The organism is Dactylosporangium thailandense (assembly GCF_059739745.1).
In genome coordinates this window covers 11,138,203-11,250,984 of record NZ_AP029195.1, presented here as the reverse complement: position 1 = coordinate 11,250,984, position 112,782 = coordinate 11,138,203, and the positions used below count along the sequence as shown (strand labels likewise).

The window sequence follows — 112,782 nt, the reverse complement described above, 5'->3', positions numbered from 1 at the left end:
CGCTCCTGGCCACCCCGCACATGCGGGACGAGACCGGCTCCCCCAAACCGCACCCGACGTGCGGAACCGGACGAGCAAGTCCGAAGTCTGGTTAGTGGTCGTAGGCGATCGGTGATCGAGTCTCGGGTTGGCCGGTGGCGCGGTCATGGCCAGGAGGCGTTGAGCGATGCGGGCGGTGACGCCTTCGATGGTGCGGCCGCAGTGCAGTGGGTGCGGTTGCGATACGACGGCCGTAGCAGTCGTTCGTCGACCTTCGGAGTCGCGAGGGCCACGTAATCGGTAGCCCCGCCGGGGCGCAGACCCAGATGCAGCCGCAGCCCCCAGAAGAACCGCGAATGTGACGGGCAGTAGCCGAAGCCGGCCCACCCGGCCAGATCCGACCGCCGCACGGTCGGCCGGGACCGGCCGCACTGCACCGGCGTGGAGATCGGTGTCCGCCGCGACCACCGGATCGCCCGTCGCAGCAGCGGCCCTTCGTAGAACCGGCCACGCCGCGCCCGAACGCGGCACGAGACGTGAGACGACGCGGCGAGACAGAGCCCACGAGACCAACGCCCGAGCCCAACAAACCCTCCAAACACGACATGTCGGGCGCTCCGCGCCACGACATGTCGGACTTATCCCCCGTCAGGCGATAAATGCGATAAGTCGCGGCGCGAAGCGCCCGACTTATCGGGCCAAACGGAAAGGGCGCCCCAGCACAAAGCCGGGGCGCCCAAAGAGCAGCGAGCTCAGCTCCGCCAGTCGAACCCTTCCTCCACCACGACCTTGTCCGCCGTCGCGGTGATGCGGTCCGCGAACTTCTTCGCGTGATGCCCGCAGAACGCCAGGTCCCCGGCGTTGCCGAAGGTCACGACGGCCTTGGCAGCCGCGTTGCAGCTGTCGCACCGCTCCCCCGCCAGCTCGGGGACGACGTGAACGGCCGGGCGCGAGATCAGCATCGGGGTCATTTCAGTCTCCTCGAGGTCGTGACGGGTGCAGAGCGCCCGATTTGTTCCATATCCGTGAGTTGCGCCGTACTCGACCAACATTACGTTCGCCGCTTTTGGGCGCCTAGTTCGGAAGCGTTGGCATTCGGTCGCCGCTCGGTTGCCACTCCTGTCCGTTCGTCTGATGCATCACGCGGGCAGCTCACATACCCGCCCGGCAACATTTCGACACCAAGCCCTTTGAGCTGCAGCAATAAGCGTACCCGAGCGCGACAAGTCCACAGTGGACATAGCGGCCGGTGGGTGGACACCCGAACGGCAACTTCCGGCGAACCGGGGGTGTAACCCCGGCTGCCGAATCTTGTGGAGGTCCGGATGACAACGCCGGATGGAAAACCCGCTCCACAGGATTCCGCCAGCCACGGAAGGGCTTTGAATAGATGATTCGCCGCCGCACCCGCACATTCATGCCGATCGCCGCGCTCGCGCTCGGTGCCGGACTCGGCACCATGATCCACAGCGGTGCCGCCGCCGCTGCGGAGACGACCGACGTCGTGCGCTCGGGCGCCGTGGAGGACACCTACAGCTCCAGCGCCCGTCCGACCTACAACTTCGGCTCCGCCCCGACGCTCGTCGCGGGCCGCCAGGGTGGCGACACCATGGTCGCGTTCGTGAAGTTCAAGGTCGGCGCGCTCGGTGCCGGCACGGTCAAGGGCGCCAAGGTGACCCTGACCCGCGACTCCAAGAACCTGCCCGGCTCGCTGTCGCTGAGCCGCGTCGCGGACACCGCCTGGACCGAGAAGGCGCTGTCGGCGAAGAACGCCCCGAAGCTCGCGGGCGTCGTCGCCGCCGCGAAGCCGACCGCCACCGCCGGCTCGGTGACGTTCGACGTGAGCTCGGTGGTCAAGGGCGCCGGGACGTACACCTTCGCCGTCACCTCGACCGTCGCGAACACCCCGGCGCGCTTCCGCTCGGCCCAGGCCGCCGCGGGCAAGCCCACCCTGGACGTCAACGTCGTCCGCCCGGTGGTGACCAAGCCGGTCGAGGACACCAAGCCGACCACGCCGGTCACGACGCAGCCGACGACCCCGGTCACGACGCAGCCGACCACGCCGGTCACCACGCCGCCGACGACGCCGGTCACCACGCCGCCGGCCGACTGCAAGGTGGACGCCAAGCTGGTTCCCAGCTGCGGCGTGCTGTGGGGCGCGGCGGCCGGCGGCTTCTCCGACGTGCCGCGCGCCGAGGCCCTGAAGACCTTCGAGGCCAAGTCCGGCCGCACCTCGACGATCTACCACACGTACCACAAGGGTGACGAGCTCTTCCCGACCAAGGACGAGATCGCCATGACCAACGACCCGGCGCACCCGCGCACCCTGATGCTGAACTGGAAGGTCGGCTACGGCAGCACGTGGGCCAAGGTCGCCGCCGGCGCCCAGGACGCGCGCATCGACCGCCTGGCCACGTACATCAAGGCCAACTTCGGCACCAAGCCGTTCTTCGTGGTGCTGCACCACGAGCCGGAGAACGACGTGAACCCCACGGCCGGCTCGGGCCAGACCGCCAAGGACTTCGCGGCCATGTTCCGTCACACCGCGCTGCGCCTCAAGGCCGACGGCGTCACCAACGCCGTGTTCACCGTCGCGTACATGAACTACGAGAAGTGGAACAACACCTCCTGGTGGGGCGACCTGTACCCGGGTGACGACGTCGTGGACTGGGTCGGCGTGGACACGTACAACAACGCCGAGCCGGGCGCGTTCCACTACGGCGACTTCAACTACCTCATGAACCGCACCAACGACCCGAAGTTCCCGGGCTTCTACACCTGGGCCACCACCAACCACCCGAGCAAGCCGATCATGGTCGCCGAGTGGGGCGTGTACGACTCGTCGAAGACCGTCCTGGGCAAGAACAAGGCCGCCGTGTACGCCACCGTGCTGCCCCAGCTCGCCAAGATGCCGCAGATCAAGGGCCTCGTGTACTTCGAGACCGCCAAGGACCAGAGCGGCCACGACATCCGCATGGACGACACCCCGGAGGCGCTCGCCGGCTTCCAGAAGATCGCCGCCGACCCGCGCTTCGACGTAAAGCTCTGAACACCCGGTTCCCCCCGGTGAGTGAAGGCCGTCAGGACGAACAGTCCTGGCGGCCTTCGCCATTTCTCCTCCAGGAACGACGGATACCTGTTTTGCAACCGACAGCAACCGGCGAAACGGCGCGCAAATGGAGCCGCGACAACCGGCCCGCTACCGGAGGAGTCCCGGGCCGGCCACCCGCGGCCCGCAATCTGGTTGCAGCAAGGAAATGCACCACCGAATATGCCGGCTCACCGTAAAGGGATGCAGACATAATGACGAAGAACACCGCCCGTCGCGCCATTACCGGAATCGTCTTCGGCACCGCCGCCGCGGCCGCTACCGCGTTCACCTTCGGCTCCGCCGCCTACGCCGCCCCGGCCCAGGGCACCATCCAGAACGTGGACGCCCCGGGCGCGCTCAAGGACCAGTACATCGTGGTCATGAAGGACGGCAGCACGACGACCTCGGACGCGCTCGCCGGCAAGGTCGGCGGCCGCATCGAGGACCGGTTCGACAGCGCGGTGCGCGGGTTCTCCGGCCACATGAGCGCCGACGCCGCCCGCCGCCTGGCGGCCGACCCGGCCGTCGCCTACGTGGAGCAGGACCGCCGCGTGCAGATCGAGGCCACGCAGACCTCCGCCACCTGGGGCCTGGACCGCATCGACCAGCAGGCGCTGCCGCTGGACAAGAGCTACACCTACGGACCGGCGAGCAACGTCACGGCCTACATCATCGACACCGGCGTCCGCCTGACGCAGACCGAGTTCGCCGGCCGGGTCCGCTCCGGCTACGACTTCGTCGACAACGACGCGAACGCGAGCGACTGCCAGGGCCACGGCACCCACGTCGCCGGCACCGTCGGCGGCAAGACCTACGGCGTGGCCAAGGACGTCAAGCTCGTCGCGGTACGCGTGCTCGACTGCTCCGGCGGCGGCTCGTACTCGCAGATCATCGCCGGCGTCGACTGGGTCACCAAGAACGCGGTGAAGCCGGCCGTGGCGAACATGAGCCTCGGCGGCGCCGCGGGCACGACGCTGGACAACGCGGTGAAGAAGTCGATCGCGTCCGGCGTGACCTACGCGGTCGCGGGCGGCAACGACTCCGCCAACGCCTGCACCAAGTCCCCGGCCCGCCTGCCGGAGGCGATCACCGTCGGCGCGACCGACAGCAACGACACCCGCGCCAGCTTCTCGAACTACGGCAACTGCCTCGACATCTTCGCGCCGGGCGTGAACATCACCTCCAGCTCGAACTCCTCCGACACCGCCACCCAGAAGATGAGCGGCACCTCGATGGCGACCCCCGAGGTCACCGGCGCGGCCGCGCTCTACCTGGCCGCCCACCCGGCCGCCACCCCGGCGCAGGTCCGTGACGCCCTCGTCGCCGCCGCCACCAACGGCGTCGTGAAGAACGCGGGCAGCGGCTCGCCGAACAAGCTGCTCTACACCGGCACCCTGGCCGCCGCGCCGACCACCCCGGCCACCGACCCGACCACGCCGGTCACCACCCCGACCACGCCCGTCACCGACCCGACCACGCCCGTCACCACGCCGAGCACCCCGAGCACCCCGGCCACCTGCGCCCCGGTCACCAGCACCACGCCGGTCGCGATCCCGGACCTCGGCACCGCCTCCAGCAAGCTCGTCGTGGCCAACTGCGCCGGCAACGCGAGCAAGACCGCGACCGTCAAGGTCTCCATCAAGCACGCCGACCGCGGTGACCTGCGCCTCGACCTGATCGCGCCGGACGGCACCGACTACAAGTTCAAGAGCTCGACCTCCGGCGACGACGTGGCCAACATCGAGGCGACCTGGACGATCGACCTGTCCTCGGAGCTGCGCAACGGCACCTGGACGCTGGTCGCCAAGGACGTTTTCAAGGGCGACGCCGGCACGCTGAAGGGCTGGACCCTCACCGTCTGACGCAACACCAATGACAACAGCGCGACCAATGACAACAGCGCAGCAGGGGCCCTCGCCGAGTCGGCGAGGGCCCCGCTCGCGTAATCCCAAGAATCACCCGCAAAAGGGGCGAATCGGCCGTACGGTGTGGTCAACCATCAGCTCCGACGGCAAGGGGGACCACCATGAGCACCGCCCGAGAATCTATCGAGGTGGCCGTACCGGTGGCAGTGGCCTACGAGCAGCTCGCCCACTTCGAGAACTATCCGCAGTTCATGTCCGGCGTGATGAGCATGGCGCCGATCGACGCGTCCACCGCGCACATGGTGCTCGACATCGGCGGCAACCGGGCCGAGTTCGACGCGCGCATCACCGAGAGCCGCACGGACGAGTTCCTGTGCTGGGAGGCGACGGACGGGCCGCAGGTCATCGAGGCACTGCGCCTGGAGCCCATGGCCGGGGACATGACCCGGATCATCGCCGAGCTGCAGATCGACGCCCGCGAGCTGCTGCCGGCCGAGGAGCACGCGGTCGAGGTCCTCAACCGCCGGCTCAAGGCCGACCTCAAGGGCTTCAAGCGGTACTGCGAAGAGCACGTCACCACGGCGAGCACCGAGAGCACCGGCGCGAGCACCGCGCAGACCCGCGAGATCAAGCCGTCGCCGGCCGACATGCCCGGCGCCCGGCCGAACCCGGCGTCCGTCGCGCGCGGCATCGCCTCGGCCTCCGGCATCACGCACGCGGCCAACGAGCGGCCCGCGCAGCCGATGCCGAGCAACGGCAACCTCGGCGCGCACCACGCCCCCGAGCGGGCGTCGCGCACGCGGCCCGCGCCGCAGCCGCCCGTCTAGACACTGCGGACTGAGCACTCCAGACCCTCGAGGGCGTCGGCCGAACGGCCGGCGCCCTTTCGCCATATTTCGGATTTCACTCCTATATGCCGCATAAGATCGAGATATGACCGCGATCCTGGTCGCCGACGACGACATGGACATCCGGGACCTCGTCGCCTTCAAGCTGGAACAGGCGGGCTACGAGGTCGTGGCGGTGGACAACGGCCTCGCCGCGCTCACCGCCGCCACCGAGAACCCGCCGGACCTGGTCGTGCTCGACGTCATGATGCCGGGCATGTCGGGCATCGACGTGTGCCGGCAGCTGCGGCAGGAGCAGGGCACCAAGGCGCTGCCGATCATCCTGCTCACGGCCCGCGCCCAGGAGGGCGACGTCGAGGTCGGCTTCGGCGCCGGCGCGGACGACTACATCGTCAAACCCTTCAGCCCGCGGGAGTTGGTGAGCCGGGTCGAGGCGGTCCTGGCCCGCATGCGCACGTGACCCTCGCCGGCGCCGCCCTGGTGGCGCTGTTCGTCCTGATCTTCGCCGCACTGGTCCTCGGCGCCCTCATCGTGGCCGGGCGCACGGTCCGGCGCACCCGCGAGGCCCGGCGCGCCCGGCTCGCCAAGCCGGCCCGCCGGCTGCTGCTCGCCATCGCCGCCGGCGACGACGACCCCGAGCAGATCGAGGAACTGGTGCGACTGCCCGACGACGTGTGGCTCGCCGTCGAGTCCAACGCCATCGCCCTGCTGGGCAAGGTCCGCGGCGAGGCGCACACCGCGCTCGTCGACGTCTTCGAGCGCCGCGGCGCCGCCTGGCGGGCCCGCAGCCAGCTCAAGCGGCGCGATCCGGTGGCCCGGGCGCTCGCCGCCGAGGTGCTGGGCAACCTGGGCCGCAAGGACGCCCTGCTGCCGCTGTGCGACCTGCTCGGCGACCCCGACGCCGACGTGCGCGTGGTCGCCGCCCGCTCGCTCGGGCGCATCGGCGACGCCGGGGCTACCCAGCCGTTGCTGGCCACCCTGCCCAGCCGCCGCCCGGTGCCCGCGCACGTCGTGGCGACCGCGCTGACCCGCCTCGGTACCGCCGCCCAGGGCGCCCTGCTCGCCGCGCTCGACGATCCCCGGGCGCCCGTGCGGGCCTGCGCCGCCGAGGTCCTCGGGCTGATCGGGGCCGTCGGCGCGACCGTGCGGGTGGAGAGCGCGCTGCGGGCCGACCCGGTCGTCGAGGTCCGCGTCGCCGCCGCGCGCACGCTGGGCCGGCTCGGGACCCGCACGGCCCTCGCGCCCCTGGTCGACGCCCTGGAGCCGCAGCATCCGGCCGTACTTCGCGCCGAAGCCGCCAAGGCGCTGGGCGAGCTCGGCGCGGTGAGCGCGGCCCCGGCCCTGACCGGGCTGCTCGCCGACGCCGAGTACGCCGTCGCCCACAACGCCGCCCGCTCCCTGCTGCGGCTGGGCAACGCCGGCCGGGCCGCCCTCGTGGCCGCCGAGCACCGCGCGCACGTGCGCCCCCGGCACAGCGCCGACCCCGACGAGGAACCCGACCCCGAGGTGCTGCTCGGCGCCGCCCACGCCCGCGAGGCCCTGGCCGCCGCGCAGCTCGACGACAAGCGGAAGCAGACGGTGCCCTGATCATGGCCGAGTGGGTCCGGCAGCTGCTGACCGTGACGGACGTCTGCATCCTGACGTACTTCCTGGTCATCAACAGCAGCTACCTGGTGCTGATCGTGCTCGCCGGCGCCGAGTTCGTGCACCATCTGCGCCGGGTGCCCTTCGCCGGGCACGAGGAGACGTACCGCAGCCCCCTGACCGAGCCCGTGTCGGTGCTCGTGCCCGCGTACAACGAATCGGCCGGCATCGTGCAGTCGGTCCAGGCGATGCTCGCGCTGCGGTACCCGGTCTTCGAGGTCATCGTCATCGACGACGGCTCCTCCGACGACACCTTCGAGCGGCTGCGGGAGGAGTTCGGGCTCGTCGAGGTGCCCCGGGTGGTGCCCGACGCGACCCCGACCCGCGGTGGCATCGTCTCCATCCACGTGCCCGGTGAGCGGCCCGACCCGCTCGTGGTCGTGCGCAAGGAGAACGGCGGCAAGACCGACGCGCTCAACACCGGCATCAACGTGGCCCAGCACCCGCTGGTGTGCATGGTCGACGCGGACTCGATCCTCGACCCGCAGGCGCTGCTCTCGGTGGCCAAGCCGTTCTCCGACGACCCCGTGCGCACCGTCGCCTCCGGCGGGGTCATCCGCGTCGCCAACGGCTGCACCGTGGTCGCGGGCCGCATCGTCGACGTCCGGATGCCCCGGCGCTGGCTGCCGCGGGTGCAGGTGGTCGAGTACCTGCGCGCGTTCCTGCTCGGACGCACCGGCTGGTCGCGCGTGGGCGGCCTGCTCATCATCTCGGGCGCGTTCGGCATCTTCCGCCGCGAGCTGCTCATCGAGGTGGGCGGCCTCGCGCACGACTGCATCGGCGAGGACGCCGAGCTGGTGGTGCGGCTGCACAAGCACCTGCGCCGGCAGAAGCGGGACTACCGCATCGTGTTCGTGGCCGAGCCGGTCTCCTGGAGCGAGGCGCCCAGCACGCTGAAGGTGCTGGGCAAGCAGCGCCGCCGCTGGCACCGCGGCATCGCCGAGATCCTCGGCAAGCACAAGGACATGATCCTGAATCCGCGGTACGGCCGCATCGGCCTCGTCGCGATGCCGTACTACGTGCTGTTCGAGCTGCTGGCCCCGCTGATCGAGCTCGCCGGGCTGATCCTGGTCCCGCTCGGCCTCCGGGTCGGTGCCGTCGACACGCACTTCGCGCTCGTGTTCATCGCCGTGGCCTACGGCTACGCGCTGCTGCTGAACCTCATCGCGCTGACCGTCGAGGAGTACTCGTTCCACCGCTACCACCGGTGGACGGACCTGGTCGCCTCGGTGCTCGCCTCGATCGTCGAGAACGTGGGCTACCGGCAGCTCACCGCCCTGTGGCGGGTCATGGGCATGTGGTCGGCGCTGCGCGGCGGCAAGCACGTGTGGGGCGAGATGACGCGGACCGGCTTCCAGACCGTACAGACGCAGCCTTTTGCCCCGGCGCCGCAGGAGGAGCCGGTCAGAGCCAGAGAGGGCGCTCGCGCGGAATCCGGATCGTGAACGTCGTGCCGTGCCCGACCAGGCTGTCCACGGAGATCTCGCCGCCGTGGCCCTCCACGATCGTCTTGGTGATCGCCAGCCCGAGGCCCGCGCCCTGCACCGCCTCCCGCACCGCGAAGGTGCCGCGGAAGAAGCGCGTGAACAGCTGCGGCTGCTCGTCGGCGTCGATGCCCACGCCGTTGTCGCGGACCTTGATCTCGACCTGCTCGCCGTCGACGCGCGCGGTCAGCTCGACCAGCCCTCCGTCCGGAGTGAAGTTCACGCCGTTGACGAGCAGGTTGGCCAGCGCCCGTTGCAGCTGCTCGGGGTCGGCCTCGACGGTGCCGAGCCGACCCTCCACGGCGAGCACGAGCCGGTGGCCGCGCCGCTTGGCCCGCGGCTCGACGGCCGCGCAGGCGCCCGCGAGCACCGCGTGCAGGTCGGTCTCGCACAGCTCGAGGTCGAAGAGGCCGGCCTCCACCCGGGAGATGGTGAGCAGGTCCTCGATGAGCGCGCGCAGCCGGTCGGAGTTGCGGCCGATGACGCCGAGCATGCGCGTCTGCGCCGGGGTGAGCGGGCCGGCGTCGCCGGACGTGAGCACCTCGAGGTGGCCGATGACGTTGGTCAGCGGGGTGCGGAACTCGTGCGACACCGTGGCCACGAAGTCGCTCTTGGCCACGTCGAGCTCGCGCAGCCGGGACACGGCCTCGCGCTCGTGCTCGTAGGCGTGGCGCAGCGCGTCCTCGGTGCGCTTGCGGTCGGTGATGTCGTGCACGAACGCGTTGAACGTCCAGCCCATCATCGGGTCCCGCACCGCCCAGACGGCGAGCTCGATCGGGAACTCGTAGCCGTTGGCGTGCCAGCCGGTGATCTCGATGCGGTTGTCGAGAACCCGCTTCTCCCCCGTCGTCAGGAAGCGCCCGACGCCGAGGTGGTGGGCCTCGCGGTACTGCGGCGGCACGATGGTGTCGGCCAGCCGCCGGCCGATCGCCTCCTCCCTGGACAGGCCGAACACCTTCTCCGCGGCGGCGTTCCAGGAGGTGATCATGCCGCCCTCGTCCATGGCCACGAACGCCTCGACGCAGCTGTCGAGGATGCGCTCCAGGCGCTGGGACCCGAACAGCAGCGCCTGGCGGGCCGCCATGCGGTCGGCGACCCGGCCGAGCTGGATGCCGACGTCGGCCATGATCTCCAGCAGGCCGGGGTCCGGCTCGACCGGCTCGCGGGTGAAGAACTCCAGCACCGCGGCGACGATCCCGCGCCCGGTGACGGGGAAGGCGATGGCGGAGCCGACCCCCTCGACGGCCGGTCGCACCAGCGTCGGCTCGGCGGTCAGGTCGGCGACCCACTGCGGGCGCCCGGTCTTGGCGGCGCGCCCGACGATTCCCGCTCCCAGCGGGAAGCGCACGTCCTCGCTGGCCTTGCGCAGCTCGGCGAACTCCCCCGGCACGTCCTCGTGCCACACGTCAGTGGAGACGAAGACCCGGCGGTCGCGCTCCTCGGGCAGGCACAGGTGGCCCACGGGCCAGCCGGTCGCCGCGCACACCGCGTTGATGACCGGGAGCCCGGCGTCGCGGATGTCGTCGGCTTCGTTCGCGATCCGCGTCGCCTCCTGCAGGAGGGAGACGAGGACGAGTTCGCGATCCTTCGGCACACCTTGATCCTAAATGCCGGACCCGCCGCCATTAGCCCGTTTCGCCACGAACGACGGCAGGTCCGATCACCCCGCTCAGCTGCGGTTTTGTTCAGACTTTTCACCTCAGGCGGCCGCAGTCGCGGGCACGACGCCCGCGGCGATCTCACGGACGTACCGGTAGCCGCCCACCTCGCTGGCGCGCACCGCGTCGCTGGCCGCCACGAGCCGCACGCCGGCGTCGGCGCACGCCTGCACCAGGCGCGGCCCGGGCAGCCGGTGCCGCTCGCTGATCTCCACCACGGTGCCGTTGACCCGGCAGGCCTCGACCAGCTCGGCGAGGGCCGAGTCCGGCACCGCGGCCTCCTCGATCCCGGCGCGGGTCAGGAAGTCCAGCGGGCGGGCCAGGCGCGTCGGCGCGTAGCGCGACACCCGCTCGACGGCCAGCCCGGTGACGGTGACGACCTGGTCGATGACGTCCAGCGCCCGCATCGCGCCGGCGTCGATCTGCGTGCGCACGGCGTCGGGGCTGAGCAGCCCGGCCGGCAGCGGCAGCCGGTTGAGCCCGACCGAGATGACCTCGAGCCCGCTGAGGTCGGACGGGAAGGCGAGCCACCCGTCGATGCCGATCGCCTCGACCTCGACCCCGCGGCGCAGCGTCACGTCGGTGCGCTGCTGGGCTCGCTGGATCGAGGAGAGGTACGGCGGCAGCCAGCTCGTGTCCGGCCCCACCCGGTCGGCGAAGGTCAGCTCCGTGAGCCCGGCCTGCTCGGCCGCGGCGACGAGCACGGAGACGCTGTCGCGCCCGGACGAGAACGCGGTGTGGACGTGACCGTCGGCGGAGAGGTCGATCATCAGGCACTCTTTTCGTGGACGAGTCGGGGCGGAACCATTTCAGGTTCGCCGGGCCCGGTCGCCGCGATCGTTCCCGCCGGGGTGCGGCTCGGTTCGTCGCGCGCCGCACCCAGCGAACCTGGGACAATTGCTGATAAATCGCCCCACGCTTACTCGGCCCGGTCCATCACGGGGCGGCGATAGCGGTACCCGAACCCGCGCACGGACTCGATCGGCGACGCGTCCGGGTCGGTCCAGCCGAGCTTGCGCCGCAGCCGCAGCACCGCGAACTTCACCCGCTCCGGGCCGATGCCCGTCGGGTCGTCCCAGGCCTGGGCGAGCAGCTGGTTGGGCGACAACACCGCACCGGCGTGCCGGACGAGCACGTTGAGCAGCCGGAACTCGGTCGGCGTCAGGCGCACCTCGTCGCCGGCCACGAACGTGCGCCGGGCGGCCGGGTCGATGCGCAGCACGCCGTCGTCGTACACCTCGTCGGCCCACGACGCCGGCCCGGCGCTGCGGCGCAGCAGGGCCTCGACGCGCGCGACGAGCTCGGCGTTGGTGAACGGCTTGGTGAGGTAGTCGTCCGCGCCTCCGCGCAGGCCGCGGACCTTGTCGGACTCCTGGCCGTGCGCGGTGAGCAGCAGCACCGGCACGTCACTGACGTCGCGCAGCCGCTCCAGGACCTGCCAGCCGTCCATCCCCGGGAGGCCGATGTCGAGGATCACCAGCTCCGGCCGCTCGGTGTACGCGTCCCGCAGGCCGGTCCGGCCGTCCTTGGCGTGCGCGACCTGATGGCCCGCCCGCGTCAGGAGCAGGCGCAGTGCCATGGCGATATCCGGATCGTCCTCGACGACGAGAAGTCGGCTCACGATCATCCCCCATTTCGTGCCGGTCGCGTGGGCAACGACAGCGTGACCGTCGTGCCGACCCCTTCAGTGCTGGCGACGCTGATGCTGCCGCCGTGTAACTCGACGATGGCCCGGCTGACGACCAGCCCGAGTCCCGTGCCGGGCATGACCTGCCGCCCGACCGCCGCGGTCACGTTGGAACCGCGGAAGAACGCGCTGAACAGCCGCGGCAGGTCCGCGGCCGGGATGCCCACCCCGGAGTCGGCGACGGAGACGGTCCAGCCCTCGCCGTCCTTCCCGGGCCAGGCCTTCACCGTGACACGGCCCCCGCTGGGCGTGAACTTCACGGCGTTGCTGACGAGGTTGTCCACGACCTGATGCACGCGGGTGTCGTCGCAGACGAGGTCCGGGCCCTCGTCGCACTCGAGCACCAGGTCGATGCCGGCCGCGTGGGCCGCGGGGATCCGCTCGGTGACGGCGACGCCGAGCAGCTCCGGCAGCCGGGTGGGCGTCGGCTTGAGCTGCAGCGTGCGCGCCTCCAGGCGGGACAGCAGCAGCAGGTCTTCGATGAGGCGCAGGAGGCGGTTGGCGTTGCGGTCGATGACCGAGAGGTACGTCTGCTGGTCCTCCGACAGCTCCCCGCTCGTGCTGTCGCCGAGCAGGTGCGAGAACGCGACCACGGACGACAGGGGCCCGCGCAGCTCGTGGGAGACGCTGGCGATGAACTCGTTGTTGAGCGCGGTCGCCTCGACCAGCGCCTGGTTGCGCTCCTCGAGGCCCCGGCTGCGCTCCTCCAGGCCACGGCGCACGGCCACGCGGGCGGTGACGTCGCGCAGGTGGATGAGCGTGCCGCCGTCGGTACCGCCCGGGCCCGCCGGACCCGTGACCGGCACGAGGTCCAGCTCCAGCACCCGCCCGTCCTCGAACGCGAGCTCCTCGCCGACCACGGCGCGGCGGGTGTGGAACCCGGCGCGCAGCCGGTCGACGCGGGCCGCGGACGGGCCGAGCCGGGCGATGGTGCGCGCGATGACCTGGGACCAGTCCAGCGGCTCGGCGTCGTCCGGGTCGTGCTCGGGGCTCACGTCGAGCACGCCGGTGTCCAGCAGCCGGTGCGCGGCCCGGTTCGCCAGGCTCACACTGCCCTCGTCGTCGAGCATGAGCAGCCCGTCGTCCATCGTCTCGACCAGCCGGGCCAGCCGCTGCTGCTCGATGCGCGCGGTGCGCTCGGTGTCGCGCTGGGCGGTGACGTCGAGTCCGAAGAAGACCACGACGCCGACGTCGGCGTCGTCGACGAAGCTGCGCGCGCCGACCTCGATGGTGCGGAAGCGCCCGTTGACAGTGCCCACCCGCAGGTCCACCGCGTGCTCGGGGGTCCGCCCGGCGCAGCAGGCCAGGAACAGGCCCACGGCGGCGGGGCGGTCGTCGGGGTGCACGATGTCCAGCAGCCGGAACTCGGGCGGGCGGTGCCGGTCGTAGCCGAGCACCGCGGTGAACGACTCCGACAGCGCGCTCCAGCCGCGGGCCGGGTCGACGATCAGGATCATCGCGCGGGCGCCGGCGGTGATCGCCCAGGCCAGCGGCGAGCCGTGCATCGGCGGGGGCGGCACCGCGCGGCAGGGCTGGGTGAGCGCGCGGTCGGCGGCGGCGGCGATCTCGGCGGCGGCGGGGAGCAGCTCGGCGCGGGCGGGTGCGGCACTGAACTCGACCCGCAGCTCCTGGCCCCACTGCGCGGGCCCGACCGGCAGCCGCTCCAGCAGGTCGAGCTCGCCGAGCACCGGCAGCACCGCCGGGACGATGTCGGCGGAGCGCACGCCGGAGAAGGCGCGGAACTCGGACACGAGCCGCTGCGCGTCCACCACGGTGGCCGCGTTCGCCGCACGCACCACCAGATCGACCACCGCACCCTCGATGAGGCCGGTGTCGACCAGGCGGTCGGTCTCTCCTCGCAAAGCACTCCTCGCCGGCAGTGAACGCGGCACTTGTCGCTTACTGTCGGTACACCCATATCCTACGCAATGTAATGACATGTCCTGTAACGTTTCCGGAGGACCGAGCGGGTGCTGATGGACGACGAACCGGCCGACAATGAACCGGCGGACAACGAACCGGCGGACAACGAACCGGCCACCGACCTCGCCCAGCTGCGCACGGAGTTCATCCGGGTCGCGTCGCACGAGCTGCGCACCCCGCTGACCTCGATCATCACGTTCGCCACGATGCTCGAGTCGTCCGACGACGCGCTGCCGCTCACCGCCGAGGACCGTCAGGCCGCGATCGGCGTGATCCGGCGCAACGCGGAACACATGCAGGTCATCGTGGCCGACCTGCTCCTGCTCAGCAGCCTGGAGACGGCCGAGGCGCCGCTGGACCGGGCCCCGTTGCCGGTGCCCGAGCTGCTGGATTTTCCGGGTGTACCGCTGCATTGCGCCGCCGGCCCGGACCTCCTCGGCGACCGCGTGCTGCTGCGCGAGCTGTTCCACACCGCCGTGCAGATCGTGACGCTCATGGGCGCGGCCGAGATCGAGGCCTCGTTCGCCGGCGGGCGCTGGTGCGTGGTCGTGTCGGCGGCGACGAGCGCCGCGCTGACCCCCGAGCGGCTGCTGTCCATGCGCATCCCGCACCCCGAGCAGCCCGACGAGCACCGCACCGGCGCCCTGGCCCTCATGCTCGGCCGCGAGATCGCCGCGCGGCACGGCGGCAGCATGGTCACGTCGGTCGACCGGCCGGGAGTCACCGTCCGAATCTCCCTTCCCATCCGTTGAGCCACCGTTTCCGACCGGCTGCAACTTTGCCCGCCTATGGTCGGGCCCATGAGCGCCTCCTCGTTCATCAAGCCGAAGTCGTTCCCGCTCCCGGACGACGAGCAGGAGCGGCTCAAGTCGCTGGCCGGTTACGGCATCGTCGGCGGCCCGCCGCTGCCCGACCTGCCGTCGGTGGTGGAGCTGGCGGCGTACGTCTGCGGCGTGCCCAACGCGGTGGTGAACATCATCTCGGCGTCCCAGCAGATCCAGATGGCCGCGTTCGGCTTCGAGGCGAACGCGTGCTCCCGCGAGGACTCCATGTGCGCGATCAGCATGGTCGAGCCCGAGACGGTGGTCGTGCGCGACGCGACGCAGGACCCGCGCTTCGCCGACAGCCCGTTCGTCACCGGCGAGATCGACGAGGTCCGCTTCTACGCCTCCTCCCAGCTGCGCGACCGCGACGGGCACGTGCTGGGCACGCTGTGCGTGTTCGACACCGAGCCGCACGACCTCAACGCCAGGCAGCGCGAGGGCCTGGACAAGCTGGCCAGGATGGTCATGGACGTGATGGAGCTGCACCGGCACGGCCAGATGCTCGAGCAGGCCCTGGACACGGTCCACCGCACGAGCCGCGAGCTGCAGCGCTCCAACTCCTCGCTGCAGCACTTCGCCGGCCAGGTCAGCCACGACCTCAAGAACCCGCTCACCGGCGTGCTCGGCTTCGTCGCGATGCTCTCCGAGATCCCGGCGGTCGCCGCCGACCCCGACGGCAAGCGCTGCGTCGACCGGGCGCTGTCCTCGGCGACCCGGATGTGGCGCATGATCGAGGACGTCCTCTCGCACGCCTCCCTCGGCGGCCGGCCGTCGTTCACCGAGGTGTCGCTCGAGTCGATCGCCCGCCAGGTGGTCGAGGACGTCGGCACGGCGATCGCCGTCTCCCAGGCCGAGGTCGAGGTCGGCCCGCTGCCCACCGTCGTCGGCGACGCCACCCAGCTGCGCGTGCTGATCCAGAACATGGTGAGCAACTCGCTGAAGTTCCGCGACCGCGGCCGCGACTGCCGCATCTCGCTCACCGCCGGCGAGTCGGAGACGGGCTGGACGCTGAACATCGCCGACAACGGCATCGGCATCGCGGCGGAGGACCGCCCGCGGGTGCTGGAGATGTTCACCCGCCTGCGCACCGACGTCGAGGGCTCCGGCATCGGCCTGGCGACCTGCCAGCGCATCGTCGAGGCGCACGACGCCACGCTCGTCATCGACGAGACCCCGGGCGGCGGCACCACGATGCGCATCACCCTGCCCAAGCCGGCCGACCAGGTGCGCCTGGCGCTCGTCAGCTGAGGCTCAGCCGACGGACTCGAAGGCCGAGTCGATCCGCTCCTCCACGTCCTGCCAGTCGGGCTCGGTGAGCACGACGCCCACCCAGCCCCGGTGTCCGACGTAGGGCGGCCGGAAGTACATCCGCGGATCCTGCTCGATGAGCAGCTCCTGCACGCCCTCGGGCGCGGCGCACCACAGGTGCGGGAACCGGTTCTGGTGATGACCGTCCGGCCAGACCTGGACGAAGGCCTTCCTCCCGCGCTTGAACAGCGGCGTGCCGTGGCTGACGTGCTCGGTCACGCCCGCCAGCGCGAGGCACAGCGCACGGACCCGTGTCACCACGTCGGACATGCGGATCAGCCTAGTTGAGGACGTGTGTCGGCCGTTGTCCGATTGTCCCCCGTTGCAGCACGGGTGCCGACGAGCGCAGGTCCATTGCAGCCTCTAGCTGCACCGATGCTCCCGCTGCGACGCTGGTCGGGCAACGTCAACCGCCCAGGCCACACCCTCGCTTAGGAGCCCCTTGATGACGATCCGACTGGTCGCCGTCGACGAACACGTCCTTCTCCGTCTCGGTCTCAACCGGGTCGTGGCCACGGTTCCCGACATCACCCTCGTCGGCGAGGCCGGCAGCGCGGCCGAGGCCGAGCGCGTCGTGGCCGAGACCGCCGCGAACGTCGTGACGATCGACGCCTCGCTCGCCGACACCGACGGCATCTCCCTGGCCCGCAAGCTGCGTGCCGCGAGCCCGGACCTCGGCGTGGTGCTGCTCAGCGCGGTCAGTGACGACAACCTGCTGTACCGGGCGCTGGACGCCGGCCTCTCGGCGTACGTCACCAAGGCCGCCCCGATCCCGTCGGTCCTCGCCGCGATCCGCCACGCCGCGGTCGCCCCGCACTCGTTCACCGCGCCCGGGCTGTCCTCCGCGCTGTCGCGCCGCCGGGGCCAGACGGGCCTGCTCAGCCAGCGCGAGCAGGAGGTGCTGTCGCTGATGCGGGACGGGCTCTCGCTGCCCACGATCGCCCAGCGCCTGGCCGTGTCCGAGGCGACGGTGAAGACCTACGTGTCGCGGCTCTACAGCAAGCTGCGCGTGAACAACCGCTCGCAGGCGCTGATGGCCGCCGTCAACCAGGGCCTGCTGGTCTCCGTCGACGCCGCCTGAACGTGATGGCCCGGCTCCTCCCCCTGGAGCCGGGCCATCATCGCGTCACGCGGGAATCGTGACCCGCTGGGCGTTGGTGGCGTTGCAGTCCCAGATCTGCAACTGGGTGCCGTCGGTGGTGCTGCTGCTCGGGTCGTCGAGGCAGCGGCCCGACGCCGGGTTGCGCAGCGCCTGCGTGCCGGACACGTACGTCCACTGCTGAGCGCCCGTGCCGTTGCAGTCCCACAGCTGGAGCTTCGTGCCGTTGCCGGTGCCGGCCGACGTCACGTCGAGGCACTTGCCGAGCGCGCGCACGGTGCCGTCACCCGGGAACGTCCACTGCTGGGCGCCCGTGCCGTTGCAGCCCCAGACCTAGATCTTCGTGCCGTTGGCCGTGCCCGAGTTGTTCACGTCCACGCACTTGCCGAGCTGCACGAGCTTCACCGGGCCCGTCTTCGACCCCCCGCCCGACCCGCCGGTGGTGAGCAGGAAGCGATTGTTGGCGGTGTTCCAGTGCGTGGCCAGATACGAGCCGGCCGGCGGGTTGGTGTTGAAGTAGTCGTCCTTGTTGCAGTCCAGCCGGTTGTCCTGGGCCTGGTCCGCGCACACGACCCGCAGGACCGTGCCCGGCCCGTCGTTGTAGCACATGATGTCGTAGTCGTCGGTGCAGTGCCCGTAGGCGGTGTGGTTCGGCGAACTGCTCATCACCGCACCCATCGCGTGCGTGAGCTCGTGCGCCGCCGGCCCCGAACCCCAGCACCCGGAGTCGACCCGGCTGAAGCTGGCCCCGGAGTTGTTGTAGTTGTCCTGCCCCGGGCGGTCGTCCAGCGTCACGTACGCGACGCCGCACAGGGCGGTCGCGTCGACGTACATCAGGTACTTGCGGTCGGTCCGGTTGTAGCCCTGCGCCTTGATCGCGTTCACCGAGTTGCCGAAGTCGCCCAGCGACCCGTTGTCGATGGCCACGTCCGTGACGGCGATGTTGCACGAGCTGTCGGTCACGAACCGGATGTGCCGCACACCGCCGGTCTGGGCCGCGCTGGCGCTGTAGATGTCGTCCACGCCCTGGGTCCAGGTCCGGATCGAGGCCAGATACTGGCTGTACCGATCCGCGTTGCCCGACCCGTGAATGTAGAGCACCTGCACCCGGTTCCCCGACTGCCCGTCACCGTCACACACGATGCTCGCCGCGGCCCCGGCCTGCACCGCACTCTTCGACTCCGCGAGCGGCGCCACCGACCGCCGCACATCGGTGCCCGCGAACGCCGCGTCCGGCCCGTGCGAACACGCCCCCGCCACGTTCTTCAGCTCGAACAGCCCCTTGCAACGCCCCGTACCGACCTTGAACCCGTCGTACACGAGACCACGCGCACCGTCATTCGCCGGAATCGTCGGGTCCGGCGGCCCCTGCCGCTGCTGCTGCGCCCACGCGGGCGCCGTACCGATACCGACGACCAGCAAAGCCCCCGCCACAATGGCAAGCACCTTCGGCCGCGGCCTGAACTTCAATCGAAACATGGGCATCTCCCGCTGGCGGACGGGTCAGGAACGCCCAGTGTGTCCCACTAAATCGCCATAGAACAATGTCCGACAGTGATTTGTTTAACTTTGTTTACTACACACATGCTTCGCGAAGCCGCACGGCCAGTTGCACGACCCGCCGCCCGGAACGACGACGACGGCCGGGCCCGGGTGTACCGAGCGCCGGCCGCCGCCGAAACCGTAGCGTCAGATCTTCAGGTCGTACTGGTACAGGTTGTACTTCGTCATCAGCGCGACGACCTTCGTCGTGTACAGCGGGTCCGTCGCGTAGCCACCCTTGTGGATCTCGGCGATGAACTGGTTCGGGTTCGTCGTGTAGTTGAACGCGGCCGCGTACCGGGCCAGCGACTTCAGGTTCGCCCCGTGGTCGCGGAAGGAGTCCACCGACGTGCGGTAGGTGCGGAACGTCGCCACCGTCGTGACGCAGGCGCCCGCGGCGTTGCACTCCTGCGTGGAGTACGCCTTGCAGCCCGCCGCGTAGGAGCCCGGCGCGTTGTTGAAGCATTTCATGCCGAAGAAGTTGTTGTCGTTCGCCGACAGCGAGCTGCGGCCCCAGCCCGACTCCAGGATCGCCTGCGCCAGGGTCACCGACGCGGGCACCTTCGTGTCGCGCTGGCTCTGCTGGGCGGCGGGGATGGAGGCGGCGAGGAACTGCTCGTTGGTCATGGTGCCGGTCGGGCCCATCGGCACCGCGGCCACCGGCGCGGACGGGGCGGGGGCGGGGGCGGCCGGGGCGGCGGGGGCCGCGGGCGGGGCGCAGACCGGGAGCTTCGGGTTGCCGGAGACGAACGCGTGCGAGATGTAGTCGCCGATCGCGGTGCGGTCCCACTGCGCGGTCTTGCGCACGTTGCCGCGCAGGTACTGTCCGCTCACCCGGCAGGTGACCGTGACCTTCTGCTTGTTCTTGACCGTCCGGGTCTGGCCGAACCAGTTGGCGGCGCCACTGCGAGCGGCGAGCGAGCCCTTGACGCGAACACTGACAACGGCGGCGTCGGCCGGTGCAGCGGCCACGACGAGCGTCGTGGCGGTCGCGGCAAGGGCCAGCGCCGGAGCGAAAACGAACTTCGTGAACGAACGCAGCATCAGACGATCTCCGGTGCAGGGGTGAGCAGGACCCCACAAAGATCGTCAACCGGCGTTGCGGGCCTCGTTCCCCGCCGGGTGCCAGGCCGTTGCCAGGCCCACCCGGACGCCCTCGGCACGCGGGCGCTCGAGCGCTCCCGAGCCCGGCGGCACGAGCGTCAGCGCGCTCGGCGGCAGGTCGTGCCGGCGCAGCGTGCCCAGGACGGTGCCGAACAGTTGCGGCTCGCGCTGCCGCGGCGCGGAGAGCCGCGTCGCCACCCGCGGCCCAGGCTCGAACGTCACGGCCTGGTTGCGCCCGGCGGCCTTGGCCGCGTAGAGCGCGAGGTCGGCGTCGCGCAGCGGGTCGGCCGAGCCGAGCAGCGGCAGCGCCCGATGCCCGTGGTGACCGTCACGAGCAAGGCGCGCCGCGCGAGCCGGCTCAGTTGGTCCCGTACTGCTGCTTGAGCGCCAGGTAGTCGCCGAGGCCGAGGCCCCGGTACGCGGTCGAGCAGTCCGGCAGCCCGTCGGTCATGGTGAGCGCCGCGTGCTGGGCGTAGGAGACGTGGCCGAGCCCAAAGGCGTGGCCGAACTCGTGGGTGATGGTGCCCTCGAGGTCCCAGCGGTTGCTGCACGACGGCGGGATGTTCAGGAAGAACAGGCCCTCGGTGTCGTCGATGAGGATGTCGGCCTCGACGCTGCGGCCGTTCTCCTTGCCGCCGTACCACCAGATGCACGTGACCGCGAGCAGCCCCTGGTTGAGCGGGCCGAAGGAGACCGCGTTGTACCCGTCGCGCTGGCCGCACCCACCCGTGGAGGTGACGCCCGCGGTGCGGTCGGTCTTGCCCGCGTACGACTCGGAGATCCCGAGGTTCTGGGGCAGGCCGCAGTCGTTGCGCCCCGTGTCGACCGTGTAGGCCGCGCTGCGCAACGAGTTCACGACGGCGGTGCGGTCGCCGAGGTAGGCGGGGATCGTCTTCTCGTTGACCCGCCACTTGAGCTCGCTGCGCCAGCGCATCCCCAGCCAGGTTCCGGCCGGGTCCGCGCAGCGCCCGCCGTCCATGGCGGCCTCGGCGGGCTGCCCGGTCGGCGGTCCGGGGATCACGACGGCGAATCGAGCGGTCTGCATGGTCATGGGTGGTTCGCCCACGAGCCAGGCCGCGCAGAGTACGAGCGGGAGCAAGGCCCGCAGCACCGCCGCCAGACCAGTGTCGATCTTCGGCACGAATCCATTCTGAGCCGCGCAACCCCCCGCAGGGGTGACTTTCGGCAAACGCGCCCGGGACGCCATGGCCCGCTGATTGCCCACCTGCGCCCGCTCGACACCCACCCCGCACCGGCCCGTCGGGTGAACGGTGGCGGCCGTCCGTGCGGCCGCCGGACAGACCAGCCAGATCACACTCGGTCATTCTTGAGTCACACCGAGTCGAGGGGGACGCACATGAAGGCCATCGCGAAGCTGATCGCACGCACCGCTCGCGGCGACCGCGGCGCGGCGACGCTCGACGTCGGCCTGGGGGCCATCCTGCTCGGCGTCACGCTGGTCGCCGCGGTCACGCTCTTCGGCTGAACCCGGCCCGCGACGGCCCCGAGGGCGGCCCCAGCGGCAGCAGGCAGGTGACCACCGTCCCCTGCCCGGTCGCCGGGGTAGCCCAGATCCGGCCGCCGTGCCGCTCCACGATCGTCTTCGTGATCGCCAGGCCCAGGCCGGTCCCCTGGCTCTGCCGCTCGTGCGAACGGCTCGATCGGAAGAACTGCTCGAAGATCTGGTCGATCTCGTTCTCCGGAATCCCCATCCCGGTGTCGGAGACGGTCAGGCGCACCTGCTCCCCGTCGAGGTCGGCGGCGAGGCGCGCGTGGCCGCCGGCCGGGGTGAACTTCAGCGCGTTGTCGAGCAGGTTGATGACCACGCGTTCGAGCTGGTCGCGGTCGCCCTGCACGAACAGGGGGTCCTCGGGCAGGTCGACTTCCAGGTGTACGTTGCGCTGCCCCCGAATCGCGTGCAGTGCCTCGAGGGCGCCGGAGACCACCGCCGCGATCTGCACCGGACCGGCGTTGATCTTCACGGCCCCGGCCTCGATGCGCGAGAGCATCAGCAGGTCCTCGATCAGGGCGAGCAGGCGGCGCGCGTTGCGCTCGACCGCGGCCAGCAGCCGGGCCTGCGCCTGCGCGACCGGGCCCGCGTCGCCGTCGACGATGACCTCCACGTTGCCCAGGATGCTCGTCAGCGGCGTGCGCAGCTCGTGCGAGACGGTCGCGACGAGGTCGGCCCGCACCTTGTCCAGCTCGCGCAGGCGCGCGGTCGCGTCGCGCTCGCGGTCCAGGGCGTGGCGCATCGCCTCGACGGTGCGCCGTTCGCGGGTGACGTCGCGGGCCACGCTGAGGTAGCCGGCGACGTCGCCGCACTCGTCACGGATGACGCTGACGGTCTGCGCCACCGGCACCAGGGAACCGTCGTGGCGCCGGTAGACGCACTCGCGCGGCTCCACGTCGCCGGCCCGCGCGGGCGCGAAGATCTCCTCGAGCGAGCCGAGCCCGCCGGGCGCGTGGAAGCGGGCGAGGTCGGCGGTGCCCACGACGTCGGCGGCGCGGTACCCCAGCATCCGCTCGGCCCCGGCGTTGAACACGGTCACCGTCCCGCACCGGTCCACGCCGATGATGGCCTGCTCGGTCGCGGCGGCGAGCACGTCGGCGAAGAGCCGCTCGGTGCGCCGCTGCTCGGTGACGTCGATGCCGGTGCAGATCACGTGCGCGAAGCGGCCCTCGTCGTCGGTGATCGCCGCGGTGCTCCAGGCGATGCGGCGCCGGCCGCCGGGGACGATCCAGTCGCGCTCGGCCGAGCGTGGAAGGCCCGTGGTGGCGATGCCGGCGAGCTCGGCGTCCAGTCTCGGGCCGTCGACGACGGAGAGGCCGAGGTCGCGGTACGGCCGCCCGATCACCTCGGACGCGTCCCGCCCGGTCAGCTCCTCGCAGCTGCGGTTGAACGCGGTGACGGTGCCGTCGGCGTCCGCCGCGATCACGAGGAAGCCGGTCGAGTCGAGGATGGCCTGGCTGAAGTCGCGGTCGCGGCGCGCGCTGCGGGTGGCCCGCACGAGTTGGTGGGCGGCCGCGCGGGCGTGGCGGGTCCAGCCCTGCGCCGCGGTGGCCACGATGATGCCGATGGCGACGACGAGCACGCCCCGGCGCCACTCGGCGCGCAGCACGTCGGTGTCGAGCAGCGCGGGCACGGCGAACACGAGCGCCATGACGGTGACGCCGGCCGCGGTGGCGAGCGGGCCGTGGTAGAGCCCGAGCCACAGCACGGGCAGCAGGGCGAGCGGGGCGTAGCCGGTCGGCCCGCCGTCGCTGCCGACGTTGAGCAGCACGACCACGCCGAAGTACCCCAGCGGCGGGATGGCCTCCAGCAGGATCGGCATCCGCCCCCACGGCACGAGCACGACCAGGGCCAGCAGCACCAGCACCAGGCCGGCGGCGGCCGCGAGGGCGACGGGGTGCACGCTCGGCGGCAGCAGGGCGACGCCGAACGCGAGCGCGGTCACCGCGAGGACCGGCAGGATCCGCGGCCGGCGGCCGGGTGCGTCCGGCGTCCGCGGTTGCGCCTCGCCCAGGGACATGTCCTCATTCTCGGGCGAACCGGGCTGTGCGGGCATGCGAACGCGATACAACCCAATACGAACTGCCGGGAGCGCGACCGCGAGCCGGATCCGGACACGCGGCGAGACCCGGCCGCGACGCATCGCGGCCGGGTCTCGGCGTGCTGCTGGGCTTGCTGGTGGGCTTACTTCTCGGTGCGCAGCATCTTGCTGAGGGCCTTCACGGCCACGTCGCTGGGCGAGGCGGCTTCGCGGTTGGCCTTCTGCAGCTCGCGGTACACCTCTTCGCGGTGGACCTGGATGCTGCGGGGCGCCTTGATGCCCAGCCGCACCACGTCGCCGCGCACGTCGAGCACCGTGACGACGACGTCGTCGCCGACCATCACGCTTTCTCCGGGACGTCGGGTCAGGACGAGCACAAGCCGCTCCTTCGCTGGGCGATAGGCGAACAGTACCCGAATTGTCGGCATCGCCGGGCGGGAATGCCCGGCGTCACCCCGTTCAGGCGACCATGAGCTTCTGGCGCACCGGAAGCCCGCTGTGACTGAGGATCAGCTGTACCGCCCGGCGGCTGCGCTGGTCGAGCACGATCGGAGCCATCAGGTTGGCGGTGGCGTCCTCGGCGCCGGCCTCCCCCGCGGTGACCACGAGCAGCACCAGCAGGTCGCTCTGGTCGGTGACGCCGAGCGCGGCGAGGGTCTCGTCGTCGATCTCGGCCTCGTAGTCGGGGAAGAACTGCGTCGGCGGGACGACCAGGAACCGCAGCCCGTCGGTGTCCACGGACTTCAGCGAGAACAGCACCCCGGCGTCGTCGAGACGCACGAGCACGAAGCGGCGGTCCTCGGGGAAGCCCGGGATCGGCGCGACGAAGTCGATCACCGGCAGCGTGGTCGTCTCCGGACTGTCAACGGTCGCGACGCTCATAGATTCCTCACGATGACTGGAGCCGCCTCGCGGCCTACCGCAGGAAGTCCACCAGCGACGGCTGGATGACCTTCGCGGTCGCGGCCAGCGCCGCCTGATATGCGGTCTGCTGCAGGGACAGCTCGGTGATGGTCTTCGGCAGGTCGATGTCCTCGACGTCGGACAGCTGGGTCCTCAGGTCGAGCACCCGGTTCTCCGCGGCCTGCTGCAATTGTGAAACCTGATTATATCGGGATCCAACCCCCGAAAGCCCCGTCTGCACCTGTTTCTGCGCCGTGTCGACGCTGGCGAGGTCCCCCTGCAGCGCGCTGGGGTTGTTGCGCAGGTCGTCGGCGATCCGCTGGAGCATGTTGAAGACGTTGCCGGAGCCGGAGCCGAACACCGACGCGGCGTCGGTGTCGACCCGCACCGAGGCGTTGGCCCCGACCGTGCGGTTCACCGAGCCGCCGTCGCCCACGTAGTTGCCGTTCTGGTCGTAGGCGATGCTGCCGGCGGTGGTGCCGCCGAAGATCGGGCGGTCGAGGTAGGTGGTGTTGGCCAGGTCGAGCATCGAGCCGCGCAGGTTGTCGACCTCCAGGGCGATCGCCTCGCGGGCCTCGGAGTTGCCGCCGGTGCCGTTGGACATGCCGGTCAGCACGAGCTCGCGGACCCGGTTGAGCTGAGTCGAGGCGCTGGTCAGCGCCGTGTCGGCCTGGTTCAACCAGCCCATCCCGTCATCGCCGTTGCGTGAGTACTGATTCAGCGTCGCCATGTCGCTGCGGGTCTGCATCGCGATGACCGCGCCGCCGGGCGAGTCCGACGCCTTGGTGATGAGCTTGCCGCTGGAGAGCTGGTTCTGCAGGTCCTGGTTCTTCTGCAGGTTGACCTGCAGGTTGGCCAGGGTGTTCGTGGCCACCGACCGTTCGGTGACGCGGAAGCCGGGCATCCGTTCCCTCCTCCTGCTACCTCTTCATGTTGATCAGCGTGTCCATCGTGGTGTCCACGACGCTGATCACCTTCGCGGCGGCCTCGTACGCCCGCTGGAACTGCAGCAGGTTGGTCATCTCCTCGTCGAGGCTGACGCCCGACTCCGCCTGCTCGGCGGACGTGGCGTCGTCGGCGATGACCTGCTGCGCCTGGGCCCGCCGGTTGATCGTCTGGGCCTGGATGCCGACGTCGACCACGAAGTTGCGGTACTGCGTGTCGGGCCCCTGGGGGTCCTGGGCGATCGCGGCCAGCGCGTTGGCGTTGTCGCCCTGGTACGACGTCGTCGCCGTGCTCGACGCGGCGATCTTCGTCGGGTCGGTGATCGCCACCCGGATGTCCTTGGCGCTCGAACCCGTGAAGAACGCGCCGCCCGGCTGCGGGTTCGGCGTGCTCGACGGCGGCGTGGTGCTGATGTCGTAGCCCTGCGCGTGCTGCGCGTTCACCTTCTGGATGAGGGTGGCGGCCACGCTGTCCAGGCCCGCCACCGTGTTCGGGATGGTGGAGGTCAGCGCCTCCAGGCCCGAGGCCATCTTGCCCGTGGTGATGCCGGCCGAGGTGTTGTTGTCGGCGTACACCACCTGCACCGGGTTGACCGCGATCCCGTCGACCGTCGTGCTGCCGACCGCCTGCAGATTGCGCACGGTGTCGCCCTGCACGAGCAGGTTGCCGCCCAGCGAGACGTCGACGGTGCCGTTGTCGTTGAGCCGGCCGGTCGCGCCGGTGAGCTCGGAGAGCTTCAGCACCAGCTGGTCGCGCTGGTCGGACAGCTCGTTGGTCGGCATGTTGGCCGTCTTGGCCAGGGCGATGCGGTCGTTGAGGTCCGCGATGCCGGCCGAGGTCTGGTTGACCACGGCGACGTCGGCGTCGAGGGCCTCGCGGGTCGCGCCGAAGAGGTTGTCGAGGTTCTGCCGGGTCGTGCCCATCGTCGCGGCGACGGTGTTGGCGCGCGAGAGCAGCTGGGTGCGGGCCGAGGTGTCGCCGGGCCGGTTGGCCACGTCCGACCATGCCGACCAGTAGTCGGCCAGTTGGGCCTGCAGGCCGTTGTCGCCGGGCTCGCCGAGGGCCTGCTCGACGTTGCCGAAGACCATGCTCTGCGCCTGCAGGTACTCGTTGAGCCCCCGCTCGGCCCGGGTCCGGTTCGTCATGAACTCGTCGTGCAGCCGGGTGACGTCGGTGATGCGCACGCCGTCGCCGACCCCTTGGCTGGTCGACCAGCGGGCCGGCGTGGAGAGGTTCTCGACCGGCGAGAGCTCGACGCGCTGGCGGGAGTACCCCTCGGTGTTCGCGTTGGCGATGTTCTGCCCGGTCAGGTCGAGGGCGCGACGCTGGGCGTAGAGGGCGGACAGGGCCGTGTTCAGGCCGGAGAACGTGCTCATCTACATCGCCTCGTCAATCAGCCGGGTGCGGGGGGCGGCCGCGACGGTCTCGCCCTTGCGCCCGTAGGTCTCGACGGACCCGACGACGGCGAGCATCGTCTCGCGCGCCGCGCGGGCCCCCGTGGTGAGCAGGTCGCGATTCGCCTCGGCGATCGCGCTCACCTCGGCGGTGATCGTCAGGAACGCCTTGCGGTGCTGGTTGAGCAGGTCGGACCACGGCGCCGGGGCGGCCTCGGCGAGCTTGCTCAGGCTCGGGTTCGGGCCCAGCCCGAACTCGGCGCCGATCGCCTCGACCTCGGCGGCCCGCACGACCTCGGTGCGCCGGATCTCCTCCAGCACCACCTCCACCTCGCGGGTGGCGTGCGCGAGCCAGCGCGTCCGGCCGGAGGCGAGCACGAGCTGCTCCTCCTCCAGCTTGAACAGCAACAGCTCCAGCATCTCGCGCTCCCGCCACAGGATGCTCGCGAGATCCGCCAGCGCCATCCGTTCCGCCTCTCCCTCGTGCGACGGGTCGGCCGGGCGGCCGGCGCGTCGCACATCCGCGTCGTGTTCGCCCGGTAGTTCGGCATTTCCATGTCCGGCTTGAGCACTACCGGTTCGCAACTTTGCGTCACCCGGGCCCGCACCCGGGGCTGCCGAATCTGGTTCTCGACCAACCAACTCCTGCCACGAAGAGGTTGCCGTGACCACCACCGCCGAAGCCCCCGCCGCCACCGCCCTGAGCCCCACGGAGCTGGACGCCCAGGTGCGCGCCCACCTCCCGCTCGTCGGGCACCTGGTCCGCGAGATGCTCGGCCGGCTGCCGGCCCACGTGTCCCGCGAGGACCTCATCTCCGCGGGCATGGCGGCCCTCGCCGGCGCCGGGCGCTCCTTCGACCCGAGCCGCGGCATCCCCTTCGGCAGCTTCGCCACCAGCCGCATCCGCGGCGCGCTGCTCGACGAGCTGCGCGGCCTGGACTGGGCCAGCCGCTCGGTGCGCGCCCGGGCCCGCAAGGTGGAGACGGTACAGCAGGAGCTGACCGGCCGGCTGGGCCGCACGCCGACGCAGGCGGAGCTGGCCGAGGCCATGGGCGTCGGGGTCGACGAGCTCAAGAGCATCGACGACGACGTGCAGCGCGCGGTCGTGCTGTCCCTGCAGGGCTTCACCGCCGGCTCGGCCGAGGAGCTGGTCCCCGAGCGGGCCGCCGGCCCCGAGGACCTCATCCTGCACCGGGAGCGCATCGGGTACCTGCACCAGGCGATCAACGCCCTGCCGGAGCGCCTGCGCACGGTCGTCACCGCGTACTTCTTCGACGAGCGCCCGATGACCGACATCGCCGCCGAGCTCGGCGTCACCGAGTCGCGCATCAGCCAGCTGCGCGCCGAGGCCCTGGTGCTCCTGCGCGACGGCCTCAACAACCACCTCGATCCCGAGATGCTGGCCGGCGCCGGCGGCAACGGCTGCGTGGCCCGCCGGCGCGAGGCGTACTACGCCAACATCGCCGCGCAGGGCGACCTCAGCGCCCGCCTGGCCGTCACGACCCCGCTGGGAATGCCCCGCGCCGCGTAAGGCGCACACCGAGACCCGCAGCGAGTCGCCACGGATGCTCCGGAGGCGACGGACGAACTCGCTGCAAAGCCGCGGCCCGAACGGACTCGGGGGCGGTAGGAGCACCACCCGGGCACGGACGCCCAAAGCACGGACGCACGGTTGGTTCGCAAGGCAGGGGCATGGAGGCCCGCATCGGGCACGGACGCCCCGGACACCGCGTGGCACGGACGCCGGAACGACGCGGGAACACGGAGGTTCCCCATGGGACTCGGGAGCGGCTCGGCAGTGAGGCCGGGCCGCTCCCGAGAACAACCTGTTCGCAACCGAGAGAGACCGTTTGTGTACCCAAAGTGACAGAGGCTGGATCTTGCCGGGCGATCACCGAGAGCCCGCCACGAGTACCGACTCCTGCCACGAAGAGGTTGCCGTGACCAGCACCGCCATCAAGTCGACCAGCGCCGAGCGAGAGGCGCTGGTGCGCACCCACCTCCCGCTCGTCGGGCATCTCGTGCGCGAGATGCTCGGCCGCCTGCCCGCGCACGTCTCGCGCGAGGACCTCGTCTCGGCCGGCATGGCCGCGCTCGCCGGCGCGGCGCGCTCGTTCGACCCCGCCCGCGGCATCCCGTTCGGCAGCTTCGCGACCACCCGGATCCGCGGCGCGCTGCTGGACGAGCTGCGCGGGCTCGACTGGGCCAGCCGATCCGTGCGTACCCGGGCCAGAAGGGTCGAGACCGCCCAGCAGGAGCTCACCGCCTCGCTCGGGCGCACCCCGACCCAGTCCGAGCTGGCGCAGGCCCTCGGCGTGGCCGTCGACGAGCTCAAGAGCATCGACGACGACGTGCAGCGCGCGGTCGTGCTGTCCCTGCAGGGCTTCACCGCGGGCTCGGCCGAGGACCTGGTGCCCGAGCGGACCGCCGGCCCCGAGGAGCTGATCCTGCACCGGGAGCGCATCGGGTACCTCCACCACGCCGTCACCGCCCTGCCGGAGCGCCTGCGCACGGTCGTCACCGCGTACTTCTTCGACGAGCGCCCGATGACCGACATCGCCGCCGAGCTCGGCGTCACCGAGTCCCGCGTCAGCCAACTGCGCGCCGAGGCGCTCATGCTGCTGCGCGACGGGCTCAACAACCACCTCGACCCGCACCTCGTGGCGGCCGCGCGCGACAAGGGCTGCGTGGCGCGCCGGCGCGAGGCGTACTACGCGAACATCGCCGCCCAGGGCGACCTGAGCGCACGCCTGAACCTCACCAACCCGCTGGGCGTGCCGCGAAGCTTCTGAGAAGTTCTCGGATTCGCCCTCAAGAGCCCGGCTGACCAGCCGATATAGGACGCGAGCGAGCCACGGACGGTTCGCCGTACGACCCGATTCACGGAGGAGTAGCCATGGGTCTTCGGATCAACAACAACATCGCCGCGCAGAACGCGTACCGGAACCTGTCCGTCACCGACACCCAGATGAGCAAGTCGCTGGAGAAGCTGTCGTCGGGCTACCGGATCAACCGGGCCGCGGACGACGCGGCCGGCCTCTCCATCAGCGAGGGCCTGCGCTCCCAGATCGGCGGCCTCAAGGTTGCCGTGCGCAACGCCCAGGACGGCATCTCCGTCGTACAGACCGCTGAAGGCGCGCTCACCGAGACGCACTCGATCCTGCAGCGCATGCGTGACCTGTCGGTGCAGGCCTCCTCCACCGGTTCCCAGGACTCCGACGCCCGGGCCGCCGCGCAGACCGAGTTCTCGCAGCTGGGCCAGGAGCTGGACCGCATCGCCTCGACCACGGCGTTCGGCGGCCAGAAGCTGCTGGACAGCAGCAGCGCCTACAACGGCACCTTCCAGGTCGGCGCGAACGGCTCGTCGTCCGACCAGATCGCCGTCGACCTCGGCACCGCCGCGTTCGGCAGCGTCACCGGCGTGACCGGGTTCGACTCGGCCGGCCTCGGCGTGGCCTCGCTGGACCTCACCACGTCCGGCACCGCCGCGATCGACGCCATCGACACCGCGATCAAGGGCGTCTCCACCGCCCGCGCCACCCTCGGTGCGTACCAGAACCGCTTCGAGCACACCATCAACAACCTCAACGTCGCCGTCGAGAACCTGTCCGCCTCGGAGTCGCGCATCCGCGACACCGACATGGCCCAGGAGATGGTGTCGTACACCCGCTCGCAGATCCTGACCCAGGCCGGCACCAGCATGCTGGCCCAGGCCAACCAGGCACCCCAGAACGTGCTGTCCCTGCTGCGCTAGTCGCCAACCGTCCGAGCCCGGTCCCGCGAGGGGCCGGGCTCGGCGCTTTTTCCGAGAAAACTGCTGCTCAAAACCCTTCAGTGGCAAGGGTTCGAGCCGATGTGATGAACGACCGGACCACGGATGGACCGGCCTGACCCGACTCAAGGAGGAAGATCGTGGGTCTTCGCATTAACAACAACATCGCTGCTCAGAACGCTTACCGGAACCTGTCGGTGACGGACAGCCAGATGAGCAAGTCGCTGGAGAAGCTGTCGTCGGGTTACCGGATCAACCGTGCGGCCGACGACGCCGCGGGCCTCTCCATCAGCGAGGGTCTCCGGTCCCAGATCGGTGGTCTGAAGGTCGCGGTTCGCAACGCTCAGGACGGCATCTCGGTCGTGCAGACCGCTGAAGGTGCGCTCACCGAGACGCACTCGATCCTGCAGCGCATGCGTGACCTGTCCGTTCAGGCTTCCAGCACTGGTTCCCAGGACTCCGATGCGCGCTCGGCGGCGCAGACCGAGTTCTCCCAGCTGGGCCAGGAACTCGATCGCATCGCCAACACCACGGCGTTCGGCGGCCAGAAGCTGCTCGACGTCAGTGGTAGTGCCTACACGGGCACGTTCCAGGTCGGTGCGAACGGTTCGTCGTCCGACCAGATCGCGGTCAACCTGAGCACCGCCGCCTTCGGCAGCAGCTCTTCGCTGACCGGGTTCGACTCGGCCGGCCTCGGCGTCGGCTCGTTGGACCTGACGACCGCCGGAACCGCGGCGATCGACGCGATCGACACCGCTATCAAGGGTGTTTCGACCGCTCGGGCCACCCTGGGTGCGTACCAGAACCGGTTCGAGCACACCATCAACAACCTGAACGTCGCGGTCGAGAACCTTTCGGCGTCGGAGTCGCGGATCCGTGACACCGACATGGCTCAGGAGATGGTGTCGTTCACCCGCTCGCAGATCCTGACCCAGGCCGGCACCAGCATGCTGGCCCAGGCCAACCAGGCGCCGCAGAACGTCCTCTCGCTGCTGCGCTAGGACCTGAGGGCTTGACCTGATCGAGGACACCGACAGGGCACGGCATCCAGCCAGGGCGCCGTGCCCTGCCACATCATCCGTGTCACATCAGCAGCGACCGTTGCTCCGTAAGGACAACCCGGCCGCAACTTTCCTCTCAACCGGTGCCCGCGCGGTCCGATGGGACCGTCAGAAGACGCGACCAAGGCCGCGGAAGGCCGGTTTGAGGACTCAGGGAGGAGTGCCATGGGTCTACGGATCAACAACAACATCGCCGCTCAGAACGCGTACCGGAACCTGTCGGTCACCGACAGCCAGATGAGCAAGTCGCTGGAGAAGCTGTCGTCCGGCTACCGGATCAACCGGGCCGCGGACGACGCGGCCGGCCTGTCGATCTCGGAGGGCCTGCGCTCGCAGATCGGTGGTCTGAAGGTCGCCGTGCGCAACGCCCAGGACGGCATCTCGGTCGTACAGACCGCTGAAGGCGCGCTAACCGAGACGCACTCGATCCTGCAGCGCATGCGTGACCTGTCGGTGCAGGCCGCCTCCACCGGCTCGCAGGACTCCGACGCGCGGGCCGCCGCGCAGACCGAGTTCTCGCAGCTGAACCAGGAGCTGGACCGCATCGCCAACACCACCGCGTTCGGCGGGCAGAAGTTGCTCGACGCGGCCGCCCCGTTCACCGGGACGTTCCAGGTCGGCGCGAACGGCTCGGCCTCCGACCAGATCTCCGTCGACCTCGGCACCGCCGCGTTCGGCAGCATCACCTCGGTGACCGGGTTCGACTCGGCCGGCCTCGGCGTGGGGTCGCTGGACCTGTCGACCGCCGGCACCACGGCGATCGACGCCATCGACACCGCGATCAAGGGCGTCTCCACCGCCCGCGCCACCCTCGGTGCATACCAGAACCGCTTCGAGCACACCATCAACAACCTCAACGTCGCCGTCGAGAACCTGTCCGCGTCCGAGTCCCGCATCAGAGACACGGACATGGCCCAGGAGATGGTGTCGTTCACCCGCTCGCAGATCCTGACCCAGGCCGGCACCAGCATGCTGGCCCAGGCCAACCAGGCACCCCAGAACGTGCTGTCGCTGCTGCGGTAATCCACCAAACCGTCCGGGGAGGGGACTCGTTCTCCTCCCCGCTCGCCTTCCTCGAGGAGGTACCGCATGGTCACCGGCGGAAGCGTCGACGGCCTGGTCTCGGGCATGCAGACCTCATCCGTCATCGCGTCACTGATGCAGGTCGAGGCCGCGCCCCAGACCGCGCTGAAGAAGAAGGTCTCCGTCCAGCAGCAGGTCGTGAGCTCGTACCAGTCGATCAACACGAAGATGGGCTCGCTCCTGACCGCGGCGAAGGCGCTCGCCGACCCGACCGCGTGGAAGGCCGCGACGGCCACCTCCAGCTCCTCCTCCGTGCTGGCGACCTCGAGCGCCACGGGCAGCAACCAGAGCGGCTCGGTGACGTTCCGGGTCAAGCAGCTCGCCGCGTCCGAGTCGCGGATCTTCAGCTCGGGCTCGGTGGCCCAGACCAGCGACAGCATCACCAGCGCGTCGAACATCAGCATCACGAACACGGCCACCGGCGAGGTCAAGAACCTGCCGATCACCGACACGTCACTCAAGGGCGTGGTCGACGCGATCAACGGCTCCAGCGACCTCGGCGTCAAGGCCACCGCGATTCAGACCGCCCCCGGCAAGTACACCCTCCAGGTCACCTCGGCCCAGACCGGCGCCGCGTCCGCGTTCAGCATCGACGGCATCGACGGCCTGGGCACCGACGTGGCCGCGACCGAGGGCTCCGACGCGATCCTCACCGTCGGCACCACGAACGCGTTCGACATCTCCTCCTCCTCGAACACGTTCAGCGGCGTCATGGACGGCCTCACGATCACCGCCAAGGCCAAGACGGCCGACACCGATCCCCCGGTCACGGTCAACGTCTCCAGCGACACCGACGGCATCGCCACCAAGGTCCAGGCGATGATCGACGCGGCCAACTCGGCGCTGAGCGAGATCAAGACCCAGACCAGGAACCAGAGCGGCAGCGTGCCCGGCGGGCCCCTGGCCGGCAACTCCTCGATGCAGCAGCTCGCGAGTTCGATCCTGCAGACCGTCTCCGGCGGCGCCGGCTCGCTGGGCAGCCTCAAGGACGTCGGCATCGAGCTGACCCGTGACGGCACGCTGACGTTCGACAAGACCAAGTTCACCTCGGCGATCAACGCCGACCCGGCCAAGACGCAGTCGTACTTCAACGCCACCACCACCAATGCCGCCGGCGGCAAGGACGGCATCGTCGACAAGATGGCCGCGATGGCCGACAAGGCCACCCAGGTCAACACCGGCACGCTCTCCCAGCTGATCACCAGCGGCAACAGCGCCATCACCGACCTCAACGACCGCATCAGCGACTGGGACGTCCGGCTGCAGGCGCGGCAGGAGACGCTGCAGAAGCAGTTCACCGCGATGGAGACCGCACTGGGCTCGCTCAAGAACCAGTCGAGCTGGCTGGCCGGCCAGCTGTCCTCGCTGGGCTGATCACCGAAGGTCCCCGGGAGACTGAATGACGACACAAGCCCTGCGCAACCGGTACGTGGCCGACAGCGTGGCCACCGCTCCCCCGGCGCAGCTGCTGGTGATGCTGTACGACCGGCTCGTGCTCGACCTGATGATCGCCGGTCAGGCCCTCGGCGCCGGCGACACGGCGACGGGCTCGAGCCGGGTGTACCACGCCCAGGAGATCCTCATGGAGCTGCGGGCGACGCTCGACACCTCGGTGTGGAGCGGCGGCCCCGGCCTCGCCTCGCTCTACAGCTACATGATCAACGAGCTGGTGCAGGCCAACGTCGCCAATGACCCGGCGCGGATCGAGACCGTGCAGGGCTTCGCCGAGCAGCTGCGCGACGCGTGGCGGGAGGCGGCGGCGCAGGTGGCCGCCGCCGGGCAATGACGGCCGCGACGGGATCGGGTGCGGGGCCGGACGGCTGGGCGGCGGCGTGGGCCGCCGCCCTGGACGCGATGGAGCTGGAGGCGGACGCCGTCGAGCAGCTCCTGCGCCATCGCGAGCTGCCGCCCCAGATGGTGTTCACCCCGCCCGAGGGCATCGGGCCGCTGCCGCTGGAGCTGACCGACCGGGCCCGCCTGCTCGTGCAGCGGCAGCTCGACCTGTCCCGGGAGCTGTCCATCGCGATCGCCGGCAACCGGCAGCAGTCGCGGCTGGTGAACCGGATGCAGCGCGAGGGCGGCATGGGTGCGCCTCCCCCGGTGTACCTGGACAACCGCACTTGAGTCTTCGGGACGCGTTGCAACCCGAAAACTCTTGGAAAGCGCCCGAAGACGCCGATACGGGCAGCATGAGTCACATTCCGGTGTCCGTCATCATCGCCGCCGGCGGCAGCCCCGACGACTTCCACGCCTGCCTCGAGTCGCTGCGCCCCACCCTCGGCATGCGCGACGAGGTCGTGTGCGTGATGCCCGCCGACCGCCCGGAACTGCGCGCCGAGCTGCGCGGGCAGACGTGGCTGCGGGTCGTGGACTCGACCGGCGCGCTGCCCTGGAGCGACGGGCTCGAGGCCACCCGGCACCCGATCGTGGTCTTCCTCGACGGCGACGTCGTGCTCTCCGCGCACTGGCTGGACCCGGTGCTGGACGCCTTCGGCGACCCGTCCGTGGTCGCGGCCGGCCCGCGCGTGCAGCACAGCTACGGCCCGCAGCAGGCCGACCCGCCGGAGACGGCGATGGCCAGCGCCGCGGCCTTCAAGGCGTACGCGCGCGAATGGCGCCAGCAGCACCGCGACGAGTTCACGGACGTCGACCGCCTCGGCCCGGTGTGCGTGGCGATCCGCCGCGACGCGCTCATGATCGCCGGGGGGCCGAGCATCGACCTGCCGTACGACGAGCTGAGCGCCCAGGGCCGCATCGTGGTCGCGCACGCCGCGCTCGTGGCCCACGTCGGCTCGTCCTCCTGCGGCCTGCGCCAGCCCGACCCGGCCGACGACGCCCCGCTGCTCACCGCGAGCCTGATCGTCAAGGACGAGGAGGACGTGCTGGCGCGCTGCCTCGCCGCGCTGCGCGAGCTCGCCGACGAGATCGTCGTCTACGACACCGGGTCGACGGACCGGAGCATGGAGATCGCGCGGGAGTACGGCGCGAAGGTCGTCGAGGGCTTCTGGAACGACCACTTCGGCGACGCCCGCAGCCGCTGCCTCACGCACTGCTCGGGCCGCTGGGTGCTGTGGGTCGACGCCGACGAGACGTTCACGGGCAACGCGCGGATCGTGCGGGACTCGTTGCGGTACAGCGAAAACGGCGCCTTTTTCGCGACCATCGAGAACCATGAGGGCCATGAGGGCGGCTCCGGCTCGAGCACCATCTACTTCCCGCGCATGTTCCGCCGGGCCCGCGGCCGCATCTACGGCCGCCTGCACGAGCAGGTCATGGACCGCATCACCGGCCGCTCGCTGCAGGGCTCGCTACTGCCCGACCTGGTGCTGGACCATTCGGGGTACACGCGGCTGCGCGGCACGCTCAAGAACAAGGCGGAGCGCAACCTGCGCCTGGCCACGCTGGCCGCCGAGGACGTGAGCGGCCTGACCGCGGTCGGCAACCTGGCCCGCTCCCAGCTCGGCTCGGGCCACCTCGAGGAGTGCATCGCCACGGCCCGTCGCGGCCTGGAGGAGGCCCAGGAGCACACGCACAAGGTGCTGTTCCTGAAGATCCTGGCCGACGCGTACATCACCGTGGGCCGCCTGGCCGAGGCGAACGAGACGATCGACGAGCTGCGCAAGATCGCGAACACCGCGTTCACGGTCGGCGAGCACGAGGTCAAGCTCCGCTTCGCCGAGGGCGACTACGAGCGCACCCTGGAGATCATCGCCGAGCTGCCCGAGTCCGGCGCGAACGACCTGCTGTACGGCGTCGGCCGCGGCCGCTTCGCCGGCCTGCACATCGACGCGCTGAGCCGGCTGGACCGCCACCAGGAGGCCGCGTACCACCTGCGCCAGGCCCTCAAGGAGGGCCACGTCCCGATCCCGGTGGCCCGGATGGCGCAGGTCCTGGGCGCCGCGGACGGCAGCCTGGCCGAGGTGGCGGAGCTGGTCCCGAACGAGAACCGGCGCGGCCTGCTGTTCACGATCGCCGAGGCTCCCCCGGAGGCGGCCGACGAGCTGCTGGAGGCGCTGTGGCGCCGGTACCCCGGCGAGCCGACGCTGCTCACCCTGGCCGCGCGCGTGGGACGGCGGGTGCCGCTGATCCGCGCGATGGAGTGGTCGGCGCGGCTGCGCCAGCACGGCTTCCCGGACCAGTGCACGCTGCTGGCCCTGTCGGCGGACGAGCGCCGTACCCCGCGCGAGCGCACGCTGGCCGCCGCGATCGCCTTGGAGATGTTCCACGACGAGGCCGCGCTACCTTTGCTGAACGAGGCCTTGACGTCGGTGCCGGACGAGCTTTCGGCTGGTGTGCTGGAGGAGATCCGAATCCTGGCCCCACGGGTTTCCGCGAGCATCGAGCTGGCGGACGCTTAGGGTGACGGCGGGTTCGACGCAGCGGAGTTCGCCCCAAGGTCAATTTTGCGGCGTCGGGTAAAATAGGTTTTGAAAGAGGACGCGCAACCGACACCGCGTCTGCCCCGTTTCGACTCCTACTCTTGCCCCTGCCCCGCTCTCCTACCCTGCTCCGAGGCTTCGCCGGATGAGCGCGGCCGGGTCCTCGAACCACTCGTCGTGGTGCGTGGCCGGCCCGAGCATCGCGATCGCCGTCACGTACGCGTCCCGATCCACCCGCCGCCCCGTCAGCCGCCCGACCATCGCCTGCAGGTAGTGGTAGTCGCTGTGGTCGGCGAACTCCCGCACCGCGCCGGAGACGAGCTCGGCCGCCTCGACGTCGCGCCCGAGTTCGAGCAGCGACAGGACGACCCAGCGGCCGGCGGCGGCCCGGGCGCCGGGGCGCTGGAAGACGGCGAGGAAGCCGTCGAGCGCGGCCTCGATGCGGCCGGCGGCGAAGTCCTGGAGGGCGCGGGCGTACGGGAGGTCGGGCGGCGGGGCGTCGGCCTCCGCGGGGAGGTAGGCGCGCACCACACCGGAGCCGGCGCCGGGCACACTCAAGCCGGTGCCAATGCCGGCGCCGAGGCCATTGCCGGGGCCGGGGCCAGCGTCGGGGCCGGGGCCAGCGTCGGGGCCGGGGCCGTTGCGGGATTCGCCCGGGGCGGTGCCTGGGCTGGCCGCCGACGCGCCCGGGCCGCCGCTGCGGCGGGCGCTGGACACGCCCAGGGCGCCACCGCCGCCGCCACCGCCGCTAACGCCGGCGCCGCCGTCAACACCAGCGCCGGCGCCGCCGCTGGGCGCCGTGACCGAGGCCGTGCCGGACGGGGTGGGCGAACCGGGAAGGCGGCGGGCGACCACGCGCCAGCGCACCGCTCGATGGCCCTCGAACGCGGGAAACGACACCGGAACCGCCAGCGTCCCCGCCGTCGTCGCCGCCGCGTGCGCGCGCAGCCGAGCCTCCGCGTCCGCGGCGGCGAACCGCAACCCCGCCAGGTCGAAAACCCAGTCGCCGCGCGCGATCGGGGGCGACCACGAGGCCGCCGCGGTGCGGTACGCGTCCTCCAGGCGCTCCGTGATCACGTCCCACGAGTAGCCGGCCGCCGTCGTCAGGCCGCCCGCGCGCAAGCGCGCCGACAGCCCGGGCTCGTCCAGCACACGGCGGATCTGGGCGGTCAGCGCCGGCACGTCGCCCACGTCGGCCAGCAGGGCGTTCACCCCGTCGCGCGCGTACTCCAGCACGCCGGTGTTCCGAGTCGCCACCACGGGAGTGCCCGACGCCATCGCCTCCAGGCAGGGCAGCGAGAACGACTCGTAGCGCGAGCAGCACACGTACGCCGCCGCGCCGCGGAACAGGGCGCCCAAGACCTCCTGCGACGGGGAGACCACGACACGCCCCAGCGCCTCCAGCGGCGGCCGCGGCGAGACCCACACCAGGTCGACCGAGGACGAGAGAGCCCGAAAGACGCGGCGCATCTCGTCCATGCCCTTGAACGCGTTGCCGTCCCAGCCTACGAAGAGCAGGTACGGGCGGTCCGCGGTCGCGGGCGGGCCCGACGGCGTGAACACCGCGCGATCCACCGCGTTGTGCACCACCCCGGCCGCGACGCCGTACCGCGACCGCAGCACCGAGGCCACCGTCCCGCTCACCGTGATCGTCGCGTCGGCGGACGCCAGGTTGCGCAGCGCGACCTGACGCGTCGCCGGGTCGATGTCCTCGAACAGGTGGAAGTCGCCCTGCTCGAAGTGGACCACCGGGGCCGAGCCGAGCGACCGCGCGGCCAGGACCTGGTCCCAGTACCCGCACACGATCACATCGCAGGCGGGCACCGCGGCGGTCAGCTCCACCCCGAACGGCACCTGCGTGAACGCGGCCCGCAGGTCGAACCAGTCCGGCCGCGGGAAGTGGCTCAGGACGGTGACCTCGTGGCCCCGGGCCGACAGGCGGTTCGCGTGCTCGAACAGCACGCGGGCGCCGCCCCCGACGTCGGTACGCGGGGCCAGGTAGCACAGCCGCAGCGGGCCCGGCGACGAGAAGGGCACCACGGCCGGGGAGGCCGCGACCGCGGACGGCATCGAGCGGCGAGCCGCGAACTCCCGGCCCCGGGCCGCCGTCACCGCCGCCGGCAGGTCGGGGCGCAGGCCGCCGGCCAGGGACGGGTCCGTGTGCTTGAGCCGGAGTCCCATGTCTACAGGTCGATGACGGTGAACGGGCGGCCCGCGGGGCCGAGGGTCGAGAAGCGGCCCCCGCACTCGTCGCGGATCGTCGTGAGCAGGCCGCCGAGGCGCTCGCGGTCCTCGCCGGGCGTGAACACGATCCGGCGGATCTGACGTCGGCGGATGAGGTCCGTCAGGCCCGTGAAGGCGTGGTACGAGCCGCCATCGAGGTTGATCTTCAAGATGTCGACGGCCACGTCGTCGAGCCGCGCGGGATCGGCGAGCACCTCCACGTCGTGCTCGGTGAGCCGGTTGGCGGCGAGGTTGTCGCGCAGGACGGCGGCCGTGGCCGCGTCGGCCTCGAACGCGATGACCTTGCCGGTACCGCCGACGCGCTGGGCGGCCAGGACGGTGAAGTACCCGATGCCGGCGCCGACGTCGACGAAGGTCTGGCCGGGCTTGAGCTCCGAGGCGAGGAAGTCGGTCAGCTGCGGCTCGATCGCGCCCCGGGTCACCAGCGGCGGCATGACGCCGTAGTCGTCGGACGGGACCAGGAGCGTCGCGCCGTACGCCGCTTCGACCAGCATCCGGCCGTTGCCGATGTAGGTGCCGCGCATCCCGTGGGAAGGCGTCCGCAGCGACAGCAGCGTGCGCGCGTTGCGGGCCGGGTCGTCGCTCATCGCGAGCCGGGCGCGGGCGGCCAGGCCCTCGCCCTCGGGCTCGCCGTAGACCACGACGTCGGGCACGTCGCGGCCCCCGGCCAGCTGCCGCATGAGCCCGGCCATCGCGTCGCCGACCGCCTCGGTCACCTGCGGCACGCCCTTGACGACGAGCGCCAGCTCCATGCCGGGCGTGGCCATGGCCAGCTCCATCGCGGCGGCCAGCACGACGGCGGCCGGCTCCACGAGGTCCGGGTCGACGTCGACGACGATCCGCTCGACCGGCGAGGACTTCGCCGGGGCGGCGGGCGCCGGCGCCTCCGCGACGGGAGCCGGGAGCGCCGGGGCGTCCGCGGGGAACGCCGACAGCCAGTGGCACACCGCGTAGGCCGACGGGAACGTCGCGCCCTCGCGCGGGGGTTCGGTCCAGTGGTACGGGTAGAAGACCTCCGACCCGAAGACCGCGGGCGTCACGCGGCCGAGGCCGTCCTGCTCGGCCACGACCCGGGTGAGCAGTTCCGCGCCGGTCTGCTCGTCGCGGGGCCTGCCGGGGCGCCAGGCGACCGAGTTCGGCAGCGCGGCCACGACGGCGGCGATGAGCGGGTGCCCGGGCGCGGCGCCGAGCACGCCGTCGGCGAGGCGGAAGCCGTCCTCCCGCGCGCAGAACACGTCGAGGCCGCCGAGCAGCGGCTCGATGTTGCGCAGGCACTCCAGGTCGGTGCCGAGGAACACGCCGCCGTGGGCGAGCAGCAGCTCGTACCGGAGGATGTCCTCCTTCTGCCCGGGCGGCGCCGCGTCGAAGAGCGCCTGGTTGGTCAGCGGCGGCAGGCCGGCGCCGGTCCAGAGCTTCAGCTCCCAGCCGGGGTGGTGGCGCAGCCAGCTCTCGCCGAACTCGCGCTCGCGCTCGCTCAGCGGGCCGTCGAGCTTGATGCGGTGGAAGACCCGCGGGACGAGCAGTCGTTCGAGCACCGCGGTCATCGGAAACTCCCCACCAGGTCGCGGATGTTCAGCAGGCGCCGCAGGGTCTCGGCGAGCTCGCCGCGCGGCAGCGGCAGGGCGTGGCGGGCCGGGTCGTGGCCGTCGACGGGGGCGAACGAGGCGACGAGGTCGCAGGCGCGCCACAGGTCGTCGGCGCCGTCGCCGGCCAGCATCTCGTAGTCGCAGGGCACGTCGATGTCGGCGGCGGTGATGGTGAGCCCGGGCGGCACCCCGACGACGAGCGTCGCCGCGCCCGACGGCGTCCGTGCGAGCTCCGCGGCGACCTCGTCGAGCAGCGGCGAGAGGGCGCTGATGCCGATGCGCAGCGGGCGGCCCTCCTCGCGGGCGGCGGTGCGGCGGGTGACGAGCAGCCAGCCGAGGCTCGCCTCGATGGAGCTGACCGTCACCAGGTCCTGGTGCATGCGGTCGAGCAGGGTGCCCTTGCCGTGCGGGTCGTGCGCGCGGCGCAGCTCCTCGACGGTGGACGGCCGGTCGGTGGTCATGAGGCGCAGGCGGGCGTCGGTGCGCCGGCCGACCTTGCGGGTGGTCGCCTCATAGGTGGTGCCGCGGTACGCCGGGTGCGTGCGCAGGTCCGGGTGCCGCTCGGCGAGGTGGGCCCGGGCCTGCCCGACGCGGCCGGCCCGGCGCATGAGCGACACCGGGTCGAGGCCGATCCGCACCCGCTGCACCGCGTGCCGGTTGTGCACGACGCGCAGGCCGCGGGCCTTGCGGGAGAGCCGGTAGGCGAGGTCGGCGTCCTCGGCGAAGGGCACCTCGAAGCGAGCGTCGCCGAGCACCGAGCGGCGGATGCTGGAGCGGCCGCCCCAGAACTGGTGCCAGTCGCCGATGCCGTAGTGGCGCAGGCCGTCGTGGCTGCGGTACACGGTGCCCCGGAAGGCGAGCCAGGCCTCGACGGTGCAGGCCCGGTCGGCGGTGGGGCCGGTCCAGCCGAGCACCGCGTCGACGTCGTTGCCGTGCTCGACGTACGTGCGCAGGTGTTCGGCGAGGCACCGGGGCGCGGGTTCGTCGTCGTCGTCGAGGAAGAACAGGATGTCGGCGTGGCTCGCCTCTATGCCGACGTTGCGGGCCTCGCCGGGTCCGGTGTTCTGGTCGAGCCGGATGAAGGTCAGGTCGAGCCGGTCGAGGAAGGGCAGCACGACCAGCTCGGCGGACTCGGCGGAGCCGTCGTCGACGACCACGACGTGGAAGCGCTCGCGGGGCAGGGTCTGCTCGCACAGGGCGGCGAGGCAGTCGTGCAGGGCGGCGGGGCGCTGGTAGGTGGTGACGATGACGCCGAGGGTCAGGTCGGTCCTGGGTGGTTCGAGGTCGCCGGCGAGCTCGCGGTACACGTCGGCCCACCCCTTGCCGGCGCCGGGGCTGGAGTGGTCGAGCACGGGGCTGCCGGGGTCGAGCCAGTCGGCGAGCAGGCCGCGGTGGTCGGCGACGCAGACGAGGTCGGCGCGGGTGAACTGGTCGGTGAGGAAGACCTGGGCGGCCTCGCTCGGCGGCGGCTGCCACCCGGCGTGGACGCTGACCACGAGGGGCAGCCCCAGCAGCCAGGAGCGCTCGAGCAGGGCGGCGTCGGCGAGGTCGCCGGCGAGGTGGACGTGCACCACGTCGACGTCGCGGCCGGCGAGGAGCTCGGCCAGGAGCCGCTCCGACGGGGTGTCGCCGAAGAAGGGTTCGGGGCCGGGGATTTCCAGGGTGTACTGCCTGACCCCCTGCTCCAGCCCGGTCTCCCGGAGGGTCGCGGTCCCCTGGGCACGGGTCGGCTCGATGGCCAGCACGTCCCAGCCGCGGGCCGCCACCTGCCGGGCCAGCGTGGCGCAGCGCCGATACGCGATCGAGTCGCGCGAGGGAAGGATGACGGCCGCACAGGGCCGGCGTGTGTTGTTCCGCACACCGGCCCCATCGGCACCCGATTCACACCTTTAGGAAAACCTTCGGCTCCCCGGCGGCGTGCTGGGGCTTGATCCGCGGCCGCATGAACCTCGGCGCCCACCAGTTCGCGTTGCCCAGCAGCGTCATCACCGCGGGCAGGACGACCGCGCGGATGATGGTCGCGTCGAGCAGGATCGCCGCGGCCAGGCCGACGCCGAGCTGCTTCATGTCGATCGTGCTCAGGGTGGCGAAGATGGCGAACACGGCCACCATCACCACGGCGGCGCTGGTGACCACGCCGGCCGAGCCGGAGATGCCCTGGGCGACCGCCTCGCGGGTGGGCAGGCCCCGGCGGACCGCCTCGCGGATCCGGCTGACGACGAAGACGTGGTAGTCCATCGACAGGCCGAAGAGGACGACGAAGAGGAACAGCGGCAGCCAGGACACGACGGCGTCCATGGACTTGAAGCCGAGGATGCCCTCGGCCCAGGTGCCCTGGAAGATGAGCACGACGAGGCCGTACGACGCCGCCGCCGACAGCATGTTCAGCGCGATGGACGTGAGGGCCACGACGACCGAGCGGAACGTGAACGCCATGACGATGAAGGTCAGGACGAGCACGAAGCCGACGACGAGCGGCAGCTTGTGCTTGATGTGCGCGGCGTAGTCGACGTCGGCCGCGACGAACCCGCCGACGGCGATCTCCGCGCCCGGCACCGCGCCGAGGGTCTGCGGCACCAGCTGGGTGCGCAGCCGGGTGAGCGACTCCTTGGCCTGGTCGGAGCGGCCCTCGAACGGGGTGGCGACGTCGAGCACGGCGATGCGCCCGTCCTTGGACACCTGGACCTGCGGCTCCTGCTCCAGGGGCGCGAACAGCGGGTCGGCGGCCGCCTTCTGGGCGAGCTGGGTCAGGGCCGACCTGGTGGCGTCGAGCTGTCCGGCGGGGACCCGCACCGCGACCTCGTGCACCGTGCCGTTGCTCGGGAACGCCTTCACGAGGCGGTCGTACGCCTGCATCGCCGGCGTGGTCCGGGGCAGGTCCTCCATGCCGGGGAAGGTGAGCCGCATGCTCAGCGCCGGGGCGGCGAGGGCCAGCAGGGCGAGCACCGAGATCGCGAGGGTCGCGGCCGGGCGGCGCAGCGCGGGCCGCAGGATCGCCGACCACACCCGGGATCCGCGCTCGTCGGTGCGGGGCTTGGTGAGCCGCCACAGGAGCGGGACGCGGGGCCGGTCGATCCAGCGGCCGAGCTTGGCCAGCAGGGCCGGCAGGACGGTGAGGGAGCCGAGCACGGCGACGAGCACGACGAGGATCGAGCCGAGCGCGAGGGACGAGAACACGACGTCGCCGGCGAGGAAGAGCCCGGCCATGGCGATCGTCACGGCGATGCCGGAGACGACGACGGCGTGCCCGGAGGTCTCCGCGGCGATCTCGACGGCGTCGAGGTGGGCCCGGCCCTTGGCCCGCTCCTCGCGCTCGCGGCGCAGGTAGAACAGCGAGTAGTCGACGCCGACGGCCATGCCGATGAGCAGGATGACGCTCGAGGTGGTGTCGGTCGACGGGACGAGGTGCGAGGCGAGCGTGGACAGCCCGAGGGCGGCCGCGACCGAGGAGAGCGCGAGCAGCACCGGGATGCCGGCCGCGATGAGCGCGCCGAAGGCCACGATGAGGATGGCGAAGGTGACGGGGAGGCTGAGGTACTCCGCGCGCTTGAAGTCCTGCCCGAGCGTGTCGTCCATGGCCTTGGAGATGGACGGGCCGCCGGTCTCCTCGACCCGCAGGTCCGGGTGGCGGCGCTGGACGTCGGCGGTGGCCGCGGTGAGCGGGGCGAGCCGGTCCGAAGCGGTGTCGGGGTCGCCCTTCAGGGTCACCCGGACGAGCACGGCGCTCTGGTCGCGGGCGGGCAGCGGGTCGGCGACCTCGGCGACGTCCGGCAGCGCCTGCATGGCGGTCTTGACGTCGGCGGCCGCGGCCATCGCCGCGTCGTGGTCGAGCGCGCCGGTGCGCGCGGTGATGAGGACGCTCTCGGCGGCCGGGTTGTCGAAGTGCCCGTCGTCGACGATGACGCCGGCCCGGCCGGACTCGCCGATGGCCTGGTCGCGGTTGGTGGCCTCGACGGTGCCGGCCATGTTCCCGCCGACGAAGCAGACGGCGACGAACGCGACCCAGAGGGCGATGGCGCGCCACGGGTGCTCGGCACTCCAGCGCGCGATGCGAACCGTTACTGGTCTCTTCTCCACGCCGATGACGCTATGGATCGGCCGTGCCGCGGACATCCGGGCTGCACCCGGCCCGCACCCGGATCCACGAACCGGGGGTTCCCCTGAGTATCAGGGGCCGCACGGTGCCACCGGTCTGCAACCGAGCGGCAACCGAAGAAAGCACCGTTCTGCCTCAACATGGCCGGGACCGGGCCGATGCCTCCAGTGAGCAAGGATGGCTCACCCCTTGGCCAATGGACTGGCGACACACCGACGGGGGTCCGATTTTCGTGCTCGAGGACACCACGCAGGTCGCCCTGCACGGAGCCCTGACGGGGCTCGCCAAGCGGCAACGGGTGATCGCCGACAACATCGCCAACATCAACACGCCCGGCTTCCTCGCCGGCCGCGTCGAGTTCGAGGACGCCCTGCGCATGGCCGTGGAGGCGGGCGACCCGACGGACGCGAGCATCACGACGGCGCGGTCGCTGGAGCCCACCCGCGAGGACGGCAACAACGTGAACCTCGACCACGAGGTCCTGTCGAACATCGACACCGGGCTGCGGTACCAGACCATGCTGCGCGCGACCGACGACAAGTTCGGGCTCCTGCGCACGGCCATCCGGGGCTGATCGCGATGACCATCTTCGGCGCGATCGGCATCGCCGGCACGGGCGTGACCGTGTACCGCAAGTGGCTCGACGCGGTGTCGGACAACATCGCGAACATCAACGACGCCGTGCCGACGAGCGGACAGGCGTTCCGCGCCCGCTACGTGCAGGCGCAGGCGGTCCGCTACGGCGACGGCGAGGGCGGCGTCCGGGTCGCGGGCACGGCGCTCGGCGATCCGAAGGGGCGGCTGGTGTACGAGCCGGACAACCCGCTCGCCGACCGGGAGGGCTACGTCAAGTACCCCGACATCGACCTCGGCAGCCAGATGACCCAGCTGATCATGGCGCAGCGCGCGTACCAGGCGAACCTGACCGTCGTCGACCGCGCCAAGGACCAGTACCAGGCCGCGATCCAGGTCGGTAAGGGCTGAGCATGAGCATCGACGCGATCCAGCCGCTCGGCGCCATCTCGCCGCTCTCCTCCGCCATGAACGCCACCGACACGTCCGGGTCCTCGGCGGACCCGGCGGCCGGGACGCAGTTCGGCAACATGGTCGCGCAGGGCCTGCAGAAGCTGCAGGACGTGCAGAACACCGCCGACAACCTCGCCGTCGAGGCGGCCACGGGCCGGCTCACCGACGTGCACGACTACATCATCGCCGCGACCCAGGCCAGCCTCGCCACGAGCCTGACGGTCGCGGTGCGCAACAAGGCCCTTGACGCCTTCAACGAGATCATGAGGATGCAGGCCTGATGCGTGACCGGCTCACCGTGCTCGGCCGGCGGGGGCTGGACGGCTGGAAGTCGTTCAGCCCCGGGCAGAAGGCCGTCACGATCTTCGCCGTTCTGGCGCTCGCGATCGGCGGCTACTTCTTCGCGAGCTGGTCCGGCAAGCCGGCCATGGCCCCGCTGTTCTCGAACCTGGCGTCCGCGGACGCGAGCGCCATCGTGGACAAGCTCAACGCGGACGGGGTCACGTACTCCCTCTCCGACGGCGGCGGCACCATCAACGTGCCCGCCGACCAGGTGTACGCGCTGCGGATCGAGATGAGCGGGGCCGGGCTGCCCGCCCAGGGCGACGCCGGGTACGCGCTGCTGGACAAGCAGGGCATCATGACCAGCGAGTTCATGCAGCAGGTGACGTACCGCCGCGCCCTGGAAGGCGAGCTCGCCAAGACCATCGGCTCGATCAAGAACGTGAACTCGGCGTCGGTGCACCTGGCCATCCCCGAGAAGGACGTGTTCACCGACGACCAGCAGGCCCCGACCGCCTCCGTGCTGGTGAACACGGGCAACCAGTCGCTCACGGGCGACCAGGTCACGTCGATCGTGCACCTGGTGTCCTCCAGCGTGGAGGGGCTCGAACCGGGCGCGGTGACGGTCGTCAGCGCCGGCGGCAAGGTGCTGTCCACGTCCGACTCCAGCGGCGGCTCCGGCGGGGACGGCGGGGGCGCGGCCACGTCGGCCTACGAGCAGCGGCTGCGCACGGCCGTGCAGACGATGCTCGACACCGTCGTCGGGCCCGGGCACTCGGCCGTGAACGTCACCGCCGCGCTGAACTACGACAACACCGAGACCAAGACGCAGAAGTACGTCGCCGACCCGGCCGTGCCGCCGCTGTCGGAGCAGAAGAAGTCCGAGCAGTACTCGGGCGGCAACGGGGTGCCGGTCGGCGGGGTGCTGGGGCCGGACAACATCCAGGTGCCGAACGGGACGGGGGCCGGCGGGGACGGGCAGTACCAGCAGACCACCGAGACCCGCAACAACGCGGTCGGGATGGTCACCGAGACGACGAAGAGCGCGCCCGGGCGGGTGGACAAGCTCGGCATCGCGGTGATCGTCGACAGCGCGGTCGCGAAGGTCGACCTGGCCCAGCTGCAGCAGCTGGTCTCCTCCGCGGTGGGGCTGGACCCGGCCCGCGGCGACCAGATCGCGGTCTCCTCGATGGCGTTCGACACCTCCGCGGCCACCGCCGAGCAGAACGCGGCCAAGGAGGCGGCCAAGGGGCAGCAGGCGCAGGTGATGCAGCAGTACATCCAGATGGGCGCGATCGTGCTCGCGCTGCTGATCCTGCTCATCATCGCGGCCCTGGCCCAGCGCAAGCGCAAGAAGGCGGAGAAGCAGAAGCTCACCGAGGAGCAGAACGCCGCGCTCGAGGAGATGCAGGCCGCCATCGAGGCGGCCCGCGCCAAGCTGGCGCTCGAGGGCGGCGGCGGCCCGGGCGGGGCGGCGGCCCTGGAGGGCGGGGGCGCGCCGGGCGACGAGTTCGACCGCGACGGCCGCTTCCGCGACCTCACGACGATGGTGGAGAAGCAGCCCGACGAGGTCGCGCAGCTGCTGCGCGGCTGGCTCGCGGACCGGCGCGGATGACGACCATGCTGAGGGTGATCAATGGTCACGGGTGAGATGACGGGGCTGCGCAAGGCCGCCATCCTGCTCGTGCAGATGGGCAAGGACGAGGCCGCCAAGATCATGGCGCACCTCCGTGAGGCGGAGGTGGAGGAGCTCACCGCCGAGATCGTGCGGCTGGGCCAGGTCGAGGCGGACGTCGCCAACGTGGTGCTCGAGGAGTTCCACGACATGGCGACCGGGCACAAGTACGTGGGCCAGGGCGGCATGGACTTCGCCCGCGACCTGCTCGAGGCCTCGCTGGGCCGGGAGCGGGCCGGCGAGATCGTGGGCCGGCTCAACACCGTGTTCATGGACGTGCCGTTCGGCTTCCTCGGCCAGGCCGACCCGCGGCAGCTGCTGTCGTTCCTGCAGGACGAGCACCCGCAGACGATCGCGCTCGTCCTCGCGCACATGACCGCGACGCAGGCCTCGCAGATCCTGTCGGGCCTGGCGCCGGAGCTGCAGGCCGACGTCGCGCACCGCATCGCCGTCATGGACCGCACGTCGCCGGACATCATCCGCCAGGTCGAGTCGACGCTGGAGCGCAAGATGTCCTCGGTGCTGCAGCCCAACGACCTGTCGAACGTCGGCGGCCTGGAGCCGCTGGTCGAGATCATCAACCGGACCGACCGGGCCACCGAGCGGCTGATCCTGGAGGGCCTCGCCGGGCGCAACCCGGAGCTGGCCGAGGAGATCCGCTCGAAGATGTTCATGTTCGAGGACATCGTGTCCCTCGACGACCGCTCGATCCAGCTGGTGCTGCGGCAGGTGGAGACCAACGACCTCGCGACCGCGCTCAAGGGCGTGCGCGAGGAGGTGCGCCAGAAGGTCATGAAGAACCTCTCCGAGCGCGCCGCGGAGAACCTGGCCGACGAGATCGAGATGCTCGGCCCGGTGCGGCTGCGCCAGGTCGAGGAGTCGCAGGCCAAGATCGTCCAGGCCATCCGCACGCTCGAGGAGTCCGGCCAGATCGTGATCAGCAGGGGCGATGACGATGAGTTCGTCGGCTGACTTCGCCCCGGCCGAGATCCCGCCGGCCGGGCCCCGGGACGACTACCCGCTGGCGTTCCCGCCGCCGGAGCGCAAGCCCGCGGGCACCCCGCGGCCGGCCTTCCCGCCGCCCCCGCCCCCGCCGGTGACCCCGGCGACGCGGGCGTTCCCGCCGCCGGAGGAGCCGCCGACGGTCCGCTTCGGCGAGAGCGTCCTGCGCGACGGTCGCGCCGGCTCGGCCCCCTCGGCCCGCTTCGACGTGGACCTGCGCGAGCGCGAGACGATCCCGCCGGAGCTGCTCGCGCGGTGGCGGGGCGAGGCGGAGGCGACCGGGTACGCGGCCGGCTGGGCGCAGGGGCTGCGCGAGGCCCGCGAGGAGGCGACGCGGACCGCGGCCGTCGTCGCCCAGCAGGCGGCGCAGACCGCCGAGGCGCAGCGGCAGCGGATCGAGCGGGCCCTGCTCGGGCTCGGGCAGGCGGCCATGGCCCTGGAGGGCCGGGCGGTGCCGGCCGCGCACGACATCGAGGAGCAGATCGTGGCGACGGCGTTCGCGATCGCCGAGGCGGTGCTGACCCGGGAGCTGCGCACCGCGACCGAGCCGGGCCGGGACGCGCTGGCCCGAGCGCTCGCGCTCGCGCCCTCGGCAAGTCCGGTGACCGTACGGCTCAACCCGGCCGACTTGATGACGATTGGCGAGACGGAACTGGTCATGGACGGCCGCACGGTGACGCTCGTGGACGATCCGGGCCTGCGCTCCGGCGACGCGATCGCGCTGTGCGACGCCACGACCGTCGACGCCCGGCTGGGCCCCGCGCTCGACCGGGTCCGGGAGGTCCTGCAGCAGTGACATCCGCGCTACAACAACGGCTCCTGGCCGCCGCACAAGCCGCCCACCCGCGCGTCACCGGGCGGGTGGTGTCGATCGTCGGCCTGTCGGTCACCGTGGCCGGGGTCGAGGGCAGCGTCGGCGACCTCGTCGAGATCGGCGACCCGCAGCGCGGTGCCGTCGTGCCGGCCGAGGTCGTCTCGCTCAACGGCGACCGGCTCGCCTGCCTGCCCCTCGGCCCGCTCGCCGGCATCGGCACCGGGAGCCCGGTCAGCAGCACGGGCGCGCCGCTGCAGATCCCCGTCGGGCCCCAGCTGCGCGGGCGCATCCTCGACGGCCTCGGCCGCCCGATGGACAACGGCCCGGCGCTGGTCGGCCTCGAGCACGTCTCGGTGGAGAACGACGCCCCGATCGCGCTCGAGCGCGGGCGCGTGCTGGAGCCCCTCTCGCTCGGCGTGCGCGCGCTCGACACGCTCGTGCCGTGCGGGCGGGGGCAGCGGATGGGCATCTTCGCGGGCTCCGGCGTCGGCAAGAGCTCGCTGATGTCGATGATCACCCGCGGTACCGACGCCGAAATCTCCGTCATCGGGCTGGTCGGCGAGCGCGGGCGCGAGGTGCGCGAGTTCATCGAGAACGACCTCGGCCCCGAGGGCCTGGCCCGCTCGGTCGTGGTCATCGCCACCTCGGACCAGCCGCCGCTGGTGCGGCTGCGGGCCGGGTTCGTGGCCACGCGCATCGCCGAGTACTTCCGCGACGGCGGCCAGGACGTGCTGCTGCTCATGGACTCGCTCACCCGCACGGCCATGGCCCAGCGCGAGGTCGGGCTGTCGGCGGGCGAGCCGCCGGCCACCCGCGGGTATCCGCCGAGCGTCTTCGCGCTGCTCCCCCGGCTGCTGGAGCGGGCCGGACCGGCCCCGGTGGGCAGCATCACCGGCCTCTACACCGTGCTCGTCGAGGGCGACGACCACAACGAGCCGATCGCGGACTCGGCGCGCTCGATCCTCGACGGCCACATCACGCTCGACCGGCGCCTGGCCACGTCCGGGCACTTCCCCAGCATCGACGTGCTCGAGTCCGTCTCCCGGGTCGCGAACGCGGTGACGACCCGCGAGCAGCGGGCCGCGGCGACCGCGCTGCGCCGGATGCTGGCCGCGCACCGGGACGTGCGGGAGCTGGTGGAGATCGGGGCGTACCAGGCCGGCACCAACCCCGATGCCGACCGGGCCCGCGAGCTGTGGCCCCGCATCAACGACTTCCTCCGGCAGGACATGGAGGACACCACCCCGGCGCCCCGGGCGTGGCAGCTGCTCGACGAACTCCTGGCAGGTGGCTGATGGCCAAGAGCGGATTCCGGCTGGGCGCCGTGCTGCGCGCCCGCAAGGCCCAGGAAGACATGGCAAAAGCGGCGGTCGTACGCGCACGAGCCGACGCCGCCGACGCCGTCCAGCGCGTCCGCTCCCGCGAGCGCGACCTCGACGGCCGGGCGGTGCCCAACGCCGCGACGGCCGCGGCGTACGCGGCGACGCTGACCGCCCGCCAGGCCCTCGCCGGCGAGCTGGCCGCCGCGATCGGCCTGAGCCGGCTCGCCGACGAGACCGTCGAGGAGCGCATGCGCGAGCTCACCGACGCCGCCGTCCAGCGCCGCACGATTGAGAAGCTCCAGGAGCGCCACGACCTCACGCGCAAGCGCACCGAGGCGGCCGCGGAGGAGAAGGCGGTCGACGACCTCACGACGTCGAGCTCCTACAAGGAGGACCGGCAGTGACCGTGCTCGAGGCCCAGTCCCGCGTCGCCGAGATCCGCTCGATGCTCGGCCTGCACCGCCCCACCGCCCTGGACGCCGGCTCGTCGTTCAAGGACGCGCTGCAGTCCCAGGTGGACACCGCGTCGACGGCCGTGCCCGCGCTCGGCCGCACCACGGCGATCACCGGCAACCAGGTCGTCGAGGCGGCGCAGCGGTATGCCGGGACGCCGTACAAGTTCGGCGGCAACACCCCCGAGAGCGGCCTGGACTGCTCCGGCCTGGTCCAGCGCGCCTACGCCGACGTCGGCATCAAGCTCCCCCGCACCGCCAAGGACCAGGCCAGCTTCGGCACCGCGGTGTCCTCGCTGGCCCAGGCCCGCCCCGGCGACCTGCTCGCGTTCGGGCGCCCGGTGAACCACATCGCCATCTACGCGGGCAACGGCACCATGGTCGTGGCCCCGCACACCGGCACCGTCGTGCAGACCGAGAAGGTGACCGGCACCCCGACGGCGATCCGGCGCATCATCCCGGCCGCGAGCGCGACCACGCCCGCGATCCGCCCGGCGGCCCTCTCTTCGACGCAACTGCCGGAGTCGGTACCGTACGCCGGCCTCTTCCAGTCCTCCGGCGCCCGCTACGGCGTCTCCCCCGCCCTGCTGGCCGCGGTCGCGAAGGTGGAGTCGGGCTACAACCCGAGCGCCGTGAGCCGCGCGGGCGCGCAGGGCCTGATGCAGATCATGCCCGGCACCGCGCGCGGCCTGGGCGTGAACGCGCTGGACCCGGCCCAGGCCGTGGACGGCGCGGCCCGGCTGCTGTCGTCGCATCTCAAGCAGTTCGGCAGCGTGGACCTGGCGCTGGCCGCGTACAACGCGGGCGGGAGCGCGGTGAGCAAGTACGGCGGCATTCCGCCCTTCGCCGAGACCCAGGCCTACGTCCCGAAGGTGAAGGCGGCCCTGGCCCAGCTGTCGGCCCGCGCGATCGGCCCCCTGACGGAGTCGACGACGCTCACCCCGTCGACGCTGGCCGCCCTGTCGCTGGGCGCCGGCGCGTCGCCGTCCCTCGCTTCCCTGATGTCCGCGGAGTCCACTTCGGACGGAGGTCTCCTGGCATGATTCCCGCCGCTTCGGCCACGACGAAGACCACGGACACGGGGCTGCCGTCGTTCCTGGGTGGACCGTCCACACTGGACGAGACCTTCGCGGCCGCGCTGGAGGCCGCCAAGACCGCCGAGGCTCTGGTGGTGCGCCCACGGTTCACCCGCGACCAGCTCCGCTCGGCGGTGGCTCCCGCGGTGGACCCGGCCTTGGTGAACCTCCCGCCGAACGCCATGGCGCGCACGGCACCCGACCAGGACCAGAACCAGCCGCCCCTTGCGGTCCCGGACATCACCGCGGCCCAGGAGGCGGCGGTCCTGGACGCGGCCATGCGCATCGCCGGGGTCCTGGTGGTCGCCCGGCAGCCGCAGCCCGAGATCTCCCGCAGCACACCCCTGCCCGGTGCGGTCCCGGTCCCGGCTTCGACTCCGGCTCCGCCGCCGACCGCAGTCCCGGTCGTCACGACAGCGCCGAACGCTCCGGCCGCCGTCCGCGCCGCCCTCGCGGCGGATCTGGAGTCCAAGCTGGCGGCGGCGGCCATGGGCACGCGGCCGACCACGATCGTCACCGCGCCGGTGGTCGTGCTCCCGGCCACGCCCGAAGTCGCCCTCCCCGCCCAACCGGCCGTGTCCCGCCCGCCCGCGACTCCTGTTGCGGCCGCGCCTTTGCCCGCGACCGCGACTCCTCCTGCGGCCGCGACTCTTCCCACGACCGCTTTGCCCACACCCGCTTTGCCCACGACCGCTTTGCCCACGACCGCGAACGCGACCCAGACGTCGACCCCGGCTGCGACTCCGCCTGCGACGCTGACTGCGCCCGCGCTGCCGACCGCGACCTCGGCCCCGCCGCCGGCCGCCTCTTCTGGTCCGAGCGCTGGTTCAGCCCCCACCACGGCCGCGCCATCCGTCTCGACCCCGACCGCAGTCGCCTCGACTCCGGCCAAGGCGAGCTGGGTCGTCACGGCCCGGTCCCCCGAGCCGGGCGTCGTGGTGGGCGAGGCCGTCCTGCGCGACGGCAACGGGCTCGTGGCCGCCGAGGTCATCGCCACCACGGCACAGGCCGCCGCGGCACAGGCCACGACGGCACAGGCCACGACCGCACAGGCCACCACGGCACAGGCCACCGCGGCCCCAGCCACTCAGTCGCGGCCCGGGATCCCCACGGCAACTGGCCCGCTCGACCCCGCCCCGCTTCCGAATACGGCCCCCATCATCGCGGGGGCACCCGCACCCTCTGCTGCCATCCCGGTTCCCGTCGCGGCCGCCCCGGTCACCACCGCAGCCCCGGCCGCCACGTCTCCCCCAGCCGCCGCGTCTCCCCCAGTCACCACCTCTGCCCCGGCCGCTTCCGCCCCGGTTGCTTCCGCGCCGGCCGCTTCTGCTCCGGCCGCTTCTGCTCCGGTCGCTTCTGCCCCGGTCGCCGATGCCGGTTTTGTGCCCACCGGTTTTGCGCCCACCGGCAACCAGCCCGCGCCGATCGCGACGACCGGCACCACGCAACATCCGAACCCCGGCCTCAGCCCCATGACGCCGGGCACTCCCGCCGCGCCACCCGCGAACACCACGTTGCCGGCGCCCGACCCGGGCTTCAGCTGGGTGAACGGGATCGTCACCACCGCGGCCGCGCCCAGGACCGAGAGCCCCGCGAAGCCGGATGACGGCGCGCCGGCCGCGGACACGGGCACCGCCGGCCTCGTACCCAGCCTCGGCGCGACCGGCCTGGCCGTCCCCGCCGGTGTCAGCGTCGGCGGCGGCGGGGTCGGGCACGGCATGAGCGGCGGCACCGGCGGGAGCGGTTCGCAGACGGCCGGCAACGGCCGCGCGGTCACCGGGGTCGCGGCGGGCGGCAACACGTTCGCGGCGGTCATCGGGGGCGTCGGCGGCACCGCCGTGGACGGCAGTGGGCTGCTCGGGGGCCAGGCCGCGTGGTCGAGCGTCGCGCCGCAGCTCGTGAGTGTGCTCTCGCCGCTGCGCAAGGGGCCCGACGGGGTGCACCGGATGACGGTACGGCTCGACCCCGAGGAGCTCGGCCCCGTGAGCATCGTCGCCGAGGTGCGCGACGGGTCGATCTCGGTGCACCTGCGCGCCGATCGCGAGACCGGCCAGGCCGCGCTGCAGGCGGCGCTCCCCCAGCTGCGGCAGGACCTCAGCTCGGCCGGGTTCGCCCAGTGCGCACTCGAACTGAACCAGCAATCCTCCTTCGCGGGCAACGAGTCGCAACATTTCTCAGGTCGGCACCCGGAGGGACGATCTCAACAACGAGCGCCCGAACGCGTCGAAACGGGCGCGGAGCCCACACCGGCCGAGCCCATGGACGGACTCGACGTCCGCCTCTGAACCGGCCCGAACGCCGGCCGGCAGGCCGACAGGTCAGCAGCAAGACGGACCCGCCCGCACCGCGGCCCGGCCACCACCGGCCCCGCCGCGACCGAGCAACACCAGCGCACCACCGCGACCCGAGCAACACCAGCGGCACCGCACCAGCACCACCGCGACCCAGCAGCACCCGCCGCACCGCGGGCCGAGCAACACCAGCACCACCGCGACCCAGCAGCACCCGCCGCACCGCGGGCCGAGCAACACCAGCACCACCGCGACCCAGCAGGACGGGCCGCGCACCGGACCGAACAAGGGAGTGCGCCATCACCGCCCCGACGCCGGTCAGTGGCAGCGTCGCCGACTACGTGCCGAAGACGTACGCACCGACCAAGCAGACCGATGCCACGACCACGAAGCAGGACCCGGACAAGCCCGCGAAACCGGGCGGCGATCTGGGCAAGGACGCGTTCCTGAAGCTGCTCGTGGCCCAGCTGAAGTATCAGGACCCGAGCAAGCCGATGGACAACTCCGAGTTCCTGGCGCAGACCGCGCAGTTCACGACGGTCGAGAAGCTCGAGGACCTCGCCACGGCCGAGCAGAGCATGCTCAACGCGCAGCTCCAGCTCGGGGCGAGCAACCTGATCGGCAAGACGGTCACGTACGCGGACAAGGACGGCCACCCGATCACCGGCGTCGTGTCGTCGGCCAAGTTCTTCACCGGCGGCCCTCCCACCCTGCGCGTGGGCAACACGGACATCGCCCTGGCGAGCGTGACCGAGGTGTCGGACGGCCAGACCCCGCCGGCGACCCAAAACGCGCAACCCGCACAGCCAAACGCGCAGGACACACAGCCAGGCGCACAGGACACGCCACCAGCCGCGCAGAACACGCCCGTGCAGAACGGCCAGCCCGCGCAGCCCGGCGCGCAGCAACAGCAACAGCAACACCAGCAGCAACCAGCGGGGACGAACCCGTCAGTGCCGGCCCGACCCGCGCCCGGCCAGCCCGCGTCCTGAAAGGAAACCACCCCACATGCTCCGCTCACTCTTCTCCGGCATCAGCGGCCTGCGCGCGCACCAGCAGATGCTGGACGTGACCAGCAACAACATCGCCAACGTGAACACGGTGGGGTACAAGTCCGCGCAAACGGTCTTCGCCGACACGCTGAGCCAGATGATGCGCTCCGCCGGCGCCCCGCAGCCGGAGATCGGCGGCACGAACCCGGCCCAGGTCGGCCTGGGCGTGCGCCTGGCGGCGATCAACACCACGTTCGTGCAGGGCTCCGCGCAGACGACCGGCCGGGCCACCGACGTGATGATCTCCGGTGACGGCTTCTTCGTCGTGAACTCGGTGAACGAGCAGCTCTACACGCGGGCCGGCGCGTTCAACTTCGACGCCGAGGGCAAGCTGGTCACCCCGACCGGCGCCGCGGTGCAGGGCTGGCCCGCGGTCAACGGCGTGGTCAACAGCAACGCCCCGCTCGGCGACATCCGCCTGCCGATGGGCACGCTCATCGCGCCGACGGCCACCGACACCGTGGTCATCGCGGGCAACCTGCCGGCGAACGCGCCCGATCCCTCGACGATCACCCGGTCCATCAAGACGTACGACGTCACGGGCAACACGGTCAACCTGACCCAGACCTTCGACTTCACGGGCGGGGCGTGGTCGGTCACGTTGTCCGACGGTACGAACAGCGTCGGCCCGACCGCGCTGACCTTCGGATCCAACGGGCAGGTCACCGGGCCCACGTTCACCGACAAGAACGGCGCCACCAAGGTCGGCATCATGTACGACCCGCTGGCCTCGGGCTCGGGCATCGGCGTGGACCTGGCGGGCCTGACGGAGTACACCGGCAACACCACGGTGCAGCCGCTCTCCCAGAACGGCGCGCCGGCCGCGACGCTGCAGTCGTTCAGCATCAACCCCGACGGCCAGCTCGTGGGCGTGTTCTCCAACGGCAACAAGCAGACCATCGCCCAGCTGGCGCTCGCGAACTTCAACAATCCGCCCGGCCTGGAGAAGACCGGCGACTCGCTGTACCGCTTCACCGTCAACTCCGGCCTGGCGCAGGTGGGTGCCCCGGGCACCAGCGGCCTCGGCACGCTGCAGAGCGGCGCCGTGGAGATGTCCAACGTCGACCTGGCTCAGGAGTTCACCAACCTGATCGTCGCCCAGCGCGGTTTCCAGGCCAACTCCAAGGTCATCAGCACGTCGGACGACGTGCTCCAGGAGCTGGTGAACCTCAAGCGGTAAGTCCTAGGAGGGCGCCGTGATTCTGCTGACCCGACTCAACGGCCCGGTGTTCGCGCTCAACCCCGACCTGGTCGAGCGGGCCGACTGCACCCCGGACACCGTGATCACGCTCGTCGACGGCACCAAGTACCTCGTCGCCGAGTCGCTGCCCGAACTCGTGGCGCTCGTGCGGCAGTACCGTGCCTCGGTCGTCGTCGAGGCGCAGCACCTGGTCGGGCAGACGCCGGACGAGCGCGCCGAGGCCGCCGCCGAGCGGGTCAAAGAGACCAACGTCGTCCGTCTGCACCGTCGGGAGCGCTAGGCATCATGGATCCGGCAACCCTCGCAGGAATCGTCCTCGCCTTCGTCGCGATCTTCGCCGCGATGATCCTCGAGGGCGGCAGTCCCGGCTCGATCTTCCTGGTCGCGCCGCTGGTGCTGGTGTTCGTCGGCACCCTCGGCGCGGCCATGGCCGGCGGCATGCTCAAGGACACCATCGGCCTCGTCGACTCGTTCAAGCGGGTGCTGCTGAGCAAGTCCGCGGTGTACGACTCCCTCGTCGAGGACATCGTCAAGCTGGCCGAGAAGGCACGGCGGGAGGGTCTGCTGGCCCTCGAGGACGCGATGAAGGAGGTGCAGGACCCCTTCCTGAAGAAGGGCCTGCAGCTCGCGATCGACGGCACCGACTCCGAGGAGCTCGCCGCGATCCTGGAGGCCGAGGTCGACGCGAAGAAGAAGGCCGACAAGCAGGCCGCGGCGATCTTCACGGCCATGGGCGGGTACGCGCCGACGATCGGCATCATCGGTACCGTCATCGGCCTCATCCACGTGCTGGAGAACCTCAGCCAGCCCGACAAGCTGGGCCACCTGATCGCGGGCGCGTTCGTGGCCACCCTGTGGGGCGTGCTGTCCGCGAACGTCATGTGGCTGCCGATGGGCGCCAAGATGAAACGCCTGTCCGAGATCGAGTGCGGGCAGATGGAGCTGGTCATCGCCGGCATCATCAACATCCAGGCGGGTGCCAACCCGCGTCTGGTCGCGCAGAAGCTGCGCAGCCTCCTGCCTCCGGGCGCCTCCAAGGAGAAGGAGAAGGCCGCGTAACCGGCCCACACCGACTCGGCAACCGTCCGGCACTCCGGTGTCGGGCGATCGGCCCGATGTAATCCCCGACGGCGTTACAACGACCTGAAGGGGGGCCGCCGCACATGAGTGGTGGTGGACACGCGGCGAAGGCCGGCGCGCACGCCAAGCACAAGAAGGGCGGCCACGAGGAGGAGGAGCACGAGAACCACGAGCGGTGGCTGGTGTCCTACGCCGACATGATGACCCTGCTCATGGTGCTGTTCATCGTGCTGTTCGCGATCTCCCAGGTCGACCAGAAGAAGTTCGCCGAGCTCAAGAACGGCCTCGCCGTCGGCTTCGGCAACCCCTCCGTCGCCTTCAACGGCGGCGAGGCCAGCCTCATGGAGTCCTCCGACTCCAACAGCCCGATGGACCTCTCCTCCGGCATCGGCGGCACCACCTCCGACGCCACCGCCATCCAAGACGCCGTACAGGCCAAGGAACGCTCCGACGCCTCCAAGCGCCAGGCCGCCGCCGCGGCCGAAATCCAGAGCTACGAGAAAATCAAAGCCGAGATCACCGCGGAACTGACCAAACAAGGCCTCCAGGACCAGGTCAAATACTCCGTCGACGAACGCGGCCTCGTCGTCACCATCGTCACCACCGGCATCGTCTTCAACGGCAACGAAGCCAACCTCCTCACCGCCGGCAAACAGATCATCGACAGCGTCGGCCCCGCCATCGCCGCCCTGCCCAACAAGATCGAAGTCGACGGGCACACCAACCAGCTCTCCGGCGGCACCGGCACCTACCCCTCCGGCTGGGAACTGTCCTCCGCCCGCGCCTCCGCCGTCGTGCGCATGCTCCACACCGACGCCGGCATCGCCGACAACCGCCTCCTCGCAACCGGCTACGCCGACACCAAACCCCTCTACCCCACCACCGACCCACGCGCCGAAACCCTCAACCGCCGCGTCGAGGTCATCGTCCTGTCCAACCTACCGGCCGACACCCGGGCGCTGCTGCCCTCGGCTTCAACCACCACCAGCTGACGAAGGAGGCACCCCATGGCCGAGAAGGACGAGAAGACCGCTGAGGAGACCCCCGCCAAGGGTGGGAAGAAGAAGCTCATCATGATCGTCGCGATCGCCCTGGTCGCGCTGATCGGCGGCGGCGTGGGCGGCTACATGATGTTCGCGCCGAAGAAGGCCGCGGCCGAGCCGGCCCCGACCCCCGGCGTCGTCTCCGTGCTCGACGCGATCACCATCAACCTCGCCGACGGGCACTACCTCAAGCTCAAGATGACCCTGCAGGCCACCACCGAGGCCGCCGAGGCCCCGGACGGCTCCAAGGCCCTCGACATCGCCATCGAGCAGTTCAGCAACCAGAGCGAGGACGCCCTGCTGACCGCCGACGGCCGCGACAAGGCCAAGAAGGCCCTGGTCGAGAAGGTCGTGAAGGCCTACACGGTGGACAAGAAGAAAGAGGTTATGGACGTCTACTTCACCACGTTTGTGATTCAGTAGCGGGAGGCACCGGCGCGGACCTGGAGGTTTCGGAGGAAACCTTCAGGTCCGTTTCGGCCGTTTTACGTCAACCTGCACCCGAAAAGACCGATGGTAAGAGAGTGACGCAGTCAACGTCCGCGACCGGGAGTGGTCGCACGCCGGGCAAGATGCACCGGCGTGGGTCCAAGAGTTCCGGGCCCGAGCCGTATGACTTCCGCCGCCCGACCAAGCTCTCCCGGGAGCACATCCGGACGCTCCAGATCGCCTACGAGACCTTCGCCCGCCAGTACGCCACGCTGCTGACCACGAGCCTGCGCGCCGTGTCGTCGATCAGCCTGATCTCCATCGAACAGCTCACCTACGACGAGTACATCTCGAGCCTGTCGAGCCCGACGGTCGTCGCGATGTTCTCCATCGACCCCCTGCCCGGCACCGCCATCCTGGAGTTCTCCCTGAGCACGGCCATGGCCTGCATCGACCACATGCTGGGCGGCCCCGGCGGCCCCCAGCCACAGCGTCCGCTGAGCGACATCGAGATGCCGTTGCTGCACGGCCTCATCGATCGCACGCTCGGCGAGCTGCGGTATGCCTTCGAGGGCATCGTGGCGCTGCGGCCGCAGATGACGACGATCGAGTACAACCCCCAGTTCGCCCAGGCCGGAGCCGCCTCCGACGCCGTGATCGTGTCGTCGTTCGAGATGCGCGTGGGCAGCGAGGAGTGCATGGCCACGATCTGCCTGCCGTTCGGGTCGATCTTCCCGAAGCTGCAGGGCGAGCGGGGCGACACGGTGCTGACCGACGCGCAGCGGGCGGCCCGCGAGGCCGCGTACCGTAATGTCGTCGCCGGCCTGGAGGGCGCGCCGATCGAGGTCTCCGTGCGGTTCCAGCCGGTGCGGATGCACCCCGCGGACCTGGTCGGGCTGCAGCCCGGCGACGTGGTCCCGCTGGCGCACTCGACGTCGACCCCGCTCGCCGTGGTCACCGCGGACATCACGTTCGCCTACGCCGTGCCCGGCGCGCAGGGCAACCGCATGGCCTGCCTGGTGGTGCCGAGCCCCCAGCCGGGGCAGCGCCCCACCCACCGGCCCGCCGGACAACTCGGCATGAACCGCGCTGAGGAGACCAGCCGATGACGATCGGTACCAACGAGGCCACGCTGGCCCGTGCCGAGGCGGCCGCTCAGGCCGCGGTGGCACTGCTGCCCGCCAGCTCCCCGCTCTCCGTCGGCGTGCCGACGCAGAACGCGGACGACCTCGCCATCACCGGCCAGGCGGTCCGGGCCCGCTTCGCCGGGGCGGCGCAGGGCGAGGTCGCGATCGTCGTCACGCAGGACCTCGTCGAGGCGCTCGCCAACTCGCCCATGGGCAGCCTGGACCTGAGCCAGGCGGTGCGCCCGGCCCTGGAGGCGGCCGCGGCCGTCCTCGGGCCCGTCGTGGTCGACCCGGGCGAGCTGCTGCAGCCGGCGCAGGCCCTCGCGGAGCTCGTCGCCGCCGGCGGCGTCCTGGTCCCGCTGGAGGCCGGTGAGCTCGGGGTCCAGGCCGTCGTCGGGCTCTCGGTCGCGGCGGAGGTACTGGGCGCCGACGGCGGCGACGCCGGGGCGGCGGACCGTTCGGAGCGGGCCCGCGGCGGCCCGCCCGCGTTCGACCTGCTGCACGACGTCGAGATGGAGGTCACGGCCGAGCTCGGGCGGACCCGGATGAGCGTGCGCGAGCTGCTCTCCCTGGCCCCCGGCGCGGTGATCGAGCTCGACCGCGCCGCCGGCGGCCCGGCCGACCTGCTCGTCAACGGCCGGCTCATCGCCCGCGGCGAGGTGGTCGTGATCGACGAGAACTTCGGCATCCGGATCACCGAGATCGTCGGCCCGAGCGACCGGGCCTAGGACGGCAGCGACCACGATGGAACTCGTACTGCGCGTACTCTGCTCACTCACCGTAGTGTTCGCGATACTCTGGGCGCTGATGCGGATCGCCCGACGCCCGCTCGGCGGCCGCAGTGGAGGAGCCGTCACCGTGGTGGCACGCCAGCAGCTCAGCCGCGGCTCGTCCGTCGCGGTCGTCAAGGTCGCCGACCGGGCCCTCGTGCTCGGCGTCAGCGACGCGGGCGTCTCGCTGCTCGCCGACGCGGACGCCGCGCTCTTCCCGGAGCCACAGCCCGTCGAGAACCCGCTCGCCCCGGCGCTCAAGCTGATCCGCAAGAGCGCCTCGTGAAGCGTTTGGCTGCTGTCGTACTGCTGATGCTCGCGCTGTTCGTCCTGGCGTCCCCGGGCATCGCGGAGGCGGTCCCGACCCCGAAGCCGCCCGCCCCGCCGAGCGCCCCAGCGATCGACGGCAACCCCGACGGCAGCGTGAACATCGACGTCAACGGGGTCAAACCGAGTCAGTCGATCACCATCCTGGTCGCCCTGACACTGCTGTCGGTCGCGCCGGCCCTCCTGCTCACGATGACCTCGTTCACGAAGGTCTTCGTCGTGCTGAGCATCACCCGCAACGCCATGGGCCTGAGCAACGTGCCGCCCAACCAGGTCATCGCCGGGCTGGCCCTGTTCATCAGCCTGTTCATCATGTCGCCGGTGCTCTCCGACGTGAACAAGGAGGGCGTGCAGCCCTACCTGCACGGCGAGAAGACCCAGTCCGTGGCGTTCAAGGAGGGCTCGGAGCCGCTGCGGAACTTCATGCTCAAGCAGACCCGCAAGGACGAGATCGCGCTCTTCACCAAGATCGCCGATCGGCCCGCCCCGAAGAACAAGGACGACGTGCCGCTGACGACGCTCATTCCCGCCTTCGTGCTCTCCGAGCTGCGGGCCGCGTTCATCATCGGCTTCGTCATCTACATCCCGTTCCTGGTGATCGACATGGTGGTCTCGGCCGCCCTGATGTCCCTGGGCATGATGATGCTGCCCCCGGTCACGATCGCCCTGCCCTTCAAACTGCTGCTGTTCGTGCTGGTCAACGGGTGGGGGCTGATCCTCACCGCGCTGGTGGCGAGCTATCGCGGCTGATTGCCGAGGTTCCACATGACCGATACGAAGATCATCGAACTGGCCCTGCAGGCGATGACGATCGCCGCCAAGCTCGGCGGACCCATCCTGCTCACCTCGCTCGTCGTCGGCTTCGCGGTGTCGCTGTTCCAGTCCGTCACCCAGATCCAGGAGAGCACGCTGAGCTTCGTGCCGAAGGCGGCCGCGATCGGCGCCGCCCTGGTGATCGCCGGCAACTGGATGCTGCACGAGATGGTGGCATACACCGAGCAGCTCTACGCCTCGATCCCCGCGCTGATCAATGGCGCTTGACCTCTCGCTGAGCACGGTCATCGCGATCCTGCTGGCCTCGATCCGGGCGGGCGTGTGGCTGGCCCTGTGCCCGCCGTTCAGCAACAAGGGCACCCCGACGACGGTGAAGGGCCTGCTCTCCATCGCGATCGCGCTGCCGCTCGCCCCGAAGCTGGCCACCCAGGTGCCGTCGGAGATGTCCACGGCCTTCCTGGTCAGCAACGCGATCGAGCAGGCCGCGGTGGGGGCCGCGATCGCCTTCCTGACCATGCTGATCTTCGCCGCGACGCAGATCGCGGGCAACCTCATCGACCTGGTCGGCGGGTTCACGCTGGCGTTCGCGATGGACCCGTTCTCCCTGCAGGGCAACGCGGTCTTCGGCCGGTTCTACGGGCTCATCACGATGGCCATCATGTACGCCACCGACGCCCACCAGCTGATCCTGCGCGGGTTCGCGGCGTCGTACACCGCGATCCCGCTCAACGGCACGATGTCGATGACCCACTTCACCCGGCTGGTGACCACGGGCGCCGGGCAGATGTTCCTGGCCGGCCTGCAGATCGCGGCGCCCCTGATCGCCATCATGCTCGCCGTGGACGTCGCGCTCGGTCTGCTGACCCGGGCCGCCCCGGCGCTGAACCCGTTCTCGTTCGGCTTCCCCGCGAAGATCTTCCTGACCCTGAGCATCGTGGGCACGGCCATGATGCTGCTGCCGAACGCGATGGCCAACCTGACCACCCAGTCGGTCAACCTGCTGCTGCGGCTCTTCAATCCGTAGGGGCCGTGTGCAGGCCCGCCGCCGAGCCCTTCGACTTGAGCATCATGATGAAGGCGAGCACGCGGGCGACGGCGCCGAAGAGCTCGGCCGGGATCTCGTCGCCGACCTCGCACGCGGCGTAGAGCGCGCGGGCGAGCGGGACGTCCTGCACCAGCGGCACCCGGTGCTCCGCGGCCACCTCGCGGATCTTCGCCGCCAGGAGCTCGGCGCCCTTCGCCACGACCTTCGGCGCACCCTTGTCCGGCTCGTACTTGAGCGCCACCGCCACGTGCGTCGGGTTCACCACCACGACGTCGGCCTGGGACACGTCGGCCATCATGCGGCTGCGCGCCATCTGGTGCTGCCGGGCCCGGATCTGGCCCTTCACGTGCGGGTCGCCCTCGGACTTCTTGTGCTCCTCCTTGACCTCTTCCTTGGACATCTTCAGCTGCTTGTTCACCCGGCGGCGGGCCACGAAGTAGTCGGCGAAGGCGAGCACGAGACCGGTCGCGGCGGCGATCTGCACCACGTGCAGGACGGTGCTCGCGACCAGGCCGATGACGGTCTGCAGCGGTACCGTCGTCGCGGACAGCAGCGCGGGCACCAGACTCTTCATCGTGTTGTAGACGACCAGGCCGAGCACGAGCACCTTGGCCAGCGACTTCGCCGACTCCCACACGGCCTGGCCGCCGAAGGTCTTCTTGAGGCCCTTCACCGGGTTGAGGCGCTTGAAGTCCGGCTTGAACAGCTTCGTCGCCGGGCGCAGGCCGCCCTGGGCCGCGGCCGCGAGGATGGCGAACGCGAAGAGCCCGACGGTGATCGGCGCGGCGACGATCAGCATGTCCTTCGCGCCCGACTTCGCCAGCTCCAGCGCCTTGGCCGGCTCGGGGTCGGTGAACGCCTGCGTGCTGCGCTGGAACATCGCCTGGGTGCGGGTCGCGAGCTCGCGGGCCATCATCGGCAGCAGGAAGCTCGCGAGCAGTACCCCGCCCCACGCGCCCAGGTCCGGGGTGCGGGCCCGGGTGCCCTCGCGCCGCGCCTGCCGCTTCTTCTGCTCGGTAGGCTGCTCGGTCTTCTCACCGGCCATCGGCCACTACCCCGCGCTGGTGCCCAGCGCGCCCTCGATGGTCTTCATCGACCAGCCCACCGCGGACAGATAGGCCTGTGCCAGCTCGCTCGAGGAGACCGGGGACGCCGCGAGGGCCTGCTCGTCGGCGAGCTCGTAGGCGCGCACGGTCGCGAGCACCTGGCCGAGCCGGCCGTGCCCGTCGACGAGCGCCTCCACGATCTCCACGGCCAGCGGCAGCCGGTTCGCGATCTCGGCGATCGGCTCGGCGATGAGCTCGGCCACCCCGGCGAGCAGCCCGACGGTGAACGCCGCCTCCCCCGACAGCCCGAGCCGCTCGGCGACCGTCTGGCACAGCCGGGCCCGGGCCATCGTGCTGGACAGCTGCTCCTCGCTGGCCGACTCGGCGACGTCGCTGACGAGCATGAGCGCGGCCCACTGGCGGATCTTCGCCGAGCCCAGCAGCACCACGGCGTCACGCACGGACGAGACCCGGCGCGGCAGCCCGCTCGCGGCCGAGTTCGTCGCGCGCAGCACGCGGTAGGACAGGGCGGGGTCGTTCTGCACGATCGTCACGACCTTGGCGAGGTCGGCGTCCTCGGCGGTCACGGCGCCGAGCAGCTCCAGCCGGCGCAGCCGCGACGGCGAGAGGGCGACGGCGCTGAGCACCTGGGGCCGGCCGACCGCGTAGCCCTGCAGCAGGTCGAAGCCGAACCGCTTGGCGAGCAGGATGTGCTCCTCGGTCTCCAGGCGCTCCGCGACGAGCTTCACCCCGGGGTACCGCCGGCACTGCTCCACCACCTCGGCCAGCTCCTCGGGCTCCCGGATCAGCAGGTCGAGCTTCACGTAGGCGGCCAGCCCCAGCAGCCGCTCGTGCCCGAGGCCGAAGACGAAGTCGTCGAGCGCGATCTCGTAGCCCTGCTCGACGAGGCGGGCCGTGCCCGACAGCACCGGCCCGTCGATCTCGACGGTCTCGAGGATCTCCAGGATCGCGTGGTCGGGGTCGAACGGCAGCGGCAGGTCCCCGACCAGGAACTCCCGCGTCAGGTTGATGAAGCACTTGCGCCCGCCGACGAGCTGCTCCAGCCCGAACTCGGTGAACGCGTTGACGATGACCTGGCTGGTGGCGTAGGAGCTGCGACGGGCGGCCTCGAGGTCCTCGGCGGCGCCGCGGAAGAGCAGCTCGTAACCCACGACGTGCCCGCCCCAGTCGTAGATGGGCTGGCGGCCGATGTGCACGAGCTGGGTGGAGTCGGTGCGGGAGGAGGTTGTTGCGGGCTGCACGCCTCACCGATCGGCACCGGGCGGCGCAACCGAAGGAAAACCCTCAGAAGTACCCGTTCGCCACCGATCAGTAGGACAACGACCAGGCCGGAGAGGAACAGCGGGCGGTGCCGAAGCGGCTTTCGCAGTACGTGGTGCCGATCGGCATCGTGCTGATCATCCTCATGATGGTCGTGCCGCTGCCCTCGTTCATCCTCGACGCGCTGATCGCCGCGAACATCACCCTCGCGCTCGTGATCGTGCTGGTCAGCATGTACGTCAAGCGCGCGCTCGAGTTCTCCTCGTTCCCGTCGCTGCTGCTCATCGCGACGCTGTTCCGGCTGGCCCTGAACATCAGCGCGACCCGGCTGGTGCTCACCAACGGCTTCGCCGGCAACGTGATCGACGCGTTCGGCCACTTCGTCGTCGGCGGCTCGCTCATCGTCGGCCTGGTCATCTTCCTGATCCTGTTCATCATCCAGTTCATCGTCATCACCAAGGGCGCCGAGCGGGTCGCCGAGGTCGGCGCCCGGTTCACCCTCGACGCGATGCCCGGCAAGCAGATGGCGATCGACGCGGACCTCAACGCCGGGCTCATCGACGAGGCGACCGCGCGCAAGCGGCGCACCGAGATCACCTCCGAGGCGAGCTTCTACGGCGCCATGGACGGTGCGTCGAAGTTCGTCAAGGGCGACGCGATCGCGGCCATCATCATCACGCTGGTCAACCTGATCGGCGGCTTCGCGATCGGCATGCTCCAGCGGGGGTTGTCGCCGGCCGACTCGATCTCGACGTACTCGCTGCTGTCCGTCGGCGACGGCCTGGTCTCGCAGATCCCGGCGCTGCTGCTGTCGGTGGCCACCGGCCTCATCGTCACCCGCTCCGCCAACGACGGCGACATGGGCTCGACGGTCAGCAAGCAGCTCAGCCAGCACCGCACCGCGATGCTCATCGCCGGCGGCGCGGCCCTGGCCCTGTGCCTGGTGCCGGGCCTGCCGAAGCTGCCGTTCCTGCTGGCCGGCGGCGGGGTGCTGATCATCGCGCTGCGGCTGCCGAAGAAGGTCGATCCCTCGGCGGAGGAGCAGGCCGAGCTGGCCGCCGCCGAGGCCGAGGCGCCGCCGCCCGACCCGACCGAGGTGCTGCTGGGCGAGATGCGCGTCGACCCGCTCGAGCTCGCCCTGGCCCCCGACCTCGTCGACCTCGTCGAGGCCAGCGGCGGCGACCTGCTGGAGCGGGTGCGCGCGCTGCGCCGCAAGGTCGCCCTGGAGCTGGGCATCGTGATGCCGCCCGTGCGCACGCGCGACGACCTGGATCTGCCGCTGTCGACGTACGCGGTGCGGATCAGCGGCGTCGAGGTCGGCCGCGGCATGGCCCCGCCCGGCACCGTGCTGGCGATCGGCGACGGCCTGGACTTCCTGCCCGGCCGGGCCGGCGTCGAGCCCGTCTTCGGCCTGGCCGGCAAGTGGGTCCCGGCGGAGCTGCGGCACCAGGCCGACCTCACCGGCGCGACGGTCGTCGACCGCGCGTCGGTCATCATCACCCACCTGGCCGAGATCGTCCGCGTGCACGCGAGCCGGCTGCTCGGCCGCGAGGACGTGCGCGCGCTAGCCGAGGTGGTCCGGCGCTCGCACCCGGTCGTCGTGGAGGAGCTCACCCCCGCGGTGCTCAGCCTCGGCCAGGTCCAGCAGGTCCTGCACGGAATGCTCGACGAGGGCGTGCCGATCCGCGACCTGGTGCGCATCTTCGAGGCGCTGTCACTGCAGGCCAAGCAGTCCACCGACCCGGACGCGCTGCTGGAGGCGGCCCGCGCCTCGCTCGGCCCGGCGATCGCGAACCGCTATTCGCAGGACGGCACGCTCACCGCCATCACCCTGGAGCCGAGACTGGAACAGCAATTGCTGGAATCCATGCGCCCCACCGACAGCGGCCTGCAGCTGCTCATCGACACCGGCCGTGCCGAGTCGATCCTGGCCGACCTCACGCGCCTCACCGAACAGGGCGAGGAACGCGGCGTGAGCCCGGTGCTCGTATGTTCGCCACAACTGCGGAACGCATTGCGCCGCCTGGTGCAGATGGCGCTTCCGCGTTTGCCGGTTTTGTCGTACTCAGAGATCACCGGGAGTACGCTGCGAATTGAGACTATTGGGGTGGTGAACGGTGCCTACCCGGTTGCTGCTTGAGGGTCGTGACCTCGAGGAACTGCTCGCGCAGGTGCGCGACGAGCACGGGCCCGACGCTGTCATCATCTCGGCCGAAAAGGTCCGTTCCGGTGGCGTCGGCGGGCTTTTCGGCACGCAAAAATACGAGCTGACCATCGAGGTTCCGGATTCCTCGAAATCCGCGGAATCCGTTTCCGTCCCCGCTGAGACCACTGAATCATCCGCCGCGCCGACGGTCCAGGACGACACGCCGAAACGCCAGATCAGTATCGAGGATCTGGCCGCGATGGCCGATGCGGCGGAGCGGCGCGGGGAAAACCCGACCGCGGCTTCCGCATTCGCGTCATTGCTGGCCGAGGCCCAGGAAAGCGCGGCAACGGTACGGCCCGATCGCCCGGCGACCGCCGCCGACGCCCTCAACCGTCTGCTGGCCGCGGAACATTCGGGCCCGAAGGACCCCGCGCCCGAGCCTGCGGCGCCGTCGGTGCGCCCCTTTCGGCCCGGGGCCGAGCAGCCGGTCGCGAAGCTCGGCCTGCGGCCGCCTCCGCCTCCGGCCGCCGCTCAGGCCAACACCAAGGCTGCTCAGGCTGCTCAGGCCGCCCAGGCCACCCAGGCTGCTCAGGCCGCCCAGGCCGCTCAAGCCGCTCAAGCCACGGCTCAGCCCGGCGCGCCGGCCTCCGCGTCCGCCGCGCTAGCGTCCGCCGCGTCCGCCGCGCCGTCCACGGCTCCTGCGAAGTCGGCTGCGGTCAAGGCCGCGACTCCTCCGGCCGCCGCCGAGAAGTCGCACGCGAAGGCCGCCTCGCCCGCGGCCAAGGCGCCCACCACACCGGCTCCGCCCACGGCACCGACTCCGGCCGCGACCGTCAAGCCGCCCGAAGCCAAGCGGCCCGAGGTCAATCCGCCGGTGAAGGCCGCCGCTCCCCCGCCCGCCACGCCGGCCGCGCCACCCGCCGGCTGGACCCCCGCGACGCCGCCGAGCATCCGCCCGGCCTCGCCGCCCGCTTCCGCTTCCGCGCCGCCCGCCTCGTCCGCGCCACCCGCCTCGTCCGCGCCGCACGCTTCGTCCGCGCCGCACGCTTCGTCCGCGCCGCACGCTTCGTCCGCGCCGCCTGCTTCCGCGCCGCCCGCAGGCTTCGCGCCCGCGTCCGCGCCCTCCGCGGCTGCGGCGTCCGGGGCTGTCTCGGCGCCGCCGTTCGCGCCCGCGGCCGAGACGCCGGCCGCCGTGCCGCCACCGCCCGCCCGGCCCGATGTGCCGCCACCGCCCGCCCGGCCCGATGCGCTGGCGGCCGCGCGGTTCGAACTGCCGGTTCCCCCGGCCATCGACGTGGACTGGAGCCAGCTCGAGCGGCTCGACGCCTGGGCCGAGGCCGAGCACTGGGGCACGCGGGCCGCGGACCCGCCGTCCTGGCTCCGGGACCGCACCGAACGCCCCGCGGCCGCGGCGAGTCTGTCCGCCGCCGCGTGGGGCCGGGCGACGGCGGGCTGGGGCCCTCCGCCGCCGGCGGGTTCACCGATGCCGACCGGGGACGCGCTGCGCAGCGCGTCCGGGCGGCCGACCGGCCGGGGCACGCGGTACGCCCCGCCACACGAGCCGTCCGCGCCGTCGCGCTTCGGTCGCGACACGCCGGCACGGTTCGGCCACGGGCGGACCGGCCCACAACCGCCGCCGGCCCGCGCAGCGTCGCCCGGGCTTCTGGGCGGCGCCTTCCCGCGGGGCCCGGTGCCCCCGCCGCCGGCCCGCACAACGTCGCCCGGGCTCCTAGGTGACGACTTCCCGTGGGGCCGGGTGCCCCCGCCGCCGGCGTGGACCGGCGGGGCGCGGCCCACCGGGCCGCCCGGACCGCTCGGCTTGCCGCACGGGCACGCCGATGCCGCAGCAGATGGACCTACCCGTTCCGAGCCGGCCCAGTTCCGGCCGACCGATTCCCGGCAGGAGTCCCGAATGCCTGTTGAAGCGACCGCCACGGTGGAGAAGCCGCGCACGCCGCCCGCAAGCGAGCGGCTCGGCGCCTACGCCCAGGCCTCCGCGGCCGCCGAGGCCGCCATGGCCGAGAAGGCCGACCGTCCGAACGGCGCCGGCGCGAGCGAGCTGGCGCACAAGCTGGAGTCGCTGGGGGTGCCGACGGACATCTCCGTCCGCGCGGCCGCCGGCGACACCTACGGCGCGATCGTCGAGGCCTTCACCGCGCTGCCCGTCGCCGACCCCGCGCCGGACGCGCCGGGCGAGACGCTGATCGTGGTGGGCGAGTCGACCCACGCGATGGAGGTGGCCCGGTTCGTGGCCGAGGCCCAGCGCCTCGACGCCGAGCACATCCTCTTCGCCGGGCGCAACGCGGCCGCGGCCGGGATCGACGCCAAGCGGCGCATCACCGGCGCGCACGACGCCCGCCTGTGGGCCAAGAAGCTGCGCAAGTCCGACGCGGCGAGCGTGGTCGCGGTCGAGGCGGCGCTGGACGAGGCGGGCTGGGCCGCGTCGATCGTCGAGGCCGTGCGCCCGGTCGCGGTGTGGGTCGTCGTCGACGCCAGCCGCAAGACCTCCGACGTCGCGCACCACCTGCAGGGCCTGCGCCGCGTCGACGCGATCTGCCTGCGCGGCACCGGCTCCAGCGGCGACCCGGCGAGCCCGCTGTCCCTGCGGGTGCCGGTGGCCCTGCTGGACGGCCGCCCGTCGACCCCGTTCCAGTGGGCCGCGATGCTCTGCGAGCGGCTGAGCCTGGTGGGAGGCTGAGGTGCTGGGCATGGCGCGGTACTCGACGCTGCTCCTGGCGTTGCTGATCGCGTCGCCGGCCCTCTACGCCGGCTTCGTCACCCACCAGCTCGACATGAAGACCGCGCTGCTGCGCCTGCTCATCGCGGTGCCGGTGGCCGCCATCATGCTGGCCGTGTTCCGCATGATCACACGAGGGTACGGTCAGAAGCCCGAGCCACCCGCCCGCCCCGACGCCACCACGGGCGACGCGACGGCGCCCGGCACCGACGAACCGCTACGCGCCGAGGCGGTCGCGGGCGAACCGTTCCCGCAACGCCGCTCGGAGGACAACACCTAGCCCAGGCCCGACGCCACCACGGGACGATACGACCACGGGCCACGCGACCGCGACCGCGACCGACGCCACCGCGGGCCACGCCACCGCGGGCCACGCCACCGCGGGCCACGCCGCCCGGGCCACGCGACCGCGCCGGGCACCGACGAGCCGCTACGCGCCGAGGCGTCTTGCGGGCGGGTCGCTGCGCGCGCCAAGCCGGTCGCGGGTGGGGCGGTCGCGGGTGAGGCGCTGCGCGCCGAGGCGGTCGCGGGCGAGCCGTTCCCGCAACGCCGCTCGGAGGACAACTCCCAGACCGGGCCCGGCCTAGATGTCGGTGACCTGTCGCTGCCGCAGCCCGTACCGGCTCGCGACCGGGTTCCACACGCCCAGGAACCGGGTCTTGGCATCGGTGGCGTTCTTGGACTGGTTCTGGGCCTCCTGGTAGTCGGACTCCCCACCGCCGCCGCACCCGCTGGCTTGCTGCGCCTGCCCCCACGGCACGTAGCTGCGGTCCGCCGCGAGCGAGAACCCGAGCGACTCCTTGAGCATCGCGCGCACCTGCTCGCCCTCGGGGATCGCCGCCAGGTCGAACCGGGTGACGCTGTCGATCTGGGACTGCCGCTCGGTGCCGACCGTCTGCATGTCCGCGATCGCCTTGTCGAACAGCGTGCACTTGCCCACGAGGTCGATCGCGGCGTTGAGCTTCGTACGGCTGGCCACGCTCGCGTCAAGCAGCGCGTCGACCGCCGCCGCCTGCGCCTTGGGATCGCCGCCGCCGGTCGTCTGCGCCGCCGAGGTCGGCCCCGGCCCCGGCCCGGTCGTGGTGGGCCCCGGCACCGGCGCGCCCGACGAGGATGACGCGGCCGCCGAGCCGCCCGGGCCGCCGGTGAGCTTCACGACGGCGATGACGGTGCTGGCGATGACGAGCACGACGACGATGACGGTGAGCGGCAGCAGCACGCGGCCGCGGTTGGGCTTGAGCGGTTGGTAGTACCCCGGCTGCGGCGACCCGGAGACGGGCGTGACCGAGATCGGCGTCGGGGAGACCGGCATGCCCGAGTAGGGCGCGCCGGACACGGGCGGCACCTGGGGATACCCGCCCGCCGGGTACTGCGGCGGCGGCTGCTGCGGATAGGCCCCCGGCGCGGGCTGACCCAGGCCGCCCGCATACGGCGCCGGCGGCGGCGCGAACTGCCCGGCGGGTGGCGGCGCGAACTGCGCCGCAGGTGGCGGGAACTGGGCGGGCGGCGGCGCGAACTGCTGGGCCGGCGGCGGCGCGAACTGGGCCGGCGGCGGCATCGCGCCCTGGTCGGAGATCGGATGCACGTCATAGGCGACGGGTGATCCGGGGTATGCGCCCGCCGCGGGCGTCAACGCCGTTCCGCACTGCGCGCACTGGGTCGCGGCGGGGTCGTTGCCCGGAAAGTAGCAAGTTGGGCAGGGCATGCCGCGAGCGTAGTCAACCGCGACAATCACCGTGAACCCCCGTGCGTCCTCCGTCGGCGGCGATTCGACGCATCGGGGCGGACGGACGGCCGGGGTCGTTCCGCCAAGCCGCCACCCGGCCGCTCCCCCGGGTCTGTGGCACGCTCGTGCCCATGGATACCGGCGGCGATCGCTTCGACGTGGCCGTGGTCGGCGCGGGCCCCGCGGGCGCGGCGGCGGCCCTGGCCGCGCGGCGGGCCGGCGCGACCGTCCTGCTGCTGGACAAGGCGGCGTTCCCCCGGGACAAGCCCTGCGGCGACGGGATCGCCCCGCACGCCCTGGACGTGCTGGCCGGTCTGGGCGTCTCCCCGCTGTCGCCGGAGTTCGCCCCCGTCCCGGCGCTGCGGCTGCGCGGCCCGGGCGGCGGTGAGGTGGCCCGGCCGCACGCGCGCCCGGCGTACACGATTCCCCGGACGGTCTTCGACCACCGCCTGGCCGAGGCCGCCCGGCAGTCCGGCGCGACCCTGGTCGAGCACACCGTCCGGCGGATCGAGGACCGCGGCGACCACGCCGTGCTCGACGGCGAGATCCGGGCGGGCGCCGTGGTGGGCGCGGACGGCGCCTACTCCCTGGTCCGCAGGGCGCTGGGGTTCGCACCGAACGGCCCCGGCCACCTGGCCCTGGCCATCCGCGGCTACGCCCACGCCCCCGACCTGCCGGCCGAGCAGCGCATCGTCACCACGGAGTCGGGCTGGCCCGCCTATGCCTGGGCGTTCCCGATCGGCGACGGCCGGGCGAACATCGGCTACGGCGAGGTCCTCCGCGACGGCCCGCTCACCCGTCGCCGCCTCCTCGACCGCCTGGCCGAGCTGCTGCCCGACGTCGACACCGCGGCCGCCACGAACCTGCGCGCCCACCACCTGCCCCTGTCCACGCACCGCCCGCCCCCGGCCGGCGGCCGCCTCCTGCTGGCCGGGGACGCGCTGTCGCTCATCAACCCGTTCACCGGCGAGGGCATCTTCTACGCGGTGCTCTCCGGCGCCCTGGCCGGCGCGGCCGCGGCCCACGGGGACGACCCGGCGGGCCGTTACCGCCGGGCCCTGCGCGACCGGCTCGGCCCGCACCTGCGCCACTCGCGGGTGGCCGCGGCGCTGAGCCAGCGCCGGTGGGTCGTCGACGCGGCCGTCCGCGCCGCCGGACGCGACCAGCGGGTCTTCGACGCCCTGATCGAGCTCGGCCTCGGCGACGGCCGCCTGGCCCCGCACACCCTGACAGCGATCGCCCGCGCCATCCCGGCCCGCGGACACTGAGCACCGCCACCCGCGCCATCCCGGCCCGCCGACACTGAACACCGCCACTGAACACGACGGTCCGCGACATCCGCCGCGTGGTGCAACGCATCGATACAAGCGACATTTCGCCTGTCGGGGTATAAATCCGATATGTCGTGGCACGAAGTGCCCGACATATCGACCCCTCAGGGCAGCCGCCCCGGGCACTTGCGCAGGCCGAGGACCAGGGTGGGGGTTCGCAGGACGGTCAGGCGGCGGCCGGGAGGTTGTCCACCATGGCCGCCAGCGTGCGCACCGTGACCACATAGGACTCGTCCGCCACGCCGGTCATGCTCACCCCGCGAATCCGGCCCACAGCCGAAGCGATCTCGGCCCGGGCCTCCTCCCCCGCCGGAGTCACAGTCCCGTCCGCGAGCGTCCAGCCACGAGCCGTCAGGTCCGCCACGACATCCGCGTACGAGCGCGCCCCCGCATCCCAGAACGGCGCGTCCGGGCCGAGGCCGTTCAGCACCTGCCAGTCGCGCCGCGTGGCGCCCGAGGACGACAGGGCCGCCGCGAACGCCAGTTCCAGGCGGCGGTCCAGCTCGCGCAGCCAGTACCCGATCGGACGCTCCTCCGGTCGCATGGGACACTCCCCCCAACAGTATGCCGATAGAATGTAGATAATAAAGATTATGCATAACGGCGACGCGGACGACAAGGTGCTCAAGGCCATCGAGGCGGCCATGGTCGACATTCGGCGGCGGCAGACCCGGCGGGCCCTGGCCCGCAGCGAGCCGGAGGCCGATCCGGCGCTCTTCGACGTCGTGGACGCGGTCGAGGACGGCGAGGCGCGCGGCGCGCCGGTCACGGTGACGGACATCGCAGCCGCGCTCGACGTCGCCCAGCCGCGGGCCAGCAAGCTCGTCGCCGCCGCGGTCGAGGCCGGGCTGATCAGGCGCGAGGCGGACCAGAAGGACGGCCGGCGGGCCCTGCTCGCACTCACCGTGGCCGGCCGCGAACTCTGCGAACGCGTCCACGAGGTGCGGCGGAGACGGTTCGCGGCGGCCACCCGGGACTGGTCAAAGATCGACCGGGCCGCATTCGCGCAGCTCCTGACGCGGTTCGTCGACGGGCTCACGGAAACGGAGCCAGAACGACACTGAGCGTCGATTCAACGTGGGGCCGCGGTGCAGTAATCTTCGCCGGGGGTGATGGAGTGGCGCGCTCGGACGGCCAAAGCGATGCCGCCATCGATCCTGCGCTGTCGCAGCTCGCCCGGCAGTGGCTCGCCGCGGTGCGGCAGACCAGCTACCTCGACCTGAGCGCCGAGGCCCTGCAGCGGTTCTTCGAGCGCCAGACCGTACAGCTGACGGATGCCCTCGACACCGGGGACGCGGCGGCCGCCGAGGAGGTCGGGGCCGCCCTGATCCAGATCGGCCTCAACAGCCCGGAGGCCCTGCAGCGCTCGATCGGCGTGCTGACCCCCACGGCGACGGGCGACGTGATCGGCGGGTTCGCGGCCGGGTTCGCGCGGGCGCAGCGGCAGAAGATCCTCGACGACCAGGAGCGCATCCGGCGGGCGTGGACCCGCGCGCTCACCGACGCCGAGCACAGTCTCCAGCGCGAGCTGCACCACCAGGCCCACCACGATCCGCTCACCGGGCTGCCCAACCGCGTGCTCCTCTACGGCCACCTCGCCGAGGCGCTGCGCGACGCCGAGGAGGGCGCCCGGATCGGGGTGTGCTTCCTCGACCTCGACGAGTTCAAGACCATCAACGACACGCTCGGGCACGGCTACGGCGACGAGCTCCTGGTCGCCCTGGCCGACCGGCTGCGGGGCTGCGTCAACGCGGCCGGGCACTTCGTGGCGCGGGTCGGCGGCGACGAGTTCGTCGTCGTGGCGCGCGACACCAAGGGCCCCGACGAGCTGACCGAGCTGGCCGAGGCGATGCTCGCGGCGCTGGCCAAGCCGGTGCGGCTCGACGGCCACGAGCTCGCGGTCTCGGCGAGCATCGGCATCGTCGAGCAGGCCGCGCGCGGGGCGGATCCGGAGGAGCTGCTGCGGGCCGCCGACGCGACGCTCTATCTCGCCAAGGCCGACGGCCGGGCCCGCTACGCCGTCTTCGACGAGCAGCGCAACGCCCAGCAGCTGCTGCGCTACGGGCTGACCGGAAGACTCTCGGGCGCCCTGGACCGCGGCGAGTTCGAGCTGGTCTACCAGCCGCTGGTGGGCCTGGCCGACAACCGGCTGCACGGCGCCGAGGCCCTGCTGCGCTGGCGGCACCCCGAGCTCGGCACGGTCTCGCCCAACACGTTCATCCCGGTCGCCGAGCAGTCCGGCATGATCCTGCCGCTGGGCCGGTGGGTGCTGCGCGAGTCGTGCCTGGCCGCGGCCGCGTGGCAGCGCAGCCACCCCGGGCACCCGCTGCTGATCAGCGTCAACGTCTCGCCCCGGCAGTGCTCCGACCCGCGGCTGCTCGACGACGTGCGCGCGGCGCTGGCCGAGTCCGGGCTGGACCCGGCCAACCTGCAGCTGGAGCTGACCGAGACGGTGCTCATGCAGGAGACCGGGCGGCCGGTGCAGACCCTGCGGCAGCTGGCCGACCTCGGCGTGCGGATCGTCATCGACGACTTCGGGATCGGCTACTCCAACCTCGCCTACCTGCGGCACCTGCCGGTGCACGGGCTCAAGCTGGCCGGCGCGTTCATGGCCGGCATCCGCAAGCTGGAGAGCGACCACGTCGACGAGCAGATCGTCGAGACCGTCATCCGCCTCGCGCACACGCTGCAGATGACGGTCACCGCCGAAGGGATCGAGACCGCGGACCAGGCCGCCCGGCTGGCCGCGCTCGGCTGCGATCTCGGCCAGGGCTGGCACTTCGGCCGGCCGGTCGAGCCCGCCCGGATCCCGCTCGGCGCGACCACCGGCGCGCTGCCGAAGGGCTGACCGACGGCCCGGGGCGACCAGTCCCAGAAGGCCAGGGCGGCCGACCGCGGACCCGAGCCGTGAACGGCCGCTCCTACACGTTCTGCCGCCGCAGCCTGATCCAGCGGTACCCGTAGGGCCCGAGCGACAGTTCGGAGAGGTCGCCCACCTCCGGGTACGCCTTGTCGCCGAACACCTCGTTGGGGTGGTTGGTCTCGGGGAAGAGCTCGTGCAGGTCCAGCACGGCGTCCTCGGTGCCGAGGTTGTGCAGGAAGAGCATCGAGCCGGTGGGCCCGTCGGCCCGGTGCGCCAGCACGCCCGGCGGCAGCGTCCGGTCGATGACCGAGCACGTGCCGTTGCCGACCTCCGGGCTCTCCCGCAGCGTCCGGATCATGCGCTCGAACCAGGCGAGCAGGGACTGGTCGTCCTCGCGCTGGGCGGTCACATTGATCTTCTGGTACGAGTACTCGCCCTTGCTGATCACCGGCCGGACGGGCTCGGCCGCCGAGAACCCGGCGTTCTTGGCGAAGGACCACTGCATCGGGGTGCGGATGGCGTAGCGGCCCTCCTGCGACAGGTCCTCCCCCATGCCGATCTCCTCGCCGTAGCGCAGCACGGGCGTGCCGCGCATGCTGAACTGCAGCGAGTACGCGAGCTCGATGCGCGCCCGGTCGCCGCCCAGCATCGGGGCGAGCCGGCGGCGGATGCCGCGGTCGTAGAGCTTCATGTCCGGGTCGGGGCCGAACTCGGCGAAGACGTCCTCGCGCTGGTCGGCGGTGAGCCGGGACAGGTCGATCTCGTCGTGGTTGCGCAGGAACGTGGCCCAGTGCCCGCCCGGCGGCAGGTGCGGCGTGGAGCGCAGCCACTCGATGACCGGCTCGGGGTTCTGCCGGGCCAGGGCGAGCACCAGCCGCCCGTTGAGCATGAAGTCGAAGAGCATGTGGATGCGGTTGCCGGTGCCGCCGGCGTCACCGAAGTACTGCGGAAGCTTCTCCGGCTCGACGTTCGCCTCGGCCAGCAGCATCGCGTCGCCGCGGCGCCACTGCACGTGGGAGCGCAGCTCCGAGAGGTAGTCGAAGTCCAGCGGGCTCTCCGGGTCGCCGGGCTCGGTGAGCTCGATGATGAACGGCACAGCGTCCATGCGGAACCCGGCCACGCCGAGCTGGATCCAGAACGCGAGGATCTTCTTGATCTCGGAGCGGACCTGCGGGTTGCTGAAGTTCAGGTCGGGCTGGAAGTCGTAGAAGCGGTGGTAGTACCAGGCGCGCGCCCTGCGGTGGTACGTCCACGTCTCGGACTGCTCGCCGGGGAACACCATGCCCTGGTAGCGGTCGCTGGGCTCCTTGGCCGACCAGACGTACCAGTCGTGGTAGGGCGAGTCCGGGGAGGAGATCGCGGACTGGAACCACGGGTGCTCGTCGGAGGTGTGGTTCACCACCAGGTCGATCATGACCTTGATGCCGCGGTTCGCGGCCTGGTGCAGCAGCTCGGCGAAGTCGCCGAGGGTGCCCAGCCGGGGATCGACGTTGTAGAAGTCGGTGACGTCGTAGCCGTCGTCCTTGCCGGGCGTCGGATGGATCGGGCTGAGCCACAGGCAGTTGACTCCGAGCCTGGTCAGATAGTCCAGCCGGCCGATGAGACCCTGAAAGTCGCCGATGCCGTCGCCGTTGGAGTCCTGGAACGTCTCGACGTCCAGGCAATAGATGACACTCTCGGTGTACCACCGCTCGCCCATGGATGAACGGGTAACCGAATCGGGCTCACCTCAAACGCGCGCTTGCATGTGTGAGCCCCCGACCGCGAGGATGGCTCCCGGGGGGCTGATGGTCGACTTCGCTGGCGCGTTACGAGATGCAATCCAGGCACGAGGCCTGGGGCTGGAACGCATCCAGGAGCGTTTGCGCGCCGAGGGCTACTCGGTCAGCCTGGCCACGCTCAGTTACTGGCAGACCGGGCGCAGCCGGCCGGAGCGGCGCGAGTCGCTCGCGGCGCTGGCCGAGCTCGAGAAGATCCTCGAGGTCGAGCCGGGCTCGCTGGCCGCCCTGGTGGGCCCTCCGCGCCCGCGCGGCCGGCACCTGCACAAGAGCCCCGACACCGTGGAGCTGGGCGCGTTCTGGTCCGAGCGGGACCTCATCGTCGACCTGGCCCAGGGCATCGAGACCCGCTGGGACGAGCGGCTGACCCGGCTCAGCCAGCACGACCGGGTCAACGTCGGCCCGGATCGCGGCGAGGTCTCGTTCCTGGTGCGGCAGGTGCTGCGGGCCGAGGCCGACGGGCCGGACCGCTGGGTCGCGATCATTCGCCTCGACGTGCCGGGCAACCCGCTGCCACTGCTGACGCCTGTGCGCAACTGCCGGCTCGGCCGGGTCGTGGAGCACCCCGAGAGCGGTCTGCTCCTGGCCGAGCTGCTGTTCGACCGCCCGCTCGCCAAGGGCGAGACGGTGATCACTGAGCACGCGCTGCACAATTATCCGCCGTTTCCGCTGGCGACTCAGTACGAGCGCAAGTTCCGCCTGCCGGTGCGCGAATACGTGGTCGAGGTGTGTTTCGACCCGGCCGCGTTACCGCGCGCGATATATCAGTTCCAGCAGATGGACGGGCAGGACGAACAGGTCGTTTCGATGGAGGTCGACACGGGCCACTCGGTCCACGCGATCGCCCTCGACTACGGCCCCGGGCGCTACGGTCTGCGCTGGGACTGGGAGTAGTACGCGCTGGTCACAGAATCTTGGATGGCATTTTCCACAACACCTTTGGTGTGATCGAAGAACAACGGGGCGCCGGTGTGGCCAGCGCCCCGCCTCTGTTCCCGGAATAACCCGGCGTCACCATCGGAACGGCTGGGATGTCGCCGCGACGGTCGGGGTGGAACGCATGTGCCGCCTCCACAAGGAAGTCTCTTTCCTTGCCACAGAACCTATTGGGCGGCCCCGCGGGCCATCAAGATTGTGGATCGTCTTAACAGTTAACGCTCTGGGGTCAGGTCGGCATTAACAGTTAAGTTAGCGTTTGAAGCACGAAAAAAGCCGGACGGTCGCACCCGCCAACTTGTGCGACCGCCCGGCGTCTGAGTCCCCGTGCGGGTGGAGCTGGATCGGTCCTAGGCCAGCCGCAGCCAGGCGGAGGCGTCGGCGGGCAGCGTGCCGTCGGGGTTGAGCGGGACGCTGCTGAGCAGCACCTCGCGGTGCGGCGGCAGGGTGGCGGGCTCCGCGCCCAGGTTGGTCACGTTGGCGAAGTCCTCGCCGCGGGCGAACGCGAGCACCTGTGGGCCGGACTCGAGCCACCGCATGGGCCCGTCGCCGAGCGAGGGCTCCTCGCGGCGCAGGCGGAGGGCGTCGCAGTACAGCCGCAGGAACGAGCCCGGCACGCCCTGCTGGGCGGCGACCGAGAGCTCGGACCAGTGGGCCGGCTGCGGCAGCCACGGCGCACCCGTCGCGTCGGACGGGCTGAAGCCGAACGGGGCGGAGGTCCCCGACCAGGGCAGCGGCACGCGGCAGCCGTCCCGGCCGGGGTTCACACCCCCGGAGCGGTGGAACATGGGGTCCTCGCGCAGGGCGTCGTCGAGGTCCTCGACCTCCTCCAGGCCGAGCTCCTCGCCCTGGTAGAGGTAGTAGGCGCCGGGCAGCGACATGGTCAGCAGCGCGGCCGCCCGGGCGCGGCGGGTGCCCAGCGCCAGGTCGGACGGCACGTCGCGGCGCTTGTCGGCGAAGGCGAAGTTGGTCACCTCGCGGCCGAAGCGGGTCACCTCGCGGGTCACGTCGTGGTTGCTCAGCACCCAGGTGGCGGGCGCGGCGACCGGGGCGTGCACCGCGATCGTCATGTCGATCTCGCGGCGCAGTTCCACGGCCTCCCACGGGGCGCCCAGGAACGCGAAGTTGAACGCGGTGTGCAGCTCGTCGGGGCGCAGGTAGCGGGCGAACGCCTCGTGGTCGGGCAGCCAGACCTCGCCGATGAGGGCCCGGGGCGGGGTGTACGTGTCGGCGATGCGCCGCCACGACTGGTACACCTCGTGGATGCCCTCGTTGTCCTCGTACACGTCGCTGACGAGCGGGTCCTTGATGAGCACGGCGGCCGAGTCGATGCGAATGCCGTCGATGCCGCGGTCGAGCCAGAACCGCAGGATGTCCTCGAACTCCTCGCGCACCGCCGGGTGGTCCCAGTTGAAGTCGGGCTGCTCGGAGGCGAACAGGTGCAGGTACCACTCGCCGTCGGCGACCCGGGTCCAGGCCGGGCCGCCGAAGATGGACTGCAGGTCGGTCGGCGGGAGCTCGCCGTGCTCGCCGCGGCCCTTGCGGAACCAGAACAGGTCCCGCTCGGGCGAGCCGGGCTCGGCCGCGAGCGCCCGCTGGAACCAGGCGTGCTGGTCCGAGCAGTGGTTCGGGACGATGTCGCAGATCACCCGGATGCCGGCGGCGTGCGCCTCCTCGATGAGCTTCTCGGCCTCGGCGAGCGTGCCGAAGATCGGGTCGATGGCCCGGAAGTCGGCAACGTCGTAGCCGCCGTCGGCCAGCGGCGAGGGGTACCACGGCACGATCCAGATCGCTTCGATGCCCAGGCCGGCCAGGTACGGCAGGCGCGAACGCAGGCCCGCCAGGTCGCCGACGCCGTCGCCGTTGCCGTCGGCGAAGCTTCGCAAGTACACCTGGTAGATAGCGGCGCTGCGCCACCAAGCCTGGTGGTGTTGGTCGGCCACGTGGAACCTGCTTTCTCGGAACTCGAAGTGCCTGGACACAACAGGTGGATCTGGTAGGCGAGGACCGTGCGGTCAGCCCTTGACGGCTCCGCCCAATCCGGCGCTCGAGAGGAACATGCGCTGGAAGATCAGGAAGAACACGACGGGGATGAGCGTCGAGATCGCCAGGGCCGCGAGGAACACGCCCAGGTCGGTCTGGGACGCGATCGCGGGCAGGCGCACCGACAGCGGCTGCAGGTTCGGGTCCTTGAGCACGAGCATCGGCCAGAGGAAGTCCTTCCAGCTCGCGATGGCCGCGAAGACCGACACGACGCCGAGGATCGGCTTCGACATCGGCAGGACGACCGACCAGAACAGCCGGAACGAGCTGGCCCCGTCGACCCTGGCCGCCTCGAACACCTCGCGCGGCAGGCTGTCGAAGAACCGGGTCACGAGCACCACGTTGAACGCGCTCGCGCCGGCCGGCAGCCAGACGGCGAAGAAGTTGTTGATGAGCGACATGCCGACGCCCGGCGGGTTGAGGATCGTGAGGTACAGCGGCACCAGCAGCACGACGGTCGGGACGAACAGGGTCGCGATCACCAGGCCGTTGACGATCTTGGCCCAGGCCGGGCGGAGCACGGAGAGCATGAAGCCGCCCGTGGTCGCGACGAGCAGCTGCACGAACCAGGAGCCGGCCGCGAGCCAGATCGTGTTGAGGAAGTAGTGGCTGATCTTGACGTCGTTCCACGCCTCGGAGATGTTCGCCCAGCGCATGCCGTGCGGGAAGATCGCCAGCGGCGTGCGGATGATGTCCTGCGTGGGCGTGATCGCGAACTTGGCCAGCAGCAGCACCGGCCCGATGCCGACGACGAGGAGCAACACCAGCAGAATCGTATGCAGCGTCTTCATGACCACGCTGACCCGCGGGTTGCGCCAGTCCTGCTCGGAGACGAAGCCGCGGCTGCCCTCGAACTGCGATGCCTTGCGCTTGCGGGCCGGGCGGGCCGCCTTGGCCACGTCCACCGGCGTCGCGACGGGCCCGGCGCCCGGCCGCTGCCGGGCGGGGTCGATGACAGCCATGGTGCTCCGCTTTCCCTCGGGACCGGTCACGACTTGCTCCAGCCGGACGTGAGCTTGAAGTACACCAGCGACAGGATCGCCAGGAAGCCCGCGAGCATGACGGACAGGGCCGTCGCGGCGCCGTAGTTCGCGCCCAGGGAGCTGCCGAACGCGTAGTTGTAGATCATGAGCAGGACGGTCACCGTCGCGTTCGCGGGACCGCCGCCGGTGAATAGGTACGGCTCCAGGAACACCTGCACGGTGCCGATGATCTGCAGGATGAAGGTGATGAGCAGCACGCCGCGCAGCTGCGGCATGGTCACGTGCCACACCTTGCGCCAGATGCCGGCCCCGTCGACCTCGGCGGCGTCGTAGAGCTCGTCCGGCACGCCGATGAGCGCGGCCAGGTAGATGATGACGGTCCCGCCGGCCGCGGCCCACGTCGCCTCGACGACCAGCGAGGGCATGGCCAGACCGGGGCTGGAGAGCCAGGCGTACGGGCCGAGGCCGACCCAGCCGAGCAGCGTGTTGAACACGCCGTCCTTCGCACCGTCGTAGAAGAACCGCCACAGCAGCACGGCCACGACCGGGGGCACCACCACCGGCAGGTAGGCGAGCACCGAGTACAGGCCCTTGCGCTTGCGGACCGAGCTGATGAGCACCGCCGCCACGAGCGGGATCGGGAAGCCGATCACCAGGGCGAGCAGCGCGAAGTAGAACGTGTTGCCGATCGCGGTAGGCAGGTCCGGATCGGTGAGCACGTAGTGGAAGTTCTTCCAGCCGACCCAGGTCGGGGTCCCGACGAGATTGGTCTTCTGGAAGCTCATGATGACCGACCGCACGATCGGCCACCACGAGAAGACGCCGAAGATGATCAGCAGCGGCAGCCCGAACAGGACCGAGCTCAGCCCGCCCCGCTGCACCCACGTCACCGGGTTGCGCCGGCGAACCCGGCCGCCCCGGGCGCCCCGGCCGTCCCCGGCGAAGTCCGAGGTACTCACGACAACATCACTCCTCGTCCTGGTGTTCAGGGACATGCCGATGTGAGTGCCCGATGTGGGCCGCCGGACTCCCGGCGGCCCACACCGTGCGGGTCATCGCGGCGAGGATCAGCCGGCCGCGTCGATGGCGCGCTGCGCCTTCGCGTTGGCGTCGGTGAGGAGCTGGTCGATGTTGGCGTCCTTGTTGGTCAGGACGGCCTGCACGACCGTGTCGAGCGACTTGTAGACGTCCTGGGTGGCGACGGCCGGCTCGTTGACGAGCTTGGCGTCGTAGACCTTGGCGGTGAAGGTGGTCATCTGGTCCAGCGGGACGTTCACCAGCGGCTTGATCCAGCCCTGGTACTGCTCGTACTGCTGCTGCGTGAAGATCGGCAGCTCCGGGGTGCCCACCGGCTGCTTGCTGGTGGCCTGGATCTGCGCGGCCTTGGTCGCGGCGTCCTGGTTGGTGTACTTACGCAGGTAGTGGAAGTCGATCCACTTGATGGCCGCGGCCTTGTCGTTGTTCGTGGCCTTGCTGGACACGGCGGCCATGGTGCCACCACCGAGCACGCCGGAGTCGCCGCCCGCGAGCGGGATCATCGTGAGGCCGTACGTCTTCGGGTCGATGTTGTTCGCCTGCACCAGGCTCGTGTAGACGTCCTGGCCCGAGGTGTACATGCCGATCTTGCCGGCGGCGAAGGCCTGGTTGATGCTCGACCAGTCGTAGTCGAAGTTCGCGCCCATGGAGTTGTCGGTCCAGCGCAGGTCCTTGAGGAACTGCAGCGAGGCCTTGGTCTGCTCGTTGGTGAGCGTGGCCTTCTTGCCGTCCTCCATGCGCCCGCCGCGGGCGTAGGTGTCGACCGTCAGCTGCCAGCCGCCCGTGCCGTCCTTGGCCATCTGCGCGAAGCCGGCGTTGCCGGTCTTCTCGGCGATCGCCTTGGCGTCGGCGCGGACCTCGTCCCATGTGGTCGGCGGCTTGTTGGGGTCGAGGCCGGCCTTGGTGAACAGGTCACGGTTGTAGTGCAGGCCGACCGCGTAGATGCTCTTCGCCGGGATGGCGTAGACGTGGCTGTCGGAGCCTTGGCCGTACTGCAGCAGGTTCTTGTTGAAGTTCGCCGCGTACGACAGCGAGTTCAGGTACGCCTGCATGTCGGCGATCTGCTGGTTCGCGATCAGCGTCTTCGCGTCGGTGAAGGGGATCTCGAACACGGTCGGCAGCGTGCCACCGGCGAGGTCGGCCGCGAACGTGGTGGCCTTCCACTCGTAGTCGTGGGTCTTGACCGTGATGTTCGGGAATTCCTTCTGGAAGTCGGTGACCTCCTGCGCGAGCGCCTGCTGGGCCTCGGGCTTGGCGCCGGGGAGCAGACCAACGACGTTGAGCGTGACCTTGGTGTTCGGGTCCAGCGTGGTCGAACCCTGGTCGCCGCTCGCGTTGTCGCTCGAGGAGCACGCGACGAGCGTGCTGCTGAGCGCGAGCGCGCCCGCGATGGCCAAGGCCACCGTGGTGCGTGAGTACTTCATCATCCGCTCCTTGTTGGGGGGTGTCGTCCGGCGAGTCGGCGTTGAGGGCCGTGCGGGCGGGGGGCGTCCTACCTGGACCGCTCCGCACGAGTGCGCTGCCTGACGTCGGCTGCCGTGGGTGCTTCAAGCGCGTTACTGCTCGGTTTCCATCGCATCGCGTCAGGGTTTCCGCCTGGCGTAGGCAAGAGATTAGGCTCACGCCGCACAAGAAGTCCATGGCCCGTTGCAAAATTTTAATCATCTCCGGGCAGCCGTTTGCACGGGCGCGCTCCCACGAGCCTCTGACTTGCACGGAATCGCCCGAAAACCCACAGGCCACGACCCCCGCCGACCCGCCCGATCGGTGGGAGCGCGCCCAGCAAACCCGTTGCGCAACCAACGCAAAGAGCGCCACGACTCCCGCAGGAGTCGTGGCGCTCTGGGATCTTGCGGTTGCTAGGCGGCGGTGGTGGCGCGGGCCTCCTGCAGGGCGCCGGTCGAGCCCCGCACCACGAGCTCCGGCTCGAACAGCATCTCCTCGGTCGGCACGAGCGTGCCGGCCACCTGGCTGACGAGCAGGGTCACGGCCGCCTGGCCCATCGCCTGGATGGGCTGGCGGACCGTGGTCAGCGGCGGGTCGGTGCAGTTCATGAACAGCGAGTCGTCGAAGCCGACCACCGACACGTCGTCGGGCACCTCGCGGCCGAGCCGGCGGGCGGCCCGGATGGCGCCGAGGGCCTGGACGTCGGAGGCGCAGATGATGCCGGTGACGCCGTGCTTGATGAGCCGGGTGGCGCCGGCGCGGCCGCCCTCCATCGAGAAGATGACGCGCTCGACGTCGCCCTCGTTGGCGCTGCCCGAGTCCGCCGCGGCGGCCTTGAACGCGGCCAGCTTGCGGTTGGACGGGGCGTGGTCGGCCGGGCCGAGGATCAGCCCGATGCGCTTGTGCCCCAGCGAGCTGAGGTGGTTGAACGCCTGGTCCACCGCGTGCCCGTCGTCGACCGAGACGCGCGGGAAGCCCAGGTCGTCGATCGCGGCGTTGACCAGCACCGCGGGCAGGCCGCGGTCGTGCAGGCGGTGATAGTGCTCGTGCTCGGCGGCCGCCTGGTGATACAGGCCGCCGCAGAAGATGATGCCGGAGACGTGCTGGTCCAGCAGCATCTCGACGTAGTCGGCCTCGGAGACGCCGTCCGCGGTCCGGGTGCACAGCACCGGGGTGAAGCCCCGCTTGGACAGCGCCCCGGCGACCACTTCGGCGAAGGCCGGGAAGATCGGGTTTTGCAGTTCCGGCAGCACGAGGCCGACCAGGCGGGCCCGCTCGCCGCGCAGCTTGGTCGGGCGCTCGTAGCCGAGCACGTCGAGCGCGGTGAGCACCGCCGTGCGGGTCGCGTCGGAGATGCCTGGCTTGCCGTTGAGCACCCGACTCACGGTCGCCTCGCTCACGCCGGCGTACTTCGCCACCTCAGCGAGTCGTCGAGTCATGCCCGCAAGCGTAGTGCATGACTACGCAATTTTTTGCACGATGTCGCCCACGCAACCGTGCGGACCCGGGGGAAGCCCGGTTGGTGCCCGAAAAATGCGGTATTTTCCGGGCACCGCCTCAGCCGGTCAGCGTCACGGAGAGCTTGCCGCCGCCGTAGCCTGAAACATCCACCTTGAGGTCGAGCCGCCGGCCCAGCGCGAGCAGGTAGTTGACCGCGTCCTTCGGCGGGTTCTCACCCGGCAGGAAGACCTGGTGCAGCTTGACGCGCGGCGCGTCCTCCTTGTTGATGAGCCCGGCCAGGATGTTGCAGATCTCGCCGGCGTTCTCGCCGATCATCTTCGAGATCACCTTGTCCTCGATGCACGCCTCCGCGCCGCCCGGCGGGATCAGCCCGATCGCCGCGCCGGCGTTGGCCGTGAGGGCGAAGTCCATCCCGATCACGGCCATGAGCTGGAGCCGATCGTCGGTGTAGAGGGCGACCAGGGAGTTGGGAACGTCGGCGGCTTTCATGGGGTCGGCCGGGTTCACGGTGACCGGCCGGCCGAGCAGGTCGTCAAACAGATCCTTGACGGCCTTCGGAACGGGCAGAACATGCGACATAGGTCATATCATCCCAAAATAGGATCGAGCGCGTCCTTGAAAGTGTCGGCTGTGAACGGCTTCGTGACCAGGAACAGGGCGCCCGCGTCCTCGGCCGCCTGCCGCATCTCCGGCGTGCCCTCGGACGTGACGAAGCCGAACGGCACCTGGTTGCCGTTGGCACGCAGCATCCGCAGCACCTCGACCCCGGTCATGTGCGGCATGTTCCAGTCCGACAGCACAAGGTCCGGCTTCTCGGCCACCGTCTTGTCGAAGGCCTCCTGCCCGTCAGAGGCCTCGACGAGGTCATGGCCCTCGAACCCCGCCTGGCGCAGGGTGCGGGTGACGATCTGCCGCATCACTCGGCTGTCGTCGGCGATCAGAATCTTCATGCGGGGGCTCCAGCGAGATCGGCGGTGCTTTCCAGAACGGTGACGGTGACCGACTCGGCCATCCAGGTGCCCTCGAGGTGGCAGACCTCGGTGACCGAGGGGTAGCGGCCGTTGGCCCCGTCGACGTGCACGTGCGGCAGCGACAGGGCGCAGGGCTCGGGCAGCAGGCTCTTGACGTTGCCGCCGATGATGTTCGCGAGCTCGCCCAGCGCGTCGGCGACGTCCTCCTCGGCGACGTCGTCGAACTCGATGCCCAGCAGCGCGGCCGCGACGTGCTTGGCCGCCGCCTCCGAGCAGCTCACGAGCACGTGTCCGCGCCACGCGCCGGTGACCGAGACCGAGGCGGTCACGTCGTCGACCGGTTTCTCGTGCGGCAGCGGCACCAGCGGGCTGGCTCCGTCCAGGTCGAGGTATGAGGACCAGACCTGATCCGCGATGACCTTCAGGTCATCCTCTGTCGGGTTCGTCATGCTGCGACTCCGTTCGGGACGAGGCCGAGCAGCGCCAGCTTGTCGATGATGGCGTCCGGAGTGAAGGGCTTGATCACGTACTCGTGCGCCCCCGAGGCCAACGCCCGGACGATCTGGCTCTGCTCACTCTCGGTAGTGACCATCATGAGCGTCATCCCGCGCAGCCGCGGCTCCGCGCGGACCGCCGTGACGAATTCCAGCCCGTTCATCTCAGGCATGTTCCAGTCGACGAGCGCCAGACCGGGGATCTCGCCGCCACCCTCGAGAACGTTGGTCCTGAGGTAGTCCATCGCCTCTTGACCGTTGCCCGCCTCGACCACGTCGAAGCCCAGCTGTGCCACGATCCGCTTGAGAATCAGGCGCATCGCGCGCGAATCGTCGATCACCATGGTGAGCATCTGGCTTCACCCCTTTCCTGCAGCGCTCACGGGGCTGGCGGCCTTGGCCGCCCGGAGCTTGTATGCGGACGTGCGGCCGGCGACCACCCGTTCGAACCTGTCATCGATGCCGATCGTCGTCTCGGCCGAGCCGAGGAACAGCCAGCCGTCCGGGCGCAGCGTCCCGGCGACCCGCTGCAGTACGGTCCGCTTCGTCTGCACATCGAAGTAGATGAGCACGTTGCGGATGAACACGATGTCGAACGGCCCCATCGGCGGGAACGGCGCCGCCAGGTTCAGCCGGCGGAACGACACGTTCTTGCGCAGCGTCGGAGTGACCTTCCAGTGCGCGCCCTGACGCTCGAAGTGCTTGACCAGCAACGGCGCCGGGAGCCCCCGGTTGACCTCCAGCTGGGTGTACTGCCCGGCCTCGGCGCGGGTGAGCATCTCGGTGGAGATGTCGGTGCCCAGGATGTCGAAGGTCCAGCCGGGCGGCAGGTTGTCGTTGAGGACCATGGCCAGGGTGTACGGCTCCTGCCCGCTCGAGCTCGCCGCGGACCACACCTTGATCGTGCGGGTGCTCGCCCGCCGTTGCAGCAGGTCCGGCAGCACCGTGTCGACCAGCTGCTTGAACGGCTCGCCGTCGCGGAAGAACGACGTCTCGTTGGTGGTGAGCGCGTCGACGATCTTCGCGTGGATCTCCGGCTCGGGCCGCTGCTGCGCCCGGTTCACGAACTCCGACACGGTGGGCAGGCCGGACTGGCGGGCCAGGGGCAGCAGGCGGGCCTCGACCAGGTACTCCTTGCCCGCCTCCAGCACGATGGCCGCGTCGCGCCGGACGAGGCCGCTGATGAAGGCGAACTCCTGCGCGGTCAAGGTCATCGGGTCACCTCCATGGACTTCGCGCCGCGGCCGCCTGCGGTACGGCTGATGAGATGGTTCGCGATCTCGCCGAGCGGGAGTACGGCGTGCGCGATACCCGCCTGCGCCACCGCCCCCGGCATGCCCCAGACGACCGACGTCGCCTCGTCCTGCGCCACGATCTCGGCCCCCGCCGAGCGCAGCTGCTCCGCGCCGCGCTTCCCGTCCTGGCCCATGCCGGTCAGAATGATCGCGAGCGTCGAACCGCCGTACGTCCGCGCGACCGACCGGAAGAGCACGTCCACGGCCGGCCGGCAGAAGTTCTCCGGCGGCCCGGTGTTGAGCTTGGTCACGACCTCGGTGCCGCGCCGGTGCACCTCCAGATGGAAGTCCCCGGGCGCGATGTAGACCGTCCCCGGCCGCACCACCATGTCCCCGGCCGCCTCCACGACGGTCAGCGCGGCGGTGCGATCGAGCCGGTCGGCGAACATCTTCGTGAACACGGGCGGCATGTGCTGCACCACGACCACGGGCACCGGCAGGTTCGCGGGCAGCGCCCGCACCACCGCGGTGAGCGCGTCCGGCCCGCCCGTCGAGCACCCGATCGCCACGACCTCGACGCCGCCCGTGCGCGGCACGGTGCGGATCGGCGCCGCGGCGGGACCGCCCGGCGGCACGTTCGGCGGCCGCACGACCCCGGGCAGCGCCGAGCCCCCGGGCCGGCCCAGCGGTGCGTTGGGCGCGTGCGGCGGAGACGGCGGGCGCGCGGGCGCGAGGCCCGGGCGGGCCGGCGGCGGGGCGAGCGCGCCGCGCCGGCCGCCGCACAGCGCGTGGATGCGCGGGATGATCTGCTCGCGGACGCTGCGAATGCTCTCCGCGACGCTGCCGACGTTGGCCGGTTTGGTCACGTAGTCGCTCGCGCCGGCCGAGAGCGCGTCGAGCGTGGCGGTCGCCCCGGCCGCGGTGAGCGTGCTGAACATGATGACCGGCAGCCGGGCGTACTGGGCGCGGATCGCGCGCATGGTCTGCAGGCCGTCCATGATCGGCATCTCGATGTCGAGGGTGACCAGGTCCGGACGCAGCTGCTCGATCTTGCTGAGGGCAACTTTGCCGTTCGGGGCCGTCCCGACCACCCGGATCTCCGGGTCGTCGCCGAGCGCGTCGGTGATCAGACGCCGGACGACGACCGAGTCGTCCACGACCAGAACCGAGATCACGCGCCTTTGCCTCCAGCACCGGGGGGCCCGCGGCAACTGCGAGGCCCGTCACGTTCCAGCGGGCTAATCGGCGCCGGATCCGGCGTGGATAAGGGAAATTCCCAAAAGAACCGCCTCTGCCCGGAGCATTCGGACAGAGGCGGGGTGGCGATGCGTTTCTAGCCCGCGAGCGGGCCCAGGGCGGTGAAGTAGGGGTCGAGCAGGCGCCGCGCGGTGGCCGAGTCGAGCAGGTCGCGCACCATGAGGGCCTGCACCGCGCCGCTGAGCAGGTTCCACACGCCGCCCGCGCGGTCGGCGACCGGCACGCCGGAGCGGTCCAGCGCCTGCACCAGCAGCAGCTGCGCGGCGGCGCCGGAGCGGACGCGGCCGGAGAGGAAGACCGCCCACGAGGCCGAGTGCACGGCGGGGGCCCAGTCGGACAGGCCGGGGCGGGCGCTGTCGGTGACCTTGTTCAGGCTCTGCATGTCGGCCGGGCTCAGCGCGCCGACGCGGGTGAGCAGCCGGTGCACGTCGTCGGCCTGCGGGCCCAGGTCCTGCTCGCGCTCGGGCAGGGCGCGCACCGCGGAGGTGAACGGCGCCGAGAGCCGGCGGCGGGATTCGTCGGAGAGCAGCTCGCGCAGGTAGGCGGCCGCGGCGGCGTCGGAGAGCACGCCGGTGGCCTTGCTGGCGACCGGGCTCTGCCGCTGGCGGGGGGCGCGGGCCTGCGGGGCCGGCATGGTGGCCGACGGCGCCGGGCGCTTGCCCCAGGTCCAGTCGAGCACGTCGTAGCGCAGGCAGTGCAGCAGGCCGTCGAGGGTGCCCAGCGGGGCGCGCTCGATGACGGTCAGCGTGCCGGCGTCGGCGGCGTTCGCCCGGCGCTCCTGGGCGGCGGCGTCGACGTCGCGCCACAGGTCCACGCGGTCCCAGTCGTCGTCGGAGCGAGCCGCGGCGATGGCCGAAAGATCACTCTGCGTAATGGTGAGGCTGCGGAGCAGTACATCGGCCGCAGCCGATCCGCCCTGCAGACGGGAGAGGTCGAAGCCGAGAACGGGGGCGCTAACCAGGCTGTACATGCAACTAGTCTGCAACGCACCTGCACCCGGGTCTGTCCACCGAAAGGGCCGGGGGCGCCGTCGGCCTAGATGACCGAGCGTCACCCCCGTCGCGTCAACCCATCGACGTTCAAATCCGGAACCGTGCCACGAGGGCCCGCATTTCGCTCGACATCCGGGACAGATCGGAGGCGGCGCGTTGCGCTTCCGCTACGTTGCGTGACGTATTCTGGGTCGCCGTCGCCACCGTGGAGACGTTCGTGGCGATCTCGGCGGAGCCGGTCGCGGCCTCGCTCACGCTGCGGTTCATCTCGTTCGTGGTGGCCGTCTGCTCCTCCACCGCCGAGGCGATGGTGAGCTGGTAGTCGTTGATCCGCGAGATGATCTGGCCGATCTCGCCGATCGCCGCGACCGCGCCGGTGGTGTCGGCCTGGATCGCCTCGACCCGCCGGGAGATGTCCTCGGTGGCCCGCGCGGTCTCCTGCGCGAGCTCCTTGACCTCGTTGGCGACGACCGCGAAGCCCTTGCCCGCCTCGCCGGCCCGGGCCGCCTCGATGGTGGCGTTGAGCGCGAGGAGGTTCGTCTGCTCGGCGATCGAGGTGATCACCTTGACCACGTTGCCGATCTCGGTGGAGGACTCCCCCAGCCGGCTCACGGCCTGGTTCGTCGACTCGGCCGCCATGACCGCCTGGGAGGCGACCTTCGCCGCCTCGCTCGCGTTCTGCGCGATTTCGCGGATCGACACGCCCATCTCGTCGGCGCCGGCCGCGACGGTCTGCACGTTGCGCGAGACCTCCTCGGCCGCGAGCGCCACGACGCCGGCCTGGTCGCTGGCCTCGCCGGTGCCCGAGGCGATCTGCGCGCTGACCCCGGTGAGCTGGTTGGCCGAGGTCGCCAGCGAGGTGGCCGTGTGATCCATCGTCTGCACGGTCTCGCGCATGCTGTCGGTGGCCTTGTTCAGCGCCGCGGCCATCGCCCCGACCTCGTCCTGCGAGCGCACGTCGACCTTGGTGCTCAGATCGCCGTCGGCCACCGCGCCGAGCACGTCGGAGACGCGCCGCAGCGGCCCGACGACGAGCGCGGTGACCCACAGCCCGATGCCGAACGCGGCCAGCAGCCCGACGACGGCCGCCGCGATCATCAGGTTGCGGCTGGTCGTGTATTCGTTGTCGGCGCTGTCCTGCCAGGCGATGGCCTCGGCGATGTCCTCGTCCTGCATGCGGCCGATGGCATCCTTGGCCTTGGTCAGCTGCGGCTGGGCCTGCGCGGCCATGATGGTCACGTACTGGTCGATGCGCCCGGCGGCGACGGCCTGCGCGGCGACGGTGTCCCGCACCTGGCGGTAGGCCTGCAGCGCGCTCTCGACGACCGTGAGCTCGTCCTCGCGCCCGGCCGGCGCGCCCTGCCGATACTTGGCGATCGCGTCGCTGAGCCCGGTGTCGGCGGCCTTCTGCTGGTCGGCGTTGAGCGCGCCGACGATGTCGGTGAGCGCCTGGCGCATCTCCGACAGGGCCACGAACTGGTTGTTCTTCGCGGTGAACTGCCGCATGGTGGCGTTGGCGTTGCTCAGGGAGTTGAGGCCGAAGAACGTGATGACGAGGGTGACGACGCCCCCGACCGCGATCGCGGCGAGGACCTTGGCCCTGACACTGCGATTCGTGAACCAGCTCATGGACTATTCCTCGCGGTTGGTGCCGGGCGGGTTGGTGTTGACGGCCTTCTGCGTGTCCAGGGCGAGCAGCAGCCGCCCGTCGAGCTTGAACGCACCGGTGATCAGCTGCCGCGCGCGGCCCTGCAGCGTGTCCGGCGGCGGCTCGAACGTGTCGTCCTGCAGCGTCACGACCTCGCCGATGCGGTCCACGAGCAGCGACACCGACTCCTCGTCGGTCTTGACGATGACGTTCATCGCCGGCTCGGCGGTCTTCGTGCGCGGCGGCAGGCCGAGCTGGACGCGCAGGTCCACCGCGGCGATGACCTGGCCGCGCAGGTTGAACAGGCCGCCCACGGACTCCGGGGCCAGCGGGACGGGGGTGTACTGGTCGAAGGAGAGGACCTCCTGGACCTTGGCGACGTCGAGGCCGAAGAGCTGGTCGGCGACCTCGAAGGTGGCGTACTGACGGCTGGCCATGGCTCAGGCTCCGGCGGGCTGGTAGGTGTAGTCGGCCTCGGTACCGGTTTGGTAAGGGTCGTGCTCGTACGGGTCCATCGACGTGTGGAACAGCGGGTCGGCGGCGAGAATGGCCCGCCGCACGTCCAGCAGCTCGGTGACGCGCTGCTGGATGACGGCCGAGCCGAGCAGCCCGTCGTCGCCGAAGTCGCGCTTGGAGTCGTCGAGCCCCTCCTCGACGATGTCGATGATCTTCTCGACCGCGAGCGCCACCGAGCGGCCGTTCTCGGTGTAGACGACCACCGGGACCGTCGGGCCGGGCTCGGTCTCGTAGGCACCCAGCAGGTGCGAGAGGCGCAGGACGGGCAGGATCTGGTCGCGGTACTGCACGACCTCCCGGCTGCCGGTGCGCTCGATGCGCTCGACCGGGAACTCCTCGAGCCGGGTGACCATGTCCAGCGGGATGGCCACGCGCCGGTCGCCGACCCCGGCGATGAGCAGCCGGTCGGCGTTGCCCCGGCCGCGGCGCACGGTCGTGTCGGCGTCGGCGTCGGTGCGCTCGCCGCCGGAGGCCAGGTGGGCGCGGCGGGCCAGCGAGGCGACGTCGAGGATGAGCGCGACCCGGCCGTCGCCGAGCAGCGTGGCCCCCGCGTAGACCCCGATGTCCTTGAACCGCGAGGTCAGCGGCTTGACCACGACCTCCTCGGTGTTGAGCACCCGGTCCACGACGAGGCCGAAGCGCTTGCCCTCGGCCTGGAGCACGGCGACGTACACGTCGGTGTCGTGCTCGCCGTCGCGGGCCAGGCCGAGCGTGTCGTCGAGGTAGACCAGCGGCAGCAGCTTGCCTCGCAGGCGGTACACCGGTGCGCCCATCGCGTGCTCGACCACCCGGCCCGACTGCCCGTCGAGGTAGACGAGCTCGTGCACGGCGACCTGCGGGATGACGTACCGCTCGTGCCCGCACTCGATGGTGAGCGCCTGGATGATGGCCAGCGTCAGCGGGATCGTGAGCCGCCAGGTGGTGCCCTTGCCGACGATCGAGTCGACGTCGACGGCGCCGCCGATGCGCTCGATGTTCGTCTTCACCACGTCCATGCCGACGCCGCGGCCGGAGACGTTCGTGACCGCCTTGGCGGTGGAGAAGCCGGGCTTGAACACCAGGCCGAGGATCTCGCGCCGGTCCATCGTGGCGAGCTGGTCGCGCGAGACGATGCCCTTCTCCACGCCGATCCGCGCGATCTTGTCCGGGTCGATGCCGGAGCCGTCGTCGCGGACCTCGACGATGACGTGGCCGCCCTCGTGGTACGCGCGCAGGGTCAGCGTCCCCTCGGCCGGCTTGCCGGCCGCGATGCGATCGGCGGGCGTCTCGATGCCGTGGTCGACGGCGTTGCGCACGAGGTGGGTCAGCGGGTCCTTCACCGCCTCCAGCAGCGACCGGTCGAGCTCGGTCTCCTTGCCCTCCTGGGCCAGGCGGATCTGCTTGCCGAAGGTCGAGGAGAGGTCGCGCACGACCCGCGGCAGCTTCGACCACAGGTGGTCGATCGCCTGCATGCGGGTCTTCATCACCGACTCCTGCAGCTCGGAGGTGATGAGGTTGAGCCGCTGGCCGGTGCGGGTCATGCCGGGGTCGGAGACGGTGCCGATCGCGCGGACGAGCTGGTTGCGGGTCAGCACCAGCTCACCGACGAGGTTCATGAGCTTGTCGAGCAGGTCGACGTCGACGCGGATGGACTGGTCGGCGACGCTGCGGCGGGAGGCCGGCTCCTCGCCGGGCTCGCCGGGCCCCTTGGCGGCGGCGGGCGGGGCCGGGGGCGCGGGCGGGGCGGCCGCGGGCGGCTTGCCGGCGGCGGGCGGCTCGGCGGCCGGCTTCTGCGCGGCCGGCGGGGGCGGGGGCGGCGCCGCGGCCGGGGTCTCGACGACCGCGACGACCGGCTGGACGACGACCACCTCGGCCGGCGGCTCGACGACCACGACCTCCGCGACGGGCTCGGGGGCGGCGGCCGCGACGGGCTCGGGGGCCGCGGCGGGCTCGGGGGCCGCGACGGGCTCGGGCGCGGGGGCCGCGACGGGCTCGGGCGCGGGGGCCGCGACCGGTGCCGGGGCGGGCGGCGGCGGGGCGGCCGGCGCGGCGGCCTTGGCCGAGTCGTCGGTGATGCAGGCGTTGACCGCCGCGACCACCTCGGAGTCGTCGCCGGGCAGCTCCTGGCCGTTCTCCTCGATCTCGGAGAGCAGCCCGCGCACCGTGTCGACCATGCGCAGCAGGGCGTCGGTGGTCGCCGGGGTCATGCCCTGGGCGCCGTCGCGCAGGCGGGACAGCAGGGACTCGCCGACGTGGGTCACCTTCTCCAGGCGGTTGAACGCCAGGAACCCCGAGGTGCCCTTGATCGTGTGAATCGTCCGGAAGATCGAGGAGAGCAGGTCGCGCGAGCCCGGCTGGGCCTCGAGCGCGACCAAGTCTCGGTCCAGCTGGTCGAGGTTCTCGTGGGACTCCACGAGGAACTCCTGGACAATGTCACCCAACTCGCTCACGGCCAGGCGCTCCTTTCGACCCCGTCCGGGGGACACGACACGCATCGGGACGAACCCCACGGCTCGGACCCACTGGGCCAATCGGCACCAGAGATGGCCGGTAAAGGAGATTCAGGCCAGTTCGGCCGGACGAGGGCCGCCGCGCGCATCGCGGCGCACGAGCGTCGCCTGGCGGATCAGGCGGCGAGCGGTGCTCAGCCGCGGCTCGGGCGTCACCAGGGTCAGCAGCGGCCCGGCGCCGGGCGGCGGCGGGGCGAGCGCCGTGCCGTCCTCGGGGCGCTCGACGCGGGCCTCGATCACGCGGTACACGAACCAGCTCTGCCGCGTCTCGAGCACCACCGGATCGCCGATCCCGAGCCGGTCCAGGTCCCAGAACACGCCCGGCCGCCGCTCGCCCGCGACGGCGGTGTTGCCCGCGGCGCCGATCGCCGCCGTGCCCGGGACGAGCGCCGGGCCGGAGCCCCGCTCGTCCCCGCCCGCGCCGCCGAGCACCACGAGGTCGAGCCGCAGCGTGGGCAGGTGCAGCCGCGCGACCGGGCCGGTGGCGGCCTCGGGGCGGTCGGCGGCCCAGCGCGCGTCGAGCTCCTGGGAGAGCCGGTGCTGGGCGGCGCGGATCTCATGGGCGCGCCCCCACCAGCTCCACGCCGCCGCTCCGCCCGCCGCCAGCCCCGACAGCACCCCCAGCACCACAAGGGCCGGCACCAGCCGGCGGATCGTCATAAACGCACTATATGCCGCTTATCGGGTCGGCGCGGGAGCCTCGGAAGGCCGGCGGCCGAGCGGGTGGAGCGCGCCCGCGGCGCAGGCCGGCACGCCGATCGCGCCCGCCGGCACGGCAAGCGCGCCGAGCAGGGTACCGGGCGGCGAAGACCGTCGACAGGGCACCGTATCCGGCCGGACCGCCCGACAGCGGACCGAAGCTCACGGCCGCCATAGTGACCTGGTAGGTGCGCCGCGGCAGCGCTGATCCGCCTTGCACCCCGTCGGGCAACCGGGCTGCACCACCCGTCCCGCTGAATGAGTGGGTGCGAATCTGGCTCTGGTTCCTCGGCGGTGCCGCGGCGCTCGCCGCGGTCGCGGCGCTCATCTCGCCGAGCGGCAAAGGCGTGCTGAACCTCGCGTCCCTGCTCGGCTGCGTCGTCGTGGCCGCCGTCGCCCTGTGCCGCCGACGGCCCGAGCCGCGGGCGGCGTGGTGGCTCATGTTCGCCGGCATCGTGGCCTCGGCGACGAGCACCCTGCTGCTCAGCGTCGTGCCCGGCGCGCCGGAGGAGCTCGGGGCCGGGTACTTCTTCTGCTACCCCCTCACCGCGGCCGGCCTCTGGCTCATCGCCCGCCGGCTGCGCCCGTGGTCCTCGACGCGCATCCTCGACGCGAGCATCATCCTGCTCGGGATCGCCCAGCTGACCTGGATCTTCGTGCTGTATCCGCTGCTGCACCGCAGCGGTCTCAAGCCCCTCGACGCCTTCGGCGTGAGCCTGATCGCCGTGAGTGACCTGGTGACCATCGCGCTGCTGCTGCGCCTCGCGCTCGCGGTGCGCCGGGGCACGGTCGCCGGGCTGGTGCTCGCCTCGGCCGGGGTGATGGTGGGCACGGACGCGTTCTACGTCTTCAAGTACGTCGCCGGCCGCGGCACGATCGTGACCAGCTCCTTGTCCGCGGTCGGCTGGCTCGCCTGGGCGCTGCTGTTCGCCGCCGCGGCCCTGCACCCCGACGCCCGCCACGCCCTGCTGCACGCCCGCAAGAGCCGGGGCGACTACGGTACGCCGATCGCCGGCTTCATCGCCCTGGCGCTGCTCGGCCCTGGGCTCCTCGTCGCCGACCTGGTGCTGCGCCGAGGGGTCGACCCGTGGCGGCACGCGCTGGTGCCCGCCGTGCTCACCGGCGCGCTGATGGTCTCGATGGTGCTGCGCCTCGGCCGCGCCCTGCGCGACCGCGTGCAGCTGCAGCAGGAGCTCGCCTTCCGGGCCCAGCACGACGTGCTCACCGGCCTGGCCAACCGCGAGCTGTTCCGCAGCAGCCTGCAGGAGGACCTCGACACCCACCGCGAGATCGGGCTGCTCATCATCGACCTCGACGGGTTCAAGGACGTCAACGACACGCTCGGCCACCCGGCCGGCGACGAGCTGCTGCTGACCGCGAGCGAGCGGCTGCGGGCGACCGCGGGCCCCGCCTCGCTGCTGGCCCGCCTCGGCGGCGACGAGTTCGCGGTCATCTGCCCGCCGGAGACGCTGGACGAGATCGCCGCCGCGCTCGTGGGGGAGCTCGCGCTGCCCTACCGTGTCGCCGGCCGCGAGCAGCGGATCAGCGCCAGCATCGGCGTGTACTCCGGCCACCCCGTCACCACCGGCGAGGCGCTGCAGAGCGCGGACATCGCCCTCTACGCGGCCAAGGAGGCCGGACGCAACCGGGCCGTGCGCTACCACCCGGCGCTGCGCGAGGCCCACGTCGCCCACACCCTCCTCGCCGACCAGCTGCGCGCGGCGGTCGAGGCCGCCACCGGCTTCGCGATGCACTACCAGCCGGTGGTCGACGTGCACACCACCCGCGTCACCGCCGTCGAGGCGCTGCTGCGCTTCACCACGCCGGACGGGACCCCGGTCTCCCCCGCCGTCTTCGTGCCCGTCGCCGAGGAGATCGGGCTCATCGGCCGGCTGGGCGCCTGGGTGCTGGAGCAGGCGTGCACCGACGCCAAGGCCTGGCACGACGAGCACGGCATCTCGGTGACCGTGAACGTCTCCGGCCGCCAGCTGCGCAACCCCGCCTTCGCCGACGAGGTGCTGGCCGTGCTCAAGCGCACCGGCCTGCCCGGCGCCGCGCTGGTCCTCGAGATCACCGAGACGGTGCTCGTGACCGCGTCGCTGGAGGAGACCGCGGAGGTGAGCCGCCGCCTGGCCCGGCTGCGCGCGTTCGGCATCCGCATCGCCATCGACGACTTCGGCACCGGCTACTCGTCGCTGGCCTACCTGCGCACGCTGCCGCTGGACGTACTCAAGATCGATCGCGCCTTCGTGCACCGCATCGAGGAGCAGCAGGACAAGGCGCTGTTCCGCGCGGTCGTCGAGCTGGCGCGCAGCATGTACCTGTCCCCCGTCGCCGAGGGCGTCGAGACCCCGGGCCAGGCCGCGGTGCTGCGGGAGCTGGGCTGCGCGCTCGCCCAGGGCTTCCTGTTCGCCCGCCCGCTGCCGGCCCCGGCGCTCGCCGAGTTCCTGGACGCGCAGACCGCCGTGACCGTCTAGCCCTTCACGGTCAGCAGGCTAGCCCTTCACGGTCAGCAGGGGCCGCAGCTCCACGACGGGCTCGGCGACGCCCGCGGTGCGCAGGCTGTCCACGACCGGGAGCACCTCCTTGTACGCCCACGGCGCCTCCTGCTTCAGGTCGCGCCGCCACGCCGCGATGATGTCCCGCCGCGTCGCCACCGCCGGGTCGCGATGGTTCAGCGGGGTCACCACGCGGAACTCGCGCAGGAAGGCGTCGAGCTCCGCGTCGCTGCCCCGGGCCGCCGCGCCGCGCGGGACACTGCGCCCGGCGCCGTGGCAGGCGCTGCCGAGCGCGCGCTCGTTGCCCAGGCCGCGCAGCAGGTAGCTGGGCGCGCCCATCGAGCCGGGGACGATGACGGGCTCGCCCCACCCGTCGCCGGACAGCCCCGCCGGCGTCGCGCCCTTGCGATGCAGCACGGTCTCGTCGCCCGGCCACATCAGGTTGTGCGGGGCGTCGTACACGAGCCGGGCGTCCATTTCGCCGACGGCACCGGTGAGCCCGGCGCGCATCATGAGACTGAGGAAGTACCGGTTGCCGATGGCGAAGTTCGCGGCGTTCGCGAAGCTGGTGAGGTACCGCCGCCGCATCCGCTCTGTCGAGTCGTCGAGCAGCATCGGCCGGATCCCGTTCGCGGGCTGGGGCAGGCCGGTCGGCCACGCCTTGCGCGCCAGGTCCCGCCCCGTCGCCCCGGCCTGGTGGCCCAGGGAGAGCGACCCGCTGTGCACCATCGTGACCACCCGGCCGGGCGCGAGGCCCCACGCGTAGGCGGTCGGGCCGTCGTGGACCGCGGCGACGTACTGCAGCTCCGCGAAGTGGTTGCCGCCCCCGACCCCGCCGATGATGGAGTCGTAGCTGGTCCCGCCGCCGCTTCGCACCCAGTCCGCGAACTCCTCGGCGTGCGGCGCCGGGAAGCCGCTCGCGTGCAGCCGGTCGCCGTCGCGGACGGTGTGGCGCACCGGGGTGTCGAGCTCGCCGTGCGCGAGCAGCCCCGGCAGCCCGGCCGTGAGCAGCCCCGCCCGCTGGTCCGGGGTGAGCCCGATGCGGCGGCCGCCCTCGAAGAACAGGTGCCGCAGCCGGCGCTCGAGCTCGTCCAGCCGGGGCCGGACCTCCTCGACGCCCAGTGAGGTGGCCTCGACCCGCATGCCGCAGTTGATGTCGTTGCCGACGGCCTGCGGCACCAGGGCGCCGCGGGTCTGCAGCACCGTGCCGATCGGGATGCCGGCGCCCTTGTGGAAGTCGGGCGTGCAGACCACCCGCTCGATGCGAGCCTCCGGCGACAGCGCCTCGAGGGTGCGCTGGGTCTCCAGGACGGTGAGGAGCTCGTCCAGCGCGGCGGGCTCGATCGGCACGTCCGGGGCCGCGCAGATCTCGACCGGGACGTCATAGGGGTTGGGCAGCGTGGTCCAGGCCTCGTCGAGCCGGACGAGTCGGGGGTCGGTCCGCTTCAGCATCGTGCCGTCGATGGTAGGGCGCCGGGCTCAGGTGCGACCCTCATTTTCCTGGGCGCTCTGCAGCGTGGAGGAGTGCGGGACCCAGTCGGCCAGCCGCACCACGTAGCCGAGCCCCCGCAGCCGCGCCACCACCGCCGGATCGTCGTCGACCACGACCGCGACCGCCGACTCCCGCTTCATCCGCCCGAGCTGGCGGGCCTTGTAGTCGCGGGCCGGGCGGCGGTCGTTCGCCGGGCGCATGAACAGCAGCTCGGCCGGCAGGTCGGCGGCGCGCAGCCAGGCCGTAGTGAGGTCGCGCAGGTATTCGGGGCGCCCGGTGAGCCACACGAGCACGTGCGACTCGGCGTAGGAGCGGGCCAGCTCCACGCCCTCGGCGAGCACCGGATCGCGATCCGCCGCGGCGAAGAAGCGTTCCCAGTCCTTCGGGCGGCGGTCCAGGTATTTCAGCCGGTGCCGCACATCGGCGACCACCCCATCGATATCAAACACCGCCAGCGAGTCCTCCATGCCCACAGTCTCTCCCGCAACCCCGCGGCAACGAGCGGCGACCTGCCCGTGCACCCCTGGCTGCCGAGTCTGGAACGGCACCGCTTCGGCGTCATCTGATTGGAGATCCGGCATCATGCGAGCGTTCCTCCGTACGTCCCTGATCGCGGCCGCCGCGACCGCTGGGCTGCTCGGGGCCGGCACGCCCGCGCTGGCCGCGCCCGAGGGCACGATCCTCGGCGCGAACGAGGCCGGCTCGATTCGGGACCGGTACATCGTGGTTTTCAAGGACTCCGTGGCCGCCGACGGCACCGCGGCCGCCGCGAACCGCCTCGCCGGCCAGTTCGGCGGCCAGGTGCGCCGCTCGTTCAGCAAGACGCTCAAGGGCTTCTCGGCCCAGCTGTCGGAGAAGGCGGCGAAGCGGCTGGCGGCCAACTCGCTCGTCGACTACGTGCAGCAGGACAAGACGGTGAGCATCGAGGGCGGCCAGTCGGGCGCCCCGTGGGGCCTCGACCGCATCGACCAGCAGTACCGGCCGCTGAACGGCACGTACACGTACGCGAACACCGCCGCCAACGTGACCGCGTACATCCTCGACACCGGCGTGCGCCTGACCCACTCGGAGCTCGCCGGCCGCGCCCGCTCCGGCTACGACTTCGTCGACAACGACACGGACGCGAGCGACTGCCAGGGCCACGGCACCCACGTGGCCGGCACCGTCGGCGGCACCACGTACGGCGTGGCCAAGGACGTCAAGATCGTCGCCGTCCGCGTCCTCGGCTGCGACGGCTCCGGCAGCTACTCCGGCATCATCGCGGGCATCGACTGGATCACCGCCAACGCCCAGAAGCCGGCCGTGGTGAACATGAGCCTCGGCGGCGACGCGGACGGCTCGGTCGACCAGGCCGTGCGCAACTCGATCGCGGCGGGCATCACCTACGCGGTCGCGGCCGGCAACGCGAACACCGACGCCTGCACGATGTCCCCGGCCCGCACCGCCGAGGCCATCACGGTCGGCGCGACCGACGAGACCGACACCCGCGCGTCGTTCTCGAACTACGGCTCCTGCCTGGACATCTTCGCCCCCGGCGTGTCCATCACCAGCTCGAGCAACGCCTCCGACACCGGCACCACGGTCATGAGCGGCACCTCGATGGCCACGCCCCACGTGGCCGGCGCGGCCGCGCTCTACCTCTCGGCCAACCCGGCGGCGACCCCGTCCCAGGTGCGCGACGCCCTCGTGGCCGACGCGACGAACGGCATCGTGACGAACGCCGGCTCCGGCTCCCCGAACCGCCTGCTCGACACCGCCGCCATCACGAACGTCGCCACCCAGCCCGAGAGCACCCCGGTCACCCCGCCCCCGGTCACCTCGGCGCCGGTCACGACGACGCCGGTGACCACCGCCCCGGCCCAGCCGTGCAACGTCGCCTCCAACGGCACCGACGTCGTGCTGCGTGACCGCGGCACCGCGCTCTCGACCGTGGCCGTCGCCAACTGCGGCGGCAAGGCCTCGAAGGCCTCGAAGGTTGAGATCCACGTGGCGTACCCGAAGCGCGGCGACCTGACCGTCGAGCTGATCGCGCCCAACGGCTCGGTGAAGAAGCTCAAGAGCGCGAACAAGCGCGACAAGGCCGTCGGGCTCAACGCCGTCTACACGGTGAACCTCAGCAAGTACAACCGCAACGGCATCTGGAAGGTGCGCGTCCGGGACACCGCGAAGGGCGGGGCCGGGACGCTCGACAGCTGGACGCTGACGGTCTGACGGCCAGGGTTCTAGGAGCTCACCCGCTGCTCGACGGTCTGCACCAGGCGCTCCGCCACCGTGGTCAGGGGCAGGCCGAGCCGGCCCGCGGTGCCGCGCAGCACGTCGAGCGCGGCCTCGGCCGAGCAGGCGCGCTGGACCATCATGATCCCCACGGCGCGGTTGACCGTCTCGCCGTCGGTGAGCGCCTCCGTGAGCGCCGAGGTGAGCTGGGCCTGCACGTCGGCGCGGCGGCCACGGTCGAGCACGGCCGACAGCAGCAGCCCGGCGTGCTCGGCCACGAGCATCGCGGTGAGCCCGATGTCGGCGGTGAACCGGCCGGGCTCGGAGGCGTAGACGGTCAGCGCCCCGATCGCGTGCGAGTCGATGTCGACCGGCACCGCGAGGACCGCCTTCACCCCCGCCTCGAGGGCTCGCGGGCGCCACTGCGGCCAGCGCTCCTCCGCGGCCAGGTCGTCGCTGAGCGTGATGTCCCGAGAGCGGATCGCCTCCATCGAGGGACCGGTGCCGCTGTCGTACTGACTGTCGAGCAACGCCTCCGGCAACCCCGACGAGGCCGCCGCGGTGGACGGCCCGCCCGAGCGAACCAGCGTGACCGCGCACCAGGCCGCCCCGTCCACCAGATCGGCGGCGGTCTCCACGAGGTCCTCCAGCGCCTCTTCGAGATCGTCGCTGGCGATGAGCCGGGCGGTCAACTGGCGCAGCACGGCGGCGAACTCCACGGTGTGGAGGTCTGTCACGGCTCCCCCTTCGTCGAACCGGGGGGCGTACTACCCGTGCCGCGATCTTCTCAACCCTTTCGCCTCCCGCATCAGCCGTCTCACGTGTGTCGGCCGTCACACGCGCCGCGCGGCGGGAGGCTCAGCCGTCCAGAAGAGCGCGGCGCAGGCCGTCCAGGGTGCGGCTCAGCAGGCGCGACACGTGCATCTGGGAGATTCCCAGGTCGGCCGCGATCTGGGCCTGGGTACGGTTGCCGTAGAAACGCAGCGACAGAATCCGTCGCTCGCGCTCCGGCAGGCGGGCGATGAGCGGCTTCACGGCCTGGCGGAACTCGACGCCGTCGATGTCCCGGTCGTCGTCTCCCAGCACGTCGGCCAGGGTGCCCGCGTCGTCGTCGCCGCCCAGCGGGGCGAAGAGCGAGACCGGACGGTACGCCGACGAGGCCACCAGCGCCTCGAGCACCTGGTCCTCGTCGATCCCGAGGTGGTCGGCGACGTCCTTGGGCGTCGGCGAGCGGCCGAGGCGCTGTCCGAGCGAGTCGCGCACGCGGTTGATCTCGATGCGCAGCTCCTGCAGGCGACGGGGAACGTGGACGCCCCAGCCTTTGTCGCGGAAGTACCGTTTCAGCTCACCCACGATCGTGGGCGTCGCGTAGCCGCCGAAGTCGGTGCCGTAGTCAGGGTCGAAGCCCTCGATCGCCTTCATCAGCCCGAGCGCCGCCACCTGGCTCAGGTCGGCCGGCGACTCCCCCATGCCGTGGAAGCGCCGGGCCAGCCGGTCGGCCAGCGGCAGGCTGTGCGCGACCGCCCGGTCCCGCAGCGCGCCGCGCCGCGGGTCGGACCGGTCCAGCGCCGCGGCCTGGCGCAGCAGCTCGTTGACGGTGGTCCACTGGCTCGGTGGCTCGGCGTCGTCGGACTTGTCCGCCTCGGGGACCGGCGGCGCACCCGGCGGCGGGTCGTCGTACGCGCGCAGCTGCTTCGCCGCCCCGATGATCTCGAGGACGTCCAGCACCAGGTCCGTCGCGCCCGGGGCGCGCAGCGCGCCGCCTCGCTCCTGGGCGTCGGTCTGCGCCCGCAGCAGTGTGTCCGCCGCGGCGCAGTCGAGCAGCCGCAGCCGCGACAGGTCCACGGTGAGGCTGCGCTGGCCCTCGTCGAGGCGCCGCGCGAGCGCGACCCGCAGGCCGACGCTCGCCGAATAGTCGAGGACCCCGGACGGACGCAGAATCTCGTCCTCGCCATTCCGCCAGGTGTCCAGTTCGAGTACCGAATCCGTAGGCATTGTCTCCATGGCGGAGACTCCCCCTGCTCTTTAGGCGGATTTGCTTTCCGGATCACTGTAGACACCATTTCCGGCGCAAATTCAGCGTCGCCGGATGAGTTCGCGGGTGAGCTTTTCAATTGGCGACGGTCGCCCAAACCACCTTTCCGCCGGGCACGGGAATGCAGCCCCAGCACCGCGTGAGAGCGCTGATGACGAGCAGCCCCCGCCCATCCTCGCGCAGCATTTCACCCGCCGGCCATACGCTCTCCCGTGCGGGCGAAGGCCGATCCCCGCCCGCCCACGAATGCGCAACCCCCGCGGCGGAGGAATGCACAACCCGGCCCACATCCCCGTCGGCGTGCGATTGCACATCGGCGCCCTCGTGCGCGTGCGTGTCCTCGTGCGCGGGCGGACGGCCGCCGAGGCGGGGCAGGTCGCAGTTGTGGTCGCGCACCGAGATGTGCAGGCGGCCACGATCGCGCGCGGCGACGACCTCCATGTCGGTGCGCGCGTGGCGCAGGACGTTGCTGACCAGCTCGGTCACCACCAGCTCGGCGACGTCGCGCACCCGCTCGAAGCCCCAGCGCACGCACGCCCGGCCGACCATGTGGCGGGCGGCCCCGGTGGCGTCCGGCAGCGGCGGGAGCGCGACCCGCACGCGGGTGCCGACCGGATCGTCCGACTCCGCGCCCTTGCCGGCCGCGCGGGCCGTCCGGCCGACGGAGGCCGCGAGCGGGGCGGCGGCGTAGACGGGGTGGCCGCCGATGCGACCAGGAGCGGCGCCCGGACGCCCGGCGGGATCCGGCCCGGGGCCGGCGTCGCGCACCGGTGGCGCCAGGAGCGCGTGGGCGGCCAGGGCGGCGTCGGCGGTCGGGTACATCGGCATGCGCCTCGCCACGGCCATGCGATCCAGGGCCGAGGCCAGCGGCGGACTCGCCGCGGCCAGGGTCAGGGCGCTGCCCGGCCAGGCGGCGGCGTGCTGGGCGAGGGCCGGCAGCACGGTCAGCGCCACGTCGTCGTCGTGGCGCAGGTCGGCCACGTCGAGCACGATCACGGACGGCTCGGTGGCCAGGCAGGCGAGCACCGTCGAGCGCAGAGCCGGGGAGCTGTCCACGCCCAGCACGCCGCCGAGGCGTACCACCGTGGCGTCACCCCTGCGCTCTACGCGAGCTCGCAGGTCTTCCGCCCTCATGGGGTGATGCTCTACCCACCCCAGGCGTTATAAACACCGCGATCCCGGTGCCGCTTCGTTCTCGGCACCGGGATCGCGCAGGGCGTTGCTACACCGTCGTGGGAATCCGGCTCTCGCTCCACATCTGGGTGCACATCTGCAGGACGTGGGAGTCCGTCAGCGGGGCGAAATCGTGGTAGTACAGACCCAGCGCGTGGAACTCGCGCGGGCTGTGGATGTCGATGACCGCGTCGACGTCGGCGGCGAGCAGGTCGACCGACTCGGCCGCGCAGACGGGCGCGGCGAAGATCAGGTGGTCGGGCTGGCCGACCTTGAGCGCACGCACGGCGGCCCGGGCCGTCACGCCCGTCGCGAGCCCGTCGTCGACGACCACGACCACGCGGCCGGTGACGTCGGGCGCGGGACGGGAGCCCCGGTAGCGCTCCTGCCGCCGCCGCAGCTCCACGCGCTCGCGCTGGACGGCCGGCGAGAGGTCGCTGACGCTGAGGCCGACCGCGGCCACGGCACTGAGGTCGAAGACGGCGGGCCCGTTCTCGGCGATCGCCCCGACCCCGTGATCGGACTGCCAGGGCAGGCCGATCTTGCGGGAGATCACGAGGTCGAACTCGGCGCCGATGGCGTCGGCCACGGCCACCGCGACGGGTACGCCGCCCTTGGGCAGGGCCAGCACCAGCGGCTGCTTCGCCGTCGTGGTCGCCCGTCCGCGCAGGTGCTCCGCGACGGCATCTCCGAGCATGTGTCCGGCGGCCGTACGGTCCGCGAACCGCTCGTGCTCAGGCGGCCACATGGCCGTCCCCTTCCCTCAGCCAGGCTTCGCATGCGATCCGCACATCGATCCGCATCAAGCGGACACCCCCTTCGGTCGGCGCGGTGTTCCGGTGCCCCATAGCGCCCCATCCCTGTCGCCGCTCTGCCGCGGCGCCGCGCCCGGTGCGAAGCCTACCCCCGCATGACCTGCGAAAACTCGGCTTTCGCTCACTCGCAACGGATGATGGGTCACGCGCTGCACATGCCCATCAGAGCGCTCTAACCATCACAGCACGCGCATATACGAAATGTCGGATATGCCGGGGCGCGGAGCGCCCGGCATGTCCGGGAAGTGGACCTGGTGCGGTCTTGGCACCGCGGAGGCCGGGATGTCTGGCGGGAGCAACGGTCCGCCGCTGACGCGGACCCGAGCCCGGACGCCCTTGATCTTGCTTCTAGTTCGACAGGCAGCTGATCGTGGCGAGGAGGCTGTTGAGGGACCGGCCCTTGGTCAGCCTCGTGTCCGCCAGGGACAGCCCGTGCACGGACGTGGCGTGCGGGGCGGTCGCGCTGTAGAAGACCACCGGCAGGTCCGCCGTCGCGGCGTGTCTGCGCAGCAGGTCCAGCAGTTCGTCGCCGTCCACCTTCGGCAGGTGCAGGTCCAGCACGGCCACGTCGAAGTGGGGCTGGACCTCGGCCACGTCCAGGGCCTCCTGCGGGCTCGCCGCGGAGATCACGTGATGGCCGCCGATCTGCAGGCGGATGGCGGTGGTCTCACGGATCTCCGCGTCGTCGTCGATGAGCAGGACTCGCGCCATGACCGAATGGTTCCCTTCCCGGAGGATCACAATCTCCCCAGCGAGAACATCGGTCGGCGGCGCGCGAAACTAAGCCTGCGGGCGCCGCCGACGCCTGACGATCAGGAGCACCACGATCGCGACGATCACGACCACGGCGCAGCAGCAGCCGCCGATCAGGCCGCCGCCGCCATAGCTGCGGCGGCGGCGGTCGAGCTCCAGCCCGGTGTCGACGGCGTCCAGGGCGGCCGGGCTGAGGTAGCTGGAGAACAGCGCGATCAGAGCGTTCATGACTCGACGGTAGCCGCCGTTGTCACGCCCGCAGCCAGGCCGTGGTGTCGGGCGGCAGGCTGCCGTCCGCGGCCAGGTCCCCGCTGGCGAGAAGCACCTCTCCGGGTGGGAGCGGGGCGGGCGCCGGGCCGAAGTTCGTGATCACCCGGACCGCGCCGTTGACGAAGTCGAGGGCGCCCTCCACCTCGTTCCAGGCGACGGTACCGCGCCCGAGCCCGTGGGTCCGCCGCAGGCGCAGGGCCTCGGTGTACAGCGACAGCGTCGACCCGGGCACCCCGCGCTCACGGTCGGCGGCGAAGCGGGCCCAGTCCGACGGCTGCGGCAGCCAGGGCTCGTCGCTCGGGCCGAAGCCGTACGCCGGCGCGTCCGCCACCCACGGGATCGGCACCCGGCAGCCGTCGCGGCCCCGGACCTCGTGCCGGGAGCGGAACCAGGTCGGGTCCTGCCGCACCTCGTCCGGCAGGGTGGTGTGCTCCGGGAGGCCGAGCTCCTCACCCTGGTACACGTACGCCGAGCCCGGCAGCGAGAGCATGAGCATGGTGTTGGCCCGGGCGCGGCGCAGGCCGAGGGCCTCGTCGGGCTGGGGGTCGCCGATGCCGATGCCGCCCTGGGTCGAGTGCCCGGGCTCGAAGCCGAGCCGGCTCGCGTGGCGCACCACGTCGTGGTTGGACAGCACCCAGGTGCAGATCGCGCCGACCGGCTCGACGCCGGCCAGGCTGGACTCGATCGCCTCGCGCTGGTTCGCGGCCGTCCACGGGGCCATCAGGTAGTTGAAGTTGAACGCCTGGTGCATCTCGTCGGGGCGGACGTAGCGCGCGAGCCGTTCCGCCGGCGCGACCCAGGCCTCGCCGACCATGATGCGGTCGCCGGGGTAGCTGTCGAGGATGCGCCGCCAAGCGCGGTACACCTCGTGCACCCCGTCCTGGTCCCACATCGGGGGCGTGCGGTGCTCGGCCCCGGGCGAGGTGATCGGCACCTGGGCCTCGGTCCAGTCGGGCAGGCCGCTCTCCTTGACCAGGCCGTGCGCCACGTCCACGCGGAAGCCGTCGACGCCGCGGTCGAGCCAGAAGCGCAGCACGTCCTCGAACATGCCCCGCACCTCGGGCAGGTCCCAGTTCAGGTCGGGCTGGCTCGTGTCGAACAGGTGCAGGTACCACTCGCCGTCGGGCACCCGCGTCCAGGCCGGGCCGCCGAAGACGCTCTGCCAGCCGTTGGGCGGCAGCTCGCCGTCGACGCCCTGGCCCTTGCGGAAGTGGTACCGGTCGCGGGCCGGGCTGCCCGGGCTCGCGGCCAGCGCCTCCTGGAACCACACGTGGTCGCTGGAGGTGTGGTTGGGCACCAGGTCGACGATGACGCGCAGGCCGCGCTCCTTGGCGGCGGCCATGAGCGCGTCGAAGTCGGCGAGGGTGCCGAAGCGCGGGTCGACGTCGCGGTAGTCCGCGACGTCGTAGCCCGCGTCGTGCTGCGGAGACGGGTAGAACGGCGACATCCAGAGGGCGTCGACGCCCAGCTCGACCAGGTGGTCGAGGCGCGACGTGATGCCGCGCAGGTCACCCATCCCGTCGCCGTCCGCGTCGGCGAACGAGCGCGGGTAGACCTGATAGATCACGGCATCACGCCACCAGAGCAGCGAACTCACCCCTTGACTCCACCGGCCAGCAGGCCGCGTACGAAATAGCGTTGCAGCGACAGGAACACGATCAGCGGGATGATCATCGACACGAACGCGCCGGAGGTCAGCCGCTGCCAGTCGTTGCCCCGGGTGCCGGCCAGCTCGGCGAGCCGGGCGGTCAGCGGGCGGTTGCCCTGACCCGAGGTGAACACCAGTGCCACCAGCAGATCATTCCAGATCCACAGGAACTGGAAGATCGTGAGGGAGGCCAGCGCCGGCGTGACCAGCGGAAGCACGATGCGCCGGAACGTCATCGCCGGGCCGGCGCCGTCCACCCGCGCGGCCTCGAAGAGGTCCTTGGGCAGCTCGGACATGAAGTTGTGCAGCAGGAACACGCCCAGCGGCAGACCGAAGCAGGTGTGGGCGAACCACACGGCGAAGAAGCCGCCGCCCCAATCGGTGTACCCCTTGACCAGCTGGAGCATCGGGATGAGCGCCATCTGCAGCGGCACGATCTGCAGCGCGAACACGCCGATGAAGATCCAGTCGCGGCCGCGGAAGTTCAGCCACGACAGCGCGTAGGCCGCCATCGCCGCCATCGTGACCGAGAACAGCACCGCCGGCACGGTGATGACCAGCGAGTTGACGAAGTAGCTGGCCAGCCGGCCCGAGGAGGCCGAGGTGCCGAAGACGACCTCGTTGTAGTTGTCCAGGGTCATGCTGGGGTGACTGAAGAACGTCCACCAGCCCGTGGTCTTGATGTCGTTCTCGGGCCGCAGCGACGAGACGAACAGGCCGAAGGTCGGGATCGTCCAGAGCAGGGCGATGATGATCGACACGACGCTGGCGGCCCGGGACGTGAGCTTGCGGCGCACCCGGCTGGCCATCGACTCGCCCTCGGGGCGGTAGAGCGGGCTGGCCTCGGGGACGTCAGCAGCGTCGGTGCTGACGGCGTCAGTGCTGCTCATCGGATCTCCGTTCGGTGCCGCAGTTGCCGGGCCTGGTAGATGACGATCGGCACGACCAACAGGAACAGCAGGACCGCGAGGGCCGAGCCCTTGCCGTCGTCGTAGGAGCGGAAGGCCTGGTTGTACATCTCCACGGCGAGCACGCTGCTCTTGAACTGGCCGCCGGTCATGGTCCGGACGATGTCGAAGACCTTCAGGGTGGCGATCGTGATGGTCACGACCACGACGACGACGGCGGGGCGGATGCTGGGCATGGTCACGCGCCAGAACATCTGCCACGGGTTGGCCCCGTCGAGCCGGGCCGCCTCGACGATCTCGGCCGGGATGGCCTTGATCGCGGCGGAGAGGATGACCATCGCGAACCCGGCCTGGATCCAGATCAGGATCACGATCATGTAGAAGGTGTTGCCGGGTGCGTTGCTCAGGAACTGCTGGGGCTTGCCGCCGAACCAGACCAGGATCTGGTTGAGCAGGCCGATCTGCTCCACGCCCGGGTCACGGTAGGCGTAGATGAACTTCCAGATGATCGACGCGCCGACGAGCGAGATCGCCATCGGCATGAAGATCAGCGACTTGGCGATGCCCTCGCCGCGGGCCTTGTCCACCAGCACCGCGTAGAGCAGGCCGAACCCGGTGGCGAAGAGCGGGACGCAGACCACCCACAGCAGGGTGTTGCGCAGCATCGTCAGGGTGTCTTCGTTGGTGAAGATCCAGGTGTAGTTGTCGAAGCCGATGAAGGCGTCGCCACCCGCGTCGTAGAACGAGAGGTACACGGTGCGAATCAGCGGGTACACCAGGCCGACGCCGAGCAGGACCAGCGCCGGGCCCAGGAAGCCGGCCATCTGGAGCCGTTCCTTGCCCCTCCCCCACCGGGGCAGGATGTCGAGCACGAACAGCAGCGCGCCGACGACCACGATGAACCCGGCCATGAACATGAGCGCCGGCCAGATCTTGGCGACGTCCTCGGAGAAGTCGTAATCCATGGGGTGTCCTCCGACCAGCCGGGTCCGGCGCCGTGGTGCTTGGCGCCGGACCCGGACCTCAGTTCAGGTTATTTCGGCCAGGTGCTTTCGATGTAGTCCAGCGTCTGCTTGGTGTCCTTGGTGCCGTTGATCCAGTCGGTCATGCCGGTCCAGAAGGACTTCGAGCCGACCTGCGCGGGCATCTGGTCCGAGCCGTCGAACCGCGCCACGGTGGCGGGGTCCTGCAGGATCTGCACCGAGAGCTTGTCGATCGTGCCGGTCACGGCGCTCACGTCGAGGCTCTTGTTGGCCGAGATCCAGTCGCCCAGCTTGGCCTTGCTGTTGGCCCACTCACCCGAGGCGAGGTAGGTCTGCACCTTGACGACCTCTTCGCGGTCCGAGAACGCCGAGACGAACTCGCCACCGACCAGGACCGGCTTGCCCTTGGACGGGTCCACCGGCGGGAAGTAGAAGGCGTAGACGTCGCCGTCCGGGCCCACGTTGGTGCCCTTCGGCCACTGGTTGGAGTAGAAGTTGGCCTGGCGGTGCATGCCGCACTTCTTGTCCTTGACCGGCAGGCCACCCTCCTGGAACGAGGTGGTCACGATCGTCTTGGGGTTGCCGACGTACTTCGGGTTCTTGAGGATCGTCGCGGCGCGCTCGGCGGCCGAGAAGATCTTCGGGTCGTTGAACGGGATCTTGTGGTTGACCCACTGGTCGTAGACGTCCGGACCCTGGTCGCGCAGGACGATGTCCTCGATCCAGTCCGTGGCCGGCCAGCCGGTCGCGTCACCGGACTCGATGCCGGCGCACCACGCCTGGATGCCGCTCGCCGCGATCTTGTCGGACAGGGCGATCATCTCGTCCCACGTCTTCGGGACCTCGTAGCCCTTCTCCTTGAACAGGCCGGGCGAGTACCACACCAGGGACTTCACGTTGGCGCCCAGCGGCACGCCGTAGACCTTGCCGTCGACGGTCGCGTAGTTGGCCCAGTCCTTCGACCAGTTCTTGTCGAGGTTGGCCTGCACGGACGCGGGGAGCTGCTTGAGCTGACCGCT

At 71.4% G+C, this 112,782-nt stretch carries 104 protein-coding genes and 2 pseudogenes (1 of these 106 only partly in view); 50 read left to right on the top strand and 56 right to left on the bottom strand.

The features are described from left to right. Positions 1-91: 91 nt before the first annotated feature. Positions 92-425 (bottom strand): annotated as a pseudogene (locus AC6JBM_RS50475) (IS982 family transposase); the annotation flags it as partial. 306 nt (positions 426-731) lie between these two features. Beyond that, complete coding sequence (locus tag AC6JBM_RS50470; RefSeq protein ID WP_433079861.1) at positions 732-950, bottom strand: DUF7455 domain-containing protein; 219 nt, start codon at positions 948-950, stop codon at positions 732-734. A gap of 446 nt (positions 951-1,396) precedes the next feature. On the opposite strand from AC6JBM_RS50470, the gene AC6JBM_RS50465 reads away from it, so the two are divergent. The 6 genes from AC6JBM_RS50465 to AC6JBM_RS50440 all read left to right on the top strand — a co-directional run bounded on the left by AC6JBM_RS50465 (position 1,397) and on the right by AC6JBM_RS50440 (position 8,872). Further along, positions 1,397-3,028: a CBM96 family carbohydrate-binding protein gene (locus tag AC6JBM_RS50465; RefSeq protein ID WP_497980642.1), complete on the top strand. Its 1,632-nt coding sequence runs from the start codon at positions 1,397-1,399 to the stop codon at positions 3,026-3,028. Positions 3,029-3,282: 254 nt separating this feature from the next. Next, positions 3,283-4,932: a S8 family serine peptidase gene (locus AC6JBM_RS50460; protein WP_497980641.1), complete on the top strand. Its 1,650-nt coding sequence runs from the start codon at positions 3,283-3,285 to the stop codon at positions 4,930-4,932. A gap of 164 nt (positions 4,933-5,096) precedes the next feature. Further along, positions 5,097-5,762, top strand: a complete 666-nt coding sequence (locus AC6JBM_RS50455) for an SRPBCC family protein (RefSeq protein WP_497980640.1) — start codon at positions 5,097-5,099, stop codon at positions 5,760-5,762. 106 nt (positions 5,763-5,868) lie between these two features. Further along, positions 5,869-6,243 (top strand): response regulator transcription factor, encoded by a 375-nt coding sequence (locus tag AC6JBM_RS50450; RefSeq protein ID WP_350620894.1) that lies wholly within the window; start codon positions 5,869-5,871, stop codon positions 6,241-6,243. Beyond that, complete coding sequence (locus AC6JBM_RS50445; RefSeq protein WP_497980639.1) at positions 6,240-7,370, top strand: HEAT repeat domain-containing protein; 1,131 nt, start codon at positions 6,240-6,242, stop codon at positions 7,368-7,370. The genes AC6JBM_RS50450 and AC6JBM_RS50445 overlap by 4 nt, the downstream gene beginning before the upstream one ends. A gap of 2 nt (positions 7,371-7,372) precedes the next feature. Beyond that, a complete protein-coding gene (locus AC6JBM_RS50440) occupies positions 7,373-8,872 on the top strand; it encodes a glycosyltransferase family 2 protein (protein WP_497980638.1) in 1,500 nt (499 codons plus the stop codon). Here AC6JBM_RS50440 and AC6JBM_RS50435 read toward each other — a convergent pair. From AC6JBM_RS50435 to AC6JBM_RS50420, 4 genes are all read right to left on the bottom strand, one after another. Beyond that, the gene (locus AC6JBM_RS50435; RefSeq protein WP_497980637.1) at positions 8,832-10,505 is read right to left on the bottom strand and encodes an ATP-binding protein; all 1,674 of its coding nucleotides are present in this window, start codon (positions 10,503-10,505) and stop codon (positions 8,832-8,834) included. The two genes, AC6JBM_RS50440 and AC6JBM_RS50435, sit on opposite strands and share 41 nt — an antisense overlap. A gap of 105 nt (positions 10,506-10,610) precedes the next feature. Beyond that, entirely contained in the window at positions 10,611-11,339 is a 729-nt protein-coding gene (locus tag AC6JBM_RS50430; protein ID WP_497980636.1) for a hydrolase, read from the bottom strand. A 149-nt stretch (positions 11,340-11,488) separates the two neighbouring features. Next, positions 11,489-12,196 (bottom strand): response regulator transcription factor, encoded by a 708-nt coding sequence (locus tag AC6JBM_RS50425; RefSeq protein ID WP_246655778.1) that lies wholly within the window; start codon positions 12,194-12,196, stop codon positions 11,489-11,491. Next, positions 12,193-14,118: a sensor histidine kinase gene (locus AC6JBM_RS50420; RefSeq protein ID WP_497980635.1), complete on the bottom strand. Its 1,926-nt coding sequence runs from the start codon at positions 14,116-14,118 to the stop codon at positions 12,193-12,195. The genes AC6JBM_RS50425 and AC6JBM_RS50420 overlap by 4 nt, the downstream gene beginning before the upstream one ends. A gap of 114 nt (positions 14,119-14,232) precedes the next feature. Between AC6JBM_RS50420 and AC6JBM_RS50415 the strand changes: the two genes are divergently transcribed. Continuing rightward, positions 14,233-14,931, top strand: a complete 699-nt coding sequence (locus AC6JBM_RS50415; RefSeq protein ID WP_497980634.1) for a sensor histidine kinase — start codon at positions 14,233-14,235, stop codon at positions 14,929-14,931. A 48-nt stretch (positions 14,932-14,979) separates the two neighbouring features. Then, positions 14,980-16,251 carry a sensor histidine kinase gene (locus tag AC6JBM_RS50410; protein WP_497980633.1) on the top strand — a complete coding sequence of 424 codons (1,272 nt, stop codon included), beginning with the start codon at positions 14,980-14,982 and terminating at the stop codon, positions 16,249-16,251. Between the two features lie 3 nt (positions 16,252-16,254). On the opposite strand, the gene AC6JBM_RS50405 is transcribed toward AC6JBM_RS50410, so the two are convergent. Continuing rightward, positions 16,255-16,581, bottom strand: coding sequence for an MmcQ/YjbR family DNA-binding protein (locus AC6JBM_RS50405; protein WP_497980632.1), 327 nt, complete (start codon positions 16,579-16,581; stop codon positions 16,255-16,257). A gap of 175 nt (positions 16,582-16,756) precedes the next feature. Between AC6JBM_RS50405 and AC6JBM_RS50400 the strand changes: the two genes are divergently transcribed. Beyond that, positions 16,757-17,392 (top strand): response regulator transcription factor, encoded by a 636-nt coding sequence (locus tag AC6JBM_RS50400; protein WP_350620913.1) that lies wholly within the window; start codon positions 16,757-16,759, stop codon positions 17,390-17,392. Between the two features lie 45 nt (positions 17,393-17,437). On the opposite strand, the pseudogene AC6JBM_RS50395 reads toward AC6JBM_RS50400, so the two are convergent. The 5 genes and pseudogenes from AC6JBM_RS50395 to AC6JBM_RS50375 form a co-directional block, all read right to left on the bottom strand. Then, positions 17,438-17,731: pseudogene (locus tag AC6JBM_RS50395) on the bottom strand (RICIN domain-containing protein); the annotation flags it as partial. A 12-nt stretch (positions 17,732-17,743) separates the two neighbouring features. Beyond that, positions 17,744-18,844 (bottom strand): hypothetical protein, encoded by a 1,101-nt coding sequence (locus tag AC6JBM_RS50390; protein ID WP_497980631.1) that lies wholly within the window; start codon positions 18,842-18,844, stop codon positions 17,744-17,746. A 255-nt stretch (positions 18,845-19,099) separates the two neighbouring features. Beyond that, a complete protein-coding gene (gene gsmA / locus AC6JBM_RS50385; RefSeq protein ID WP_497980630.1) occupies positions 19,100-19,996 on the bottom strand; it encodes a sporangiospore maturation cell wall hydrolase GsmA in 897 nt (298 codons plus the stop codon). A 45-nt stretch (positions 19,997-20,041) separates the two neighbouring features. Then, positions 20,042-20,278, bottom strand: a complete 237-nt coding sequence (locus AC6JBM_RS50380; RefSeq protein ID WP_497980629.1) for a hypothetical protein — start codon at positions 20,276-20,278, stop codon at positions 20,042-20,044. 136 nt (positions 20,279-20,414) lie between these two features. Beyond that, positions 20,415-21,197 (bottom strand): zinc metalloprotease, encoded by a 783-nt coding sequence (locus AC6JBM_RS50375; RefSeq protein WP_497980628.1) that lies wholly within the window; start codon positions 21,195-21,197, stop codon positions 20,415-20,417. Positions 21,198-21,413: 216 nt separating this feature from the next. On the opposite strand from AC6JBM_RS50375, the gene AC6JBM_RS50370 reads away from it, so the two are divergent. After that, complete coding sequence (locus AC6JBM_RS50370) at positions 21,414-21,542, top strand: hypothetical protein (RefSeq protein WP_497980627.1); 129 nt, start codon at positions 21,414-21,416, stop codon at positions 21,540-21,542. On the opposite strand, the gene AC6JBM_RS50365 is transcribed toward AC6JBM_RS50370, so the two are convergent. The 6 genes from AC6JBM_RS50365 to flgN all read right to left on the bottom strand — a co-directional run bounded on the left by AC6JBM_RS50365 (position 21,526) and on the right by flgN (position 27,314). Beyond that, positions 21,526-23,586, bottom strand: coding sequence for an ATP-binding protein (locus AC6JBM_RS50365; protein WP_497980626.1), 2,061 nt, complete (start codon positions 23,584-23,586; stop codon positions 21,526-21,528). The two genes, AC6JBM_RS50370 and AC6JBM_RS50365, sit on opposite strands and share 17 nt — an antisense overlap. 164 nt (positions 23,587-23,750) lie before the next feature. Next, positions 23,751-24,035, bottom strand: coding sequence for a carbon storage regulator CsrA (csrA, locus tag AC6JBM_RS50360; RefSeq protein WP_497980625.1), 285 nt, complete (start codon positions 24,033-24,035; stop codon positions 23,751-23,753). A 31-nt stretch (positions 24,036-24,066) separates the two neighbouring features. Next, the gene (fliW, locus tag AC6JBM_RS50355; protein WP_497980624.1) at positions 24,067-24,489 is read right to left on the bottom strand and encodes a flagellar assembly protein FliW; all 423 of its coding nucleotides are present in this window, start codon (positions 24,487-24,489) and stop codon (positions 24,067-24,069) included. A 34-nt stretch (positions 24,490-24,523) separates the two neighbouring features. Then, positions 24,524-25,414 (bottom strand): flagellar hook-associated protein FlgL, encoded by an 891-nt coding sequence (flgL, locus tag AC6JBM_RS50350; RefSeq protein ID WP_497980623.1) that lies wholly within the window; start codon positions 25,412-25,414, stop codon positions 24,524-24,526. Positions 25,415-25,430: 16 nt separating this feature from the next. Beyond that, positions 25,431-26,831: a flagellar hook-associated protein FlgK gene (flgK, locus tag AC6JBM_RS50345; protein ID WP_497980622.1), complete on the bottom strand. Its 1,401-nt coding sequence runs from the start codon at positions 26,829-26,831 to the stop codon at positions 25,431-25,433. Then, positions 26,832-27,314, bottom strand: coding sequence for a flagellar export chaperone FlgN (gene flgN, locus AC6JBM_RS50340; protein ID WP_350627088.1), 483 nt, complete (start codon positions 27,312-27,314; stop codon positions 26,832-26,834). A 199-nt stretch (positions 27,315-27,513) separates the two neighbouring features. On the opposite strand from flgN, the gene AC6JBM_RS50335 reads away from it, so the two are divergent. The 9 genes from AC6JBM_RS50335 to AC6JBM_RS50295 all read left to right on the top strand — a co-directional run bounded on the left by AC6JBM_RS50335 (position 27,514) and on the right by AC6JBM_RS50295 (position 37,123). Then, positions 27,514-28,380, top strand: coding sequence for a sigma-70 family RNA polymerase sigma factor (locus AC6JBM_RS50335; RefSeq protein ID WP_497980621.1), 867 nt, complete (start codon positions 27,514-27,516; stop codon positions 28,378-28,380). Positions 28,381-28,789: 409 nt separating this feature from the next. Next, positions 28,790-29,641 carry a sigma-70 family RNA polymerase sigma factor gene (locus AC6JBM_RS50330; protein ID WP_497980620.1) on the top strand — a complete coding sequence of 284 codons (852 nt, stop codon included), beginning with the start codon at positions 28,790-28,792 and terminating at the stop codon, positions 29,639-29,641. A gap of 104 nt (positions 29,642-29,745) precedes the next feature. Further along, positions 29,746-30,603, top strand: a complete 858-nt coding sequence (locus AC6JBM_RS50325; RefSeq protein WP_497980619.1) for a flagellin N-terminal helical domain-containing protein — start codon at positions 29,746-29,748, stop codon at positions 30,601-30,603. 158 nt (positions 30,604-30,761) lie between these two features. After that, positions 30,762-31,622 (top strand): flagellin N-terminal helical domain-containing protein, encoded by an 861-nt coding sequence (locus AC6JBM_RS50320; protein ID WP_497980618.1) that lies wholly within the window; start codon positions 30,762-30,764, stop codon positions 31,620-31,622. A 225-nt stretch (positions 31,623-31,847) separates the two neighbouring features. Next, positions 31,848-32,705 (top strand): flagellin N-terminal helical domain-containing protein, encoded by an 858-nt coding sequence (locus AC6JBM_RS50315; RefSeq protein ID WP_497980617.1) that lies wholly within the window; start codon positions 31,848-31,850, stop codon positions 32,703-32,705. A 66-nt stretch (positions 32,706-32,771) separates the two neighbouring features. Beyond that, positions 32,772-34,139 carry a flagellar filament capping protein FliD gene (gene fliD, locus AC6JBM_RS50310; RefSeq protein WP_497980616.1) on the top strand — a complete coding sequence of 456 codons (1,368 nt, stop codon included), beginning with the start codon at positions 32,772-32,774 and terminating at the stop codon, positions 34,137-34,139. 25 nt (positions 34,140-34,164) lie between these two features. Further along, positions 34,165-34,551, top strand: a complete 387-nt coding sequence (gene fliS / locus AC6JBM_RS50305; RefSeq protein WP_350626703.1) for a flagellar export chaperone FliS — start codon at positions 34,165-34,167, stop codon at positions 34,549-34,551. After that, complete coding sequence (locus tag AC6JBM_RS50300) at positions 34,548-34,889, top strand: hypothetical protein (RefSeq protein ID WP_350626701.1); 342 nt, start codon at positions 34,548-34,550, stop codon at positions 34,887-34,889. Before fliS ends, AC6JBM_RS50300 begins: the two co-directional genes overlap by 4 nt. A 65-nt stretch (positions 34,890-34,954) precedes the next feature. Then, the gene (locus AC6JBM_RS50295; RefSeq protein WP_497980615.1) at positions 34,955-37,123 is read left to right on the top strand and encodes a glycosyltransferase; all 2,169 of its coding nucleotides are present in this window, start codon (positions 34,955-34,957) and stop codon (positions 37,121-37,123) included. Between the two features lie 141 nt (positions 37,124-37,264). Here the strand turns inward: AC6JBM_RS50295 and AC6JBM_RS50290 are convergent, their stop codons facing one another. The 4 genes from AC6JBM_RS50290 to AC6JBM_RS50275 are packed head-to-tail and all read right to left on the bottom strand — an operon-like array spanning position 37,265 to position 45,051. Then, positions 37,265-39,325, bottom strand: coding sequence for a glycosyltransferase (locus AC6JBM_RS50290; RefSeq protein WP_497980614.1), 2,061 nt, complete (start codon positions 39,323-39,325; stop codon positions 37,265-37,267). A 2-nt stretch (positions 39,326-39,327) separates the two neighbouring features. Beyond that, positions 39,328-40,932, bottom strand: coding sequence for a glycosyltransferase family 32 protein (locus AC6JBM_RS50285; RefSeq protein ID WP_497980613.1), 1,605 nt, complete (start codon positions 40,930-40,932; stop codon positions 39,328-39,330). After that, positions 40,929-42,833 carry a glycosyltransferase gene (locus tag AC6JBM_RS50280; RefSeq protein ID WP_497980612.1) on the bottom strand — a complete coding sequence of 635 codons (1,905 nt, stop codon included), beginning with the start codon at positions 42,831-42,833 and terminating at the stop codon, positions 40,929-40,931. The genes AC6JBM_RS50285 and AC6JBM_RS50280 overlap by 4 nt, the downstream gene beginning before the upstream one ends. A gap of 22 nt (positions 42,834-42,855) precedes the next feature. Continuing rightward, positions 42,856-45,051, bottom strand: a complete 2,196-nt coding sequence (locus tag AC6JBM_RS50275) for an MMPL family transporter (protein ID WP_497980611.1) — start codon at positions 45,049-45,051, stop codon at positions 42,856-42,858. Between the two features lie 215 nt (positions 45,052-45,266). Between AC6JBM_RS50275 and flgB the strand changes: the two genes are divergently transcribed. From flgB to AC6JBM_RS50165, 22 genes are all read left to right on the top strand, one after another. Continuing rightward, positions 45,267-45,644, top strand: a complete 378-nt coding sequence (gene flgB, locus AC6JBM_RS50270) for a flagellar basal body rod protein FlgB (protein WP_497980610.1) — start codon at positions 45,267-45,269, stop codon at positions 45,642-45,644. 5 nt (positions 45,645-45,649) lie between these two features. Then, a complete protein-coding gene (locus AC6JBM_RS50265) occupies positions 45,650-46,054 on the top strand; it encodes a flagellar basal body rod protein FlgC (protein ID WP_497980609.1) in 405 nt (134 codons plus the stop codon). Positions 46,055-46,056: 2 nt separating this feature from the next. Next, on the top strand, positions 46,057-46,377 hold the full coding sequence (fliE, locus tag AC6JBM_RS50260; RefSeq protein WP_497980608.1) for a flagellar hook-basal body complex protein FliE: 321 nt from the start codon (positions 46,057-46,059) through the stop codon (positions 46,375-46,377). Then, a complete protein-coding gene (gene fliF / locus AC6JBM_RS50255; RefSeq protein WP_497980607.1) occupies positions 46,377-47,993 on the top strand; it encodes a flagellar basal-body MS-ring/collar protein FliF in 1,617 nt (538 codons plus the stop codon). Before fliE ends, fliF begins: the two co-directional genes overlap by 1 nt. A gap of 21 nt (positions 47,994-48,014) precedes the next feature. Continuing rightward, a complete protein-coding gene (gene fliG / locus AC6JBM_RS50250) occupies positions 48,015-49,025 on the top strand; it encodes a flagellar motor switch protein FliG (protein ID WP_350626681.1) in 1,011 nt (336 codons plus the stop codon). Further along, positions 49,009-49,851 carry a FliH/SctL family protein gene (locus AC6JBM_RS50245; protein WP_497980606.1) on the top strand — a complete coding sequence of 281 codons (843 nt, stop codon included), beginning with the start codon at positions 49,009-49,011 and terminating at the stop codon, positions 49,849-49,851. The genes fliG and AC6JBM_RS50245 overlap by 17 nt, the downstream gene beginning before the upstream one ends. After that, positions 49,848-51,164, top strand: coding sequence for a FliI/YscN family ATPase (locus AC6JBM_RS50240; RefSeq protein WP_497980605.1), 1,317 nt, complete (start codon positions 49,848-49,850; stop codon positions 51,162-51,164). The genes AC6JBM_RS50245 and AC6JBM_RS50240 overlap by 4 nt, the downstream gene beginning before the upstream one ends. After that, positions 51,164-51,595, top strand: coding sequence for a flagellar FliJ family protein (locus AC6JBM_RS50235; protein ID WP_350626676.1), 432 nt, complete (start codon positions 51,164-51,166; stop codon positions 51,593-51,595). The genes AC6JBM_RS50240 and AC6JBM_RS50235 overlap by 1 nt, the downstream gene beginning before the upstream one ends. Then, on the top strand, positions 51,592-52,686 hold the full coding sequence (locus tag AC6JBM_RS50230) for a transglycosylase SLT domain-containing protein (RefSeq protein ID WP_497980604.1): 1,095 nt from the start codon (positions 51,592-51,594) through the stop codon (positions 52,684-52,686). The genes AC6JBM_RS50235 and AC6JBM_RS50230 overlap by 4 nt, the downstream gene beginning before the upstream one ends. Then, complete coding sequence (locus AC6JBM_RS50225; protein WP_497980603.1) at positions 52,683-55,004, top strand: flagellar hook-length control protein FliK; 2,322 nt, start codon at positions 52,683-52,685, stop codon at positions 55,002-55,004. Before AC6JBM_RS50230 ends, AC6JBM_RS50225 begins: the two co-directional genes overlap by 4 nt. A 347-nt stretch (positions 55,005-55,351) precedes the next feature. Continuing rightward, on the top strand, positions 55,352-56,002 hold the full coding sequence (locus tag AC6JBM_RS50220; protein ID WP_497980602.1) for a flagellar hook capping FlgD N-terminal domain-containing protein: 651 nt from the start codon (positions 55,352-55,354) through the stop codon (positions 56,000-56,002). A 16-nt stretch (positions 56,003-56,018) separates the two neighbouring features. Next, on the top strand, positions 56,019-57,242 hold the full coding sequence (locus tag AC6JBM_RS50215) for a flagellar hook protein FlgE (RefSeq protein ID WP_497980601.1): 1,224 nt from the start codon (positions 56,019-56,021) through the stop codon (positions 57,240-57,242). A gap of 16 nt (positions 57,243-57,258) precedes the next feature. Next, positions 57,259-57,543, top strand: coding sequence for a flagellar FlbD family protein (locus AC6JBM_RS50210; RefSeq protein WP_350626666.1), 285 nt, complete (start codon positions 57,259-57,261; stop codon positions 57,541-57,543). 5 nt (positions 57,544-57,548) lie between these two features. Continuing rightward, complete coding sequence (locus AC6JBM_RS50205) at positions 57,549-58,322, top strand: flagellar motor protein (protein WP_497980600.1); 774 nt, start codon at positions 57,549-57,551, stop codon at positions 58,320-58,322. Positions 58,323-58,426: 104 nt separating this feature from the next. Next, complete coding sequence (locus AC6JBM_RS50200) at positions 58,427-59,335, top strand: OmpA/MotB family protein (protein ID WP_497980599.1); 909 nt, start codon at positions 58,427-58,429, stop codon at positions 59,333-59,335. Positions 59,336-59,350: 15 nt separating this feature from the next. Next, positions 59,351-59,809: a flagellar basal body-associated FliL family protein gene (locus AC6JBM_RS50195; protein ID WP_497980598.1), complete on the top strand. Its 459-nt coding sequence runs from the start codon at positions 59,351-59,353 to the stop codon at positions 59,807-59,809. A 149-nt stretch (positions 59,810-59,958) separates the two neighbouring features. After that, entirely contained in the window at positions 59,959-60,924 is a 966-nt protein-coding gene (locus AC6JBM_RS50190) for a flagellar motor switch protein FliM (RefSeq protein WP_497980597.1), read from the top strand. Beyond that, positions 60,921-61,670 (top strand): flagellar motor switch protein FliN, encoded by a 750-nt coding sequence (fliN, locus tag AC6JBM_RS50185; protein WP_497980596.1) that lies wholly within the window; start codon positions 60,921-60,923, stop codon positions 61,668-61,670. Before AC6JBM_RS50190 ends, fliN begins: the two co-directional genes overlap by 4 nt. A 79-nt stretch (positions 61,671-61,749) precedes the next feature. Beyond that, positions 61,750-61,998 (top strand): flagellar biosynthetic protein FliO, encoded by a 249-nt coding sequence (locus AC6JBM_RS50180; protein ID WP_350619631.1) that lies wholly within the window; start codon positions 61,750-61,752, stop codon positions 61,996-61,998. After that, positions 61,995-62,789 (top strand): flagellar type III secretion system pore protein FliP, encoded by a 795-nt coding sequence (gene fliP, locus AC6JBM_RS50175; RefSeq protein WP_350619629.1) that lies wholly within the window; start codon positions 61,995-61,997, stop codon positions 62,787-62,789. The genes AC6JBM_RS50180 and fliP overlap by 4 nt, the downstream gene beginning before the upstream one ends. A gap of 15 nt (positions 62,790-62,804) precedes the next feature. After that, the gene (locus AC6JBM_RS50170; protein WP_350619627.1) at positions 62,805-63,080 is read left to right on the top strand and encodes a flagellar biosynthetic protein FliQ; all 276 of its coding nucleotides are present in this window, start codon (positions 62,805-62,807) and stop codon (positions 63,078-63,080) included. Then, a complete protein-coding gene (locus AC6JBM_RS50165) occupies positions 63,070-63,837 on the top strand; it encodes a flagellar biosynthetic protein FliR (RefSeq protein ID WP_497980595.1) in 768 nt (255 codons plus the stop codon). Before AC6JBM_RS50170 ends, AC6JBM_RS50165 begins: the two co-directional genes overlap by 11 nt. Here AC6JBM_RS50165 and AC6JBM_RS50160 read toward each other — a convergent pair. Further along, positions 63,827-64,903: an EscU/YscU/HrcU family type III secretion system export apparatus switch protein gene (locus AC6JBM_RS50160; RefSeq protein WP_497980594.1), complete on the bottom strand. Its 1,077-nt coding sequence runs from the start codon at positions 64,901-64,903 to the stop codon at positions 63,827-63,829. The genes AC6JBM_RS50165 and AC6JBM_RS50160 overlap by 11 nt on opposite strands. A gap of 6 nt (positions 64,904-64,909) precedes the next feature. After that, positions 64,910-66,166, bottom strand: coding sequence for an EAL and HDOD domain-containing protein (locus AC6JBM_RS50155; RefSeq protein WP_497980593.1), 1,257 nt, complete (start codon positions 66,164-66,166; stop codon positions 64,910-64,912). A 107-nt stretch (positions 66,167-66,273) separates the two neighbouring features. On the opposite strand from AC6JBM_RS50155, the gene flhA reads away from it, so the two are divergent. Next, positions 66,274-68,325, top strand: a complete 2,052-nt coding sequence (gene flhA / locus AC6JBM_RS50150) for a flagellar biosynthesis protein FlhA (RefSeq protein ID WP_497980592.1) — start codon at positions 66,274-66,276, stop codon at positions 68,323-68,325. A gap of 636 nt (positions 68,326-68,961) precedes the next feature. Here the strand turns inward: flhA and AC6JBM_RS50145 are convergent. Beyond that, positions 68,962-69,624, bottom strand: a complete 663-nt coding sequence (locus tag AC6JBM_RS50145) for a hypothetical protein (RefSeq protein WP_497980591.1) — start codon at positions 69,622-69,624, stop codon at positions 68,962-68,964. Positions 69,625-70,246: 622 nt separating this feature from the next. On the opposite strand from AC6JBM_RS50145, the gene AC6JBM_RS50140 reads away from it, so the two are divergent. Continuing rightward, positions 70,247-71,032: a hypothetical protein gene (locus AC6JBM_RS50140; protein ID WP_497980590.1), complete on the top strand. Its 786-nt coding sequence runs from the start codon at positions 70,247-70,249 to the stop codon at positions 71,030-71,032. 10 nt (positions 71,033-71,042) lie between these two features. After that, positions 71,043-71,351, top strand: a complete 309-nt coding sequence (locus AC6JBM_RS50135; RefSeq protein WP_497980589.1) for a hypothetical protein — start codon at positions 71,043-71,045, stop codon at positions 71,349-71,351. A gap of 303 nt (positions 71,352-71,654) precedes the next feature. Here AC6JBM_RS50135 and AC6JBM_RS50130 read toward each other — a convergent pair whose 3' ends face one another. Beyond that, on the bottom strand, positions 71,655-72,776 hold the full coding sequence (locus tag AC6JBM_RS50130) for a hypothetical protein (protein ID WP_497980588.1): 1,122 nt from the start codon (positions 72,774-72,776) through the stop codon (positions 71,655-71,657). Between the two features lie 152 nt (positions 72,777-72,928). Here AC6JBM_RS50130 and AC6JBM_RS50125 point away from each other — a divergent pair, with 152 nt between their 5' ends. Continuing rightward, positions 72,929-74,065 (top strand): NAD(P)/FAD-dependent oxidoreductase, encoded by a 1,137-nt coding sequence (locus tag AC6JBM_RS50125; protein WP_497980587.1) that lies wholly within the window; start codon positions 72,929-72,931, stop codon positions 74,063-74,065. A gap of 229 nt (positions 74,066-74,294) precedes the next feature. Here AC6JBM_RS50125 and AC6JBM_RS50120 read toward each other — a convergent pair whose 3' ends face one another. Beyond that, positions 74,295-74,672 (bottom strand): hypothetical protein, encoded by a 378-nt coding sequence (locus AC6JBM_RS50120; protein ID WP_497980586.1) that lies wholly within the window; start codon positions 74,670-74,672, stop codon positions 74,295-74,297. Positions 74,673-74,721: 49 nt separating this feature from the next. On the opposite strand from AC6JBM_RS50120, the gene AC6JBM_RS50115 reads away from it, so the two are divergent. Continuing rightward, the gene (locus AC6JBM_RS50115) at positions 74,722-75,192 is read left to right on the top strand and encodes a MarR family winged helix-turn-helix transcriptional regulator (protein ID WP_497980585.1); all 471 of its coding nucleotides are present in this window, start codon (positions 74,722-74,724) and stop codon (positions 75,190-75,192) included. A gap of 53 nt (positions 75,193-75,245) precedes the next feature. Further along, on the top strand, positions 75,246-76,976 hold the full coding sequence (locus AC6JBM_RS50110) for a putative bifunctional diguanylate cyclase/phosphodiesterase (protein ID WP_497980584.1): 1,731 nt from the start codon (positions 75,246-75,248) through the stop codon (positions 76,974-76,976). A gap of 73 nt (positions 76,977-77,049) precedes the next feature. Here AC6JBM_RS50110 and AC6JBM_RS50105 read toward each other — a convergent pair whose 3' ends face one another. Further along, on the bottom strand, positions 77,050-78,690 hold the full coding sequence (locus AC6JBM_RS50105; RefSeq protein WP_497980583.1) for an alpha-amylase family protein: 1,641 nt from the start codon (positions 78,688-78,690) through the stop codon (positions 77,050-77,052). Positions 78,691-78,778: 88 nt separating this feature from the next. Here AC6JBM_RS50105 and AC6JBM_RS50100 point away from each other — a divergent pair, with 88 nt between their 5' ends. Continuing rightward, positions 78,779-79,663 (top strand): hypothetical protein, encoded by an 885-nt coding sequence (locus AC6JBM_RS50100; RefSeq protein WP_350619598.1) that lies wholly within the window; start codon positions 78,779-78,781, stop codon positions 79,661-79,663. 392 nt (positions 79,664-80,055) lie between these two features. Here AC6JBM_RS50100 and AC6JBM_RS50095 read toward each other — a convergent pair whose 3' ends face one another. The 16 genes from AC6JBM_RS50095 to AC6JBM_RS50020 all read right to left on the bottom strand — a co-directional run bounded on the left by AC6JBM_RS50095 (position 80,056) and on the right by AC6JBM_RS50020 (position 96,935). Beyond that, complete coding sequence (locus tag AC6JBM_RS50095; RefSeq protein ID WP_497980582.1) at positions 80,056-81,648, bottom strand: glycoside hydrolase family 13 protein; 1,593 nt, start codon at positions 81,646-81,648, stop codon at positions 80,056-80,058. 72 nt (positions 81,649-81,720) lie between these two features. Continuing rightward, complete coding sequence (locus tag AC6JBM_RS50090; protein ID WP_497980581.1) at positions 81,721-82,710, bottom strand: carbohydrate ABC transporter permease; 990 nt, start codon at positions 82,708-82,710, stop codon at positions 81,721-81,723. A gap of 26 nt (positions 82,711-82,736) precedes the next feature. Then, a complete protein-coding gene (locus AC6JBM_RS50085) occupies positions 82,737-83,690 on the bottom strand; it encodes a carbohydrate ABC transporter permease (RefSeq protein ID WP_497980580.1) in 954 nt (317 codons plus the stop codon). A 108-nt stretch (positions 83,691-83,798) separates the two neighbouring features. Continuing rightward, on the bottom strand, positions 83,799-85,190 hold the full coding sequence (locus AC6JBM_RS50080; RefSeq protein WP_497980579.1) for an ABC transporter substrate-binding protein: 1,392 nt from the start codon (positions 85,188-85,190) through the stop codon (positions 83,799-83,801). A gap of 435 nt (positions 85,191-85,625) precedes the next feature. After that, positions 85,626-86,651 (bottom strand): LacI family DNA-binding transcriptional regulator, encoded by a 1,026-nt coding sequence (locus AC6JBM_RS50075; RefSeq protein WP_497980578.1) that lies wholly within the window; start codon positions 86,649-86,651, stop codon positions 85,626-85,628. A gap of 118 nt (positions 86,652-86,769) precedes the next feature. Further along, positions 86,770-87,252 (bottom strand): hypothetical protein, encoded by a 483-nt coding sequence (locus AC6JBM_RS50070; RefSeq protein WP_497980577.1) that lies wholly within the window; start codon positions 87,250-87,252, stop codon positions 86,770-86,772. An 8-nt stretch (positions 87,253-87,260) separates the two neighbouring features. Next, positions 87,261-87,623, bottom strand: a complete 363-nt coding sequence (locus AC6JBM_RS50065; protein ID WP_350619586.1) for a response regulator — start codon at positions 87,621-87,623, stop codon at positions 87,261-87,263. Continuing rightward, positions 87,620-88,093 carry a chemotaxis protein CheX gene (locus AC6JBM_RS50060; RefSeq protein ID WP_350619584.1) on the bottom strand — a complete coding sequence of 158 codons (474 nt, stop codon included), beginning with the start codon at positions 88,091-88,093 and terminating at the stop codon, positions 87,620-87,622. The genes AC6JBM_RS50065 and AC6JBM_RS50060 overlap by 4 nt, the downstream gene beginning before the upstream one ends. Further along, the gene (locus AC6JBM_RS50055; RefSeq protein ID WP_433080010.1) at positions 88,090-88,491 is read right to left on the bottom strand and encodes a response regulator; all 402 of its coding nucleotides are present in this window, start codon (positions 88,489-88,491) and stop codon (positions 88,090-88,092) included. Before AC6JBM_RS50055 ends, AC6JBM_RS50060 begins: the two co-directional genes overlap by 4 nt. A 6-nt stretch (positions 88,492-88,497) precedes the next feature. Further along, a complete protein-coding gene (locus tag AC6JBM_RS50050) occupies positions 88,498-89,352 on the bottom strand; it encodes a CheR family methyltransferase (RefSeq protein ID WP_497980576.1) in 855 nt (284 codons plus the stop codon). Beyond that, entirely contained in the window at positions 89,349-90,548 is a 1,200-nt protein-coding gene (locus AC6JBM_RS50045) for a protein-glutamate methylesterase/protein-glutamine glutaminase (protein WP_497980575.1), read from the bottom strand. The genes AC6JBM_RS50050 and AC6JBM_RS50045 overlap by 4 nt, the downstream gene beginning before the upstream one ends. Before the next feature lie 158 nt (positions 90,549-90,706). Then, positions 90,707-91,600 carry a hypothetical protein gene (locus AC6JBM_RS50040; RefSeq protein WP_497980574.1) on the bottom strand — a complete coding sequence of 298 codons (894 nt, stop codon included), beginning with the start codon at positions 91,598-91,600 and terminating at the stop codon, positions 90,707-90,709. Positions 91,601-91,709: 109 nt separating this feature from the next. After that, positions 91,710-93,251, bottom strand: coding sequence for a methyl-accepting chemotaxis protein (locus AC6JBM_RS50035; protein WP_497980573.1), 1,542 nt, complete (start codon positions 93,249-93,251; stop codon positions 91,710-91,712). Between the two features lie 3 nt (positions 93,252-93,254). Continuing rightward, complete coding sequence (locus AC6JBM_RS50030) at positions 93,255-93,707, bottom strand: chemotaxis protein CheW (RefSeq protein ID WP_350619572.1); 453 nt, start codon at positions 93,705-93,707, stop codon at positions 93,255-93,257. Positions 93,708-93,710: 3 nt separating this feature from the next. Further along, positions 93,711-96,215 carry a chemotaxis protein CheW gene (locus AC6JBM_RS50025; protein WP_497980572.1) on the bottom strand — a complete coding sequence of 835 codons (2,505 nt, stop codon included), beginning with the start codon at positions 96,213-96,215 and terminating at the stop codon, positions 93,711-93,713. Between the two features lie 111 nt (positions 96,216-96,326). Next, on the bottom strand, positions 96,327-96,935 hold the full coding sequence (locus tag AC6JBM_RS50020) for a class E sortase (RefSeq protein ID WP_497980571.1): 609 nt from the start codon (positions 96,933-96,935) through the stop codon (positions 96,327-96,329). Between the two features lie 305 nt (positions 96,936-97,240). Here AC6JBM_RS50020 and AC6JBM_RS50015 point away from each other — a divergent pair, with 305 nt between their 5' ends. Continuing rightward, positions 97,241-99,451: a putative bifunctional diguanylate cyclase/phosphodiesterase gene (locus AC6JBM_RS50015; protein WP_497980570.1), complete on the top strand. Its 2,211-nt coding sequence runs from the start codon at positions 97,241-97,243 to the stop codon at positions 99,449-99,451. An 18-nt stretch (positions 99,452-99,469) separates the two neighbouring features. On the opposite strand, the gene AC6JBM_RS50010 is transcribed toward AC6JBM_RS50015, so the two are convergent. Further along, positions 99,470-100,924, bottom strand: a complete 1,455-nt coding sequence (locus AC6JBM_RS50010; RefSeq protein ID WP_497980569.1) for an RtcB family protein — start codon at positions 100,922-100,924, stop codon at positions 99,470-99,472. A 27-nt stretch (positions 100,925-100,951) separates the two neighbouring features. Next, positions 100,952-101,431, bottom strand: a complete 480-nt coding sequence (locus AC6JBM_RS50005) for a phosphatase domain-containing protein (protein ID WP_497980568.1) — start codon at positions 101,429-101,431, stop codon at positions 100,952-100,954. A 115-nt stretch (positions 101,432-101,546) separates the two neighbouring features. Between AC6JBM_RS50005 and AC6JBM_RS50000 the strand changes: the two genes are divergently transcribed. Beyond that, a complete protein-coding gene (locus tag AC6JBM_RS50000) occupies positions 101,547-103,175 on the top strand; it encodes a S8 family peptidase (RefSeq protein ID WP_497980567.1) in 1,629 nt (542 codons plus the stop codon). 11 nt (positions 103,176-103,186) lie between these two features. Here AC6JBM_RS50000 and AC6JBM_RS49995 read toward each other — a convergent pair whose 3' ends face one another. The 10 genes from AC6JBM_RS49995 to AC6JBM_RS49950 form a co-directional block, all read right to left on the bottom strand. Beyond that, positions 103,187-103,915 carry a GAF and ANTAR domain-containing protein gene (locus tag AC6JBM_RS49995; protein ID WP_497980566.1) on the bottom strand — a complete coding sequence of 243 codons (729 nt, stop codon included), beginning with the start codon at positions 103,913-103,915 and terminating at the stop codon, positions 103,187-103,189. A 121-nt stretch (positions 103,916-104,036) separates the two neighbouring features. Next, on the bottom strand, positions 104,037-105,182 hold the full coding sequence (locus tag AC6JBM_RS49990; protein ID WP_497980565.1) for a SigB/SigF/SigG family RNA polymerase sigma factor: 1,146 nt from the start codon (positions 105,180-105,182) through the stop codon (positions 104,037-104,039). 106 nt (positions 105,183-105,288) lie between these two features. After that, positions 105,289-106,347 (bottom strand): ATP-binding protein, encoded by a 1,059-nt coding sequence (locus AC6JBM_RS49985; RefSeq protein WP_497980564.1) that lies wholly within the window; start codon positions 106,345-106,347, stop codon positions 105,289-105,291. Positions 106,348-106,435: 88 nt separating this feature from the next. Further along, positions 106,436-107,134, bottom strand: a complete 699-nt coding sequence (locus AC6JBM_RS49980; protein WP_497980563.1) for a phosphoribosyltransferase — start codon at positions 107,132-107,134, stop codon at positions 106,436-106,438. Positions 107,135-107,549: 415 nt separating this feature from the next. Then, a complete protein-coding gene (locus tag AC6JBM_RS49975; RefSeq protein WP_497980562.1) occupies positions 107,550-107,912 on the bottom strand; it encodes a response regulator in 363 nt (120 codons plus the stop codon). A 69-nt stretch (positions 107,913-107,981) separates the two neighbouring features. After that, a complete protein-coding gene (locus AC6JBM_RS49970) occupies positions 107,982-108,182 on the bottom strand; it encodes a hypothetical protein (protein WP_497980561.1) in 201 nt (66 codons plus the stop codon). A 22-nt stretch (positions 108,183-108,204) separates the two neighbouring features. Further along, positions 108,205-109,821 carry a glycoside hydrolase family 13 protein gene (locus AC6JBM_RS49965; RefSeq protein ID WP_497980560.1) on the bottom strand — a complete coding sequence of 539 codons (1,617 nt, stop codon included), beginning with the start codon at positions 109,819-109,821 and terminating at the stop codon, positions 108,205-108,207. Next, the gene (locus AC6JBM_RS49960) at positions 109,818-110,681 is read right to left on the bottom strand and encodes a carbohydrate ABC transporter permease (RefSeq protein WP_350619645.1); all 864 of its coding nucleotides are present in this window, start codon (positions 110,679-110,681) and stop codon (positions 109,818-109,820) included. The genes AC6JBM_RS49965 and AC6JBM_RS49960 overlap by 4 nt, the downstream gene beginning before the upstream one ends. Before the next feature lie 77 nt (positions 110,682-110,758). Next, positions 110,759-111,745: a carbohydrate ABC transporter permease gene (locus AC6JBM_RS49955; RefSeq protein ID WP_433080048.1), complete on the bottom strand. Its 987-nt coding sequence runs from the start codon at positions 111,743-111,745 to the stop codon at positions 110,759-110,761. Positions 111,746-111,813: 68 nt separating this feature from the next. Next, positions 111,814-112,782 carry the 3' portion of an ABC transporter substrate-binding protein gene (locus AC6JBM_RS49950; RefSeq protein WP_497980559.1) on the bottom strand. It continues 369 nt past the right edge of the window, so 969 of the gene's 1,338 nt are visible here — the last part of the coding sequence; its start codon lies beyond the right edge, outside the window; the stop codon is at positions 111,814-111,816.

What these genes read in the sequence shown, in the direction of transcription:
- AC6JBM_RS50470 (WP_433079861.1), bottom strand. Translation starts at nt 950, where the DNA reads ATGACCCCGATGCTGATCTCGCGCCCGGCCGTTCACGTCGTCCCCGAG.
- AC6JBM_RS50465 (WP_497980642.1), top strand. Translation starts at nt 1,397, where the DNA reads ATGCCGATCGCCGCGCTCGCGCTCGGTGCCGGACTCGGCACCATGATC.
- AC6JBM_RS50460 (WP_497980641.1), top strand. Translation starts at nt 3,283, where the DNA reads ATGACGAAGAACACCGCCCGTCGCGCCATTACCGGAATCGTCTTCGGC.
- AC6JBM_RS50455 (WP_497980640.1), top strand. Translation starts at nt 5,097, where the DNA reads ATGAGCACCGCCCGAGAATCTATCGAGGTGGCCGTACCGGTGGCAGTG.
- AC6JBM_RS50450 (WP_350620894.1), top strand. Translation starts at nt 5,869, where the DNA reads ATGACCGCGATCCTGGTCGCCGACGACGACATGGACATCCGGGACCTC.
- AC6JBM_RS50440 (WP_497980638.1), top strand. Translation starts at nt 7,373, where the DNA reads ATGGCCGAGTGGGTCCGGCAGCTGCTGACCGTGACGGACGTCTGCATC.
- AC6JBM_RS50430 (WP_497980636.1), bottom strand. Translation starts at nt 11,339, where the DNA reads ATGATCGACCTCTCCGCCGACGGTCACGTCCACACCGCGTTCTCGTCC.
- AC6JBM_RS50425 (WP_246655778.1), bottom strand. Translation starts at nt 12,196, where the DNA reads ATGATCGTGAGCCGACTTCTCGTCGTCGAGGACGATCCGGATATCGCC.
- AC6JBM_RS50415 (WP_497980634.1), top strand. Translation starts at nt 14,233, where the DNA reads ATGGACGACGAACCGGCCGACAATGAACCGGCGGACAACGAACCGGCG.
- AC6JBM_RS50410 (WP_497980633.1), top strand. Translation starts at nt 14,980, where the DNA reads ATGAGCGCCTCCTCGTTCATCAAGCCGAAGTCGTTCCCGCTCCCGGAC.
- AC6JBM_RS50405 (WP_497980632.1), bottom strand. Translation starts at nt 16,581, where the DNA reads ATGTCCGACGTGGTGACACGGGTCCGTGCGCTGTGCCTCGCGCTGGCG.
- AC6JBM_RS50400 (WP_350620913.1), top strand. Translation starts at nt 16,757, where the DNA reads ATGACGATCCGACTGGTCGCCGTCGACGAACACGTCCTTCTCCGTCTC.
- gsmA (WP_497980630.1), bottom strand. Translation starts at nt 19,996, where the DNA reads ATGCTGCGTTCGTTCACGAAGTTCGTTTTCGCTCCGGCGCTGGCCCTT.
- AC6JBM_RS50370 (WP_497980627.1), top strand. Translation starts at nt 21,414, where the DNA reads ATGAAGGCCATCGCGAAGCTGATCGCACGCACCGCTCGCGGCGACCGC.
- AC6JBM_RS50365 (WP_497980626.1), bottom strand. Translation starts at nt 23,586, where the DNA reads ATGTCCCTGGGCGAGGCGCAACCGCGGACGCCGGACGCACCCGGCCGC.
- csrA (WP_497980625.1), bottom strand. Translation starts at nt 24,035, where the DNA reads ATGCCGACAATTCGGGTACTGTTCGCCTATCGCCCAGCGAAGGAGCGG.
- fliW (WP_497980624.1), bottom strand. Translation starts at nt 24,489, where the DNA reads ATGAGCGTCGCGACCGTTGACAGTCCGGAGACGACCACGCTGCCGGTG.
- flgL (WP_497980623.1), bottom strand. Translation starts at nt 25,414, where the DNA reads ATGCCCGGCTTCCGCGTCACCGAACGGTCGGTGGCCACGAACACCCTG.
- flgK (WP_497980622.1), bottom strand. Translation starts at nt 26,831, where the DNA reads ATGAGCACGTTCTCCGGCCTGAACACGGCCCTGTCCGCCCTCTACGCC.
- flgN (WP_350627088.1), bottom strand. Translation starts at nt 27,314, where the DNA reads ATGGCGCTGGCGGATCTCGCGAGCATCCTGTGGCGGGAGCGCGAGATG.
- AC6JBM_RS50325 (WP_497980619.1), top strand. Translation starts at nt 29,746, where the DNA reads ATGGGTCTTCGGATCAACAACAACATCGCCGCGCAGAACGCGTACCGG.
- AC6JBM_RS50315 (WP_497980617.1), top strand. Translation starts at nt 31,848, where the DNA reads ATGGGTCTACGGATCAACAACAACATCGCCGCTCAGAACGCGTACCGG.
- fliD (WP_497980616.1), top strand. Translation starts at nt 32,772, where the DNA reads ATGGTCACCGGCGGAAGCGTCGACGGCCTGGTCTCGGGCATGCAGACC.
- fliS (WP_350626703.1), top strand. Translation starts at nt 34,165, where the DNA reads ATGACGACACAAGCCCTGCGCAACCGGTACGTGGCCGACAGCGTGGCC.
- AC6JBM_RS50300 (WP_350626701.1), top strand. Translation starts at nt 34,548, where the DNA reads ATGACGGCCGCGACGGGATCGGGTGCGGGGCCGGACGGCTGGGCGGCG.
- AC6JBM_RS50295 (WP_497980615.1), top strand. Translation starts at nt 34,955, where the DNA reads ATGAGTCACATTCCGGTGTCCGTCATCATCGCCGCCGGCGGCAGCCCC.
- AC6JBM_RS50290 (WP_497980614.1), bottom strand. Translation starts at nt 39,325, where the DNA reads ATGGGACTCCGGCTCAAGCACACGGACCCGTCCCTGGCCGGCGGCCTG.
- AC6JBM_RS50285 (WP_497980613.1), bottom strand. Translation starts at nt 40,932, where the DNA reads ATGACCGCGGTGCTCGAACGACTGCTCGTCCCGCGGGTCTTCCACCGC.
- flgB (WP_497980610.1), top strand. Translation starts at nt 45,267, where the DNA reads ATGGACTGGCGACACACCGACGGGGGTCCGATTTTCGTGCTCGAGGAC.
- AC6JBM_RS50265 (WP_497980609.1), top strand. Translation starts at nt 45,650, where the DNA reads ATGACCATCTTCGGCGCGATCGGCATCGCCGGCACGGGCGTGACCGTG.
- fliE (WP_497980608.1), top strand. Translation starts at nt 46,057, where the DNA reads ATGAGCATCGACGCGATCCAGCCGCTCGGCGCCATCTCGCCGCTCTCC.
- fliF (WP_497980607.1), top strand. Translation starts at nt 46,377, where the DNA reads ATGCGTGACCGGCTCACCGTGCTCGGCCGGCGGGGGCTGGACGGCTGG.
- fliG (WP_350626681.1), top strand. Translation starts at nt 48,015, where the DNA reads ATGGTCACGGGTGAGATGACGGGGCTGCGCAAGGCCGCCATCCTGCTC.
- AC6JBM_RS50245 (WP_497980606.1), top strand. Translation starts at nt 49,009, where the DNA reads ATGAGTTCGTCGGCTGACTTCGCCCCGGCCGAGATCCCGCCGGCCGGG.
- AC6JBM_RS50235 (WP_350626676.1), top strand. Translation starts at nt 51,164, where the DNA reads ATGGCCAAGAGCGGATTCCGGCTGGGCGCCGTGCTGCGCGCCCGCAAG.
- AC6JBM_RS50225 (WP_497980603.1), top strand. Translation starts at nt 52,683, where the DNA reads ATGATTCCCGCCGCTTCGGCCACGACGAAGACCACGGACACGGGGCTG.
- AC6JBM_RS50215 (WP_497980601.1), top strand. Translation starts at nt 56,019, where the DNA reads ATGCTCCGCTCACTCTTCTCCGGCATCAGCGGCCTGCGCGCGCACCAG.
- AC6JBM_RS50205 (WP_497980600.1), top strand. Translation starts at nt 57,549, where the DNA reads ATGGATCCGGCAACCCTCGCAGGAATCGTCCTCGCCTTCGTCGCGATC.
- AC6JBM_RS50200 (WP_497980599.1), top strand. Translation starts at nt 58,427, where the DNA reads ATGAGTGGTGGTGGACACGCGGCGAAGGCCGGCGCGCACGCCAAGCAC.
- AC6JBM_RS50195 (WP_497980598.1), top strand. Translation starts at nt 59,351, where the DNA reads ATGGCCGAGAAGGACGAGAAGACCGCTGAGGAGACCCCCGCCAAGGGT.
- AC6JBM_RS50190 (WP_497980597.1), top strand. Translation starts at nt 59,959, where the DNA reads ATGCACCGGCGTGGGTCCAAGAGTTCCGGGCCCGAGCCGTATGACTTC.
- fliN (WP_497980596.1), top strand. Translation starts at nt 60,921, where the DNA reads ATGACGATCGGTACCAACGAGGCCACGCTGGCCCGTGCCGAGGCGGCC.
- AC6JBM_RS50180 (WP_350619631.1), top strand. Translation starts at nt 61,750, where the DNA reads ATGCGGATCGCCCGACGCCCGCTCGGCGGCCGCAGTGGAGGAGCCGTC.
- AC6JBM_RS50170 (WP_350619627.1), top strand. Translation starts at nt 62,805, where the DNA reads ATGACCGATACGAAGATCATCGAACTGGCCCTGCAGGCGATGACGATC.
- AC6JBM_RS50165 (WP_497980595.1), top strand. Translation starts at nt 63,070, where the DNA reads ATGGCGCTTGACCTCTCGCTGAGCACGGTCATCGCGATCCTGCTGGCC.
- AC6JBM_RS50160 (WP_497980594.1), bottom strand. Translation starts at nt 64,903, where the DNA reads ATGGCCGGTGAGAAGACCGAGCAGCCTACCGAGCAGAAGAAGCGGCAG.
- AC6JBM_RS50145 (WP_497980591.1), bottom strand. Translation starts at nt 69,624, where the DNA reads ATGGCCGGGGGAACCGGCAGTTCGAACCGCGCGGCCGCCAGCGCATCG.
- AC6JBM_RS50140 (WP_497980590.1), top strand. Translation starts at nt 70,247, where the DNA reads ATGCCTGTTGAAGCGACCGCCACGGTGGAGAAGCCGCGCACGCCGCCC.
- AC6JBM_RS50135 (WP_497980589.1), top strand. Translation starts at nt 71,043, where the DNA reads ATGGCGCGGTACTCGACGCTGCTCCTGGCGTTGCTGATCGCGTCGCCG.
- AC6JBM_RS50130 (WP_497980588.1), bottom strand. Translation starts at nt 72,776, where the DNA reads ATGCCCTGCCCAACTTGCTACTTTCCGGGCAACGACCCCGCCGCGACC.
- AC6JBM_RS50125 (WP_497980587.1), top strand. Translation starts at nt 72,929, where the DNA reads ATGGATACCGGCGGCGATCGCTTCGACGTGGCCGTGGTCGGCGCGGGC.
- AC6JBM_RS50120 (WP_497980586.1), bottom strand. Translation starts at nt 74,672, where the DNA reads ATGCGACCGGAGGAGCGTCCGATCGGGTACTGGCTGCGCGAGCTGGAC.
- AC6JBM_RS50115 (WP_497980585.1), top strand. Translation starts at nt 74,722, where the DNA reads ATGCATAACGGCGACGCGGACGACAAGGTGCTCAAGGCCATCGAGGCG.
- AC6JBM_RS50105 (WP_497980583.1), bottom strand. Translation starts at nt 78,690, where the DNA reads ATGGGCGAGCGGTGGTACACCGAGAGTGTCATCTATTGCCTGGACGTC.
- AC6JBM_RS50100 (WP_350619598.1), top strand. Translation starts at nt 78,779, where the DNA reads ATGGTCGACTTCGCTGGCGCGTTACGAGATGCAATCCAGGCACGAGGC.
- AC6JBM_RS50090 (WP_497980581.1), bottom strand. Translation starts at nt 82,710, where the DNA reads ATGGCTGTCATCGACCCCGCCCGGCAGCGGCCGGGCGCCGGGCCCGTC.
- AC6JBM_RS50080 (WP_497980579.1), bottom strand. Translation starts at nt 85,190, where the DNA reads ATGAAGTACTCACGCACCACGGTGGCCTTGGCCATCGCGGGCGCGCTC.
- AC6JBM_RS50075 (WP_497980578.1), bottom strand. Translation starts at nt 86,651, where the DNA reads ATGACTCGACGACTCGCTGAGGTGGCGAAGTACGCCGGCGTGAGCGAG.
- AC6JBM_RS50070 (WP_497980577.1), bottom strand. Translation starts at nt 87,252, where the DNA reads ATGTCGCATGTTCTGCCCGTTCCGAAGGCCGTCAAGGATCTGTTTGAC.
- AC6JBM_RS50065 (WP_350619586.1), bottom strand. Translation starts at nt 87,623, where the DNA reads ATGAAGATTCTGATCGCCGACGACAGCCGAGTGATGCGGCAGATCGTC.
- AC6JBM_RS50060 (WP_350619584.1), bottom strand. Translation starts at nt 88,093, where the DNA reads ATGACGAACCCGACAGAGGATGACCTGAAGGTCATCGCGGATCAGGTC.
- AC6JBM_RS50055 (WP_433080010.1), bottom strand. Translation starts at nt 88,491, where the DNA reads ATGCTCACCATGGTGATCGACGATTCGCGCGCGATGCGCCTGATTCTC.
- AC6JBM_RS50050 (WP_497980576.1), bottom strand. Translation starts at nt 89,352, where the DNA reads ATGACCTTGACCGCGCAGGAGTTCGCCTTCATCAGCGGCCTCGTCCGG.
- AC6JBM_RS50040 (WP_497980574.1), bottom strand. Translation starts at nt 91,600, where the DNA reads ATGTACAGCCTGGTTAGCGCCCCCGTTCTCGGCTTCGACCTCTCCCGT.
- AC6JBM_RS50035 (WP_497980573.1), bottom strand. Translation starts at nt 93,251, where the DNA reads ATGAGCTGGTTCACGAATCGCAGTGTCAGGGCCAAGGTCCTCGCCGCG.
- AC6JBM_RS50030 (WP_350619572.1), bottom strand. Translation starts at nt 93,707, where the DNA reads ATGGCCAGCCGTCAGTACGCCACCTTCGAGGTCGCCGACCAGCTCTTC.
- AC6JBM_RS50020 (WP_497980571.1), bottom strand. Translation starts at nt 96,935, where the DNA reads ATGACGATCCGCCGGCTGGTGCCGGCCCTTGTGGTGCTGGGGGTGCTG.
- AC6JBM_RS50010 (WP_497980569.1), bottom strand. Translation starts at nt 100,924, where the DNA reads ATGCTGAAGCGGACCGACCCCCGACTCGTCCGGCTCGACGAGGCCTGG.
- AC6JBM_RS50005 (WP_497980568.1), bottom strand. Translation starts at nt 101,431, where the DNA reads ATGGAGGACTCGCTGGCGGTGTTTGATATCGATGGGGTGGTCGCCGAT.
- AC6JBM_RS50000 (WP_497980567.1), top strand. Translation starts at nt 101,547, where the DNA reads ATGCGAGCGTTCCTCCGTACGTCCCTGATCGCGGCCGCCGCGACCGCT.
- AC6JBM_RS49990 (WP_497980565.1), bottom strand. Translation starts at nt 105,182, where the DNA reads ATGGAGACAATGCCTACGGATTCGGTACTCGAACTGGACACCTGGCGG.
- AC6JBM_RS49985 (WP_497980564.1), bottom strand. Translation starts at nt 106,347, where the DNA reads ATGAGGGCGGAAGACCTGCGAGCTCGCGTAGAGCGCAGGGGTGACGCC.
- AC6JBM_RS49980 (WP_497980563.1), bottom strand. Translation starts at nt 107,134, where the DNA reads ATGTGGCCGCCTGAGCACGAGCGGTTCGCGGACCGTACGGCCGCCGGA.
- AC6JBM_RS49975 (WP_497980562.1), bottom strand. Translation starts at nt 107,912, where the DNA reads ATGGCGCGAGTCCTGCTCATCGACGACGACGCGGAGATCCGTGAGACC.
- AC6JBM_RS49970 (WP_497980561.1), bottom strand. Translation starts at nt 108,182, where the DNA reads ATGAACGCTCTGATCGCGCTGTTCTCCAGCTACCTCAGCCCGGCCGCC.
- AC6JBM_RS49960 (WP_350619645.1), bottom strand. Translation starts at nt 110,681, where the DNA reads ATGGCCAGCCGGGTGCGCCGCAAGCTCACGTCCCGGGCCGCCAGCGTC.
- AC6JBM_RS49955 (WP_433080048.1), bottom strand. Translation starts at nt 111,745, where the DNA reads ATGGATTACGACTTCTCCGAGGACGTCGCCAAGATCTGGCCGGCGCTC.